At 44.0% G+C, this 115,343-nt stretch carries 93 protein-coding genes and 1 pseudogene (2 of these 94 only partly in view); 33 read left to right on the forward strand and 61 right to left on the reverse strand.

What is annotated here, in order from left to right:
- The 3 genes in view from ABTV71_RS21210 to ABTV71_RS21220 are tightly spaced (at most 38 nt apart) and all read left to right on the forward strand, a layout consistent with a single transcriptional unit that may run on beyond the window.
- Positions 1-1,466 carry the 3' portion of a tetratricopeptide repeat-containing sensor histidine kinase gene (locus tag ABTV71_RS21210; RefSeq protein WP_121122471.1) on the forward strand. It extends 760 nt beyond the left edge of the window, so the window shows 1,466 of its 2,226 coding nt (coding positions 761-2,226); its start codon lies beyond the left edge, outside the window; its stop codon occupies positions 1,464-1,466.
- 10 nt (positions 1,467-1,476) lie between these two features.
- Positions 1,477-2,853, forward strand: coding sequence for a sigma-54-dependent transcriptional regulator (locus tag ABTV71_RS21215; protein ID WP_433900961.1), 1,377 nt, complete (start codon positions 1,477-1,479; stop codon positions 2,851-2,853).
- Positions 2,854-2,891: 38 nt separating this feature from the next.
- Positions 2,892-4,487, forward strand: a complete 1,596-nt coding sequence (locus tag ABTV71_RS21220; RefSeq protein ID WP_433900962.1) for a sigma-54 interaction domain-containing protein — start codon at positions 2,892-2,894, stop codon at positions 4,485-4,487.
- Positions 4,488-4,559: 72 nt separating this feature from the next.
- Here the strand turns inward: ABTV71_RS21220 and ABTV71_RS21225 are convergent, their stop codons facing one another.
- The 4 genes from ABTV71_RS21225 to ABTV71_RS21240 all read right to left on the reverse strand — a co-directional run bounded on the left by ABTV71_RS21225 (position 4,560) and on the right by ABTV71_RS21240 (position 7,331).
- On the reverse strand, positions 4,560-5,381 hold the full coding sequence (locus tag ABTV71_RS21225; protein WP_433900963.1) for an alpha/beta fold hydrolase: 822 nt from the start codon (positions 5,379-5,381) through the stop codon (positions 4,560-4,562).
- 233 nt (positions 5,382-5,614) lie between these two features.
- Complete coding sequence (locus ABTV71_RS21230) at positions 5,615-6,124, reverse strand: DsbA family protein (protein WP_433900964.1); 510 nt, start codon at positions 6,122-6,124, stop codon at positions 5,615-5,617.
- A 6-nt stretch (positions 6,125-6,130) separates the two neighbouring features.
- Positions 6,131-6,586 (reverse strand): redoxin domain-containing protein, encoded by a 456-nt coding sequence (locus ABTV71_RS21235; RefSeq protein ID WP_121122479.1) that lies wholly within the window; start codon positions 6,584-6,586, stop codon positions 6,131-6,133.
- 193 nt (positions 6,587-6,779) lie between these two features.
- Positions 6,780-7,331 (reverse strand): hypothetical protein, encoded by a 552-nt coding sequence (locus ABTV71_RS21240; RefSeq protein ID WP_433900965.1) that lies wholly within the window; start codon positions 7,329-7,331, stop codon positions 6,780-6,782.
- 226 nt (positions 7,332-7,557) lie between these two features.
- On the opposite strand from ABTV71_RS21240, the gene ABTV71_RS21245 reads away from it, so the two are divergent.
- Together ABTV71_RS21245 and ABTV71_RS21250 are read left to right on the forward strand one after the other, a co-directional pair.
- Positions 7,558-8,409, forward strand: coding sequence for an SDR family NAD(P)-dependent oxidoreductase (locus tag ABTV71_RS21245; protein ID WP_433900966.1), 852 nt, complete (start codon positions 7,558-7,560; stop codon positions 8,407-8,409).
- Positions 8,410-8,479: 70 nt separating this feature from the next.
- Positions 8,480-9,394, forward strand: coding sequence for a helix-turn-helix domain-containing protein (locus tag ABTV71_RS21250; RefSeq protein WP_121122485.1), 915 nt, complete (start codon positions 8,480-8,482; stop codon positions 9,392-9,394).
- Positions 9,395-9,531: 137 nt separating this feature from the next.
- Here ABTV71_RS21250 and ABTV71_RS21255 read toward each other — a convergent pair whose 3' ends face one another.
- Complete coding sequence (locus ABTV71_RS21255) at positions 9,532-10,056, reverse strand: hypothetical protein (protein WP_147430304.1); 525 nt, start codon at positions 10,054-10,056, stop codon at positions 9,532-9,534.
- 337 nt (positions 10,057-10,393) lie between these two features.
- Here ABTV71_RS21255 and ABTV71_RS21260 point away from each other — a divergent pair, with 337 nt between their 5' ends.
- A complete protein-coding gene (locus ABTV71_RS21260; RefSeq protein ID WP_433900967.1) occupies positions 10,394-12,991 on the forward strand; it encodes a family 78 glycoside hydrolase catalytic domain in 2,598 nt (865 codons plus the stop codon).
- A gap of 138 nt (positions 12,992-13,129) precedes the next feature.
- On the opposite strand, the gene ABTV71_RS21265 is transcribed toward ABTV71_RS21260, so the two are convergent.
- From ABTV71_RS21265 to ABTV71_RS21330, 14 genes are all read right to left on the reverse strand, one after another.
- Positions 13,130-16,174: a SusC/RagA family TonB-linked outer membrane protein gene (locus ABTV71_RS21265; RefSeq protein WP_433900968.1), complete on the reverse strand. Its 3,045-nt coding sequence runs from the start codon at positions 16,172-16,174 to the stop codon at positions 13,130-13,132.
- A gap of 71 nt (positions 16,175-16,245) precedes the next feature.
- Positions 16,246-18,060: a RagB/SusD family nutrient uptake outer membrane protein gene (locus ABTV71_RS21270; protein WP_245971272.1), complete on the reverse strand. Its 1,815-nt coding sequence runs from the start codon at positions 18,058-18,060 to the stop codon at positions 16,246-16,248.
- A 16-nt stretch (positions 18,061-18,076) separates the two neighbouring features.
- A complete protein-coding gene (locus ABTV71_RS21275) occupies positions 18,077-21,184 on the reverse strand; it encodes a SusC/RagA family TonB-linked outer membrane protein (protein WP_433900969.1) in 3,108 nt (1,035 codons plus the stop codon).
- A gap of 26 nt (positions 21,185-21,210) precedes the next feature.
- Complete coding sequence (locus ABTV71_RS21280) at positions 21,211-22,200, reverse strand: DUF4961 domain-containing protein (RefSeq protein WP_433900970.1); 990 nt, start codon at positions 22,198-22,200, stop codon at positions 21,211-21,213.
- Between the two features lie 82 nt (positions 22,201-22,282).
- Entirely contained in the window at positions 22,283-22,735 is a 453-nt protein-coding gene (locus ABTV71_RS21285; protein WP_433900971.1) for a DUF5004 domain-containing protein, read from the reverse strand.
- A gap of 13 nt (positions 22,736-22,748) precedes the next feature.
- Positions 22,749-24,476 carry a RagB/SusD family nutrient uptake outer membrane protein gene (locus tag ABTV71_RS21290; RefSeq protein WP_121122499.1) on the reverse strand — a complete coding sequence of 576 codons (1,728 nt, stop codon included), beginning with the start codon at positions 24,474-24,476 and terminating at the stop codon, positions 22,749-22,751.
- A gap of 86 nt (positions 24,477-24,562) precedes the next feature.
- Positions 24,563-26,839: a GH92 family glycosyl hydrolase gene (locus tag ABTV71_RS21295; RefSeq protein WP_433900972.1), complete on the reverse strand. Its 2,277-nt coding sequence runs from the start codon at positions 26,837-26,839 to the stop codon at positions 24,563-24,565.
- A gap of 27 nt (positions 26,840-26,866) precedes the next feature.
- On the reverse strand, positions 26,867-29,560 hold the full coding sequence (locus ABTV71_RS21300; RefSeq protein WP_433900973.1) for a glycoside hydrolase family 2 protein: 2,694 nt from the start codon (positions 29,558-29,560) through the stop codon (positions 26,867-26,869).
- Complete coding sequence (locus tag ABTV71_RS21305; protein WP_433900974.1) at positions 29,557-31,896, reverse strand: GH92 family glycosyl hydrolase; 2,340 nt, start codon at positions 31,894-31,896, stop codon at positions 29,557-29,559. Before ABTV71_RS21305 ends, ABTV71_RS21300 begins: the two co-directional genes overlap by 4 nt.
- 23 nt (positions 31,897-31,919) lie before the next feature.
- Positions 31,920-34,493: a glycoside hydrolase family 38 C-terminal domain-containing protein gene (locus tag ABTV71_RS21310; RefSeq protein WP_433900975.1), complete on the reverse strand. Its 2,574-nt coding sequence runs from the start codon at positions 34,491-34,493 to the stop codon at positions 31,920-31,922.
- 4 nt (positions 34,494-34,497) lie between these two features.
- On the reverse strand, positions 34,498-35,907 hold the full coding sequence (locus ABTV71_RS21315) for an SGNH/GDSL hydrolase family protein (protein WP_433900976.1): 1,410 nt from the start codon (positions 35,905-35,907) through the stop codon (positions 34,498-34,500).
- A 225-nt stretch (positions 35,908-36,132) separates the two neighbouring features.
- Positions 36,133-37,752: a DUF6377 domain-containing protein gene (locus ABTV71_RS21320; protein ID WP_433900977.1), complete on the reverse strand. Its 1,620-nt coding sequence runs from the start codon at positions 37,750-37,752 to the stop codon at positions 36,133-36,135.
- 263 nt (positions 37,753-38,015) lie between these two features.
- Positions 38,016-38,537, reverse strand: coding sequence for a hypothetical protein (locus ABTV71_RS21325; protein ID WP_433900978.1), 522 nt, complete (start codon positions 38,535-38,537; stop codon positions 38,016-38,018).
- Positions 38,538-38,606: 69 nt separating this feature from the next.
- On the reverse strand, positions 38,607-39,098 hold the full coding sequence (locus ABTV71_RS21330) for a hypothetical protein (RefSeq protein WP_433900979.1): 492 nt from the start codon (positions 39,096-39,098) through the stop codon (positions 38,607-38,609).
- Positions 39,099-39,372: 274 nt separating this feature from the next.
- Between ABTV71_RS21330 and ABTV71_RS21335 the strand changes: the two genes are divergently transcribed.
- Complete coding sequence (locus ABTV71_RS21335) at positions 39,373-40,071, forward strand: Crp/Fnr family transcriptional regulator (RefSeq protein WP_433900980.1); 699 nt, start codon at positions 39,373-39,375, stop codon at positions 40,069-40,071.
- A 71-nt stretch (positions 40,072-40,142) separates the two neighbouring features.
- On the opposite strand, the gene ABTV71_RS21340 is transcribed toward ABTV71_RS21335, so the two are convergent.
- Genes ABTV71_RS21340 through nirB form a run of 4 tightly spaced genes read right to left on the reverse strand, consistent with a single transcriptional unit; the run spans position 40,143 to position 44,307 of the window.
- Entirely contained in the window at positions 40,143-40,535 is a 393-nt protein-coding gene (locus ABTV71_RS21340; RefSeq protein WP_433900981.1) for a hypothetical protein, read from the reverse strand.
- Positions 40,536-40,549: 14 nt separating this feature from the next.
- Positions 40,550-41,362, reverse strand: coding sequence for a formate/nitrite transporter family protein (locus ABTV71_RS21345; RefSeq protein ID WP_121122516.1), 813 nt, complete (start codon positions 41,360-41,362; stop codon positions 40,550-40,552).
- Between the two features lie 46 nt (positions 41,363-41,408).
- Positions 41,409-41,756: a nitrite reductase small subunit NirD gene (gene nirD, locus ABTV71_RS21350; protein WP_433900982.1), complete on the reverse strand. Its 348-nt coding sequence runs from the start codon at positions 41,754-41,756 to the stop codon at positions 41,409-41,411.
- A gap of 34 nt (positions 41,757-41,790) precedes the next feature.
- Entirely contained in the window at positions 41,791-44,307 is a 2,517-nt protein-coding gene (gene nirB, locus ABTV71_RS21355; protein WP_433900983.1) for a nitrite reductase large subunit NirB, read from the reverse strand.
- A gap of 200 nt (positions 44,308-44,507) precedes the next feature.
- Here nirB and cobA point away from each other — a divergent pair, with 200 nt between their 5' ends.
- Positions 44,508-45,269: a uroporphyrinogen-III C-methyltransferase gene (gene cobA, locus ABTV71_RS21360; protein WP_433900984.1), complete on the forward strand. Its 762-nt coding sequence runs from the start codon at positions 44,508-44,510 to the stop codon at positions 45,267-45,269.
- Between the two features lie 92 nt (positions 45,270-45,361).
- Here cobA and ABTV71_RS21365 read toward each other — a convergent pair whose 3' ends face one another.
- From ABTV71_RS21365 to ABTV71_RS21375, 3 genes are all read right to left on the reverse strand, one after another.
- Entirely contained in the window at positions 45,362-45,676 is a 315-nt protein-coding gene (locus ABTV71_RS21365) for a hypothetical protein (protein WP_147430306.1), read from the reverse strand.
- A gap of 94 nt (positions 45,677-45,770) precedes the next feature.
- The gene (locus ABTV71_RS21370; protein ID WP_121122524.1) at positions 45,771-46,778 is read right to left on the reverse strand and encodes a hypothetical protein; all 1,008 of its coding nucleotides are present in this window, start codon (positions 46,776-46,778) and stop codon (positions 45,771-45,773) included.
- A 410-nt stretch (positions 46,779-47,188) separates the two neighbouring features.
- Complete coding sequence (locus ABTV71_RS21375; RefSeq protein WP_121122526.1) at positions 47,189-47,785, reverse strand: hypothetical protein; 597 nt, start codon at positions 47,783-47,785, stop codon at positions 47,189-47,191.
- Between the two features lie 428 nt (positions 47,786-48,213).
- Here ABTV71_RS21375 and ABTV71_RS21380 point away from each other — a divergent pair, with 428 nt between their 5' ends.
- From ABTV71_RS21380 to ABTV71_RS21400, 5 genes are all read left to right on the forward strand, one after another.
- Complete coding sequence (locus tag ABTV71_RS21380; protein ID WP_121122528.1) at positions 48,214-48,660, forward strand: Hsp20/alpha crystallin family protein; 447 nt, start codon at positions 48,214-48,216, stop codon at positions 48,658-48,660.
- Between the two features lie 75 nt (positions 48,661-48,735).
- On the forward strand, positions 48,736-49,026 hold the full coding sequence (locus ABTV71_RS21385) for a hypothetical protein (protein ID WP_121122530.1): 291 nt from the start codon (positions 48,736-48,738) through the stop codon (positions 49,024-49,026).
- 211 nt (positions 49,027-49,237) lie between these two features.
- Complete coding sequence (locus ABTV71_RS21390; protein WP_433900985.1) at positions 49,238-50,092, forward strand: COG1470 family protein; 855 nt, start codon at positions 49,238-49,240, stop codon at positions 50,090-50,092.
- 24 nt (positions 50,093-50,116) lie between these two features.
- Positions 50,117-51,112, forward strand: a complete 996-nt coding sequence (locus ABTV71_RS21395) for an ABC transporter ATP-binding protein (protein ID WP_121122534.1) — start codon at positions 50,117-50,119, stop codon at positions 51,110-51,112.
- Positions 51,075-52,067, forward strand: coding sequence for an ABC transporter permease (locus ABTV71_RS21400; RefSeq protein WP_121122536.1), 993 nt, complete (start codon positions 51,075-51,077; stop codon positions 52,065-52,067). Before ABTV71_RS21395 ends, ABTV71_RS21400 begins: the two co-directional genes overlap by 38 nt.
- Positions 52,068-52,209: 142 nt before the next feature.
- Here the strand turns inward: ABTV71_RS21400 and ABTV71_RS21405 are convergent, their stop codons facing one another.
- The 7 genes from ABTV71_RS21405 to ABTV71_RS21435 all read right to left on the reverse strand — a co-directional run bounded on the left by ABTV71_RS21405 (position 52,210) and on the right by ABTV71_RS21435 (position 60,941).
- Entirely contained in the window at positions 52,210-55,305 is a 3,096-nt protein-coding gene (locus tag ABTV71_RS21405) for an efflux RND transporter permease subunit (RefSeq protein ID WP_121122538.1), read from the reverse strand.
- A gap of 1 nt (position 55,306) precedes the next feature.
- Complete coding sequence (locus tag ABTV71_RS21410) at positions 55,307-56,413, reverse strand: efflux RND transporter periplasmic adaptor subunit (RefSeq protein WP_433900986.1); 1,107 nt, start codon at positions 56,411-56,413, stop codon at positions 55,307-55,309.
- A complete protein-coding gene (locus ABTV71_RS21415; RefSeq protein WP_433900987.1) occupies positions 56,410-57,684 on the reverse strand; it encodes a TolC family protein in 1,275 nt (424 codons plus the stop codon). Before ABTV71_RS21415 ends, ABTV71_RS21410 begins: the two co-directional genes overlap by 4 nt.
- Before the next feature lie 90 nt (positions 57,685-57,774).
- Entirely contained in the window at positions 57,775-59,121 is a 1,347-nt protein-coding gene (locus ABTV71_RS21420) for a sensor histidine kinase (protein ID WP_433900988.1), read from the reverse strand.
- Between the two features lie 2 nt (positions 59,122-59,123).
- A complete protein-coding gene (locus ABTV71_RS21425; protein ID WP_433900989.1) occupies positions 59,124-59,804 on the reverse strand; it encodes a response regulator transcription factor in 681 nt (226 codons plus the stop codon).
- A gap of 233 nt (positions 59,805-60,037) precedes the next feature.
- On the reverse strand, positions 60,038-60,535 hold the full coding sequence (locus ABTV71_RS21430) for a DinB family protein (RefSeq protein WP_433900990.1): 498 nt from the start codon (positions 60,533-60,535) through the stop codon (positions 60,038-60,040).
- A 13-nt stretch (positions 60,536-60,548) separates the two neighbouring features.
- The gene (locus ABTV71_RS21435) at positions 60,549-60,941 is read right to left on the reverse strand and encodes a DoxX family protein (RefSeq protein ID WP_121122550.1); all 393 of its coding nucleotides are present in this window, start codon (positions 60,939-60,941) and stop codon (positions 60,549-60,551) included.
- Between the two features lie 217 nt (positions 60,942-61,158).
- Here ABTV71_RS21435 and ABTV71_RS21440 point away from each other — a divergent pair, with 217 nt between their 5' ends.
- A complete protein-coding gene (locus ABTV71_RS21440) occupies positions 61,159-61,623 on the forward strand; it encodes a PepSY-like domain-containing protein (RefSeq protein ID WP_433900991.1) in 465 nt (154 codons plus the stop codon).
- Between the two features lie 64 nt (positions 61,624-61,687).
- On the opposite strand, the gene ABTV71_RS21445 is transcribed toward ABTV71_RS21440, so the two are convergent.
- The 5 genes from ABTV71_RS21445 to ABTV71_RS21465 all read right to left on the reverse strand — a co-directional run bounded on the left by ABTV71_RS21445 (position 61,688) and on the right by ABTV71_RS21465 (position 68,664).
- Complete coding sequence (locus ABTV71_RS21445; protein ID WP_433900992.1) at positions 61,688-63,127, reverse strand: TolC family protein; 1,440 nt, start codon at positions 63,125-63,127, stop codon at positions 61,688-61,690.
- On the reverse strand, positions 63,120-66,281 hold the full coding sequence (locus ABTV71_RS21450; RefSeq protein ID WP_433900993.1) for an efflux RND transporter permease subunit: 3,162 nt from the start codon (positions 66,279-66,281) through the stop codon (positions 63,120-63,122). Before ABTV71_RS21450 ends, ABTV71_RS21445 begins: the two co-directional genes overlap by 8 nt.
- A gap of 15 nt (positions 66,282-66,296) precedes the next feature.
- A complete protein-coding gene (locus tag ABTV71_RS21455; protein ID WP_433900994.1) occupies positions 66,297-67,376 on the reverse strand; it encodes an efflux RND transporter periplasmic adaptor subunit in 1,080 nt (359 codons plus the stop codon).
- 107 nt (positions 67,377-67,483) lie between these two features.
- Positions 67,484-67,906, reverse strand: a complete 423-nt coding sequence (locus tag ABTV71_RS21460; RefSeq protein WP_433900995.1) for a hypothetical protein — start codon at positions 67,904-67,906, stop codon at positions 67,484-67,486.
- Positions 67,907-68,127: 221 nt separating this feature from the next.
- Positions 68,128-68,664: a hypothetical protein gene (locus tag ABTV71_RS21465; RefSeq protein WP_433900996.1), complete on the reverse strand. Its 537-nt coding sequence runs from the start codon at positions 68,662-68,664 to the stop codon at positions 68,128-68,130.
- Between the two features lie 392 nt (positions 68,665-69,056).
- Here ABTV71_RS21465 and ABTV71_RS21470 point away from each other — a divergent pair, with 392 nt between their 5' ends.
- Both ABTV71_RS21470 and ABTV71_RS21475 read left to right on the forward strand, forming a co-directional pair.
- Positions 69,057-70,091, forward strand: a complete 1,035-nt coding sequence (locus tag ABTV71_RS21470; protein ID WP_433900997.1) for a leucine-rich repeat domain-containing protein — start codon at positions 69,057-69,059, stop codon at positions 70,089-70,091.
- A gap of 84 nt (positions 70,092-70,175) precedes the next feature.
- On the forward strand, positions 70,176-70,913 hold the full coding sequence (locus tag ABTV71_RS21475) for a hypothetical protein (RefSeq protein ID WP_433900998.1): 738 nt from the start codon (positions 70,176-70,178) through the stop codon (positions 70,911-70,913).
- 186 nt (positions 70,914-71,099) lie between these two features.
- Here ABTV71_RS21475 and ABTV71_RS21480 read toward each other — a convergent pair whose 3' ends face one another.
- The 3 genes from ABTV71_RS21480 to ABTV71_RS21490 are packed head-to-tail and all read right to left on the reverse strand — an operon-like array spanning position 71,100 to position 75,119.
- A complete protein-coding gene (locus ABTV71_RS21480) occupies positions 71,100-71,813 on the reverse strand; it encodes a LytR/AlgR family response regulator transcription factor (RefSeq protein ID WP_433900999.1) in 714 nt (237 codons plus the stop codon).
- Between the two features lie 5 nt (positions 71,814-71,818).
- A complete protein-coding gene (locus ABTV71_RS21485; protein WP_433901000.1) occupies positions 71,819-72,889 on the reverse strand; it encodes a sensor histidine kinase in 1,071 nt (356 codons plus the stop codon).
- A gap of 4 nt (positions 72,890-72,893) precedes the next feature.
- Entirely contained in the window at positions 72,894-75,119 is a 2,226-nt protein-coding gene (locus tag ABTV71_RS21490) for a TonB-dependent receptor domain-containing protein (protein ID WP_433901001.1), read from the reverse strand.
- A gap of 172 nt (positions 75,120-75,291) precedes the next feature.
- Here ABTV71_RS21490 and ABTV71_RS21495 point away from each other — a divergent pair, with 172 nt between their 5' ends.
- Together ABTV71_RS21495 and ABTV71_RS21500 are read left to right on the forward strand one after the other, a co-directional pair.
- On the forward strand, positions 75,292-75,468 hold the full coding sequence (locus tag ABTV71_RS21495; protein WP_183078625.1) for a hypothetical protein: 177 nt from the start codon (positions 75,292-75,294) through the stop codon (positions 75,466-75,468).
- A gap of 18 nt (positions 75,469-75,486) precedes the next feature.
- A complete protein-coding gene (locus tag ABTV71_RS21500; protein WP_433901002.1) occupies positions 75,487-75,807 on the forward strand; it encodes an alpha-L-fucosidase in 321 nt (106 codons plus the stop codon).
- A gap of 92 nt (positions 75,808-75,899) precedes the next feature.
- On the opposite strand, the gene ABTV71_RS21505 is transcribed toward ABTV71_RS21500, so the two are convergent.
- From ABTV71_RS21505 to ABTV71_RS21530, 6 genes are all read right to left on the reverse strand, one after another.
- Positions 75,900-77,759 (reverse strand): DUF4859 domain-containing protein, encoded by a 1,860-nt coding sequence (locus ABTV71_RS21505; protein WP_433901003.1) that lies wholly within the window; start codon positions 77,757-77,759, stop codon positions 75,900-75,902.
- Positions 77,760-77,781: 22 nt separating this feature from the next.
- Positions 77,782-78,750, reverse strand: a complete 969-nt coding sequence (locus ABTV71_RS21510; protein WP_433901004.1) for a hypothetical protein — start codon at positions 78,748-78,750, stop codon at positions 77,782-77,784.
- Between the two features lie 80 nt (positions 78,751-78,830).
- Positions 78,831-79,973: a DUF4859 domain-containing protein gene (locus ABTV71_RS21515; protein ID WP_433901005.1), complete on the reverse strand. Its 1,143-nt coding sequence runs from the start codon at positions 79,971-79,973 to the stop codon at positions 78,831-78,833.
- A 19-nt stretch (positions 79,974-79,992) separates the two neighbouring features.
- Positions 79,993-81,468 (reverse strand): RagB/SusD family nutrient uptake outer membrane protein, encoded by a 1,476-nt coding sequence (locus tag ABTV71_RS21520; RefSeq protein ID WP_433901006.1) that lies wholly within the window; start codon positions 81,466-81,468, stop codon positions 79,993-79,995.
- A 45-nt stretch (positions 81,469-81,513) separates the two neighbouring features.
- The gene (locus ABTV71_RS21525) at positions 81,514-84,672 is read right to left on the reverse strand and encodes a SusC/RagA family TonB-linked outer membrane protein (RefSeq protein ID WP_433901007.1); all 3,159 of its coding nucleotides are present in this window, start codon (positions 84,670-84,672) and stop codon (positions 81,514-81,516) included.
- Positions 84,673-85,066: 394 nt separating this feature from the next.
- The gene (locus ABTV71_RS21530) at positions 85,067-85,930 is read right to left on the reverse strand and encodes an AraC family transcriptional regulator (protein WP_121122581.1); all 864 of its coding nucleotides are present in this window, start codon (positions 85,928-85,930) and stop codon (positions 85,067-85,069) included.
- A gap of 141 nt (positions 85,931-86,071) precedes the next feature.
- On the opposite strand from ABTV71_RS21530, the gene ABTV71_RS21535 reads away from it, so the two are divergent.
- A complete protein-coding gene (locus ABTV71_RS21535; protein ID WP_121122583.1) occupies positions 86,072-86,263 on the forward strand; it encodes a DUF3024 domain-containing protein in 192 nt (63 codons plus the stop codon).
- On the opposite strand, the gene ABTV71_RS21540 is transcribed toward ABTV71_RS21535, so the two are convergent.
- Positions 86,176-87,237, reverse strand: coding sequence for a helix-turn-helix transcriptional regulator (locus ABTV71_RS21540; RefSeq protein ID WP_433901008.1), 1,062 nt, complete (start codon positions 87,235-87,237; stop codon positions 86,176-86,178). The two genes, ABTV71_RS21535 and ABTV71_RS21540, sit on opposite strands and share 88 nt — an antisense overlap.
- 98 nt (positions 87,238-87,335) lie before the next feature.
- Between ABTV71_RS21540 and ABTV71_RS21545 the strand changes: the two genes are divergently transcribed.
- Positions 87,336-89,795, forward strand: coding sequence for a TonB-dependent siderophore receptor (locus ABTV71_RS21545; RefSeq protein ID WP_433901009.1), 2,460 nt, complete (start codon positions 87,336-87,338; stop codon positions 89,793-89,795).
- A gap of 2 nt (positions 89,796-89,797) precedes the next feature.
- Positions 89,798-90,961 carry a PepSY-associated TM helix domain-containing protein gene (locus tag ABTV71_RS21550; RefSeq protein WP_433901010.1) on the forward strand — a complete coding sequence of 388 codons (1,164 nt, stop codon included), beginning with the start codon at positions 89,798-89,800 and terminating at the stop codon, positions 90,959-90,961.
- A gap of 45 nt (positions 90,962-91,006) precedes the next feature.
- Here the strand turns inward: ABTV71_RS21550 and ABTV71_RS21555 are convergent, their stop codons facing one another.
- The 6 genes from ABTV71_RS21555 to ABTV71_RS21580 all read right to left on the reverse strand — a co-directional run bounded on the left by ABTV71_RS21555 (position 91,007) and on the right by ABTV71_RS21580 (position 95,326).
- Entirely contained in the window at positions 91,007-91,744 is a 738-nt protein-coding gene (locus ABTV71_RS21555) for a hypothetical protein (RefSeq protein WP_121122592.1), read from the reverse strand.
- A gap of 14 nt (positions 91,745-91,758) precedes the next feature.
- The gene (locus tag ABTV71_RS21560; RefSeq protein WP_121122595.1) at positions 91,759-92,775 is read right to left on the reverse strand and encodes a bestrophin family protein; all 1,017 of its coding nucleotides are present in this window, start codon (positions 92,773-92,775) and stop codon (positions 91,759-91,761) included.
- A gap of 7 nt (positions 92,776-92,782) precedes the next feature.
- Complete coding sequence (locus ABTV71_RS21565) at positions 92,783-93,442, reverse strand: potassium channel family protein (RefSeq protein WP_433901011.1); 660 nt, start codon at positions 93,440-93,442, stop codon at positions 92,783-92,785.
- Positions 93,443-93,496: 54 nt separating this feature from the next.
- Entirely contained in the window at positions 93,497-93,853 is a 357-nt protein-coding gene (locus tag ABTV71_RS21570) for a DoxX family protein (protein ID WP_108635585.1), read from the reverse strand.
- A gap of 92 nt (positions 93,854-93,945) precedes the next feature.
- Positions 93,946-94,701, reverse strand: coding sequence for an SDR family oxidoreductase (locus tag ABTV71_RS21575; protein WP_433901012.1), 756 nt, complete (start codon positions 94,699-94,701; stop codon positions 93,946-93,948).
- Between the two features lie 70 nt (positions 94,702-94,771).
- Positions 94,772-95,326 (reverse strand): TetR/AcrR family transcriptional regulator, encoded by a 555-nt coding sequence (locus ABTV71_RS21580; protein ID WP_181390628.1) that lies wholly within the window; start codon positions 95,324-95,326, stop codon positions 94,772-94,774.
- 198 nt (positions 95,327-95,524) lie between these two features.
- Here ABTV71_RS21580 and ABTV71_RS21585 point away from each other — a divergent pair, with 198 nt between their 5' ends.
- Positions 95,525-95,875 carry a DUF3024 domain-containing protein gene (locus tag ABTV71_RS21585; RefSeq protein WP_433901013.1) on the forward strand — a complete coding sequence of 117 codons (351 nt, stop codon included), beginning with the start codon at positions 95,525-95,527 and terminating at the stop codon, positions 95,873-95,875.
- 82 nt (positions 95,876-95,957) lie between these two features.
- Here ABTV71_RS21585 and ABTV71_RS21590 read toward each other — a convergent pair whose 3' ends face one another.
- The gene (locus ABTV71_RS21590; RefSeq protein ID WP_433901014.1) at positions 95,958-96,911 is read right to left on the reverse strand and encodes a LytTR family transcriptional regulator DNA-binding domain-containing protein; all 954 of its coding nucleotides are present in this window, start codon (positions 96,909-96,911) and stop codon (positions 95,958-95,960) included.
- A 375-nt stretch (positions 96,912-97,286) separates the two neighbouring features.
- On the opposite strand from ABTV71_RS21590, the gene ABTV71_RS21595 reads away from it, so the two are divergent.
- The 4 genes from ABTV71_RS21595 to ABTV71_RS21610 all read left to right on the forward strand — a co-directional run bounded on the left by ABTV71_RS21595 (position 97,287) and on the right by ABTV71_RS21610 (position 100,994).
- Complete coding sequence (locus tag ABTV71_RS21595) at positions 97,287-98,426, forward strand: hypothetical protein (RefSeq protein WP_433901015.1); 1,140 nt, start codon at positions 97,287-97,289, stop codon at positions 98,424-98,426.
- A complete protein-coding gene (locus tag ABTV71_RS21600) occupies positions 98,423-99,577 on the forward strand; it encodes a hypothetical protein (protein WP_433901016.1) in 1,155 nt (384 codons plus the stop codon). Before ABTV71_RS21595 ends, ABTV71_RS21600 begins: the two co-directional genes overlap by 4 nt.
- A 308-nt stretch (positions 99,578-99,885) precedes the next feature.
- Entirely contained in the window at positions 99,886-100,428 is a 543-nt protein-coding gene (locus ABTV71_RS21605) for a MauE/DoxX family redox-associated membrane protein (protein ID WP_433901017.1), read from the forward strand.
- Positions 100,429-100,604: 176 nt separating this feature from the next.
- Complete coding sequence (locus ABTV71_RS21610) at positions 100,605-100,994, forward strand: hypothetical protein (protein WP_433901018.1); 390 nt, start codon at positions 100,605-100,607, stop codon at positions 100,992-100,994.
- Positions 100,995-101,107: 113 nt separating this feature from the next.
- Here ABTV71_RS21610 and ABTV71_RS21615 read toward each other — a convergent pair whose 3' ends face one another.
- From ABTV71_RS21615 to ABTV71_RS21630, 4 genes are read right to left on the reverse strand one after another with little or no spacing between them, the layout of a single operon-like run.
- Positions 101,108-102,454, reverse strand: a complete 1,347-nt coding sequence (locus ABTV71_RS21615; protein WP_433901019.1) for a RagB/SusD family nutrient uptake outer membrane protein — start codon at positions 102,452-102,454, stop codon at positions 101,108-101,110.
- A 9-nt stretch (positions 102,455-102,463) separates the two neighbouring features.
- Positions 102,464-105,646, reverse strand: a complete 3,183-nt coding sequence (locus tag ABTV71_RS21620) for a TonB-dependent receptor plug domain-containing protein (RefSeq protein ID WP_433901020.1) — start codon at positions 105,644-105,646, stop codon at positions 102,464-102,466.
- An 8-nt stretch (positions 105,647-105,654) separates the two neighbouring features.
- Positions 105,655-107,652, reverse strand: a complete 1,998-nt coding sequence (locus ABTV71_RS21625) for a TlpA family protein disulfide reductase (protein ID WP_433901021.1) — start codon at positions 107,650-107,652, stop codon at positions 105,655-105,657.
- Positions 107,653-107,669: 17 nt separating this feature from the next.
- Positions 107,670-108,047 (reverse strand): hypothetical protein, encoded by a 378-nt coding sequence (locus ABTV71_RS21630; protein WP_433901022.1) that lies wholly within the window; start codon positions 108,045-108,047, stop codon positions 107,670-107,672.
- 672 nt (positions 108,048-108,719) lie between these two features.
- Between ABTV71_RS21630 and ABTV71_RS21635 the strand changes: the two genes are divergently transcribed.
- The gene (locus ABTV71_RS21635; protein ID WP_433901023.1) at positions 108,720-109,163 is read left to right on the forward strand and encodes a helix-turn-helix domain-containing protein; all 444 of its coding nucleotides are present in this window, start codon (positions 108,720-108,722) and stop codon (positions 109,161-109,163) included.
- An 18-nt stretch (positions 109,164-109,181) separates the two neighbouring features.
- Positions 109,182-109,712 carry a hypothetical protein gene (locus tag ABTV71_RS21640; RefSeq protein WP_433901024.1) on the forward strand — a complete coding sequence of 177 codons (531 nt, stop codon included), beginning with the start codon at positions 109,182-109,184 and terminating at the stop codon, positions 109,710-109,712.
- 65 nt (positions 109,713-109,777) lie between these two features.
- On the opposite strand, the gene ABTV71_RS21645 is transcribed toward ABTV71_RS21640, so the two are convergent.
- Positions 109,778-110,104 (reverse strand): transposase, encoded by a 327-nt coding sequence (locus tag ABTV71_RS21645; RefSeq protein ID WP_433903724.1) that lies wholly within the window; start codon positions 110,102-110,104, stop codon positions 109,778-109,780.
- 65 nt (positions 110,105-110,169) lie between these two features.
- Here ABTV71_RS21645 and tnpA point away from each other — a divergent pair, with 65 nt between their 5' ends.
- The 5 genes and pseudogenes from tnpA (at position 110,170) to istB (ending at position 114,883) form a co-directional block, all read left to right on the forward strand.
- Positions 110,170-110,454 carry an IS66 family insertion sequence element accessory protein TnpA gene (gene tnpA / locus ABTV71_RS21650; protein ID WP_244211794.1) on the forward strand — a complete coding sequence of 95 codons (285 nt, stop codon included), beginning with the start codon at positions 110,170-110,172 and terminating at the stop codon, positions 110,452-110,454.
- Positions 110,454-110,792 (forward strand): IS66 family insertion sequence element accessory protein TnpB, encoded by a 339-nt coding sequence (gene tnpB, locus ABTV71_RS21655; protein WP_433901025.1) that lies wholly within the window; start codon positions 110,454-110,456, stop codon positions 110,790-110,792. The genes tnpA and tnpB overlap by 1 nt, the downstream gene beginning before the upstream one ends.
- Before the next feature lie 49 nt (positions 110,793-110,841).
- A pseudogene (gene tnpC, locus ABTV71_RS21660) lies at positions 110,842-112,306 on the forward strand (IS66 family transposase).
- Between the two features lie 202 nt (positions 112,307-112,508).
- Positions 112,509-114,074 carry an IS21 family transposase gene (gene istA / locus ABTV71_RS21665; protein WP_433900457.1) on the forward strand — a complete coding sequence of 522 codons (1,566 nt, stop codon included), beginning with the start codon at positions 112,509-112,511 and terminating at the stop codon, positions 114,072-114,074.
- A 59-nt stretch (positions 114,075-114,133) separates the two neighbouring features.
- Positions 114,134-114,883 carry an IS21-like element helper ATPase IstB gene (gene istB / locus ABTV71_RS21670; RefSeq protein ID WP_286851113.1) on the forward strand — a complete coding sequence of 250 codons (750 nt, stop codon included), beginning with the start codon at positions 114,134-114,136 and terminating at the stop codon, positions 114,881-114,883.
- 372 nt (positions 114,884-115,255) lie between these two features.
- Here the strand turns inward: istB and ABTV71_RS21675 are convergent, their stop codons facing one another.
- A protein-coding gene (locus ABTV71_RS21675) for a hypothetical protein (protein WP_433901026.1) crosses the window boundary here: on the reverse strand, positions 115,256-115,343 show its 3' portion. Its footprint extends 50 nt past the window's final position; the window shows 88 of its 138 coding nt (coding positions 51-138); the start codon falls outside the window, past its right edge; it ends in the stop codon at positions 115,256-115,258.

A 115,343-nucleotide genomic window follows, 5' to 3' on the forward strand; every position in this document is an offset into this window, starting at 1 on the left:
TCGGACTAATCTATTATGACCTGAAATCCAATAAAGAGGCACTTGCAAATTATCAAAAAGCGTTTGAAATTGCCAAGCAAAAAGATGACCGTTATGCTATCCATACCATAACCCTCAATCTAGCGACTATATTATCCCGTTTAAATCGTACCGCGGATGCGTTGAACCTGCTTAATAATGTGACAAAAGACTATATTTCGGATCTCTATACGATACGTTATGCCTATTTGTACACCATGCTTTACTGCAAAACAAAGGACACCCAAAAAGCACGCCCCTATTATCAAAAACTGTTAAACTATTACAAGACAGGAAACATTACCGGACAGGAAAAGCACATTATGATGATCGGTATTACGAGTTTCCTGTTTGCAAACGGTCAGATCAAAGAAATGTACCCATATTTAGCGGAAATTGAGCGCTCCTTGACAAAAGAAACAAGTTTGCTGCGTGTATCAGAATTTCGTAAACTCCATTACCTGGCCGACTCTGCACGCGGAGATTTTAAATCAGCTTTTAAAAACTTTGCAGCATTCAAAACCATCAGCGACTCGATCAATAGTGTGGACCGTGTAAAAGAACTGACCGCACTACAACTGGACTACGATACCGAAAAGAAGGATCACGATATCGTTTTGCTCAAACAAAAAGGTCAGCTTCAGAAATCACTGCTTGAACGTGAAGCAATTATACGGAATGTGTTCATTGGCAGTCTAATTGTCCTTATTATCTTTGTCGGATTTCTCTATGTTCAGAACACAATTAAAAAAAGAAGCAACCAAAAACTTACGCTTAAGCAGGAAGAAATCAATACCCAAAACGAAAAATTAAAACAGTTGATTGCTGAAAAAGAATGGCTCCTTAAAGAAATCCACCATCGTGTTAAAAACAATATGCAGATTATTATCAGTTTGTTAAATACACAATCCGCTTACTTGGATAATCAAGATGCGATCAGCGCAATCCAAAATAGCCAAAATCGGATGCATGCCATGTCTTTGATCCATCAAAAACTTTATCAGACCGACAATCTCTCACGGATTGACATGAAGTGGTATATCCGGGAGCTTACTGGTTACCTCAGAGATAGCTTCCAATCTGAAAAAAAGATAAGCTTTGACATGCAGCTGGATCAGATCAGCCTCGACGTATCGCAAGCAGTGCCCGTTGGACTCATTCTTAACGAAGCGATCAATAATGCCATCAAACATGCTTTTGATCAACGGGAGGGTACCGTTTTTATCAGTTTCAAACGAATAATCAAGGCAGCGCCCTATGATCTTATGCTCAGTATTGCTGATAATGGTGTGGGTTTGCAGGAAGATATTGACAAGGACGAAAACGATTCATTTGGTATGAGCCTCATGCGGGGTCTGACCTCTCAGCTCGAAGGTGAATTTAACCTTGTATCGGACCATGGCGTTTTTATAACCGTCCAATTTTCTCAAAAAGAAGGTGAAATTTAAGACAAATTTTATGCACAGAGGCAACAAGATCTTAATTGTAGAAGACGAGTTTATCGTCGCTAACGATCTCAAGATGATTCTCAAAAAACATGGCTATCAGGTTATTGGTATCGCATCTTCGGTCACACAAGCTACAGGAATCATCGAAACCCAAAAGCCCGACTGGGTCTTGCTGGACATCATGTTAAAAGGAACGGAAACAGGTATCGACCTTGCTATACGACTTAACAAAGTACAAATTCCATTTCTCTTTATATCAGCAAATACAAACCAGGGAATTTTGGAAGCGGTAAAAGGAACCAGACCTTATGGTTTCTTGACCAAGCCTTTCCGGGAGAAAGATCTTTTCATCATGCTAGATATTGCCAAGGAACGGTTCATGACGGAGAAAAAGGATTGGGAGACGCCTGTAAAAGTGGCAACTAGTAAATCCGCCAAAGAGGAAATTGTAGGTACAAGCCCCGCTTTTAAGGAGGTGCTGTCACAGGTGGAACTTGTCGCTCCGACCGATACCTCGGTATTGCTCTCAGGAGAGAGTGGCACAGGCAAAGAAAAGATTGCACAATCCTTACATCAGCTTTCACTACGCCGACAACAACCTTTAATTGTCGTCAATTGTGCGGCAATCCCCCTATCCTTGATCGAATCCGAACTTTTCGGGCATGAAAAAGGCGCATTTACAGGAGCTCAAAACCGCCGTATAGGCAAATTTGAGCAAGCTGATCGCGGCACAATCTTTCTGGATGAGATTGGGGAACTGCCGCTGGAGGCGCAAACCAAATTGCTCCGCGTACTTCAGGAACAAGAAATCGACCGCGTTGGTGGCGACTTACCGATCAAGATCGACGTGCGCATCATCGCCGCCACCAACCGCAACCTCGAACAGGAAGTTGCATTGGGGCGGTTCAGACTTGACCTCTACTATAGGCTCAATATCTTTCCGATCGCTATCCCTCCGTTACGTGAAAGGGCAGAGGATATCGAATTACTCGCAAATTATTTCTTGGCTAAATATGCTTCTAAACTCAACAAAAACATTGTGGGTTTTACAGCCAATGCTTTAGCACAGCTGCAGGCCTATCCATGGCCGGGCAATATTCGGGAAATGCAACATCTGATCGAAAGAACTGTTTTACTGACAAAAGATCCGATGATCAGCACATTTGTCTTTACAGATCATATGGGAGGTCAAACCCAAATTGAGGGTAAACAATCCCAAAAATTGGGATCACTCGAAGAAATGGAACGGGCACATATCTTGCGGGTCCTTGAATCTTGCAATGGAAAGATTTCTGGACCAGGCGGAGCAACAGAGATTTTACAGATCAGCAGCTCCACCCTTTATACCAAAATGAAAAAATACGGCATTACATCGGACTTCTACTAATAACAAAATTTCATTTTCCGCCTTTAAAACTGCAAAACATGACCTCAGAAACAGCTCTACAAGCGCTATACGACCGTCTACGAAAACGGGAGAACGAACAGCTTAAGCAATTAGCACTCAGTCAAAAAATGGCAACAATAACGACCCATAAGGCATTTGAGGCGCTTCAACCAGATCTGCAAGATTTTTTTTATCAAGATAACTTGTACATATTTGTTGCGGACAAAGAGGAAAAAAGTTATAGCCTACTTTTACAGGTAAAAAGACATACGCAGATTATCAACAACGATTTGTGGAGTTGTAAAGCAGGCTTTTTTCAGGATTGCATTGATTCAGCCGAACCAGTTCAACATGGCCCCAAAGAGATTTTAAAAGCCGAAAGTACCTTCCCTACAATTCTTGTTGAAGCGGTACGTACCGGAAGTAAGGCTATTATATCCATGGCGTTTCGATTGCATGACCAACGCTGGGCAATAGTAAGTCTGGAATACAAAAAACGGACAGATAACGATCTACAACTCAATAACCGCATCACCAGCCTTATTCCACAACTCAACATTACCATAGGCAATATACTGATGTATACCCAGTCAGTACAGCTTACGACATCCCAAATACACGCCTCGCCAATTGTATCCTCCCCCTCGGTGCGAGCCGCTTTTATGCCGCCAGACGATGTAAGAGCACAAATCATCGGAAATAGCCCGCAAATAAAGATCATAAAATCACAGCTCAAAACAGTTGCCGGCACAGAAATGACCCTGTTGATTCAAGGAGAAAGTGGAACGGGAAAAGAAGTCGTCACTCAGTACCTCCATCGCCTATCTACCCGTTCACAGCAATCTTTGATCAAAATCAACTGTGCTGCTATTGCACCGACATTGATCGAAAGCGAACTTTTTGGTCACGAAAAAGGAAGTTTTAGTGGTGCCATAAAGCGTAAAATCGGTAAGTTCGAACAAGCTAATGGCGGTACGTTATTTCTGGACGAAATTGGTGATCTTCCTCTCGTCTTACAAGCTAAGTTGCTTCGGGTACTACAAGAAAAAGAGGTTGAGCGTGTTGGCGGCAATAAAACTATTCCCGTAGATGTACGCATTATTTGCGCAACGCACAAGGATCTGCAAGACGAAGTACGGGCCGGCAACTTCAGAGCAGATCTCTATTACCGTATAAGCGCATTCCCAGTCACGCTGCCTCCTTTACGTGAACGTCGAGAAGATATCCCCATCTTAGTGCAGCATTTTCTTGAAAAACATGCCGGAACAGTTCCGCCAAAGCAAATGGGAAAAAAAATGCTTCAACGTCTTGATTTACATCCTTGGCCGGGCAACATTCGTGAACTGGAACATGTCGTAGCACGTGCAATTCTTATGACAGCTGGTCCGACCATAAAGAACATCATGTTATCAGAAAACCCCGTTTTTGTGAGAGCAAACAAAATTCAGGACTTCAGTCCACAGACCCTTGCAGACTTTGAAAAACAATATATCCTTTGGGTGTTGCGACGCTGCAATGGACTTATTTCAGGCACAAATGGTGCTGCGAACATTCTTGGCATTCCAGCAACCACATTACAGTCCAAAATGAAAAAGCTTGGTATAAGTAAGAAATTTATCTCCCTACAAGAATAAACAAAAAGGCCGTTCCCAAAAAAGAACAGCCTCCACTACTATTTAAAAACTAGTTTTGATCCGTGGCACATTTTATTTAGTGATAAAAGCCAGGATATCTTTATTGATTGTTTCTGCTTCAGTTGTCGGCATTCCATGTGGGAATCCCGGATAAGTGATCAGCGTACCATTTTTCACCAGTTGTGCTGCTCTTCTACCGGTAATATCCAGCGGTACAATTTGGTCATCCTCACCGTGTAAGACCAAGACAGGAATCTCCACTTGCTTAAGTTCTTCCGTAAAATCTGTTTCAGAAAATGCTTTGATACAGTCGTAGTGTGCTTTTATTCCCCCCATCATTCCTTGTCGCCACCAATTATCTATCACCCCCTGCTGCACCTTGGCTCCATCCCTGTTATAGCCATAAAAAGCAAGCGTAAAGTCCTGAAAATATTGTTGTCTGCGTGTCGCTGTATTCAATCGGATTTCATCAAACACGTCCATGGGTACACCGTCGGGATTTGTTTCGCTCTTAGCCATTGTCGGTGTTACAGCACTAATTAATACCGCTTTTGCAACACGAGAAGTCCCATGATTGGTTATATAGCGGATCACCTCCCCACCACCGGTAGAGTGGCCGATATGGATCGCATCTTTCAGATCCAATGCTGCTACCAATTGTGCGACATCAGAAGCATAAGTATCCATGTCATTCCCTTGGTCAGTCTGTGTAGAGCGTCCATGACCACGACGGTCATGCGCAATTACGCGATAGCCTTTATCGAGGAAATACATCAGCTGTGCATCCCAGTCGTCGCTTGACAAAGGCCAACCATGATGGAAAACGATAGGCTGCCCTGTTCCCCAATCTTTGTAATAAATTTCAGTTCCGTCTTGAACTTTAAATGTTGCCATGATGAATAATTTATTTTTTTAATTGTTTAATTTATCAATATGCATAGTACAACAACTTGACCATAAAATACAACATATTGTTTTCAAGCGATTTAAAACAACAAACGTCCATTGAAAAACAACGAAATATCGTTAATTGCATATTGGATTGATCGGTTGTCCACGAGCCTTCCGACACCTGCGACAGCTTTTGCCTTATCAGCCCAATCCTAAGTCGGGCAAGGATTAAATTATCAATTTTCGTGTAGCATCCGGACAAGATCCTCTGCACCGCCATCGAATTTCTCGCCGTTGACAAAAAATGTGGGTGTACCATTTACCCCGCTCATCATACCGCTTTCGAAATCACCCTCTACTTTTTCGTCCACGCTTTGGTCTTGCAGGGCGCTTTTGAAATTGTCGACATCGAGACCGAGTCGTTCGGCTAGATCCATAAACAACCTTGTACTCAAGCTTGACTGGTTTTCATAGATTGCATCATGCATCTCCCAGAATTTGCCCTGCTCGGCCGCCGCTTCGGCGGCAAGTGCTGCCGGCCGCGCATACTCGTGCATCTCTGACAGTGGGAAATTGCGAAATACAAACCTGATTTGGCTACCTAATTCGGCCATCATCTTTTTTAATATGGGATGAGCAGCGCCACAATGTGGACATTGATAATCGCCATATTCGACAATCGTTACATCCGCACTACCATTACCCTGAATATGATCCTTATCGTTTACTCTTGGTTTTAATGACATAAATTTCTATTTTAGATTTTCCAATGCTTCTATTATCCCATCTGCTCCCGGATTTACCGCTGTCGGCGACAGGTAGCTCCATTGAATAACCCCCTCTTTATCGATCACAAAAAGAGCACGTTTACATTCTCCTTCCTCCTCATCATACACCCCATATTTTTTCGCGACTTCACCTTTTGCCTCAAAATCAGCCAACAGTGGAAAGTGCAATTTTCGGGATTGTGCAAAAGCAAGATGGCACCATTTGCTGTCCACAGATATACCTAATATCTCTGCATCATATTTCTTAAAATATTTAAGCATTTCATTGTACAGCGCCATCTGATCACTACATACCGGGCTCCAGTCAGCAGGATAAAAAGCAAGGATTACATTATGGCCTTTAAATTCCGACAATTTGATTTTTTGATCTGGAGTCGCATACAAGGTAAAATCAGGCGCAACATCATTTTTCTGTAGCATATTAAGATATTTAAAATTTAACCATTACCCAGGGCCTCCATCCGGTTTAGCTATTTTATCGCATGGGACCCTGCCTATTAAAACAAAGCGTTGTAATGGAAAAATTGTTTTATTTTCTTTGCGGCCAAATCAATACAGGTCAGGTTGGCCGCTCAAATCTACGCCCCAATTCAGCTGCATATCATCGTTTCGGTTATTTGTTTAACCATTTACGGATCATTCTCGTGTAATTGGGCATAACCAGATAAACCATCAAAAAAACGATACATCCGGAGATCAATAAGCCATCAGAAAAATGATTTTGAGGAATATGAAAATATCGGAGAACAGGCAGTAGAATTATTGGTATAATCAATGACAGCGGGTAAATTGCTGACCAGGTAACAAGATATTGTTTCCAGCGCCGCGGCACCTGATGGGCTTGCTCTGCTGTTTCAAAAAGAAACTCGAGACCCGACTTGATCTGATAACGGTCCTGCTTTCGAAATAAGTGGCTTGCCCGTTCAATCATTTGTTTGCGCGTATCAGACTCCATCCAGATTTTTAGGTTGTCCACCGTATCAAACCTGATGATTACCGTATAGACAAAAGTTAATTTGGGGATAGGACGAATGATCTGTAAGTCTATAAATCCTCTCGCATGTTTGGTCAGCGGAACAATCTCCGCAAGCCACTGATCGTATTCTAATTGCTTGTCATCTAAAATATGATGTGTTATAACGACAGAAGCGCCTTGATTTTCCATAGTTACTATTTGTTAAAAGTTTACATTCATACAACCGGGCTATACTTCCGCCCGGTATCTTTCTTTTTTTCATCGGTGCAGGTCGAAGGGATTGCCTATCGAAATTACTATTTTATAAAAAAACATCAAACCCACGATTTGGCTACAAGATCCGTCGATCTGCCTACATCCCAAAAATACCAAATCATCAACTTTGTAGCATCAATTTATTTTTAAACTAAAACACATGAAATCACAAAAAGTATGGTTTGTCACCGGTGCCTCCAAAGGCCTGGGTTTAAATTTGGTCAAGGAACTTTTAGCACAAGATTATCTTGTTGTAGCGACCTCGCGTACAAAACGGGCCCTGGAACAAGAAATCGGTGAAAATGAAAATTTCCTTCCCCTTGAGGTCGACATCACCAATGATGCGGACGTATCGCGGGCAGTACTGTCTGCAATTGATTATTTCGGGCGGATCGACGTCCTGGTCAACAATGCAGGGTATGGGCAGACAGGCAGTGTCGAAGAACTCAGCGACTCCGAAGCCCGACGCAATTTTGACGTGAATGTCTTTGGATCTCTCAATGCTATCCGGCATATCGCATCGCATATGCGACGTCAGAAATCGGGGCATATTTTTAACATCGCATCCATCGGCGGCCTTGCAGGAAATTACCCGGGTTTTGGCATCTATTGTTCCACAAAATTTGCCGTATCCGGATTTACAGAAGCGCTCGCTGTTGAAATGGAGCCTTTTGGTATTCACACGACCCTGGTTTATCCCGGTTATTTTAGAACGGATTTTTTATCCGATGGATCAATCCAAACCGCAGCCAATCCCATCGAAGCATATGTCACTGCAAGGGAAAATGAAGCAGCACACTTAGAGCATATCCATGGAAATCAGAAAAACGATCCGCAAAAAGCAGCTACTTTATTGATCGAGCTCAGCACCCTGGCACACCCGCCAATCCATTTCCTAATGGGTGAAGATGCCTTTGAGCTGGCCAAAAACAAGATTAACATGTTGACTGCCGAGATCGAAAAATGGAAGAGCTACACCGTATCCACGGGTTTCGAACAAACTGCAAAATAGCCTAAAGTTATCGATCACAGTCAGAAAAAATCGGCAATATTAAAAAAAGAAAATAATTAAATTTACAATTATGGAGAATACATTTCGCTTTCATTCCCTTTCGGAGTTCCACAGCTTTTGCGGGCTGCCCAAACCAGAGCATCCCTTAATCAGTTTGGTTGATTATAGTCAAGTGCACTATCCTATTAATGACAGCAAATTAAGTTGGATACAGCATTTTTATTCGATCGGTTTAAAGCGAAATGTAAATGCCAGGTTCAATTACGGACAGCAACAATATGACTTTGATTCGGGTGTACTGACTTTTATATCACCATTACAATTCTTGAAAGTAGAGATTAATCAAGAGGTCCGTGCCCAACCCAGTGGCTGGATTCTCTTGATACATCCCGATTTTTTGTGGAACAGCGAACTGGCGAAGCATATCCATACCTACGATTTTTTCCAATATGAAGTCAACGAAGCACTTTTTCTTTCCGAAAAGGAGGAGGCGGTAATTGTAGACATTCTCCAAAATATCGAAAAGGAATATCAATCCAACATCGACAAATTTAGCCGTGAACTGATCCTCAAACAGATCGAACGGTTGCTCATCTATGCAGAACGGTATTACGAACGTCAATTTATCACACGAAAAAAGTCCACCCAAGAGCTGGTGACCCGTTTCGAAAATATACTATCGACACATTTTAGCTACGACAGCCTGATCACAAAAGGGGTTCCAACAGTAAGCATGCTTGCCCAGCAGCTCAATCTTTCCCCAAACTATCTCGGTAGCCTACTTCGAATCTATACGCAGCAAAATACGCAGCAGCATATACAACACAAAATGATCGAATACGCCAAACTAAGATTGAGTACCAGCGCCTTATCGATCAGCGAAATAGCATACGAGCTAGGCTTTGAGCACCCGCAGTCATTCAGTAAAGTCTTTAAGAAAAACACGCAACAGAGCCCCGTAGAATTTAGGCAGGCGTTTCAATAAGTACTGTTTGCAAACATCCAGATCATCCGTATCCACGAGTTTGCTCGCATGGTCTGGAAAAACCGATCGATCTTAAGCTATTTCCCCCAATCTATAGACCGTTAGAGCCTTGGGGCTTTGCTATTCTGGCGATACCATTAATCGGCATAATACCCTTCAACACCAATTCCGATTGTCCAGAAAAACTTCGCTTTCTCCAGGTCTTCGAGCAGCATATCCACATTCTCTTCGTATTCCCCTTCGGCCTTTATCGCTTCAATATCCTCTTGGATATCCTCTACGGTCATCTGCCGCCAAATACCGACTGAGCTGTTCAAAAAGGCATAGCAATACCCCGCCTCAGCATCGTCGACAGGTCCACTGTTTTTTTCACTCAATATATGGAGCAGCTCGTCAGCTTCCACCTGAAAGGGGTTAACCCCATAGATGCCGACTTCGGTCTTTTGGGGATAAGGGCCATTGATGCTTTCAATAAATTCAAGTTGCCCCAGGTCATTGAAATCCAACCGCAATTCAAGCTCATCATAATAATACTGCCCGTCAAGGGCGTCCGATGGAGCCCCCAGCAATTCCTGTACCTGCGCTTGGTCTATGCCGAAGGGCACTCGCCCCAAGTCTTCAATATGAATTCCGACAAGTGGAATAAATTCGATCTTTTTCATTTTATACATAGTTGAGCGTTCAAAACATATGTTTTCTTATATCTTAAGATCCAATACCTTAGTACGCTAATAAAGATAGCTAAAAATTGATGGACAACAATTTAAAACCAAAATTTTCAACAAGAATTAACCCTAGCGATCCAGTATTTTATTTTTATTTTCAACATAAAAAGAATACATACATCTACCAAACCAAAATTTAAATACGCCTTTAAAACACTAATTAACAACAACATAAACCAATAATAAGTTTTAAAAAGTTTACCAACACATTTACGCTACTGAAAAACACGCACTTTGCTAACTATCTTTATGGAAACCAAACACTAGACCTCCAATGACCAATTCATTTGCCCTTTTGTCGTTATGCTTACTTAGTGTATTGACCTCTATTGGTTACAGCAAATCTAAAAACATTAAGCTATACGATCTACGATGTGAGAACCTGATCAATCCAAATGCATTGGATAATACCAGCCCCCACTTCAGTTGGAAAATAAAGTCTCCCCGTAGAGAAATGAGACAGCAGTTTTACGAAATTCAGGTTGCATCCGACAGCATAACCTTACTTGAAAATCGTCAAGCAGATTTCTGGCAATCAAATAAGATCGCCTCTGACGCATCTGTCATGGTGCCTTATGCAGGGAAGCCCCTGGCGTCTCGGTCCCTTTGCTATTGGCGAGTGAGGATTTGGAGCAACCAAGGCGAGCAATCCGACTGGAGTGATATTCAACGGTTTGGCATTGGACTTTTGAAAGATCAGCCTATGCAAGGTGAATATATTGGATTAAAAGGTGTGCACAGTCCTTTGCTCCGAAAAAACTTTCATCTGGATGCCGTGGCACTCTTTTTTTTGCATATCAATTCGCTCGGATATTATGAAGTATATATCAATGGAAAAAAGGTGGGCTCAGACGTACTCTCTCCAGCTGTATCCCATTTGAACAATCGTTCATTGATCAATACCTATGACGTCAGCGGCTATCTTCGTAAGGGTGAAAACAGTATAGTACTTTGGCTGGGCACGGGCTGGTACAAGAAAACCACAGGTTTCAACGTTGCTTTCGACGGAGCATTGGTCCGGGCTCAGCTCGACATTCGCAACACCGGTCACTGGCAAACGAAGCTTGTCTCCGACTCCTCCTGGGAGGGTTCAGTAACCGGATACGCCGATACAGGGCCTTGGCAGGCACTGCAATTTGGCGGCGAGCGTGTCCAGGCCAGCCGAAATCCAACAGATATGGACGCTATTGCCTTAAACCATCGCTCCTGGTCGCCCGTATCCACGATCGCACTTCCCGATATACAAGCCAGCCCACAAATGACCGAACCCAATCGCATTCAGGCGACCTACCGACCAATCTCCATCAAACAGCTCCGTGATAGTACCTGGCTGATTGATATGGGAAAAACACTAAACGGATGGTTCGAACTGGATATGAAAGATTTAAAGAGCGATCAGATAGTTGTTTTCGATTATAGTGATGCCCTGGACAGCGCCGGTAATTTTATGCAGCAGGGACAACGGGATAGCTACATGGCATTGGGACTTCATCGCGAAACTTTTCGCAACAAGTTCAATCACCATGCTTTCCAATACATCAAAATTTCCAACCTCGGACATCGTCCCAAAAAGAAAGACGTTAAAGCGCATTTAATCCATACCAACTTTCGCCAGACCTCTACTTTTCTCTGTTCGGATCCGGACCTAAATGCCATCCACACGATGGTCCAATACACCATGCGTTGTCTTTCTTTCAGTGGATATATGGTCGACTGCCCACATTTGGAACGGGCCGGATATGGTGGCGACGGAAATTCATCCACCAATACCTTACAAACCATGTTTGCAAGTTCGCCGCTCTTTGTCAACTGGCTACAGGCCTGGTCGGATAGCATGCGCGAGGGAGGCAGCCTACCACATGTAGCACCCAATCCTGGTGCAGGTGGCGGCGGGCCTTATTGGTGCAGCTTTTTCATTATGGCGTCATGGCGTACGTATGTCAACTACCAAGATCCGCGGCTGATCCAACGCCACTATTCTGCCATGAAACAATGGCTCTCTTATGTAGAGCGCTATAGCAGAGATGGGCTCCTTACACGCTGGCCGGACACTAAGTACCGCGATTGGTTTTTAGGAGACTGGCTTGCCCCTGCTGGTGTAGATGCAGGAGCTGCTCGCTCGGTCGACCTAATCAGCAATTGTGTCGTGAGCGAATGCTTGGCTACGATGGAAAAAATAGCCACAGTTCTCCGACTCCCGCAAGAGGCACAGGACTTTGCCAAACGAAAAGAAAAACTGGACGCTTTGATCCATCAGGTATTTTTTAATAAAGAAACAAACCAATATGCCACAGGATCTCAACTTGACATGAGCTACCCCATGCTACTAGGAATTACACCTAAAGCTTCTTATGCAAAAGTAAAACAACAGCTTTTAAAGGAAAGTACCGAAAAATACAACAACCATATAGCTGTCGGGCTCGTTGGCGTACCAATTCTAACGCAATGGGCTACGGACAACAATACGGTTGACTTTATGTATACTATGCTCAAGCAGCGGGATTATCCCGGCTACCTCTTTATGCTTGATCATGGTGCTTCCACCACCTGGGAATACTGGAGCGGAGAGCGTAGCCGTATCCATAATTGTTATAATGGTATCGGAACATGGTTTTACCAGGCTATCGGTGGAATCCGTGTTGATGAAAACCAGCCGGGCTATAAACATATCCTCATCACTCCACAGATTCCCAAAGGTCTTACCTGGGCAAAAACAGCAATTGAGACTCCTTATGGTGAGGTTAAAGTAGATTGGTCCATCAAAAAGCATAAATTAAAGCTCGATATTACCCTTCCAGTCGGAAGTACTGCTACGGTAAAAGCGCCGGCAGGATTCGAGATGAAGGATGTTACAATCAATTACCACCACTAATCCAACTATCGAAAGATTATAAGCGGGTAATCCGGATCCGCCAAATCGCCTCAAAATAATAAGCGGGACCAAAACTATTTGACCCCGCTTATTATTTTTAAACCTGTAAGCGTATTATTTAAACCTGATCACTTACTGTTAAAGCCCGATCTGTATGCCCAGATTCACGACACGTTGATTCTGATAGGCATCTCCCGCACTGTTGGAGGTCACCTCAGGATCCTGCTGATATAAGGAATAATTCGTCCAGGTCAGCAGATTATATCCGCTCAGGTATAAGCGCGCATTGTTCATCTTAAATGGCAGCCATTTATTGGGCAACTGATAGCCCAGTTCAATGGTCTTCAAACGTAAATAGGTCGCATCAATAAGCCAGAAATCAGACATATAGGTTGACGGGCTATTAATCGTTGTCGGATTGGTCGTTAAGCGTGGAAATTTAGCTTTAGCGGCTGTTTCCGCGGTCCAGCGCTCTTGGTGGATCGGTTGAAATTGACTCTGGAAGGGCTCAATACCACTTCCCTGAACGCTAAAACTGTACCCGGTAGTTCCCTGTAGCAGCACATTAAAACTAAAACCTTTGTAACTTCCCCCCAGGGTAAGCCCAAAACTGGTATTCGGAATATTAGGCTTACCGATCACTGTTCGATCATAGTCATCAATTACACCATCGTTATTGAGGTCCTTGTACCGCAGATCTCCAGGCTGCACCTCATATCCTCCTGATGGTTTTGGACTTGTACCGATATTTTCTTCGGTATAGAAACCATCGTACAGATAGCCCAATGGTTGATTGATCTGTTGCCCTGTCAGCCGCAGCCAAGGATAAGCTGGCGCTGGTTCATCCTGAAACAAAATCTTGTTTTTGAAATACGTCAATACCCCTTTGATATTATAATTAAACGCACCGATATTGTTGTTTAAATTCAGTTCCAATTCTACTCCCCGATTGCGCACCTTCGCAATATTTGATGGCGAGACCCCTACACCGATATGCTGAAAAAGCGACTGTGAAGTCACGAGCTGATCGTAACGCAGGTTATTAAAATAGTCAAAGGTCATGGAAAACTTGTTTTTCCAAAGATTGACATCAAGCCCTACATCAAATGACTTTTGTTTTTCCCAAGTGACATTATTATTTCCCAGATTTCCTTCCGTGATAATCAGTGAAGGCTGATGGGTTTCACCAAACGAATAATTTCCGCCTTCATTGTATACTTGTTGATACAAATAGCGATCACCGGTCACCTTGTCAGAGCCAACGATTCCATAGGAAGCCCGCAATTTAAAGAGCTCCACAAAACTAAACGCGTCTTTGAAAAACGATTCCTTAGCGAGATTATAACCCGCTGACACCGCCGGAAAAAGACCATAACGCTGTGCCGCCTGAAAACGGTCCGAACCATTGTATGCTGCCGTCGCATCCAATAAGAACCTCTCTTTATAGTTGTATCCTGCCCGAAAGGTGTAGCCCTCAAAATTCTGTGGAATCCAGTTGATTTTCTTATCCCCCTTTGTTTTATAGGATTCCCGATTATACAATAAGAGTGCTGTCACCGCATGAGCCCCAAAAGTTCGCGCATAATTGAAGTTGGCCTGCACATTCACCCGACTGTTATAATCACCCTGATACGCCCGCAGGGTATAATTACCCAGCACATAAGGTGCCCCACCTTTCAGCTGGTAACTGCCCGAGCTTGGGTCATAACGATAGACCGGGATTTCATCACGGGCCTGCTCACGGCCGTTTGACTCGACGCTGGCATAGGCTACACGGGTCGAAAAAGAAAGCCCTTTTAACCAAGAGTTGAGTTCCTGAGTCCCGCCAAATAAAATATTGATGTCGTTGCGTCGATCCAAACTATAACCAGCTGCTGCCAGGCGTGCATTGATGGTTGGAAGCAACTCCTGCGTATCGCTGGCATAGGTAAATGAACCATTTGGATTGATAAAAGGTGCTGACCAAGGTCTTATCTTATTAAAATTGAATACCTCACCAACGATATTTCCCGCCCGCGGCGAATTAATGCGATTGAAGTTTGCCCGGAAATCCAAACGCAATTTGAGTGTCCTTGTCGCCTGTACATCCAGATTCGACCGTAAGTTGAAACGACGGTAATAATAGTTATTATTGACCTTGTCGCCCTCATTTTCAAAATTGTAAAGGTTTCCATTCTGGGAGAAAGCACCACCCGACACAAAATATTTAATACTCTCGCCACCGCCAGTGATATCAATATTTGTATTGTATTGTTGGCTCGATGGCTTAAAGATCCGATCATACCAGTTGATATCAGGATGACCATAAGGATCGTCCCCCGAACGGAAATGTGCCAAATCTGCTTCACTAAAAGGCTGATTGGAATTGTCACCCACCGTATTTGCTATCGCTTCATTCCATAAGAGCGCACTTTCATAGGCATTCAAAAACTTCAATTTTGTGACCGGGCTCTGCATACCTGATTCGACACGCGCATTGATCTTTGGCCTTCCCGATTCACCCCGCCGCGTTTTGACAACCAAAACACCATTGGCACCCTTTATACCAAAGACTGCTGTCGTCGATGCATCCTTTAAGATCGAAATACTTTCGATCTCATTGACGTTGATCTGCGACAATTGTTCATAGGTATATTCAATATCATCGACAATGATCAGCGGCTGGTTTCCTTCTGGGTTTAGCGAACTGACACCACGGATATAAAAATCCGAAGCATCCTTACCGGGTTGGCCAGAACGTTGTACCGACACAAATCCGGGCAATCTTCCAGCCAATGCATTCTGTACGCTCGATGTTGGCACCTGACGGATATCTGCCCCCTTTATTGAACTGACTGCGCCCGTGCTGGTCAGCTTTTTCGTCGTACCAAATCCCACCACCACCACCTCATCAATATCCTGGCTGCTGGATTGCATAATCACTTCGATATTTTCACCCTGCTTCACGTCTCGTTGCTGGGTATTATATCCTACACTTGTAAACACTAAGACCTTAGTACCTCGTAAGGCCAATTTAAACCGTCCATTTTGATCTGTTTGTGTGGCTCCCCCTCCTTTCTCCTGCACCGATACACCCACCAAGGGGCCTGAACTATTTTTGACAATACCATTCACAATGGATTGCGCCAATAGTATAAATGGCGTCAAAACCATTATTGTTAACAGATATATGCTCTTTTTCATCCGTTTATGTTTTATTTAATCATGATTAAAGCCATTCGCGCAGCCTTCTTCGGCTAACATTAATAAGCCAATTACCAGCCGGGGTTCTGTACCATTTTTGGATTTTTGATCACTTCCGAAAACGGAATGGGAGCCAAATACATCTTCGTATCAAATGTCATTTTCAGAATAGGAAGTGACTGCCTGATCGCCCCGGTTCCCGTTTGATAAATGACTGTGGCGTGTAGCTCCTTATTAAACTCCTCTTCGGCTATTTTCCACCTACGCACATCGTAAAAGCGATGCTCCTCAAAGGCCAGTTCTTTTCTCCGTTCGAGGTAGATCAGCTCCCGCATTTCTGCTTTGGTCAATGCCTCGGGAAGTTGATAGGGACTCAGTCCTGCCCGTTGTCGTATTTGTTCAACAGCACGATAGACATTGACATCAGGTCTGTCCAGACGTTCATTTCGTGCTTCCGCATAATTCAGCAATATTTCAGCATAACGGAACAGGATAAAGTCATGGTTTACATTACTATAGTTTGCAAGGGATTCAAAATTTCCCATAAACTTGCGGAGGTAATAGCCCGTTTTTGTCTGTTGCTTGGATCCACCTGGCTTATCGGATCCACCCTCAAAGGTTTGTACAGGCCGATTTAACCAAGGGGCACCATTATAAAAAACAGTTGCGTAAAAGCGGCTGTCGCGCCCTACATAAGGATCGTTTGGATCATAACCTGAATTTTCGTCCGTAATTTTAAGACCGTTGCTCATCCCAAAGGCGTCTACAAGTTCCTGGGTCGGACTAGTTCGACCATTGTTCACTCCATTGGCATAACCCACAGGACCATTGTTATTTTCAAAACTGGTATTGTTGCCACCTTGTTTCGCAAAGATCCGTTCATTGTTGCGTGTGGTAAAGACATCTTTAAACTGCGGTTCAAGTTTAAACAGGTTTAGATCCATTAAGTCTTTGGCCGCGTTCTCGGCCAACTGCCATCGCCCAGCGGAAAATGCCGTATACCCCGTAAGAATATTCTGCCCATCTATATTTCCACCGTTGAACAATGGGCTGGCAGCATACAGGAGCACACGGGATTTTAGCGCCATGGCTGCCGCCTTCGTAGGCCTTCCATAAAAAGCCAGATTAAATGGATCAGTACGTAAGCTATCTTTTATTGCATCACATTCCTTCACAATATAGTTGACGCATTCTTCGAAGCTCGCACGTGGTAGCTCAATATCATCGTTCAGCTGGTATACCTTATCGCCCATCAGTGGCACCCCGCCATACCGCTTGACCAATTCAAAATAAAATAAGGCACGCATAAATTTTGCTTCGGCTTTCCATACGCGCGGCATAGGCGTACCATTCTCCAGTTTCCCTTTAACCGGTACCCGATCAATATTTTGAATAAAAATGCTGGTCTTTCGAATCCCCTGATACCAAGATGCCCACAGGTTGTCCTGATAATTATCCGAAGTATAAGAACCTGTTGCCAACTGCTGTACCGATGTGTTGGTCGGATTGGAGGAAACCGCATCATCCGTAGCTGCGTCGAGAAAATCTCCACCAACCCGATTGCCCAGGCTGGGCAGATAACGGTAGCAATCGGTCAGAAACCGGTTTGCATTTACGCCGGCCGAATCCCTTCGGTCAAACACCTGATCCAGTGTCTGCAACTCGATAGGCTCTTCCTCCAGGTCGCTTTTACAGGAGAAGATCCCAAGTGTGACTCCAACCAGGAACATCCATTTAAGCCGATTATATTTTATACGAATGAGCTGTGCTTTAAAAGGCATCTGCAAGCCTCGGCCCATGTCAGACGCGGATTTAATTTCAGGCGCTCTGCAAGATACCTCACGCTCCTCAGCATGTATGTGGTTTGAATAAGAATATTTCATCATTGTCGATTTCTAAGGTTTATAATTTCACGTTTACACCAAAGCTTATGATCCGCTGTGCTGGATAAGCTGTACCTGATGAGATTTCAGGATCCAGACGTCCATAGGGGGTAAAAGTGAACAGGTTTTGCGCGTTTGCAAAGATGCGTACCGAGGATAGCTTCGCCCGCATTGTCCAATTGAAGGGCAATGTATAGCCGACATCCAGGTTCCTTATCCTAAGATATTCCCCCGAACGGGTCCAGTAGCTAGAAATATTTTGTGTATTGGTCGGATCGGGTCCCAGCGTCAGCCTTGGATACGTTGCAGCAGTACCGGTCTCCGGTGTCCAACGTCCCAGCATATAATCAAATCCCTGTCCGTCGCCGGTATTTCCAAAGGAATAATCCGTCTGCTGGTAACTACGGTTCAATACCCCCTGAAGCAACACGCTGAAATCAAACCCCGCAACATTGAATCCTACGGTAGTACCAAAATATACGAGTGGTTTTGTATTGCCAATGGCCGTTTGATCGTACTGGTTGATGATACCGTCTCCATTCAGGTCCACTAGTTTGACATCACCAGGATACACCTTATTCCCCGATAGTAATGGTGCATGATCGGCTTCATCCTGTGTCTGGATCAGCCCATTGGTCCGGTAACCAAATGTCTGACCCACGGGCATTCCCGTACGCCGGTTCCAATCGTATTGCTGAAAGACCTCGTTCATATACAGCACTTGGGTCTTCATACGTGAGGCATTGGCGGTAATGAAATAGTTAAACTCACCAAAATTATTTTGATAGGTCAAACTGATTTCCTGTCCTTCATACCGGTTTTTACCGATATTTTCATTTGGGTATCCAATACCGATCAGATCAATGGTCGACCCGCGCTGTTGCAATAGGTCAAAATAAGTATCTCTAAAATAGTCGGCTGTTAATTTCAGTGTTGAATGCCAGAATGCGGCATCCAAACCGATGTTAAATTTATTTCCCTTTTCCCAGGTTCCCTCAATGTTGGCAAGTCCTTTTTCGATCAAGCTATTGGTATAAGCGTATTCCGAGCCAAAGTCATAGCCGTTCGCGCCATCTTGTCCATAAGAAGCTCGCCAGCTGTAATAACCCAGGGCAGCTTCGTTGGTATTTCCCGTCCGCCCAAAGGTAGCGCGCCATTTCAGCTGAGAAAGCCAATCCGTTTTTTCCTTCAGAAAGTCTTCCTGCAGCATGTCCCAGCCCAAACCAAAAGCATAAAACAGACCATATTGGTTTCCGGGCATAAAACGATTGAATCCTGAGTAGTTTAAGGCTACTTCAGCAAAATATTTATCCTGATAGGCATAGTTTGCCGTTGCAGCAAAGTTGGTATAGATTGCGGGTAAGTCAAACTGATAATTGGCCGTTTGCCTGTCCATAAACAGTTTAGCTCCGACACGATGTTTCTCACTCACCTGTTTATCATACCCCAGCGCTCCCTGGAAATAGAAAAAATTTGCTGTAGACGTGGTCGCAAATGAATTAGGCTGATCCGCTATCGTTCCATAACGAACATACACGAGTTCTTTTTGCTCGTTATAGCTTAAGTCATACACCGGCTGTTGGCGATTCCGGTCGATAAGACTCGACGAAGTTGATGAAACATTTAACTTACCCTTTGCATACAGTCCGGGAACAAATTTGTCAAGCTTGTAATTAAAATCCAGATTAGCCAGCAGGTCCCTCGTATTATCCAAAAGATAACCCGATCCCGTCGCAAGCTGGTACAAGTTGCTCCGATAGACCGAGGAGCCACCATAAGATTGGTCGGGATTAAAAATTGGATAAGCGTTGTTCGGTGTATTATACAAGGTCGATAAGATCGTTCCTGTTTTTGCCCCCGGCTGTCTGCCATCCTGTATCTTTCCAAAAAACTGTAGTCCAATTGTTAAGTCATCAGTTACATCCACATCAATGGCACTATTGATGAGATAACGTTTATTCTGTACATTGGTCTCATAGTCAAACTTATCATCCGATTTAAATAGACCATATTGGTTCAGGTAACTTAGTGAAAGGGCATACCGTGCATTTTTGATTCCGCCCTTTACACCAAGGTTATATTTGGTGGTCGGATTATTGTCTCTTACGACGGCATCGTACCAGTTGACATCCGGGAAGAACAAAGAATTGGTTCCATCCCTAAAGGCTTTAAAATCGTCCGAACTATACACGGGTTGCCGCCCTGCATTGAGAAGTGCTTCGTTGTAGAGATAGGCATACTGATAAGCGTTCAAGGGCTGCGGCATTTTCAACGATTGTTGGATTCCTGTTTGTGCTGTAAAGCTGATCCTTGGTGGTCCTGCCTGTCCCTTTTTCGTCGTTACCTGCAATATCCCTCTGGAACTCCGTTGTCCCAATAAAATGCTGGAAAGTGCATCTTTGACCACGGTCACTGATTCGATGTTTTCAGGATCAATGGAATAGATATCCCGCTGTACACCGTCGATCATAGTCACCGGACTTTGTCCCCTTAGGTTAAAGCCAATTTCCGTATTGTCACCGATGCTGGAACGATATTTCACGGCATCCGAGGGAAGAGATCCCGCCAGATCATTTGAGGTGATAGCGGTCATGCTCGGTGATCGAAATCCGCTGACTTCCTGCGTAAACAGCCCCGGCATCCGACCTGTGAGCGCATTCAAATACAAGGGTGTAGGCACATCTTTGATCTGACTGTTGTAGACTACCGAAACGGCTCCCAGGAGCTCCGAACTTTTCTTTTTGTCATAGCCAATATGCAAGGAGTCTGTGCGCTGGAGTACGGCCGGCACCAGCGACACCGATTTTTCGGATCCTCCCTTTATCCTCTTTCTATAATATCCCGGATATTCCACCCATAAGACTTCATGCGTAACATGGCCTGACGGGGAAAAATCTCCATTTTCATCGGTCTCACCGACAAGCTGCCGCCCGGCGTCATAGACCTTAGCACCTGAAATCGGCTTACCATATTCATCCACAATTTTCGGAAATTTCCCTATCGCCCGCTTCTCATTCCCTGAGGCTGTCTCGCGGAGCCGTGGATACCAGCTGGCCTGTGCGGTCTGTTTATCGGCAATCACCAACAGTACACCGACAACACTTAATTTTATATAATGGTTAAACATTTGTCATTCGTTTATAAGGTTAGCAATCACTCACAGCGGAAGGTATATTTAAAAGGCTCATCCGTATTGCCATAACCGACACTTTTGGTTCCCGTAATGTCCGTATAGAAGTATTCCAGCCGGGCGATGTGTACATCTTTATCGACCTTAAAAAATCCACGTGGCCAGATATCAATAAGGTATTTTTTACCACCAATGTCCGTCAGTTTGGTATCTGCTGTCTGTTTCCTGATTTCAGCAATAAGCTTTCCTGACTCATCCATTGCCTTGACATGTAGATAGATGGCAGGCTCATGATCCAGCACTGTATTGGTAACCCCACCATCAAAAGTCAATGTAATGATATCGTTGTCCAGACTTTTGACCGGTTGTACCGTACCCAACTGTGGGTTGATAAAATCGATCAGATCGCCCTCACCATCGGTTACCTCGAAAGCATTTGAGAACGTAAACTTTTTATAATCTGTATCCTCCGGACGCAGATTTTCGATTGAAGAACCAATATAGAATCCCAAAGACACCAACATATTTTCGGCGCCAACGTTACATTCCGCCTTCACCGTAAAATCGATGTCTTCGTTATTGACAAAGGAATAAGCCTGCGTACTTCTAAAAACAATCCATTCCATATCATCCACCAAATTGGGGCCTATACCGAACATTTTCTTGGCGGCCTGATGCCAGCTCAGCCCAGATACAGGTTCCAGTTCACTGTCCGAAATGATCCGCATGGTGCCATTTCCCTTTGGACTGGTAAAGGACATGGTCAGGTTTTTACGCGCATTCCATCCCTTGGGTACCATAATACCCGCGACCAGCTGGGTGCTATAATTACCTCCCCCCTGGATACGGGGCTCAGCTCCGCAATGCATCGTAAAAGTCACCCGCTGATTTGCCTTTGCAGATGTCGGCACAACTACTGAGATGGCTTTAAGACCGCATTGGGCTAAGAATATGGCCAAAAATAGCCCCATTGCCCAGTAGATATATGTCGAATAATGTGTGTTCTTTTTCATATGTAAATAATTTGTTCTTTAAAGGCCACAAGGAATATCCAGATTATTTCATTGGTGCTTGTGTTTTCCAATCGTGGATATCTCATATTCCTCCGTTTAAACGTTCACAATCATATTGATAGGTGTTGCTGCTGCAACCCAGACTCATCACTAAGCTGAGCTGGCGTTTGCCATTGACTACAGGGAACAGGAACTTGAGGACCACCTCCTCTTTACCCTCCGTTGGACTAAGCACAACACTAAAGGGATACTGTGGATCATCCAGGCGGTACTTTCCCGAGCCGCTGACTACAAAAGGTAGATCATCAGCTATTGTATAGGTTCCGTCCGCATTGAAATCGATCTTAAAGTTTTCCAATTTCAACCGCTTACTCAGGTTTTCACCATTTCGGGTCAGCTGTGTTACTTTCCAATTTCCAGTAATATCTTTTTCCGCCTCTTCCGTGCGGATATTGCCCAGCTCATCCTTACAGGAGTTTATTCCCCAACATAAGACCAGCATCAAGAGCCATGAGAGTATCTTGTATATTTTCATCGGTTTAATTTTTTTAATAACCTGGATTTTGAATCAAGTCTAAGGACTTCGCTACTTCAGATTGGGGAATGGGCCAGAGGTACATGCGTTTGTCAAAGACACGTTTTCGTACGTTGATGGTATTATAACTTGTCCCCGATGCTGTACGGACGGGTTCGGTTCCATGCAGCTGTTTATTTTCCAATGATTCAGCCAACTTCCAACGGCGTACGTCAAAAAAACGATGTCCTTCAAAGGCTAGTTCTTTTTGTCGCTCATTCCGGATAATCTCACGCATAGCGTCCTTGTTTAGCCCAGTCGGCAATACAAAAGGATCCAATCCTGCCCTTTCTCGGATGGCCTCCACCGCCGCATAGACCTTCTGATCCGGGATCCCGAGCGATTCGTTGCGTGCTTCAGCATAGTTCAACAAAATTTCGGCATATCGGATGATTGGCAGACAGCGTGGCGTATAGGTATTGAACCAATCCGCGGCTACATCCCGATTGACCATTTTATAGGTATAATACCCCGTAGGCGTGCCACGGTAAATGGCATCCTGCCCTGAAGTCACGTTGTTTGGATTGGTCTTATCGATATAGATATTGACTGGCCTCCGGGCTAATCCATCGCGGTGGAAGACCAGTGACTGATCCCGGGTTACGGTATTCGCCAAGCGGGGATCGCGGTTTTTATAGGGGTTTTTCGGGTCGTATCCAGCATTCGGATCGCTAATAGGCAAACCATTACGCATCCCAAAAGCATCCACCGTTTCTAGATAAGGATAAGCGCCAGGGTTGCTTACGCCAAAAGTCGGCGGATTCCAGATACCTTCAAGATCCCGGTTTGAATCTTGCATTTTGGCGAGGATATATTCTGAGTTTTTACGCAGTTGAAACAGCTGATAGAAACCAAATCCGGGTTCAGGATCATTGTTGACATACAAACTGTAATGTCCAGATTCAATGACCTCCGCTGCTGCCGCTTCGGCCCGCTGCCAGCGCGTTTCATCTGCATTAGGATAGGCGACGACGTCCTTCAATGCTCCTTCTGTTGTCACAGGGCTACCATTGAACAACGGACTCGCAGCATACAACAGTAAGCGGGATTTTAATCCGTAACAGGCTGCTTTATTGATCCGTCCATAGTCTTCGCCCGCATGCTCCCAGGGGAGATCCTGCGCTGCGGCATCGCATTCAGCCACAATGTAGCGTACACACTCCTCGAAGGTATTACGCTTGGCAGGGATCGCATCACTGGCCGTGTAAACACTGTCTCCCATCAGGGGCACGCCACCATAGTGTTCCAGCAAGATAAAGTAATAATAGGCCCTTAAAAAACGTGTTTCTGCCTTCACCCGCACCTTAATATTTGTACCAAAGCGTGCCCTATGCAGGTTTTTAAGCATAATATTTGCCCTGCGAATATTGGTATAAGGTTTCGCCCAAGCATCATTGGTGATAATATTGGAGTTGACGGTACCTGTAGCAAACTGGATAAAGGTATTGATGCTCCCCAGTCCAGCTCCCTCCGCTTCGTCTGTGCTGGCATCAAGCCCACCCCCACCAAAGCGTTTGGGCCAAGTCGCAAACCCGATATCACCATATATGCCTGACAGGAAGTTGATGGTATAGGTACTATCCGAAAAGACGACCTCTTCATTCAGATCTGATGATTGCGTCTGATCTAAAAATCCCTGTTTACTACAAGCCGCAAAGGCCAGGAAGGCCAGTGCGCAAAATGTCAATTGGCTTTTGTTCATAATTTTTTGTAAAACAGTAAAATAATTGGTTATGCTATCATTATACCAGCGAGCCTAGCCCGCTGGTATCAAATTTTTCAAAAGATCTAATCGATCGAACTCAGGGAAAATGGCCTTGCATCCGTCGAAACTCCTCTTTCATAGTTGGGCTTATCGCCCATGACAAAATGAAGCTCGCCTCCTTTCAGTAGATCTTCATATCGAATAAAATTTTTGTCGTAGGCTGCTCCATTGAGTGCTGCTGATTGGATGTAGACATGCTGCGGACTATTATTGTCTGCCTTGATAGTAAATGTTTTCCCATTATCTAGACTGATGGTCACCTTTTTGAATACCGGACTTCCAAATACGTATTCATCCGTTCCGGGACAGACACTATAGATCCCCATCGCGCTCAAGACATACCAGGAAGACATCTGGCCCTGGTCCTCATCACCCGGATACCCCTTTTCGGTCGCGTTATAAAGGCGCGATGTCACCATACGGGCATATTTTTGCGCTTTCCAGGGTTGGCCACTGAAATTATACAAATACGGGACGTGCTGTGCCGGCTGGTTGCCATGCGCATATTGTCCCATTTTTGACAACAACATTTCGCGCATTTCATGGATTTCCTGTTTATAGCTACCATAGTTGACGCGCTGTTCCATGGTAAAGAACGTATCCAACTTTGCATTAAACTTATCCACCCCACCGATCAGGTTGATCAAGCCGTTCACGTCGTGCATCACCGACCAGGTATATTGCCAGGCATTCGCTTCGGTAAAAGGACCACCCCATTCTACAGGATCAAAGGGTTCACGCCATTGCCCATTATCTAGCCTGCCGCGCATAAAGTTTACCTGAGGATCAAATACGTTTTTGTAGTTATACATCTGCCGGGCAAAGATATTTTCATAGAATTTGTTGCCCGTAGCCTTTGCCAGCTGATAAGCACAAAAGTCATCGTAGGCATATTCCAACGTCTTTGCCGTACTTTCGTGAATATCGCCATAAGGAACATACCCTTTGGTAAAATACGCTTTCCACCCTTCGCGCCCATTTGATCCACCCCACACCCCCTTATTGGTCGCTTCATGGTAATAGGCCGTCAAAGCACTGTCCGCATTGAAGGATCGGATCCCTTTCACCCAGGCATCTGCCAATAGCGAGATAGCATGGTTGCCGATCATCACGCCCGACATCCCAGGATTGGACCAGGTCGGAAAAAATCCGGCCTGCTTTTGCGCATCCAGCAAGGACTGCATATAACGCCCTTGCATGACCGGATGCAAAAGATTGCTCAAGGGGAATTGCCCACGAAAAGTATCCCAAAAACCATTATCCGTAAACATGTACCCTTTATGAATCTTACCATCATAAGGGCTGAAATAATAGGGACTGCCCTCCGGATCCATTTCATAGAACTTACGTGAAAATAAATTGGCCCTGAACATGCAGGAATAAAATGTTGCCATCTCCGCTTCCGTCCCCCCTTCTACGCGCACGCGGTTAAGCAATGCATTCCAGGTATCAAAAGCTTTCCTTTTACTTACCTCAAAAGTATTGTGTCCTTCCAGTTCGCGTTTAAAATTAAGATCTGCCTGCTGCGGACTGATATAAGATGAAGCCATCTTGACCTGCACTTTAGTCCCCGGGCGGAATTCCAGATATCCACCTTTGCCTTTCCCGGCATCATAGCGCTGCCCGGCCTGGATTGTGCCCTCGACATTTTCCCAGGTGCCGTAAGCTTTAAAATCCTGATCGAAGGTAAGCACAAAATAATTTTTCATATGCTCGGGCACAAAACGCCCATTATGCACATACCCGACAATCTTGCGTTCTTCAGGAATTATCTTAATCTCGCTATCGCCCAAAAAGCCATCCAATAGCAAGAACGCTTTTTCCTTTTTCGGGAAGCTAAAGCGCATATGCGCCCCTCTTTCCACTGGACTCAGTTCCGCCTTGATGCCGTTATCAAAATTCACGGCATAATAATGCGGCTTAGCGATCTCATTTTCATGTTTAAAGGATAACGCGCGACGTTCCTCATTGACCTCCAACTTCCCAAGGCCCGGCATCAACGAAAAAACCATATAATCGCCCATCCAGGGACTACATTGGTGAACCTGCTGAAATCCGCGTATGCTGTTTGCTTTGTATTGATATTTCCAGCCATCCCCATTTTTCCCCGTTTGTGCCGAAAAGAAATGCACCGCAAATGGCAGTCCTACCGTAGGATAAGTATTTCCATAGGACAGGCTCCATTCAGAATCCGTTCCTTGGAGCGTATTCACATACTTTACCAGGTCCGCCTGCTGCGCTTGCGCCTGATTTAGCATCGCGTAAATCATAGTCAGATAAATACATAATCTTCGTTTCATAATCAGTTATTTAAATTTGTATCATCTTTAAAAAATGTTCTTTAGTTTCAATGTTTCCTTTTCGGCATGACCATATTGCTTCCATAACAGCTTTGCATTTTTTAATTGCTTTGCATGAGATTCCGTAAGCCGAACATGCTTTTCCTCGCCCGGCATCAGGGTAAAATAATTATCCGAAATCATGAGCGGCAAAATGCGTTCATTAGTTGCTGCATCCACCAGACGCAAGCGATTACCAAATGATACTGTTGTTCCACGATTAAAAACCCGGAGCACAACACCGGCGGTACCGTCTTCTTTTTTATAGTCAAATTCAAGTTTGGCCTTCGGTAAGCTAGTTAGGCTGGTATAATCCAGCTCTTTTCGGCCATTCCGCCAATAGAAATTTTCAGACAGCAAAGCTCCCTTTCTATCCTTCAGGGTAAGCTTAATGAAGTGTAGATCGGACAAGGCTGTAGCTTCTTGTTCGCCGCCAAAATTTAGACGGAAGACTTCCTTCGCCACATTTGACCGTACGGTAGCGCTGGTTTGCAGGCCATATTTTTTGATCTCCTGGCCATCCATGTCAAAGATCTGCGCCGAAACCCATACTGAATCCAGGCTCTTTAAGCTTGTATTGATGACCTTGACACTATTGTTGGATGCATTCCATTGTACATGTACCGGTTCGCAGGCTTTTTTCGCCCCCCAGTAAGCGCCCGTCGCATCGTAATAGTAATCATAGGTCTGCCATACAAATGAAGGGTAGGCCGATTGGCTCATCCAGATCAGCATGCCTGCTGCGTCGTCCCAGAGCTTGTCGTTCCAGGCTTCATACATGCCCTTCATGACCTCGAGGTTAAGGTATTGCGCCTTTTCAGCAAATGCAGATAGGTCCGTCGATTCGCCATACTGTTTATTGACCGCATTTTTATACTGGATAGGACTGGCGTTAGCAGCTTCCTTACCAAAAAAATGCCTATTCCACACATTGTCATCTTCCGATTTGAGCTGTTCGTCCGTAGGTAGTGGCCAGAGCTTGTCATTTGGGATAAACTTCACGATACTTTCATAATTGGGAAAAGTAGCCGTTCCGATTTCCGTACGTAGGCCATAGCCGTAGTCGCTGCTATAAGGGTAAGGCGGATCGTTCCAGGCCAGGTTGCTTCCCGAAGTTTCAAAATGGTGCCGCGGCGGCTGGTTGCCCCACCATCCGCTTCCCGAAAGACCATCCTGATTGGAACTGGACTTATACAGCCGATCATTGTGGTCCTCCGACGCCACAATAGCACGCAGGTAATTATCCAATTCAGGTTTTGGACGCGTTTCATTGGCGCCGCACCAGATTGCGATGCTGGCATGATTTCGCAGTCGTTTTACTTTATCGAGCGCATTTGCTTTAAAATCATCATCATTGGCCACATCGTTATACGCCACATAGAGCCAAAAATCATCCCACACCATCATCCCATTACGATCGCAATAATCATAGAAAGCATCGTCTGTGATCGAGCCCGTCCACAAGCGGATCATATTATAGTTCATATCCTTATGTAACTTGATCTTGAGACCGTACTCTTCCCCTTGACAGCGGAGCAAGTATTCGCTCATTCCCCAATTCCCGCCTTTGAGATAGATCTTTTTTCCGTTGATATAGAAATTCAGCACTGGCCATCCCGCTTTATTGCGCACATAATGGTACTCATATTTACGGATCCCAAACTGGAACTCCTTCTGATCCGAGATCTCATCACCAATTTTTGCGGTAAGCGAACAGCTGTACAGATTCGGTTCCCCATAACCATTTGGCCACCATAGCAGCGGCTTTTTGATCAAAAATTCCTTCACCTCGTTGCGGGTGATATATACTTTTTGGGTGCTATGTGCCGGAACTTTTACTTTTTTAGAAAATCGGATATCTCCGGGCTTGATGATCCCTTCCAGTGTTATTTCTTTGGGTTGATCACCTGTATTTTTTAGATCGGTCGAAAAGTCCAGGTAGGCAAACTCGTTGCTTTCCAGGTCGGACCGCATCCAAGGGTCTTCCATACTGACATCGCCTGTAAAACGTAACGATACATTGCCGGTAATCCCGGCCAAGCGTCCCGGTACATAAGGCATCCAGTCCCAGCCAGCCGCAGCCAAGTACGTGGGGCTTGCCGTTACGCCAAAAGGTTCTTTTGCCGTACGTGTTTTTTTCTGGTCAGCATCGGTAATCAACACCGCAATTGCATTTTCCTGCCCCACACGCACAAGATCTGTGATATCAAATTTGCTGCGCAACATATGGCCACTGACATCTCTTGTAGCGCCAGCTGTACCCGATAGTTTCACTCCATTGCAGAAAAAATCGGCATAGCGGTTGGTATTGTCAAAATGAATCCATACACGCTGCCCTTTTTTATAGTCTACAGGCAGGCGAAAAGTTGTACGGTACCAGAACGGACGGTTGAATAACTGTTCATCCACCCGGTAGATATTGTCTGAAAAATTGGGATCCGGTACTAGTCCCTGATTTACATAAGCTGCGAAGACGACACCCGGAACAATACCGCGCACGGGGTCTTTCATCCGAAAATTGGGTTGTGCTATTTCCTGCCCTGAATAAGGCAGATCCGATTGCGGCTTTATTTCCCAACGAATCGCGGGATTATCACTATTGAGCGAAATTTCGCGTACTTGACCATAACCTACAAGTGCCAGCTGCAAGAATAGCAGCATATATACTAGTCTTTTTTTCATTTGATCCCCCAGTCTTTGTTTGGATTAGGCCCCATATAGAGTTCCAAGGTTGCCCCGGCCACCATATCTGCAAAGTCAATGTAATTTTTAGCATAGGGCTTACCGTTTAACATGGCCCGCTGGATATATATATTATCCGTCGAATTGTCGTGCGCAACAATGCGAAAGGTTTTACCCGAGAAATAATCCGGATCTAGCTTAAATGTCAGTTCCCGGAATAATGGGCTTGTTATTTCAAAACGTGTTGCTCCCGGACAAGAGGGGTGTATCCCCGATGAGGCAAGCACGTACCAGGCCGACATCTGTCCCACGTCCTCATTTCCCACGATTCCCTCTACGGCATTACGATACGCTTTATCGCAGATGTAACGGGTCCATTTTTGGGTTAAGTAAGCCGCATCCAGATGGTTGAACAAAAACGGAACTAAATGCACGGGCTCATTGGCATGATTATAATAATCGTTCCAGAGCATATTTTCAGGTGTCTTCTCAAAAAAATCCGTTAGATCAGCTAAGGTCTTTTCTTTACCGCCCATCAACTCGATCATGCCCGGAATATCATGTGGCACAAACCAGCCCTGCTGGTATGGGTTGCTTTCAATGGTACCATACCATTCTTTAGTACGTGCATTCTCAGGCCATTCCTCCCATGACCCGTCACTTTTCCGTGGTCTGAACCAGCCTTTTTCCGGATCAAATATCTTTCGGTAAGCTTGGCTTTTGGCCAAATACGCTTGTTCCGTTTCTTTCCTGTTCAATCCATTTGCCAGCTGCGCAATGCACCAGTCGGTGTACGCATATTCCAGCGTATTCGAAATGCTCAATGCTCCCGGCGTATAGCCTAACGAATCATTGCCAAACCTTTTGGAGGTATTGATCGCGTAGGTTAATGCTTTGGATACATCGTAATTGCGTATCCCTTTCGCATAGGCATCCGCCAATACCGATAGCGCAGGATTGCCGATCATGCAGCCAGAATACGCATTTAATAATTCCCAGCGTTCAAAATACCCCTTTCCAGACTCGTCAGCCAGACTGATCAATGAATTGAGCTCATCATTTACCAAGCTGGGGTTGATCAAAGTCTGCAACGGAAATTGTGACCGAAAAACATCCCACCCACTAAAAATGGTCCGTTTGGTAAAGCCCTCATTACGGTGTATTCTGTTGTCACCGCCCTTATAACGTCCGTCTACGTCCGTAAAGATGCGCGGATCAATCATGGTATGGTACAATGAGGTATAAAAGATCGTTTTCTGGTCTTCGGTACCGCCTTTAAGCGCAATTTTCGACAGCTGAGTATTCCACATTGCTCTGGCTTCCCGACGGACGCGATCGAAATTCTTGCCTGCGATTTCCCTTTTAAAATTATTTTCCGCGCCCTGCATATCGACGAAAGAAATGCCGACCTGTAGATTGACCTGCTCGCCCTGACTGGTTTCAAATTCGGAGAATACCCCGAGGTGTTTGCCTTCCAGTTCGTTTCTTCCGGGCCACACTTTTGCTTCTGCCACCCGACTTTGGTAAGGGATGGACTGCACATCATCACGCTTACGCTTCCAGTCGTCAGGGATTTCTGCTGACCAGATGCCGTGTTTTTTTAGGGGTTTATCGAAGCGTGCATAAAAGTAAACCGTGTAATCCGCCTTACCATCGCCATCGCCCCAGCCACCGCCCTCCGGCGTACAGTGCATCCATCCCTGAATACTATAGTCATCTACTTTTCGGACATATTGCTGTATTGCTGTGCCACCGACACGACGCGCCAGGTCGATCTGGATACGTGATTCCTTACTTTGCGGAAAGGTAAAACGAAGCATCCCGCTATGTGGGGCAGCGGTAGCCTCCACCCGTATGTTATACCGTTCGAGATCAACCGCATAGTAGCCAGCCTGGGCGATCTCACTGGACTTGTTGTAGGGAGACCGATAACCGGTCACGGTACCATCCTCCTTACCCGCAATGGTATGCAACTTACCGATGGTAGGCATCACCAGAAAATTTCCGAGATCGCCATACCAACCCACTCCACTCATCTGGGTGAAGGCAAAACCTTCAATACTGCGATGCTCATAACTATACCCAGGACTGTTATCACCGCCTGTAACCGTGTTAGGGCTCACCTGCACCATGCCATAGGGAGTCGTTGCCCCTGGAAAAGTCTTTCCCAGACCATGATACGTTCCTGCCGCGCCCACACTTGTACTGGCACCAATAAATGGATTGACATAGTCTGCTGGACTGGAAACAGAATGATATCGGCGACTAGCACAAGATGTCGACGACAGTGTTAGTGCGATAACAAAACAAGATAGCAGTCCATATAATTTATTCATATTAATTTATCGTTTTTTAGGTTCTATTTATTGATCTGAAAGGTCCTGATTCCGAACTTTGGCAGTTGTGCCACGAAAGCTTTCCTATTCTCTGCCATCTTTCTAAAGGGAATACTCCCCTTTTGCTCACCATTCAGCAGGACTTCCTGTAACGAAGCCGCAGGAAAGTCTATGGCGACAGATGATGCGGCCTGTTTATTGCTCGTATTAAAGAGGCGTAAGCTAAGTTGTCCATGGTCTAGCTGCAAGGCCGATATCTCCAGATGATCATCCGAGAGTGTGATCAGCTGACGATCTCTGAATTTTACATTGGGATAATAGTACGCCAGCAGTGGTTCGTTCCAGGCATTGCTTCGGTCTGCGATACGCGCTATATTCCAATTCTTTTCATGTGGTATCAATGCATAGCGCATGTGTAAAGGTCCAGTGATCTTATAATCCATCCCCCACAATCCCAAACCCGAGTATTGTGCCGTCAGACTCAAAGGGAATTCCTTACCATGGACGTATGACCCTGTATGGTCGGTCATTACCGCGAGACCATATTGGCTATTTTCGTCAAAGAGGTCTACCCAGTTCAACACAACGTTGTTCTTAATCTGGTCCCACTGGCCAAAAAAGGTATCCTCTAAGCCGCTTTCAGTGACGTCAAAAGGAGCATTTTTGGCTATTTTTCCTTGCTTTATAGTTGTTGGAAACATGACTTTCAACTTATAGCGATCGTCCGTAAAAGCACGTCTATTGTCTGTCCATTTCTGTTGTTGCTTATATTCACCGATCCCAACATTGCCTTTCCAGTCGATGGTTAGATCCAAATCGATGCGTTGCTGTCCTGCTACTAGCGACAGTAACTGAACAAAAGGATGCCCATTGATATTCCCGGTTATTTTAACCGTTGTTTTCAACCCATCATCCTGTACGACAGTGAACGTTACGGGGCTATCCTTCGAAGAATAAAATTTCCCCTCCTCATAAAAATACCCTGCAATTTCTCCCATCCGATACCCCCCATCTTGTGCAGCGAATTCCTTATGATTTGCATATTTGGCAATCAGACTCTTGATTGTTCCACCCTGTTTTTTGTCCAGCACAATCTTGTACAATTCATTTTCGAGAATACAGTTGCCTTCGGTATCAAAGCGGACCATCCTTTTCGGTTCACTCGATTTAGATTGCCCCAGCTTAATAGGTTGAGCCGGCTTAAGCTGATACGTAGCATAGCCAAAGCCATTCACCTCTGCTTCAAATTCCAGGACCTTACCGAGATCCGTTTGGTAGCAATGAGCGGGCAGTACCTGCTGTTTTCCTGTCCACACGGTGACATCATCCACATCTGCAGGTAAGCGCACCTGTACCCATTCCTTTCGGTGCCGGGCTAGCGTATTATAAACCCGGATATAGCCCAATTCCGAATTAGTACTCCGCGTGGAAGTGGCATAAGAAGCATTTGCCTGATGGATCAATTGATCCGCAATGTTCAGCGTATTGGTGGTCCAGTTCTCGATCGCCTGCGCCCAAGTCTGGTCCTGATGCAACTTATTGTAAGGTACAATCCAGGAATCGTGATGCTGAGCCATCATCAACGTTCGCCAGGCTTCGTCAAGGCGTTTACCATCTGGTACAAAACCATGATCCATAAAAGCCATGGCTCCGATTTTTTCAGCTTGCAGTATCCTGTTTTCCGCTTGGCGCACCTGTTGTGCAATGCGTTGCAGCACTTGGCTACCCCACATTAAGTTGACCAAAATGTCCTCCTGCCCCATTTTCCAGGTTGGCACAGCTCGTCCAGCTGGGATCGACCGAAAATATTCCGTCCAGGTGGTGTAACGCACATTATTTTTCACCTGTTCGCCCGTTCCTATCCACGGACCATTTTTCCATCCGGCATCCTGATAGCACATACCGACTGGATTCATAATTCCAGCTTCATAACAACTCTTCCAATAGTCTACAGTATTGGCCCAGGCCGTAGTCTGCCAGGTGGAGTTTTTTTCAAAAGCCTCATTTGCATAACGTGGTACCGTAAGGATTGCCGTACCATCAGGCCCTTCCCAATTCAGAAATTGACCACCATGTGCCCTGATGTAGCCTCCCCAGCAGGTATTTGGAGTTTTAAGTACCGCATACTGAAATCCGAATTGCCGGAGGATCTGGGGTAGACTGCTTGTAAAACAAGGTTCTTCCGCAGCATAGGTTGTAAAGTTGATTTCAGGAAAATGCGAACGATATTTAGCCATGCCATAAGCAAATTGGCGAATGATACTTTCACCAGAGATATTATACAGATAAGGTTGCGCATAGGTCGGATTTGTGAAATCCAGGCGTGGATCCTTCGCCCATTCCTTCATGCGTGCATAGCCAGCAGGATCCTTAACCTTGACTGTATCCCAGGTCTCCGGTTCGATCTCAAGTCCGATTCGCCAGCTTGGCTCCCCTTCCAGGTGGTCGAGCATAAATGTCGTTACCCAAAGTGGGTAGTGTCCGTAAACCCCGCCGTGATAACCATCGACAAAGTAATCTTGCTGTTGTCCCTTTAGTCCAGCTGCTGACACCAACACAAGGACCAAAATAACTGCTATTTTTTTCAACCCGGTCATGCCATTATTTTTTCAGCTGCACAAGACGCACAGACCGTTTAACAGGTTGATTTACTTCATTCATCCGCTGCTGCAGATCATCAATTTGGCTTTGCCAGGCCGCGCGTACTTCAGGATACATCGCCTTGGCATAGAGATCTCTTTTTGCACGCAACCAACCATCTGCGGCCACATGTTGGTCCATGACCTCGATTGCCTTTCGATTGTCGGCATTCAACAATCCTTTTGGGAGAAAAAAATTATACTGCACCCAGGCCAGATCACGGAAGCGGCGTTCAATCTCCCAGCGTTCTTCATTGAGAAACATCACTTTCAAGGCCTGCTGATATTGGGGCGTCCGTGTCTGGTTCGCCAGATTGATTCCTTTGTCGAGATCCGCAGCAGACCATACACCGATTTCCTGATCGTCAATCCATAAGGTGTACTTTCCTTTAAGTCCCTTTACCCGCAAGATCTCCTGATTCATTTCTTCCATAAAAGGGACGATATTAACCGCATCGTGCTGGCTATATTTAGCTCCCCAGCCTCTAGCGGTTGTATCCATGGGATAAGGCAGTGCCGCCGCGAGATAATCAAAACTGAGGTTATTTCCAGCCTTTTTGATATTTTCAACCCCACAGTTCTTTGATTCTATCACACGTTGTTTTGTCGCGTCAATCCCCACTGTGGCTACCCCCTGACCGGCAAATCCCTGTGCTTTCAAGAATAAGTAAGCCATGACCATATGCCCATTATTATCCGGGTGTACACGGTCGCTTCCCGATATGGTGAAGGACGGATCCTTTTGCTGAAAATTCGCATTGATTGCGCTGATCGGCTGATTGAAATCATAGAATTCCCAGCCATTGCTTTTGGCCGATTCACGCTGAAAATCAACAATGCGTTTCATAGCCTTGTTTTTATTTTTAAAGGGCTTATTATCCTTGATCACCACATTTTCATCATAAGGAGTGCTTCCAAGCAATACCAGGCGGGTATCGACCAACCCTTTGTATCGTTTTTCCATTTCTTTATACCCATCATACGACTCTTTTACCTTGGTATCAGCAAAAATCTCCGGCTGGTCACCATTATATTCAAAATAACCTGAATCGTTCATACCGAAAGTCGTGATCAATACTGTAGGTTGCTTGCTGAAGACATCGCCATCCAATCTTCGAAGCATATCGACCACCCGATCACCACCGATCCCCGCGTTGAATACCTTCAATTTCATTTCGGGAAAACGTGTGAGGTAATACAGCCAGATATAGGCGTGGTAATGCCCACCATCCGTAATACTATTTCCCAAAAAGACCACGCGATCGCCATCCTTAAAGGGTGAAATTTGTTGCGCAACAGTCCGGAGAGCTGTTCCCAAAGAGACGAGAACGATGAATCCTGCCAAAAAGATTTTTCTAGAATAATTTCCCATAAGATTAAAATTGTATCAGGTTGACGATAGCTAAAACGTAAAAATAGATTTATCAAATTGGTATTGGTTCTATCGGCATTCCCTTGGAAACAAATGTATAACGCAAGAGCCCTACTTGCAGCTGCAAGTAGGGCTCTTAGTAAACGATTAAAACACAGAAATCAAACTAAAGCACTAAAAAACAATAATTTACAAATAATCAAGCAAAGTGTTTTGGTAAATGATTTAGAATTGATTTGTGGATACTGCGCCCAGTTTTCGTACTTTTTCTTCGAAATGTTCAGCATCATTGATCGCCTTACTCTTTACTTTGCTTTTATAGTTATAGATGGTTTGCATCGAATAACGTAGAAATATAGCGATCTGGTTGACATCAGATATTCCCAATCGAATCAGCGCAAAAATGCGGAGCTCGGTATTGAGTTTATCCTTTTTCAGCTGGTACTGTTCATCCGGCCGGAGGAGGCTGTTAAATTCATCAACAAATTTGGGATATACCTCTAGAAACGTACGGTCAAAATCAGTATAAAGATCCTGTGCATATTTTTCAAGTGATGCATTGGAGGAGGTAAGTTGCTGCAGGTCCTCGAGCTGGCGGCTTTTGACTTTACGGTACACATTTTTCCTGAAATCATCTAATTTGTCCAGATATACCGCACACTGATTGAGGTAATAGCCGATATAACGTTCACGCACGAGATTGGCCTCGTCCAGTTTATGGTTGACGAGCGTCAGTTGCTCATTGGTCATATTGAGTTTCTTTCGAGCACGGGATACGATCCTCATCTGTTTAAATAAGAAATAGAGTGTGAGGATCAAAATAATCGCAAATATGCTGATTACGATCGCGTACAGACGTAGGTTTTTCCGTTGTTGGTCGATCTTGGCAAGATAGGTCGCTTCGATAATAGGCTGCGTACGAGCGATCACGGTATTGCGGAAACGCGAATTGTAGTAATTGGCATCATCCAGGGCAGCCTGAATATAGGTAAAAGCCCTGTCTACATCCCCTTTTTTGTTCAAGTAAATCGCCAAAGTCAATAAGGACTCGTTTTCCTTAATCGCCAGTCGGACATCTGTAATTGCGGCCATGGCCAGATATTGCTCGGTCAGTTGTGTCTCACCCAGATCTTTAGCGATCATCGCAAGACCCATGGCAGACATTCCATAACCGTGTGTATCAATTTTTTCCTTTTTAAATAAATGCAACTGAATATCCCTAGACTCTTTGAACATACCCGCTGCTTTGAGTTTAAATGATTTCTCCTTGAGGTACATATCCGAATTTGGACCAAGCAGTCCCATGAGACTATTCCTAGATTTGGCGATTTCGCTTTCGTACTGCCTATTGTAATTATCGTGGTCAGTATATTTGATCAAATTTTCATAATAACGGATAGTGCTCCATTGGTAGAGGACCTTCAGGTGCTGAGGCAGTCCATTATAATCGATTTGCTTCAGTACATCCCATGCCTGGGTAAACAATCCAGAGATGGAAAGAACAAAAGCCAATTTGACTTGGCTTTCTGTCATGAGCATCTTATCGTTAAGCTGGTTGGCTATCGCAATATTGCCGTCTATATAAGCCAATGAAGAGTCACAGTTTAACGTCTGATATTCAAAAATTAGCTGATTCTGGATCTCGTACCGTTTCATGGCTGCCGGGTGGCTTTTCAATTGGCCTTTGATAGCGTCAATCCGGTGAATCTTGGCAGCTAAATAAACAGCCCGATTATGGATTGCTTTATCCAGTACGTTCAATAAGGAATCTACTTTGTTCGCGTGCAGTGCTGTACAGTAAGCTAATGCAAAAATGCACAAAAGAATAAGTTGTCTCGCTTTCACTAGGTTATTATAATTGATCACCGTCACTCAAATATAAACAAAAATTCATTGGTGAAAACCCAAGTTTATATAGTTAACTTTATTGTTGCATTAAAAGTAGCACGTGATGAAACAAACACTGATTATATTAAACAATTATATCCAAGACCTTAGACCTGAACTCTATACCGAATATCCCCGACGGTTTAGGGTGAAATAACAGATGGTTTGGCGTGTTCCACTTATGGTCCATGACTGTTATTGCATCCTGAAACTCATCACTTTCATTTTTTTTCCTCGTAAAATTTTTGAATTCTCCTTAAATAAGTAATCGATTTAGGCGGAGGGATGCTATCCCCAAACTCTTCATGTATATAGTAAATGGCACTTTTTTCACCAAGCTCATGAGCCTTAAGCAGGTAAAATAGGGCTTGATTCCGCGAGATGCTATCCCTGCCCGCAACTTCGACTCCGTCTATTGTCCCTTTCCATGTAAGTATATCATATAAGTTCAAGTATGCCTCAGGACATTGGTGCTTGTTAGCCATTAGAAGCGTATAATAATATTCATCTGGAGTCAAGAGCATGTTACTATGAGCTATTGTATGATATGCGTCAAAATCACCTACATTAATAGCTCTACGCCAAAGCGAATCTAACATCTTTTTGGGTAACATCATATCCTTCCAGGGCTGATCAATGACTCTTTCTTTTGTTTTTTCAGCATGATGACTACAGCAGTAGAAAAACACACAAAAAACAACGGTAAAAAATTGTAAAATCTTTATCTCTATTTTCTTTCTCATAACTGAATAACCATTTTATTTTTTAAGCACTTCGCTCCCCGCTTATCCTCAAAGTTTCATCGACCGCACTCACTTTACCCTCGGATCATTAAACATTACTTTTTTCATATAGTTGCTTTTTCCACTCGCAGCAAGAGCTGCCGAATCTAGCGAAATGTAATTAGCAAAAAAAGAAATCAGTTCAGGAGAAGCTTCATACACCAAATAATTAAGTCTTAAAGTTTTGTTATCTGGATTCAAGCATAATTGACACAAGGATTTTTTATGATCAAAAAACTCAATCTCTAGATTTGAGCAATAATTATGTTTGTACAAGATATCATTCATTTCAGGTTTATACCGCTTTAAACTAGCCATTTTATTTAAGAGAATATTCCATTTCGCTAATGGAACTGTATCATTCTTGGCGACAAAAAAGTCAGCCGCATGATGTCTATAAGAATCACCCAAGTATCTTTCTTGACCATACTGTTCATCAACAAACTCTCGACTGAACAAAATCCGTAATTCCTTTTCACGCTGTTTTTCTTTGGAACCGCAAGAAAAAAGCAACATTGACATACAACAAAGTGCAACAAAAATTAAACAGTACTTTGGTTTTATGAACATATTAGTCTTTATCATGCTTCGACGAAAGTAATAAATTCTGATTTTAAATGACTACATTAATAAGGTGCTTATTAAAATAGAGATGTAATATTTCATCCAATTCCACACATTCAGAAGTTAAAACATTATATACTTTTTTTATAGCAGACAAAATAGGAATTTAAAGGAATAGATAATACCTTTGAACATACAACAGTAGACAGTTCCCTATACGAATCAGACCTTAATGAAATCAAAAAAAGCAAATACCTGCGACCACTCTTGCCTTATGTGCCGTTATGTTTTACGCGATTGGCTTGGACAGATTGACCTGCAACGAAAAAATATTAAATTAAAAAAAGGGGAACAGTTTATTATTGAGGGAGAATCTGTTCGGGGTATCTACTTTGTGCAATCGGGGCTTGTTAAAGTGCACCGCAATCTTGGAGATAAGGAAACTATCGTACGTTTTGCAAAAAAAGGTGACATCGTGGGACATCGGGGCATCGCTTCAGAACCGACCTTTTATCCTGTTTCGGCAACTGCCCTTGAGGTTAGCCAAGTGTGTTTTGTTGAATTACCATTTTTTCTGTCTACGCTTCGTATCAATCCGGAATTGAGTTATCGTTTGATGTTATTTTTTGCCGACGAATTGCATCTTTCAGAACAAAAGATGGCTAACCTGGCTCAACTTTCTGTCAAAAATCGGCTGGCATGGAGTCTACTGCTGCTCCACCGTATTTTTGGTGGGGAGACCGAGGACGGAGACATTGGACTTGCACTGAGCAAAAAAGACCTTGCTTCGTACGTAGGGACTACCTATGAGACCTTTTATCGGATGCTCGGGGAGCTCGTAACGATTGGGGCCATCACAGTGGACGGAAAGAAAATTTTCATTAAAGATTTCCAGCAGCTAAACAGATTAGCTTCTGAACAAGGAGTATAAAAAAGGGGAGCCAACAACTTGAATGATCTTGTACTCCCCGGCGTAAATATTTCCCAATCTATACGTCAACGTTAAAATTTGTACCCCATGCCGATTCCCAATTTCCATTTTCCATCTGAAGTACTGGTTTTTGCATTATAAAAAACAGGCAACTGGATGGCCATATGCCTGAACACCGCGGTTAAACCCAAGCCCAATGTCGGTGTGATCAAGGAATTTTTTGGTTTTCCGGCATCAACCTTATCTTCCCTGAGTTTTAAACTCGGCATGAAGCCGAATAAAATGCTGCTCTTTGGGGCAAAAGTATATTTGATTGAAGGTCCTGTACAGTTTATATACCCGCCATGATCGGCATATCCGGCCACGACAATACCTTCGAACAAACTCCCCTTCACTGCCTTTTCCTGCCCCAAAGCACTATAGCCGATAGCCAGCGATAGGAACAGCACGAATAGTTGTTTCATTTTATACATAAAAATTAGCTTTGCAAAGTGGACACTTTTTCTTTTTGATGATAGGTATAGTAGATTGCCATTCCAGTAAACAACAAACCGCCAACAATATTACCGGCGGTCACGATAAGCTGATTGTAAAGCCACCAGTCGGAGACGCTTACTTTTGCACCGAACATCATTCCGGCAGGAATCACAAACATATTGACTACAGCATGCTCATAGCCCAAAGCAAAGAATATAAAGATAGGAATCCCCGCGGCCAGTATTTTACCCAAAGTAGACTTGGAAGTCATGGACATCACTACGCCCATACAAACCATCCAGTTGCACAATATTGCTTTAACAAAAGCGGAGAACAAACCCGCTGCACCATGACTGGCATAGCCCAGGGTTTTCTTTTCACTGATTAAAATCAGACTCTGTTCAATACTTCCGATCTGACTCGCCTGTCCCGTTTCTGTACTGGCAGTCCAAAACAAAATCGCAAAGAGGACGCTTCCCAATAAATTTCCCAAAAAGACCCAGAATAGATTACTGGCCATAGCCTTAAAATTAATCTTGCCCTCAAACCAAGCCAGGGGCACCAAGGAGAAGCTTCCCGTAACAAGCTCCAGGCCAAGGATGACGATGATAACAAATCCCACAGGAAAGACAAATGCGCCAACCAGGCTCAATCCTGTTTGAGAAGTTGCGAGTAAGGCAAGTGTAACCGAAATAGCCAATAAGGCACCTGAAAGTGCACCACGGATCAGAAGATCTCTGATGGAAAGGGATGATTTGTAGACAGCGGTATTCATCATTGTTCCTGCCACTTCTTTGGGGCTAATATAATCCATAATTTATTTACGTTAAAAGTTTTCCATTTAAATAGCTGCGAAAGGCCTAAGCGATCATTCCGATATACACGTTCCCGTTTTCAACTTTAACAGGGTAAGTCTTAATGGCACATTCATCACCGGATAGACATTCCCCCGTATCCAGTGCGAAAGTTTTTTTATGAAATGGACAAGCTACCTTAGGCGTATCCCCAAGGGATCCTAACATTCCCCTACTCAAAATCATCTGCCTTTTATGCGGACACTCATTCTGGGTAGCATACCACTCATTACGCCGGGCAAAATAAAATAAAGCCACCTGCTCATTGTTTAATTTGAGACAGACCCCACCATTTTCGATAGCATCCTCAATTTTGCAGGCTTGAAGCCATTGTGTGTCTAGTTGCGTTTCCATGTGATTTTCTTTAAAAAGGTTTTGTATTATATGTTTAAATAGTTTTAAGGTTCCAATCAGCGGCTTTTTTCTGTCCACGCATCGTATCGAAACGTACAGTATCATCTTTTTGATCAGGCGCATTGACAAAGTGCACAAAACGCTTACGAATATTCGGGTCCTCTACTGCAGCTTTCCATTCACAACGGTAGCTATCCACTAATTTCTGCATATCGCTCTCCCAAGCTTCCCCCATACCGAGGCTATCTTCCACAACAACATTCCGCAAATAGTCTATTCCACCCTCCATTTTATTGAGCCAGGGTGCAGTACGGGTCAGCGGATCTGCAGTACGAATGTAAAACATCAAAAAACGGTCGATGTAACGGATACAGGTTTCACTGTCTATATCTGAGGCCAGCAATAAGGCATGCTGTGGCTTGCTTCCTCCATTACCACAGACGTAGAGATTCCAGCCTTTTTCAGTTGCTATAATTCCAAAATCTTTACTTTGTGCTTCGGCACACTCCCGAATACAGCCGCTCACGGCCGACTTAAGTTTATGTGGAGCCCGTAACCCCCGGTAACGCTCCTCTATACGTATCGCGAATGAAACACTATCGTGGAGACCAAATCGACACCAGGTACTGCCGACACAGCTTTTTACAGTACGCAGTGCCTTTCCATAGGCATGTCCACTTTCAAATCCGGCAGCAATAAGCTCTTCCCAGATAAACGGGAGGTCATTGAGGTGTGCACCAAACAGATCAATGCGTTGTCCTCCCGTAATTTTTGTATATAAATTATATTTTTTGGCTACTTCACCGATGACGATCAATTTGTCTGGTGTAATCTCACCTCCCGGGATCCGTGGAACAACAGAATACGTCCCTCCTTTCTGAATATTGGCCAGGTAGCGGTCATTACTATCCTGCGCCACATCATTTCCCTTGCCCAAGATCATTTCATTCCAAAGACTGGCGATTAACGAAGACACCAAGGGTTTGCACACTTCACAACCATGTCCCCTACCCAATGCATCCAGCACGTGATCATAACTTTTTAGCTCGTGAATTTTGATCAGGTCGTACAGTTCCTGACGGCTCAGGTCAAAATGCTCACATATTGTATTACGGATATATTTCCCCTGTTGTTTCATGGTGTAGTTGACCAGATCTTTTACCATAGGTACACAGCCACCGCAACCCGAACCAGCTTTGGTACATTTTTTAACAGCCTCCGCATTTTCGCAATTATGTGTAATCACCGCATCACAGATCTGCGCTTTGGTAATCCCTTCACAACTGCAGATCAATGCCTGATCCGGTAGGGCTTCCAATCCCGAAGAAGCCGATTTGCCCTCACGCTGTTCGCCAAACAGTAGCAGTTCGGGATGCTCAGCCAAAGGCATACTATTGTTGACCATTTGCAGGAGCATGTTGTAACTGGTAGCCTCGCCCACGAGAATTCCACCGAGCAGGCGCGTACCGTCCGTACTAACGTTCAATCGTTTATAGACACCTTTATTGCGGTCCTCCAGCAGGATTGTCCGCGCATAAGGCTCGCTGACAAAAGGGTCACCAAAGCTAGCCACATCCACCCCCATCAGTTTTAATTTGGTACTCATATCAAAGCCTTTGAATGACTTTTCTTCCCCGATGATGTGTGTAGCTGCAATTTCTGCCATTTCGTAGCCTGGAGCAACCAGACCATAGATCATATCATTGACCAGCGCACACTCCCCGATGGCATATACAGCAGGGTCGGAAGTCTGCATCTGGGCATTGACAAGTATTCCGCCACGTTCTCCGACTGCTAATCCAATTTTTTTTGCAAGCTCATCCCGCGGACGGATACCAGCAGAAATCACCAGCATATCTGTTTCGAGCACCGTACCATCGTTAAAAGCAATACCGGTAAGGTGTTCATCTCCGAGTAACTGGCTTGTCGATTTTTGTAATAGGCAGCTTAACCCCAATTCAGCCAACTTAGCTTCTAAAAGGGCGCTCGCGCTTGTATCGATCTGCCTGGGCATCAATCGCGGTGCAAATTCAATCACTGACGTCTCTTTGATCCCCAGATCAACAAGCGCTTTTGCGGCCTCTAAACCCAAAAGTCCGCCCCCCATAACTGCTCCTCTTCTCGCTGTTGCGGCATAAGCTTTGATCAATTCAAGATCTTCGATGGTGCGATAAAGAAACACACCTTGCTTTTCTACACCGGGGATGGGCGGAACAAAAGCTGCGGAGCCTGTTGCAAAGATGAGGTAGTCATAATGAGTAACTTGCCCCTTTAATGAACAAATCTCTTTTTTACTTAAATCTACATCAACAACGGGATCATTTAAATGAATTTTAATATTATTCTCAGCGTACCAATCGTTTTTTGAAAGAAAAAGTTCATCAATCGATGAAATTTTGAAGTAATCTGTCAGATGTACGCGATCATAGGCACGAATTGGCTCTTCTGCAAACACCGTTATTTGTAGATCGGGAGATTTTTGTTTTAATTTTTCACAAATCTTATTCCCAACCATACCATTTCCAATAATTACAATATTTTTTCTTTCCATAGCATCTGTTTTTTTGTCAAAAAAATCAATTATATGATTTCACAGCACTAATTTATGAAATAAAAAATCAAAAAATCAACAAAAAGATGATTTTTATCATATTTTTTCATTAAAAAACTTATAAAAATTGAATATTTAGTGATATTAATCATAATTTTTAATACATTTACATATATAAACACAGCAAATTCAGACAAACCATGAAAAAATCAACCGAAAAATCACTATTTATTGTTGGAGCTGGCCCAGGAGACCCAGAATTACTCACCATTAAAGCTTATAAAGCGATACAAAATGCGAAAGTTATCCTATATGACAACTTAATCAACGAGAAAATCCTCAATATAGTGGACAAAAACTGTATAAAACGTTATGTTGGCAAGCATCCATATGGCAAATACGTACCACAAGAAGAAATAAATGACCTTATTCTTTACTATTGTCAAAATTTTGACCATGTGGTGCGCTTGAAAGGCGGCGACCCCTATCTTTTTGGACGTGGTTTTGAAGAATGGCTCACCGTGAGAGACCAAAATATAAATGTTACCTATATTCCGGGAATTAGCAGCATGCAAGGTGCGGGTCTCAATAGCATCCCGCTCACGCATCGTGGTGTAAGCGAAGGTGTATGGGCATTGACCGGTATGAAAAAAGATGGCAGCCTATCGGCCGACCTTCCACTAGCTGTCCAAAGCAAATCGACCGTGGTGATTTATATGGGGATGCGTAAACTTGATGAGATTGCACGTACTTATGTGCTCTATGGCAAGGGAGATACACCCGCGGCCATTATACAGCACGCGAGTCTGCCACAACAAAAGCAGGTTTTATGTAAAGCAAAAGATCTTGTGCGAGCTAGTCGGGAGAATGGCCTCGGGCACCCGGCCATTATTGTCATCGGTGAGGTCGTCAATTTACATCATGCTGTTTCAATCGCTATGGAACAACGTCATATTGTATAACTCAAAGATATGTAATCAAACAGTGCACAATTGGTACCAGAATAAAAAAAGCCCCATCCGGAGGCTCTTCTATCATATTATGTGGTATTTTTCTACCAATTGTTATTGGACTTGCTGTCATTGATATGTTTGGAGAAATTACCCATATATTTAGTAATGAATGCATCTAATCCTTCCTGCAAGCTTTTTCGGGCCACTTTGCCATTGCTACCATATAGCGCTTTTTTTGACATGAAATGATTGGTACCGTTCAACGGATATTCACCTCCGCCTGGCGACTCAAAATATTTGTAATTCGGTGCGAACCTTATTTTCGAATCTTTGAAATCCAAGGTAGTCTTATAATAAAAATCATCGTACGTTTTTGAACCCAGACAGGTCGTATTAACAGCCTTCTGCTCCATCACATCGATCACAATTTGTTCGCCTTCGATTTTCGTTTTTACTTTCTCTTCTTTGACCCGTCAGCAGTATCGACAAAATCCTTCACGATATTTTCATTTACCTCTCCCGCCTAGGCATACTTAAAATGTCTTCCTGCTCCTTAGCTTCCCGTTTACTCAATTCCATCAGATCTAAATCAGGATGATAAATGGATTGGTAGTTATTTGAAAAGATAAACCGAAAATATCTGGCCGTTCCTGCGGCCTCCGCAAACTTTTTCGGATCTTCATAAAATGATTCCTTACCCATATACTGTTCGCCGGGCATTGCAAGTGCCCTACCCGTTTTATCCTTGTCCGACCATCCGTCCTGACGGTTAAAAAAGGAGATATCCGATTTATAGTTTTGATATTGACCCTGATACACATGTGTCTTCTTCTTCGGATCCGTATACGTTAGCTTAAAATTGATATCATCCACAAAATCAATCTTATAGGCGGTCTTTTCTTTTCCGAATACAATTCTCATCTCATTGTCCTCCGAATTTGATGGTGATCTTTCGTATTTGGCTTGAAAATACCAGGTTGTATGCTGAAGCGGATAAGTCTCCGTAGCAGGAAACGTGTAATTATCTGAAGAAAAAGGAAATTTTTGTCCTTTGTCATAGATCAGCAGGAATTTTATAGTATGAAGCCGCTTACTGTCAATGGCGGTATCGCTGGCGATCATATACCTAACCACAGGATTGTTAAACGTAGCTTGATAGGTGTTCGCATCGATCTGCTCGAGCTTAGGCTCATAATCAAGCAAGCGCGCTCTAAAAACGCGAAGATCGGCGGCCGTATTATAAGTCAGCAACAGTTCATTCTTATTGTCCTGCTGTCTGGTGGACAACGACAATCTTTCCTTGGTCTGCGGATGTATATAGAGGCTATCATTTACCCGCTGGAATCCTGTTGGTAGCAGATAGTTTTCGTTTAACCGAACAATTTTATCTGCTTGAACCCCTTCATCGGTATACAGATGAATGAAATTTCTTGGATAGAATTTCTGTGCAAATAGGCTATTCCCCATACTGCATATCAACATCAGCAGACTCAGCAACCTCAGTATTTTTCTGTTCATTTTTGTTTTTTATGATCTATTTGACCCTAAAGATAGAAACAACATCGTAGAAGGCGGATCTATTTTAATATTCGCATTGGATCAGTTATGATTCGCGGAATTCTGCAAAATATAGCTGACTCCTTATCTCTAAACCTTAAAGGTAAAAGTCAGCGCAAAATACAGGAGGACAAGCCAGATCAGCAGAAAGACGCCATAAGCCGGCTCAGCTGCCCCATGTAATTCATCAACAATATGGCAACGACAACATGTAGGCAAATAGCGATCAAGCTCAACCCGGAGTTGGACATAACTTTATATTTATTAGCAAATATAATACATTTGATATAAGGCCGTACAACCCCATGTCATCGATTAAGCTGAAAAGATAATTCGAGAGTCACTTTACAGGCAAAAGCCCGGCATTCATGCTAGGCTTTTATTTTTGGATCTATCCAATAAGCAGTGTGCTGTGTGTGGCTAAAAAATTCCATGGGTGTCACGTGACAGTCCATGGTATCCTGCAATCCCCCGTCGGTATAACTTATCAGTTCTTCGGAGGGGACAACCATTCCCGTTAGGATAGCCGATTCATCCAGACAGTTTAAATCGGACAATAGGACATTGATATTGTTGGATACAACCCATTGTTCCATCTCTGCTTTGGTCAGCTGCTGTACCCTTTCGGCCAAAAATTTAGCTTCCTCAAGTTCCTTTTCGACACTATTGGGATAAAATAGCTTGAGGAATGCAACATACTTATCAAAATGTTTCGTGCGGATGGCTTCGTTGCGCAGGAATTGCCTCTCCCCCAATTGTCCGTACTCCTTCGCATATTTACGCAGTTCCAATTCCGACAATTCCCGATCCGACCAGTGTGCCAGCTCCGACAGAGCATACACATCGGTGCCCTGTCCATCACATTTATTTAGATATTCCCAGACATCCCCCTCAACGATTTTGGGTTTATTATGTTCCAGGATGTTATATCCCTCGCCAATCCACGCTTCAATTTGTTCCCGTTTCATATATCAATTTTTAATTTAACACCTACTCCCTAATCGACAAACACCCATCCAACCGTGTCAAGTCCGGCAGCATGTACGATCCATCGTCCCGATTATTCTATCTTATAAACAATCGGCCGGAGCCGAAAGTTTCCCACAAAAAAAGAAAAGGCCAGGAACATACAAGAATCCTGACCTTTATAACTAAGTTATCCATCAAATGGATTATCATAAGGACAAGATCCAATTGGAAATAGTTTAAAAAAACTTCAACGAGCCATTTTTTTAAAAAGCGCTATTTTTTCTGTCAATTTATCATGTAAAATTTGACAGTTTTGGTGCAAAAATTTCAGTTTTTTAAGCTCGGTATTTTTTTTGTGGACTATTTAATACAGTCGGCCGGCTGGCAAATTTAAATTATTGTTAAACTTCATTAAAAGGAGGTTACTATGAAACTTGCAAAAAGAAACTGGAACAACTTTTCACTTTTTTCGCCCATGTTTGATAATTTTAACCGTGAGCTTTTAAATTGGGACAACAAAAATTACTCATCAACAAGTACCACCGTTCCTGCGGTCAACATCAAGGAAAACGGAGATACCTTTGAGGTCGAGGTTGCAGCACCCGGCATGGCAAAGGACGATTTCAAGGTAACGCTTGACGGCAACCTGTTGACGATTTCTTCTGCTAAGGAAGAAAAGAATGAGGAGCAAACAGACAACTATACACGCCGTGAGTTTAGCTACCAATCTTTCCAACGTAGCTTTGAACTTCAAAAAGATGTCGTCGATCAAGATAACATTCAGGCGCGTTATGAAAATGGCATGCTGCGGTTAACCATACCCAAAAAAGAAGAGGCCAAACGAAAAGAACCGCGGCTTATCGAGATATCTTAAGATCCAAATAGCAACTTTAACGTGGTTAGCCTCCAGTGGAGGCTAACCTATTTTTTAGTCTTTAATACAAAGATTATGAAAACATCGAATTATTATATTGAATTACAGATGTACTGCCACGGACGTTACATCACTATCGCCAGTTTTGACCAGAACAGCTGCGAAAAGATTATTCATGAATTATTTGATGAATTACTTGGTGACCATCAAGCCTCGGACATCCGACGATTGCGTATCAATCTTCTACTGAACGACACTGAGGTTTCGAAGACACAATTACGATCAATACACTGTACACTGGATGAATTGGCAGAAAACACCAAGATCATCATCAAGAAGACCTTCCGGTCAGTAAATTTCGACTGACGGCAGTCCGTTCTGGCATTCAGGACAAATTATCGGCTTAAAGTTCATTTAAGCACACTTTTTTTACAATTGTTTTTTCTTTCACCCTTGATTTTTATCAAATTGATTTTTAATTTGGGAGCGGTTTTTTCAAAAAAGGTACCTGATACCGCAAACCGACATTTTTTAAAAGCTAATATTCTATTTAAATATAAATTTTAGTTATTGGATCATGTTAACAAAATTACTAATTACAAACACAGACCGACATTTTTCTTTCAGGCCATTTTTTATCGCACTTATTGTGCTGGCAAACAGCCTTTATCTATCGGGGCAAACCGCAAAACCGCTCAAATCCAGTTTTGAAGCGAGGTTGATCAATATTGAGGCCCCTAGCAATGAACCTTTTCGTTATACGACGACCCTGACCAATGGATCTGCTCAATTAGTCAACTACAACTTGAATGCACAGCTACCCGACGGATGGCAGATTAGCTACCGCGTAGAAGGGTCACAAGTGACTTCCCTACAGATGCAGCCCAATAAAGTACAGGAAATCAGCATTGAAATCAGTTGCCCCATCACTGCTAAGCCCGATAAATATAAAATTCCGGTAAGAGCTATATTTTCACAAGATACCCTACAACTCGATCTGGAAGCAGTCGTCAAGGGCTCTTATGCACTTGAGCTGACCACACCAAGTGGAAGACTCAGCGACGAGGTCGTATCCGGCAGCAGCAAGGAAATTCTGCTTAAAGTCAAAAACACGGGCACACTCCCCCTAAACACATTGGACCTCAGTTCACAGCTACCCAGTAGATGGGAAGCCACCTTTAACCCCACCACGATCAAACAGCTGGAAGCAGGCAAATCCGTAGACGTTAAAGTCAACCTAAAGGTTCCCGACAAGACTATCGCCGGTGATTATGCGGCCAAATTCGAGATCAAATCGTCCAACAGCAATGCTGACATTTCGTTCCGCATGATCGTCAAGACCTCCCTGTTATCGGGTTGGATTGGCATGCTGGTCATCGTATTGGCCATTGGTTTGGTGTATTACCTCATCCGCAAATACGGACGTAGATAAGGGGGACACATAAAGATTATCATTATGAAGGATCCTATCATTCAACTGACGGGTCTGACCAAAAGCTATGGCAAAGTAATCGCCGTAGACAAGTTGGACCTGCAGATTTATCCCGGAGAAATCTTTGGCCTACTCGGACCCAATGGTGCCGGCAAGACGACCAGCATTCTGATGATGCTTGGCCTGACCGAACCCACGGCTGGTACGGCCTATGTCTGTGGCCATAATGCCACCCGCAATCCGATAGCTGTCAAACGCAAAGTGGGCTATCTACCAGACAACGTGGGCTTCTATCCCGAGATGACCGCATTGGAAAACCTCTGTTTTATTGCCGAGTTAAACGGGCTTACAAAATCCTATGCACAGGCCTGCGCCAAAGATATGCTGCATGTCGTGGGTCTCGAACAGGAGATGCATAAAAAAACAGGTGCCTTTTCCCGTGGGATGAAACAGCGCCTAGGCTTGGCCGAAGTGCTGATCAAAACACCTGAAGTTGCCATTTTGGACGAGCCTACCCTCGGTATCGACCCCAAAGGTGTCGACGAATTTCTGGAACTTATTAAGCGGCTCAGCAAAGAGCATAATCTCACGGTACTGCTCTCTTCACACCATCTGCACCAGGTACAACGGGTGTGCGACCGCGTGGGCATCTTTGTCGGCGGAAAGCTGCTGGTCGAAGGATCGATCGAGCACCTGGCCCACAACCTGCAGCAGCAGGAAGGTGTCACCACAGCGATCACGCTGGAAGCCCCGGGCGATATGGCACGCTTTGAAGAAGCGTTAAAAACCCTGCCCGGATTCCGCAAGCTTACCGTAACCGGCTATTCGATAGAGCTGCAAACCGATGCCGATGTCACTGCTGCTGCTGTGCGCCTGCTTGTAAATAGCGGAGCAAATGTCGTCGCTGTGAGCCGTAACGATTATAAGCTCGACGATATCTATAACACATATTTTGAGAATAGCATAACAACAAAAACTGCACATGAAAAATCCAACGGTTTCTTCAAAAGATATCAATAGCCACCCCGCGGCCGCGATGCAGGTATTGGTCAGCAAAGAAATCGCCGCACATATCCGCAGCTGGCGTTTTAACATATTGATCCTGCTTATCGTGCTCACTTTTGGGGCCTCCTTATACGTTTCGAGCATGGGCCTAAAAGACGCTGTCAGCAATATGCGTGATCCAGACCAGTCGTTTCTGTACCTCAAGCTGCTGACCACAACGGACAACTCGATTCCTCCTTTCCATGTATTTCTGAATTTCCTGGCCCCTTTGCTGGGCATCGCACTCGGTTTTGATGCCATCAATGCGGAGTACAACAATGGTACGCTCACTCGTCTGATGGCCCAGCCCATCTACCGCGACAATCTGCTGTTTGCCAAGTTTTTGGCCCCGCTGATTGTTGTAGGCACTTTATTTATTGCACTCGTACTACTGATGATCGGTGGTGGTCTGCTCGGCACCGGCGTAAGGATCGAGCCACAGGAACTGCTTCGTATCCTCGGATTTACTTTAATTAGTGTACTGTATGTAGCCTTCTGGCTGAGCCTGGCCATCCTGTTGTCGATACGCTTTCGTCAGCCGGCCACTTCGGCGCTTACGGCAATCGGGATCTGGTTATTTTTCACCGTATTTTTTCCGATCCTGGTCAATCTGGCGATCCGACCTTTCTTGCCGAATCCGAATTATATCTCAGAACAGGAGTACCTAGCTTACAATGAACTGATCCTAAATCTTCTTCGGCTATCACCAAGCCAGCTTTATACCGATGCCACGACGACCCTGCTGATGCCTTCGGTACGCAGCCTTGGTCCTATTGCCATGGAACAGATGGTGGGCGCCATTCCTTCACCGCTCTCGTTCCGGGAAAGTTTCTTGATGGTCTGGCCGCAGGTAAGCGGACTCACAGCCGCCATGATGATCTGTTTTGCCTGGTCCTATTATATTTTTATGCGAAGAGAAATACGGAGCTAAATAGCGCTACGGGATCCGATTGATTGCATAACGTGCCTAAGCCAACCATGCGGGGATCCTGCTCTAAAAAAATAACAAAGGCTGCACTGTCCGATAGGACAGGCAACCTTTGTCAAGTATATAATGAATAAAAAATGGGTACTTAATCTTTATTTTCCTTTTTGTAAGCCAAGTAGAATACGATGGGCAGAATGGAAAAGGAAAGGATCATACAGATAATCAATCCACCGACAATCATAATGGCCAAGGGTTTCTGGATTTCAGATCCCATGCCATTGGACAGTGCTGCAGGCAATAAACCCATTGCCCCCATGAGTGCAATCATTAAGATCGGTCTGATCCGGCTTTTTACCGCTTCATAAATAGCAGGTTTCAAGCCCATCTTGTGCAGCAGGTTTTCCTTCATGACGCCTATTAAGACAATTCCATCGATCGTTGCCACGCCAAATAGAATAATAAAACCGATACCCGCCGAGATCCCGAATGTCGTCCCCGTCATCCACAGGGAAACAAACCCGCCGATAAATGCAAAGGCAAGCGTCAGGGAGGAGATCAGCGTATCTTTAAGATTGCCAAAATTGGCGTAGAGCAAGAGCAAGATCAATAACAGGGAAACCGGTACCACGTTCATCAGCTGTTTGGTGGCCCTTTCCTTGCTTTCAAACTCACCGGCCCAGACAACCTTGTATGACTTGGGCAACTTAACGTCAGCCGCGACCTGTTTTTTCGCATCTGCGATGGTACTGCCCAGATCCCTGCCTTCAATATTAAATCCGACACCGATGTAACGGGAATTTCCGTCGCGATAGATAAATGCCGGTCCAGTGTGATAGTCGATGGTTGCGATTTCCCGCAGCGGTACCTTCTGGTCGTTCATCGTCGGGATAATGATGTTTCCGATCTTTTCGGGGCTGTCCCGATACTGTTTCTGAAAGCGCAGGCGCACATCAAAGATGCGCTCATTATCGTAAAAGTGCGTCACGGACTGCCCCCCGATTGTCATCTCTATGACCGACTGCACATCCTTGGTGGACACACCATATTTTGCCATCTTCGAATCGTGCAGCTGAATCCGTAGTTCTGGTAAGCCGATATTTTTGAACACATTCACATCCGTGACGCCATCCACCTTCTTAAGCGATTGGGCAAAGCTATTTGCTTTATTTTCCAGATCCTGCAGATTTTCACCAAAAATCTTGATTACCAGCGGGCTTTTCACACCGGCCACGTATTCCTCCACATTATCCTGAATCGGCTGGCTGAACCCAAAATTAATCCCCGGAAAGGTCTGTAGGCTATCCCGCATCTGAGCGATCAATTTTTCCTTGGGTATCTTCCGCTTCCACTCCCCTTCGGGCTTCAGTTCAATGTTAAATTCGATATTAAAAAATCCGGTCGGATCCGTTCCGTCATTGGGCCGGCCCGTCTGCGTCATAATAAAATCAATCTCATCAAACTGCTTAATCAATTTGGTTTTCATTGTTTTTGTCAACTTGACCGATTCCTCCAGGTTGACACTATTAGGCAAGGTCGCACGGACATAAATGGCACCTTCGTTGAGCTTGGGCAGGAATTCCGAACCGTAATGGCTAAAGCGCACCATACAAACAACCAGCACCAGTCCAAAAAGTGCCAAGGTCCATTTCGGATGATCAAAAGCCTTTTTGAACCCACTAAAAATTACCTTTCGGCTGACCCTGGTTATTTTATTTTCATCCTCTTTGATATTCGTCTTCAGCAGATACTTACACATTGCAGGCACATAGGTCAGACTCAGGACCAGGGAGCCCAGCAGGGCATAGCCGAGGGTAAAAGCCAAAGGTGAAAACATCTTTCCTTCCACCTTTTGAAAAGAGAAAATCGGTGTCAGTGCGACAATCAGTATCAGTAAGGCAAAAAAGATATACCCCGCCACCGAACCCGCGCTTTTTTTAATGATCCCCAGTTTGGATACCTTGTTGAAGCGGGCCGTACCAAGCCGGTGCGCCTCCTTTTCCAGGGAGACAAAAACCGTCTCCACGATGACCAGCGTCCCTTCGAGCAGCAACCCAAAGTCCAGTGCCCCCATGGAAATCAGATTCGCCGGCAGCCCTTGAATTTTCAATAAGATAATCGCAAACAGAAAGGCCAATGGAATCACTGAGGCGACAATAAAAGTCGTTTTCCAGTTGTTCAAAAAGATAAAGACGATGACTGACACCAGGATAACCCCCTCAATCAGGTTTTTTGACACGGTATGCACGGTGTTGTTCACCAATTTTGTGCGGTCGATGACCGGTTCAATCTTGACATTTTCCGGCAAGATACGGCCGTTCAATTCCTCAATTTTTTCTTTCAGCCGCGTTACTACCGCCGATGGGTTTTCACCCCGGAGCATAATGACGATGCCCTGTACCAGATCATCGTCCTCATTGAGCCCCACCTGCCCCAGCCGCGGCTTGGCACCCAATTCTATTTCAGCCACATGCTTGACCAAAATGGGCGTGTTGCCCACCACTTTGATCAAAATATTGCCAATATCATCTATTTTATCCAGCAGTCCCACACCACGCACGACATAAGCCTGGTTACCTTTTTGTATCACATCTCCCCCCACATTGATATTGGAACGCGATACCGCTTCATACACATCCAATGGTGAAAGGTTGTAGTTGGCCAGTTCCGTTGGATTGATCTTTATTTCATAAATCTTTTCCTCACCACCAAAGCTCACGACATCCGCTACCCCCGGCACCCCGACGAGTTCCCGTTCGATCACCCAGTCCTGAATCGCAGAGACCTCCTTGATCGGCAAGTTGCTCTTGATCACATAGCGGAAGATTTCCCCTGTGGCCCCCGAAGGTGGTTCGATGGAGCTTTCGGCCCCTTCCGGCAGATCAATGGAGCGCATCTTATTACCCGCATACTGCTGTGCGTAGAAGTCTTCCACAGCATCCTCAAATTGCACCGTCACGACAGACAGCCCAAAAAGCGAGATGGACCGAACATCCGTCTTTTTCGGGATGGTATTCATCTCCTTGGTGACGGGCAGCGTAACGAATTTCTCAATTTCTTCGGCACTGCGCCCCGGCCATTGCGTGATGATCCGAACGCGTGTATTGGTCACATCCGGGAAAGCTTCAATCGGTGTATGCAGGTACGCATAAATTCCGCCGAACAATAAGGCCAGCGTAAAAAACAGCACCACCAGTGAATGTTTCAGTGAAAATGAAACGATATTTTGTACAACTTTCTTCATCCTATCTATTCATCAATTCGTCAAATACAATCAGTTCATTTTCGGTCAGCACGCGGTCTCCCGCCTCCAATCCTGTTTCGACAAAGGCGTAACTTTCATTTTCCGAAATGATATCGACAGCTTTTACGGACAGGTCACAGTCGCTTTTATAGATCACCACATAATTCTGGTTGTTATGCAAGATAACCGCATCTTTGGGTATTGCCAGCAAGGGTTGCTTCTGCCCTGCGGTCCCTTTCTCGACCAAAACATCCACGCTCATGCCCGGTTTTAGTCTTAAATCCTTGTTGAGCAGCTTGACCCGCGCTTTGACCACACGCTCTTCGGGATCAAAAAAGTTGGCCACCTGGTCGATATAGCCTTCAAAATATTCGCCTTTATAAGCCAGGGTCGTGATCTTTACATGCGCCCCATTTTTGACGAAGGGCAAGTTATTTGCATAAATATTTACCGTTACCCAGACCTCATTCAGGTTGCTGATGGACACTAAGTCCGTATCGTCACCCACCGTCATTCCCGGGCTCACCTTTTTATCGACGATATAACCCGCTTTGGGTGCGCGGATATAAAAAACACCATTTTCCGATGAACCGTTCAACAGTTTCATATTGGCTTTCACATATTGGATCCCAATCTGCACTGCTTTCAGTTCACTTTCCAGCTCTTCCAGCTCCCGCTGTGAGGCCATCCCATCCTGGAGCATGCTGCGCATATTATTCACTTTGCTTTCCGCCAGGCGCTTATTGTTTTCCAGCTCACGGAGTTCCTTGCCCAGATCATTGACCGAAGTCCCCTTGAGCGTTACCAGCAGCTGCCCCTTTTCGACATAATCGCCCATATTGACAGCGACAGCCTGTACCATGCCCTGGATTGGACTCTTTAAGGCTGCGAGTTCATCCTGGTTGTATTGGATTGCACCGTTGAGGGCAATCTGTTCGGACACATCCCGCTTTTGGATCGAATCAATTTTAATATGGCGTTTGAAATCCTCATTTAGGCAAAAACCTGTAGTGCCAACAGCCTGTTGCTCCTCCTTTTGTGTTGACTGACAGCCCGGCAGTAGACAAATAGACAAAAGCATCAACGGCAATAAAAAATTAGCTTTCATTGGACAATATCCTTTCCAACTAAATAGGTTAGTTCCTCCCTGTACTGTAAGTATTTAGCCCTTCGCTCCAATAGTGATTCTTTATTTTCCATATAATTATTGATAAAGTCTATAAATTCAACAATGGTCAGCCTGCGTTCCTGAAAATTGCGGACATAGCGTTCCAGGGCCACATCCAGCTGACCGTCAAATCCATTGTCTGTAGATTTCAAACTCGCTTCCAGATTGCTGAGACGCGATGAAAGAAAATCGATCTCCCGCTCAATATCGATGCGGAACTGCTCGATTTCAACCTTATTCTTTTCCAGTTCCAACGTGGCGACCCTGATGTTTCCCTGGTTTCTATTAAACAACGGCAGATCCATGGCCACGCCCACCCCCACAAAATCGCGCATAATGTTACCACCCCGGTCATAATTCAGGGAGACCTTCAGATCCGGCACCCGTTCTGCTTTCTCTATGTCCAGCTGGGCCTGGCCTTTCTTAAATTCATTGTGGATGATTTTATAATCGCTGCGATTATCCAGCGCCATGATTTTCCATTCATCTCGTCTGTTTGCAATAAAAGCAGGACTACCTAATGTGTCCGCAATGGAAAGCACCTTGCCTTTCGCCCCGAGATAGCGTGCAACATCGTTCATTTTTGCAATTTTCTCCTGCTGGATTTCATTCAATTTATTACCAAAGGCGATCGTCTCGCTCTGGATCCTGAGGTAGTCCATTTCGCTGACATTGCCTGCTTTCCATTGGTTTTGGTACGATTGTGCCAGCTTATGGAAGATATCGACCTGATTGGCGTACAGCCGTTCTTTCTCCTGGAGCACCTGTAAGTCCAGGCATTGGCTTCGGAGGTCATATTTCAGATTTCGCAGCAATTCCTCAAACTGAAGTTGCGCATTCTGCTTCTCCAGAAGCTGCAGCTGTACTCGCTTTTTTCTTTTGCCGGCCAGTTCAATCGTCTGCTCCAGTTCAATCTGCACCTGTTGGTGTCGCCCATAGTTTCCGATCAAAGCAGGCAGGGATTCGCTGGAAGAGTTTTTCCAGAGATTGACCTCACTGATTGAAATATTGGGGTTGGGCCATAATTTCGCCTGCAATACCGCAGCCTCAGCCTGCTTTAGCTGAAAACGCTGTGCCATCAAGCTTAAGTTATGCACTAGGAATACCTCTTCTATCTCCGATTTTTGCAAGCGGTTTTCAGCCACTTCCTGTGCACATAGTTTGCTGTTCAGCCCAAGAAGAATAATGAATACTATGCCTATTTTTCTCACTTTATTTTGTATTTCCACAAAACTAAGCGTGAGGGATTACAGACAACTTTAGCCTAAATTAAAGTTTGATTAGAAAAGATTAGAGAAAGATTAGAATTTTGGAAAGAGCAGCGATACCCTCGTTCCCCTATCATCTGAATAAATATCAAAGGCTACCCCCTGGTCTTTAAAGACAATCTGTGCGAAAGAGAGCCCTATGCCACTCCCCTTTACATTGCCGACATTCGATCCACGGTAAAAGGTCTGCTTCACGGCCTCGAGCTCGGCCGCGGGGATACCAATTCCATGATCTACGATCTGCAGGGATAAGCGTCCATTGAGGGCCAGCAGTTGTACCATTACTTCCTTTCCATCCGCATATTTGAGCGCATTTTCAACCAAGTTGGAGATCGACAGGGTAATGAGCATCCGATTGCCACGGAAATTAAAATACTGCGGGTCGTCCACCTGTAGATCTACTTTCAAGGGTACGGTAAATGTTCGGGCAAACTTAGGCACCAGTTCCCACACCACTTCGTCTATGCGAAAGACCTCCATGGAACGTTTCAGCGCCTGGTCTTCTGTCAGCAATAGAAAATTGCCGATCAGGTGATTCAGAAAATTCACATGTTCGGTAATGGTCGCCGCCAGCTCCTGATACTCTTGCTGACTGCGTGCTTTTGTTCCAAAAACCTCCATGGATCCCAGAATACCGGCCAAAGGTGTACGAAACTCATGGGAGACATAGCTCACAAAATTCTTTCGGATAATCATATTTTCACTGATCCGACGCAGGAGTGCATTGTAACTTTCGATCAGATCCTGTAATTCATCCTTCGTCCTGATGACCGTCAGGGGCTCCTGGATCGTATTTAAATCCTTATCGCGAATTTCCGCAATCACCTTGCGAATGGGGAGATAGGCATATTTGCTCAGCCAGACCGATAGCAAGACAATACTGATCAATGCCACAAGAAACACCATAATAAGCGTAAATAACAGGCGGTTTAACTGATGGTCGAAATCCGCATTTGACTCCTTCACAAAGACAAAAAAATCACCTTGGTTATCGGGGTAATACAAGCCAAAATAAAAGCTATCGTCTGTTTTAAAATAAATTGTTTTCTCCGATTTTAGCCGGGTCAGCAGATGTTGATCGATTTGACTGTCATTTCGCATACCCCCATAATTCACTTGACCATCCGCATTATAGACAGCCACCATGGCCCGTTTGACCAGGCTCTCATATTGGTTTTTAGATTCCTGGTGCTTTAGCGGACTCTGTTCATCCGCCTCCAGGTAATAGATTCCCGCTATCTTGGCATTTTTCTCAAGCGAGCTGATCAGATGTCGTTCGGATGAGTTGTAAAAAATCCAGTAGATAACCACCGTTGCAAGCCCAAAAATGATCGTGAAGACCAACGAAGTAAAAAGTGTAAGTCTTGTCTTTAAATTCATGGTCAATCCGTTTTGAGCATATACCCTACCCCTTTGACCGTCTTGATCAGGGATATATCAGCTCCATCATCAATTTTACCACGCAGATAAGAAACATACACGTCCACGACATTTGTGTTATTATCAAAATCGATCCCCCAGACGGCCTGCAGTATCGCCGTACGCGAAAGGGTCTTATTGCGGTTTTCGATCAGAAATTTAAACAGCTTAAATTCTTTTGGCGAGAGATCGACCGGTTGGACACCCTTATAGACTTCGTATCGGTCCAGATCCACTTTCAGATCCCGAATTGCGATGCTGCCTTCATTTGCCGTCATTTTATAGTTTTCCCTACGGACCAAAGCTTTGATGCGGCTCACCAGCTCCTTAAACGAAAAAGGTTTGACGAGATAATCATCGGCACCGCTATCCAGAGCTTCCACCTTATCATCTATTTCGCCCAGCGCACTGATAATTAAAATTGGAATATGGTTTTTGCGGTAGCGCAGCATCTTCGTAAACTGGATCCCATCAATGCCGGGCAACATAATATCCAGCACCACGATATCTAGAGACTCCACATTGGTCCATTCCCGTGCAGCTTCAGCTGATTCTGCCAAAATGACCTGGTGCCCAAGTTCCTCGAGCCCTTTAATCACAAAGCTACTTATACGACGATCGTCTTCAACCAATAGTATCTGCATATACTCAGTTTATTTGATGCGGGGGTATATTGCTACGAATTCCCGCCGGAATCTTACAAGTATACGAATTTACAAATTAATCCTTAGACAGTTCAGGGCCTTCTATTACCCCATATTAACGCATTGATCTACATCACGGGCATCTGTCACCACGCATGACAGGTATTGCTGATGCATATACAGGGCTAACACCCCACACAAATCGGGGCATTCCAAGTCTGCTCGCGAAGCTCTTATTTCAGACAGCGCGCGGTGACCAGCAATTGTCCGACATGGCGTTGTGCATGTTCGGCAGCATGAAACAGTAGGCCGATCAACGTTGTTGGAATGCGCTTGCGCCCCAGAAAACGCTCCTCGGTCAACGTGCCGGGATCAACAGAAGCTAAGATTTGTAAGGCCTTTTCGATCTGCAGCCGTAAGTTTTGGACCAAAGCAACCACATCCAGCTCCATATCCACGATGCTTTCCTGTCGGAGATAATCAAACTGTTCTGCGGAAAGCGATTGCCCTGCCGCATAAGTAAACATGCGGTCGATCACACCGCGGATATGCAGCAGGTGAAATCCGACACTGGCATTTCCACAGGGACGCGCCCAAAGCTGCTCAGGCGATAGCTGCCGGGTATATTTTGCCGTATCCTCCCCCGCTTGCATTAATGCATGTGCCACCGGCTGCAAGAGATCCGGAATCCCGGCGATTGGTCCACGCATCCATACTTCTAAATTTTCCATCAGTTTCAGTATCCTATTTTCTTTTACATGTACTTTTTAATGCCCAAGCGATCAATACCGGTTGAAAAAACAAACGGGCGAGCCGCTTTGTGTCGGTATCTAATCCAAAACCATCACGCTGGTTTTGATACTGAGCGATATTTCCAGGAAACACGGCAACAAAAAAAGCAGCCGCAATTTTACCGACCTTTGAGCGCTGTTTGCCCTTTGCCAAAATCAGGGCACTGCCCAGGGCAATTTCAGCAAAACCGGAATAAACCACCGTATCGTCTTTAGAGATCGGTACCCAATCCGGCACCTGCGCCTGAAATTCCTTTCGGGCAAAAGTGAGGTGCCCGATTCCTGCCACGATTAAAAAAGCACCTAAGCCATAGCGGGCGACCGTTTGAAGATAAGATTTTTCCATAATCTTTTTTAATAGAAGACAGTACAGGGCAAAAATAGTTTGCACCAGTTACCCACGTTTCGAAAAACAACCCCGACAATTCCCTTCTTTCCCAAATGTTTCCAGAATCTATCTGAAACTTTACCCTGTGGCGTTTTCTGTTTCCAAGCTTAAGACAGCCTGGACGACAAAAAAGAAGTCAACAACAGATGTAATAGAACTTTGTAAAATAGCAAACATGAAGAAATTAACCTGGTTAGCCGCTGTCCTGATGACAGGCAGCGCATTGACATTTACGGCATGTGACAAAGATGATCCGATTGAGACAGCGACTAGCTATGCCGAATTGCCGCAGGCAGGCAAAGCAATCCTTGATTCCTATTTTGTAAGCAATGCTGTCGCCCGCGTCACCCGCAAAAATCTACCTGATACCGATGGTACCCTGTATGAGGTGAGGTTGACCAACGGCATCGAGATCGACCTGGACAAAGATGGCAACTGGACCGATATCGACGGGAATAATCAAAAACTACCTGATGCATTAATTCCTTCACCCATATTGGACCATGTCACCAAGCAATACCCTGCACCGTTATTTATTGAAGGGATTGACAAAGAACCCTATGGTTACCAAATCGACTTGTCCAATGACCTGGACTTAAAATTTACCACCGAGGGAGCTTTCATCGGTCTCGATGATTAAATGTCAGACAAAAAAGGGACTTACCATACGATAAGTCCCTAACAAGTAAAAAACAAAAATTATATTATTGACGATCCCAGCCGCCACCAAGAGATCTATATATCGCGACACTGGCTTTGAGCTGACTAGCTTTCTTTTCCACCAGTTCAAATTTGGATTCCAAGGCATCGCGTTGCGTCAGCAACACCTCCATGTAATCCGCCCGCGCATATTTAAACAGATCATTGGAGATGTCTATGGATTCTTTGAGCGCATCCACTTCCTTGCTCTTGATTGCCAGCCCATTCTCCAGGTTTTTAATTTTGGAAAGCTGGTTGGCCACTTCGATATAAGCCCCCAGTATAGTTTGCTCATAATGATATACTGCCTGCACCTGTCTTGCGCTGGCATTGTAATACGCCGCTTTGATCGCCCTCTTGTTGATCAGGGGAGCAGTCAGTTCGCCGACAAGTGAAGACAGAAAAGACTCCGGCTTAATGAGATAGGTCGGATCAAAAGCCTGCAAGCCCACACCGGCAGCAATATCCAAGGAAGGATAAAAACGCGCTTTCGCCGATTTGATATCCAGTTTGGAAGCCGCCAGTTCGTATTCCGCCTGCTTGATATCCGGCCTATTTTCCAGCAGATCAGCAGGGATACCCGTGTAGACAGTTTGTGGAACAAGCTTGTCAAAAGCTTCGTGATCCCTTTCCACCGGCTGCGGAAAACGTCCAACCAGGTAATTGATCCTGTTTTCTGTTTCGGTTATTTGCTGTTTGATATCATATTGCATGCCCTGTGTTTTCAGGATCTGCGCCTCGAATCTTTTCACTGCGAGCTTATTGGACCGGGCATTCTTTTTCAGGTCATTGACTACCGTGAGGGCATCATTTTGGATCTTCACATTCTCATTGATGACCAGCAGCTCATTATCCAGGGCCAGGAGCTCATAATACGCATCCGCAATTTCGGAGATCAGATGCGTCACCATAAAGTTCTTCCCTTCGACGCTGGCAAAATAGCGTTGCAGCTGTGCTTTGGTCGCATTGTGCAGTTTGCCCCAGATATCCGTTTCCCACTTGGCCTGTACACCGACGCCAAAATCAAACAGCGGTTCGGGCATTTCCCTTCCCGGTTCGATTTCCGTATTCTTCTCCATAGCGCCAATATTGGTGTATCGGCTCACTTTGTCCACACCGGCACCTACCTTGACGCCTACCGAAGGTAAATATTCTCCTTTTTTAGCACTGACCTCATTTTTGGCCATTTCGATCTCTTGCAGCATAATATGAAGCTCCTGATTGTTGGCCAGTGCCAGACCGATTAGCCCCTGTAGATGCGGATCATTGAAATAACTGTTCCATTTAATTTTTCCCGTATTTAAGGAGTCGCCGTGTGCTCCCCCATATTGTTCCGGTACCGTTCTGTTTTCGGCACGTTGTTGTATTTCCAAGGGTTTGCAGGCCGCAAAACTAAGCAAGAAAAGCGCGAAACCCGTATATTGATATATTCTATTCTTATTCATAATGTATCATGTCTTCGCTTAAAGGTGAATCGTCTTCGGATTGGATCATCTTTCTTCCGTCGGCCAATTTTGCAAATATGTAGTAGAGTCCAGGAATGACGATCACGCCAAAGATTGTTCCGACAAGCATACCGCCCAATGCAGAAGCACCGATGGTATGGTTTCCGATGGCTCCGGCACCACTTGCAAAGACCAGCGGTACGAGTCCGGCAATAAAGGCAAAGGAAGTCATCAGAATCGGTCTGAACCGTGCCCGTGAGCCCTCGATGGCCGCTTCTAGGATCGAATCCCCAGCCTGGCGGCGCTTGACGGCGAATTCGACGATCAGTACGGCATTTTTACCCAATAAACCGATGATCATGATCAAACCGACCTGTGCATAGATGTCGTTCTCCAGGCCCATGGCTTTCAATAGGAAAAATGAACCAAACACCCCGACCGGCAGTGACAACAATACCGCAAAGGGAATGATAAAACTCTCGTATTGCGCGGCTAATACCAGGTAGACAAAGACCAATACGACCAGGAAGACGTAAATCGCTTCATTTCCACGCTGTGCCTCGTCATAGGACAATCCCTCCCAGGCCACTTTATAGCCATGCGGCAAGGTAGCAAGGGCAGTTTCGTTGATCGCATGAATGGCATCGGCCGTTGTGTAGCCATTAGCCGGGAGCCCGCGGATCGCAGCAGAGTTGTACATATTGTAACGCGTGATCTCATTGGGCCCCTGTGTTTTTTTCAAGGTCATGAAGGCCGAATAAGGCACCATCTGATCATGGTCATTTTTGACATACAGGTTCAAGATATCCGAAGGCAGCCTTCTAAATTCGGGTGATGACTGCACATACACTTTGAAAAATTGGCCAAAGCGGATAAAGCCCTGTTCGTAGGTACTACCGATCAGGATATTGAGGTTGTCCATGGCTTTACCGATGGAGACCCCTTTTTGCATGGCGGCATTATTGTCGAACACCAATTCATATTGCGGGTAATTGGCAGCAAAGAAGGTAAAGACACCGGTCAGCTCCTTGCGTTTTTTCAGTTCAGCAATAAAAGCTTTGTTGACCTTATCGAAATCCTGGTAGTCTGTAGTTCTATTCAAATCGAGTAAGCGCATGGAGAAACCTCCCGAAGATCCGAAACCGGGCACTGCCGGCGGTTCGAAAAACTCTACGGTCGCCCCGAGGTTTTTTGACTTTTCTTCAAGCTCCTCCATGATCTCTTTCACACCATGCTCGCGCTCACTCCAGGTCTTCAGGTTGATCAGACAGGTCCCGGCATTCGAACCACGGCCTTCCGTCATGATCTCATAACCAGCGAGGGAAGAGACAGACTCGACCCCATCCACACCCTGACAGATCTTCTGGAGCTCTCTGGAAAGTTTATTGGTCTGTTCGAGTGTCGATCCAGGTGGCGTCTGGATAATGGCATAGATCGTTCCCTGATCCTCACTCGGAATAAAACCACCCGGAAGCGTTTTATTGATCAGGAAAGTTCCCACACAGAAGGCGATTAAAATCCCCCAGGTGATGACCCTACGGCTGGCGATTTTCCGGAGAAAGGAAGCATAAGACCCCGTTAACCTATCGAAAGTGCGGTTAAAGGCATCGAGTGATTTGGTAAATAGATTGGCTTTTTTGGGCTTTCCATGGTTATTTTTCAGCAGCATCGCTGCGAGCACCGGCGTGAGTGTCAGTGCCACCACGGCCGATATCACAATGGAACTCGCCATGGTAATTGAAAACTGACGGTAGAACGTCCCCACGGGGCCTGTCATAAAAGAAATCGGAATAAATACCGCCACCATGACCGCCGTGATGGCGATGATCGCACCTGCAATTTCGGCCATCACTTCCTTGACGGCACTGTAAGGTGAGATCGTGCTCTCCTCCATCTTGGCGTGCACAGCTTCGATTACGACAATGGCATTGTCCACGACAATTCCGATCGCCAGAACGAGTGCAAACAGGGTGACCAAATTGATCGACATGCCGAACCACTGGATGACAAAGAATGTACCTATTAACGACACTGGCACCGCAATGATCGGGATCAGGGTAGAGCGCCAGTCACCAAGAAAAATAAACACCACAATGGCTACCAGGATAAAGGCATCGCGCAGGGTATGCATTACCTGTTCGATCGAGGCATCCAAAAACTGCGATACATCATAGCTGATCTTATAGTCTATGCCCGGAGGGAAATTGCCCTTCATCTCTGCCAGCTTCGCTTTGACATCTTTGATGACATCATTGGCATTGCTCCCATAATTCTGTTTGAGCACAATGGAAGCCGAAGGATGTCCGTCCAGATTGGAGTAGATATCAAAAAATTCACTGCCCAGTTCGACTTTGCCGACATCTTTGAGTTTGATATTCTCCCCTTCCGAATTCGCGCGAACTATAATATTTTCGTACTCTTCGGGTTGATTGTACTGTCCTTTATACGTCAATACATATTCCAGGGACTGGGCAGCGATACCCGAGCTCTGTCCCAGTCGGCCCGGCCGGCCGATGATACTTTGTTCCCCGATCGCTTTCATCACCTCATCCACCGATAAGTTGTAGGCCCGCATACGGTCGGGATTTAACCAGATCCGCATGGCATAGCGCCGGCTACCCAAGATCTGAGATTTGGCGATTCCATGGATCCGGTTGATTTCGGGAATGATATTAACCGTGGCGTAGTTGTACAGAAACTTTTCGTCCATACTCTTGCTGCTGCTGTACAGGTTGACATACATCAACATACTGGGCTGGATCGGATTGACGATCACCCCCTCCTTTTGCACCAGTTCAGGCAGGAGGGGCATCACCTGATCCACCCTGGTTTTGACCAGCACCACCGCATCGTTGGGATCCGTTCCCGGATCAAAGATCACGTTGACGGTGGCCTCGCCGGCACTGGTTGCGTCTGTAGCGATGTAACGCATGCCCTGCACCCCATTGATGGCATTTTCTAAGGTAATCAGCGAAGATTTGACTAACACATCCGCACTGGCGCCGGGATAGGCAATGGAAACCGCTACCGTGGTCGGTGCGATCTTCGGAAATTGTTCGGTGGGAAGCTGCTTGATCGCCAGTCCCCCGATAAATAGAATGACAACCGATATGACAATAGCAAATACCGGTCGATGAATTACTTTTTTAAACATAATGCTGCGTTTTAATTACTCTGCATATAAATCCAGGTTTGACATGACTTTCTCCGGGGTCTGGTACCTTGCTTCAATGGTCTGATTTTCCTGTACCATGCGAAGACCGTTCAGCAGAATCTTTTCGTCCTTGTTCAGGCCCGAAGAGACAACATAGATATGAGGCAGTTCGGCAGCAACCTTTATTTCTCTTGCTTTTACTTTATTATCTTTTGTGATGACATATACATATTTCTTTTCAAGCTCCTCAAATGTAGCTTTCTGGGGGATCATCATCGCATTCACATAAGGAGAGGTAATGACGATATTTCCCGTCTCCCCAAAGCGCAATAAACCCTTTGGATTTGGGAACGTGGCCCGATAAGCAATATTTCCCGTTTCATTGTTGAAGTCCGATTCGATCGTTTCAACAATACCTTCCTGACCAAATTCCTTGCCGTTGGCCATGTTCAGGCGGACATGCATGGGACTGTTGTCCTTCCTGGCTTCCATCTGATTGAGGTATTCCACTTCCGGCACATTGAAGTATACCCACATTTTGCTGTTGTCGGAGAGTTCGGTGATCAATTCCCCCTCGTCCACCAGGCTCCCCTTGCGCACATGTAGTTTACCGACGATACCCGAGAATGGGGCGGCGATATCCGTAAATTTGAGGTGGGTGTTCATCGACGCCAGTTCGGCCTTGGCTTTCTCATATTTTGCTTTGGCCATCTCAGTTTCCTGGGGTGCAACGATATCTTTTTCAGAGAGATTTTTGGTATTTTGATATTCGATTTCAGCATATTTGACCTCTGCTTTTGCGCGGTTGACATCGGACTCATAGAGGTTGGGCATAATTTTAAAGAGCGGCTGTCCTTTTTGTACAAACTGTCCTTCATCCACAAATATGGACTGGATGTAGCCCTTTTCCTGCGCACGCAGTTCAATATGGTTGATCGAACGGATCTGGGCAACATACTCTTTATTGACAATGGTGTCTTTCACCAGCGGTGTTGTCACGTTGAAAACTGCGGCTTCCTTCTTTTCCTTTTTTTCAGACTGACAGCTCGTTGATAGCACAATAAAACACAGGCTGATATACATGAAGCTTTTCATGATCGTATATTTTTTAATAATTTTTGAAAAATTTGAACAATAGTGTGACCAGCTTCCAAAATATATGAAAGCCATTTTGATATTCTTTTAAAAAAATTAATTAAAAATCACAGCCTGAAGACACTGTAATGGATATAAAGGGCGTTTTTTAGTGGAGTAAGATGCTGTGTATTGGCAAGCGATATCGCTGTGCGGGTATTGTGAAACTCGGGGTGGATGTAGGCGTTCAGATTTCCAAAATCATTTTTGGAAAGTGCGAATACATTCGAAGCGTCAGTATCGCTGCCCGTCTCATCGTTTTCACCATCCTTCTCAGCAACATAAGCCCTGAGTTTTTCGTGGCGTTGGTGTTCACCTTTACGGATGACTTCAACATCCTGTGCCTCAGTTTTTACCTGTCTGTTGTAGTACTCGACTGCATAGCGGTTGGCTGATGCAGGCTCATTTGACGCTGATGCATAATACCAGCCCAAACTGACAAGTATTGCACACAGAACGCTGAATAGATATTGACGGAATCTTCCTTGCATCGTTAAAGCAAATGTAATTAAACTTTAAAAAGGATGCAAGGAATTTGAATATAGAAGTTTTAAAGATTATAGGTTATTGTTACAAAGTATTTAAAATTAACCCTTTAAAATTAAAATAATGATATTTAAATAGGCTAACGCACTGATTCAAAAACAGTAAACAAAAGTCCGCTTGTATTTATGCTCCCACATAACGATCGAAACGCCCTTGGAAATACACATCAATCCTGCCCATTTCCATAAAGGGTTTCTGAAAGAACCTGTAAGTAGCTATCCGCTTCTTCAAAACGTTTGAGTTCGACCTCATAAGACGCTATCACAGGCTCAATCGATGCTTCGCCTCCCTTAAAATCGATGTAAGCCATCACGGTATCACCACCCCACATCCAGTCAAAGATCAATGCAAAACCGGTCTGGGTATAGCTGCCCAGTTGTTTAAAAAGAGCCAGCATCGGCAGTATTTCGTGATAGTTTTCGCTGAAATGGAGTGCTGCAAAAGTCCAGCGCTGATCGGTGTCATCATACTGCTCCATAGCTCCGTAAGATGCCGTATTGAGCAAATCATCCAAGACATCACGGATACACTGTCTGGAATAGGTCGGGATGGTTTCCAAGTCCGATTTATTATACATCTGGCGGCTTTCCCACCATTGCAACCAATTCTTATCAATAGCTGCCTGCATTGGCCTCGCTGCGAAAAAAGCGTTTAATCTTTCTTTTTCAATTTGAATGCTAATATAGAGCGTATCCAATTCCATACATGTATTTAAATTATTCCATTACTCTAAAAATATTGCTTAAATTATGAATAAGCTTTATACTTAAAATAAGCAAATACCGAACTCCAAATGAAAATAATGAAAATCAAGATATTTAACAACCAATGCCAAAAAAATCAGCCTATCAGCTGACGCTGTGGATCTAGACATCAATAGATCAATGGTTGAGCAAAGGTCAATGACCTATTTGATCCAAAGGTGCAAGGAGATGAGCATTGATAATAGAAATGCCGGGGGGGTAAATTTCCGCGGTCAAAGTCGACTATGGCTTCAAAATCGACGAATCGTAAATCAGGCAGGCCAAATATAAACCGGTAAAAAAATATTTGATCTTAATATGCACATTTGCATGTATACAACGCCGATCAAACATGAAAAAATATATTATCGTTTTTAGTCTATCATTGCTTACTATTACTGCTTCTGCGCAAAAAAAGAAGAAAAAGCAGATACCGCCGCCAAAGAAGGTGGAGCTCATCCCCGTGGTTGAACCGGTCCAGATTACCAACGGTTCGGCCGAAGATGCTCTCCCCGTGCCGATGCCCACAACCAGCCCCGTTCCTATCCTTGCCACAACCGTCGAAGGAAAAGAAATGCGTTTCAAGAATATCGAAGAACTGACAACGACAGACTTATCGAAGCTGAAAGAGCTGTCATTTCGATCGGCGGTTAGCGGCAAGTCTATCGACAGCGGCATTTTGCAGAAAATCATTGAACGCGCTACGCAACTGGAAACACTAGGGATTGACAATTTCGAGTTAGCTGTTTTTCCTGAAATCAAGACAGCTCATCATCACCTAAAAACACTGGCACTACGACAAAACAAGCTAACATCACTGCCGGCAAGCATTTCCAATCTTACCGCATTAACAGCTTTCACCTGTGACAACCCTCTTACCGAACTGCCGCCATCATTCACGCAGCTCAAAAACTTGAAAGAACTTGGACTGAACGACCACCTATTTACTGCCTTTCCAGCAGAAATCTTTAGCCTGAGCCAACTTTCCCTGTTATATATGTCGGGCAATTACAAAAGTGAAACGAAACTGGGGAAACTACCTGACCTGTTTCAGCAACTGCCTGAACTAAAAGAGCTGGGTATACAAAATGCAGGACTTTCCTCATTGCCCAGATCTATCGCGACACTAAAAAAATTGGAACACGCAAGTTTTTCCAATAATCAATTTAAGTCGTTTCCCGAAGTACTGGCTTCAAATCCCAGGCTGGTCTATGTGCCCTTTACCAATAATCCCCTACAATGGGAGCCATTCCTGGCGTCCATCAAAAAAATACAATGGCGAGGACTGTTCTTCCTGTACGAAACAGGATTTACAAAAAAACAGTACGAACAGCTTCAGCAGATCCTGAGCAAAATCGATGTGTATTACGACGGTATGAATGACTAAGACTTAGCGGATCTTTCAACGGCCTCTTTGGGCAGTCTGGTCGCAAGTCAAACGGCCAATAATCTAATATAATGATCAATAGTGATGAATAACTCAAACGAAAATTATCTAAAAGAGACCAGGAAATTGTACGACAAAATTACGTACAAATTTCTGATGCCAGTGCTATATATAGTATTCCTGTGCGTCAGCCCGCCACCTGTTTTTATCTTTACGATAGTCTTATCCCCGCTGCTGTTTATGCTATTTTTTAACCGTAAACTCTTCAGTAAGAAGTTCGCTATTTTTTCGTTTATGATCTATTTGACCGGATCAGCTATCTATTCCTGCTTACCGTGGTTTCAATACCGGAGCTTTCTTTTTTTTCATCCCAGCTGGACGGAAGCAGAAGGCAGAATTATTGATTATAAAATCCGCTGGACGCCGACGACAAAGCAGTCCGCAGCTTCGTCTACCGCATCCATTACCTACACGTACAGGGTCGGGGACAAAGAGCGGCAAGTTTACGCTTCGGAGGCAGTAGATCGTTACTCCAATAACTTATGGAATACAGACGGCGACATCGAAGGCCATAATTTAGCACTGGACAAGCAGATAAAGGAGTACATCAACGCTAAAAATTATAAAATACTGATCAACAGAGCAAATGATTCCAGACTATTTATTCCTTTGGACTATTTTAGCTTTTGGGGCGCTCTCCCCCTTCAGATTATCCTCATGCTTCTAAAAATCATCGTAGCATTGGCCATTATTATTTCGCTGCCTTATAGCTATGCATATGTACTTGAGCGCATAAAGGAAAATCAGCGAAGAAAATATTGATGCCTCCGGTTGATCCCAACACGACTATCTAAGTCTAATTTTCTACCAATTCAAAAACCTAGCATATTTTCCTATATTGATACGATGCTCCAAGAGCTCCTGTTATGTCATTTGCTTAATACATATTAAATCACTATCGCTTCTTCTGCGCAGAAAAAAGAAAAAGTAAAATATAACCTCAGCCAATCAACTACGATTTAAGATCGAGGCCAGGACTTCTTCCTTTAGATTTCGGGCTATCGGAATTTTATAATCCGCGATGTGCAATTGATTTCCCTCTATGATCGCTATTCTATTCTTGTTGACCAGATAAGATCGGTGGCACGATATAAAAGTATGTGTAGGCAACGAGGTCATCATCTGTTGGAGCGTGCAATAGGTAATTTCACGAGAATGCATAGTCTGCACAATCACATAGTTACCCATACTCTGAACGAATAGGATATCTTGAAGAAAAATTTTCTTCAATCGTTTATCCACTTTAAGAAAGATATGCCCCTCTTGAAAATTTGTCGGCATGCCAGTCGGCAAACCAGCTAAGCTGAGCACATCGAAGGCCCGGTTGGCCGCCTTAAAGAACCGTTCAAAGGGAACTGGCTTCAACAGATAATCGATAATCTCCAACTCATATCCACGCAGTGCATACTTTTCGTAGGCAGACACAACGATAACCCTGGGCGGGTTGTTCAGGCTTGCAATATAATCCAGGCCCGAAATTTCAGGCATTTCGATATCAAGAAAAATAAGATCAATGGGATGCGAACGAAGGTACTGACTCAATTCGATAGCGTCCTCGCACTCAACAACAAGTTTCAAAAAGTCTATTTTCTCTATATAGGATGCAATTCCCTTACGCGCGAAAGGCTCATCATCAACTATAGCACATTTGATCTCCATCATATCGATTAAATACATATTATTAATTCCGCCAAAAAATTCCTTCCATCAACCTGTGTATTCAGGGTATGGCGCTGCGGATATAGCAATGCCAACCTCTTTTTCAGATTGGAAAGTCCTGCCCCGGACTCAGTTATTTCAGCCAGCGAAATTGCCGGCTTTACGGAAGCTGCATCGGATAAACTGTTTGAAATGCTAAAGCATATTTTAGTTCCTTGGCGTTTGAGGTGGATAGCTATCGCGTACTGCCCCCGCACATATTTAAATGCATTTTCGAGCAGTGGCTGAAAAAGTAAGGGAAAAATTGTTACCCCTGTCCAATCCTCATCAATATCTGTATGTACTGTCAATCTTTCGGTCAACCGCTGCTGCTGAAAGGCTATATAAGATTTTAAAAATGCAAGTTCCTGGTCCATGGATACCTTTTCATCCACATTGTAAATCTGGTAGCGCAATAGTTCCGAAAGCTGTTCGACACTTTTTTTTGCCAACGTATTCGACTCATCAATCTGAAAATATACTGTGTTAAGGGCATTAAAGAGAAAATGTGGATGATATTGGCTTTTCAGCAATTGCAATTCGGTATTCAATTTATCCGCTTTGATCTTTTCGACATAGATACGATTGTTCGCCATATTCTTATGTATATACTCGTTCCGCAACAACATGTAGTAAAGTAGAAACAATGGAATATAAATCGCATTAACCAGCATATAATCGATATACCCATCGCCCATGTAGATCCAGCCGAAATGTTCGGTGACAAATACCGCCGGATTAAATATCAGAGCGATTTGCACAATGGCAATCATGTACTCCAGTGGTACATTTGGCGTAATGGTAGGCATAGCAACAAAGATCTTGTCAAGTCTCCGCCGCCACAACATTGTCATCACATAACAAAAAATCACAGAGATAAGAAGTCCTACGGAATGGATCTTAATCCCCCCTGACCAAAATTCATCTTTCTTGGTTAAATCGGTCACGACACGTAAAATATTGAACGAAGCGATTCCCCAAAGTGCCGGGCCTAGGTAATGTATGGGATTTTCTCTTAATTTTGAAATGCTGGCTATCATGACATCAATAATTGATCCTGTTATTTTCCTCCAAGCGGTCATTGGCAGGAGCATTCTTAAGATTACTTTTCTTTCCGCGATGTAGCCTGTAAGAAAGATTGATCCCCACCGCTCTACTATCGTATGACTCTCGGTACTTCCCTTCCATGAAATCGCTACTAAAAGTTATTTTAGGTCGGTTGGTCCTGAAAAGGTCATTGGCATAAATATACAAAGTAAATTTATCTTGCAAGAAGGTTTTGCGCAAACCGGAATTGACGGACCACAATGATGCAATGCTAGCCTGTCCTTCTGCAGTGGACCCATTCACAAAACAGTTGACATCCAGCTTTATTTTAAAAGGTAGTTTTATATTATTTTGCAATTGCAGAGCAGGAGTCAGTTGCCTGTTATGATAGACATCATTTGCCGTCACCCATTCAAAATACCTATAGATGAGATTGCCATTTGCCTGTATGTTCCAATTTCGCATAGGGGAAATACTGGTCGCATTGATCCGCAATCCAATACTAGATGCGTGCTCCAGGTTGATAGGCATTACTACGGTCCGCTTGTTCCCGTCCAGGTTGTAGCTCTTGCTGATCGCATCTTGTCGTAGGCTGTAGAACATGTGGAAGGAATAGGAATTTTTAAATAACCAAGTAAGCTCCATATTATGGACAAATTCGGGCTTCAACGCAGGGTTTCCTTTTTCATATAAATAAGGATCGTTGACTTCAACGAAAGGGCTCAGGTCTTTAAAATTAGGCCGGTTGACCCTCCTGTGATAATTGATCGAAAGCTTTTGTTTATTATCCAATGCATAGGTCATTGTCAGGTTCGGAAAAAAATTTTTGTATGATCTTACAATAGTAAGATCTGTACCCAGACCATTTGCTGTTCCACTATGAAAAGCCGCAGCCTCATAACGCAGCCCCAGATCCATCCGAAACAACGCTGAAGGGCTGTATCCCACTTGCATAAAAAGCGCCTTTAGACGTTCTTCATGATCGAAAGCATTTGTCAGATCGCGACGTTCCTGCCAATCGCTGTTATTCGATTGTTGAAACAATGAGCTTGTACGCATGTCAACCTGCGTAAATTTTCCACCAACGGAAGCCGCGATATCCGGCCGGATGTCCAGCATGTATTTCGACTGTATCGTCGTGATATTTACCTTACCTCCACTCTTGCCTCTGAGTTCCTGTGGCAGGGATACCGGTGCTCCGTCCCCTATAAATTTATCCAACAGCTGATGTTGCGTTTCAGCTTGTTTAACCTGTTGCAGGTCAAGATAATTTTCCCATTTTGATCCACCAACAAGCTGTACGGTAAAGTGAGCTCCGGTACTAAAATTTTTAAAGTTATGTCGTAAACCATTGCTTGTAGCAATGATAGAATCCGCCTGCGACCGGCTGTAAAAAAAAGCAGAACCAACAGTTTCCTCTTTCGTTCTTTCCTGATCGGAGAGAAGCAGATAGGTGCCCATTTTAATTTTATCATTTGGCCTATAATCGAGCGTGCCGTTATAATAATGATTGCTATATTTTTTCTTTCTAATGGCATTCATATCCAAGCTTAGCATTTTATTGGCCGTATGGATAGTATTACTGAGATACCGGGTTGAATTGACATCCACCAAATCACTTCCATTTGCATAAGCGTAGGTATTTGAAATATCCAATTTACGCAGGTTGGCCGCGACAGTTATATTATGGTAGTTCCTGTTATATTTACCTTGTTCGGCATTGGTCGAAAGAAAAACATTTAGGCCATTTGAAGTACGGTTACCCCGTTTTAGATTGATAAACCGGGCTTCACCGTTGGCATCCATTCCAGCATCTGGCTGTGTAATAAGTTCGACAATATCAAGGGATGAAGCTGGCATGGAACTCAAAAAATTAATTAGATTTTCACCATCAATAAAATTTGTCTTGCCGTCAATCAGCAGCTGTACACCCGCTTGTCCGTTCAAACTTATCTTACCGTTTGGTAAAATAGTAACTCCCGGCATTTTCCGCAGTAGTTCCAAAACACTGCCCGACGCACCCATTGTATTTTTATTCACCTGATAACTCAGCTTGCCAGGAACAATTTTAATCGGATTGAATCGTCGTGACACTTCGACCTCACTCAGCTTTATATTCTTATTGGTCGTTGTATCCTGTAAAAAATAGCCTGTCTCTCCATGAGCTGCGCCTGAAGCAAATAGCATAATGGCAAACTGCATATAACTGAATTTTCTAGTCATTATTCGTGTGCTTTAATTGACTACGAATGTATTTGCTTAGCAGCGTTTGCCTAAATAATTTATTTGAACGGTAATTTCTGCGGGATGAGTGGTCGCTTTGCCCTATGGCATTATACTTTTATAACCTTTATAATTAAATACAATCATAAACAAATATACCACATCGGACTTATTGGCAAAAGGTGTGACCGACAACAGCATATCTTCCATTAAAGTGGGCGCCAATGTTAAAGTCACGTTATACAACGGCAATAATTTTACCGGCGATAGCCTCGTCGTCACCTCGTCGTCTTCCTACCTGTCGACTTTCAACGATAAGGTTTCCTCCATGAAAATACAAAACCGTTAGAGAAGGCCGAGCGCTACAATGAATAAATTAATTCTTAATAAGATAAAAACAATCCTGCTGCTGCTATTTGCTGTGGCGGGATTGAACCTATCAGGCCAGCCCGCCCCCTGGTTTACCGAAGGCAAATTTGGTCTATTTCTCCATTGGGGGCTCTATTCCCAGACGGCGGGAGACTGGAACAGGCATCCCACCAAAGGCGGCGAACATTTTATGCTCTATGAGCGGATCCCGGTCAAAACCTACGCAAAGATTGCCGATCAGTTTAACCCGACGGCCTTTGATGCTGACCACTGGGTGCAGATGGCCCATGATGCCACTCCACGCACGCTATCGAAATGAAGAGGATAAACAAAAAGCCACATCTCCCGACGTGGCTTAAACTAAACATAAACATATGAACCACCACCTCATCTCGTGGTTTTAACTCACTCTTATTTGATATTGACATTAAATGTAAACGTCGCCTGCACGGTTTTCGTTCCTTCGTACGTATACACCAGTGCCTGCTTGATGGTGTATTTCTTTCCAGTGGTCAATGCCCCTGGATATTGACCGATGGAGAACGTAATCGTACTGGCGTTAAATTCTGAAAATAAGCCCGCATTGGCCCCCCAGTTGGTGACAGCCCCTGCAGGCGTAAACCAATGCCCGTACCCGGTGGCCGTATTGTTGGGATTTAAACTTCCATTCGGCTCCACGGCATAGAACTTAATTTTTCCGCTGCTCATCAAACCCGCCAGGTCTGCCGAAGATATGGCCAAGGCCTCCCCTAGCTGAGCTGCATTGACGCTTACCTGCGCACCCGAATACCCTGTGGCATCTGCCGGGAAGCTCAAGTCATAATTCAACGCGATATCTTTCGGCTGACTGCTCACCTCATTGTATCCTGTCGCCGTGGTACCCTGAATTTTAATTTCGTAAGGCCACTGCTCGTCATTGCTATCGTCATCATCCCAGGCATGTGGCTGGTAAACAGCTGGGGCACCTGTGACAACAAACCAGAGGTTGCTGCAATTGGCCGGAACAGTAAACGCTACCGTATTCTCCGTGCCCTCCGTCCGATCACCGTATACCCGCGTGCCATCTTTCAATAAAGCCACATAGCCATATCGCCATCCGGCACGGCTGGCATCCACCGGGTTGAATCCAGCAGCATTTGCCAAGCCCTTAAAAGCCACCGAAACCTTGGTTCCCGCAGCCGGAACTTCCAGCGGAATCACATTATAACCCGTAGTGCCCGGACAACGATCATAGGCAACGCGAAGACTACCGTTGGATTGCCGCGTAAATTTGGTCGTCAGCTTACCGATATAATTCTTTCCATAGTCCCGGATGCTGTTCAGGTCCCAGGTCACAAAGCGGGTCGCCGCATCATAGATCTCATTGTTGAATTGTTTCACATCGATACCCGTTATACGCATATAGGCCTGCACCGGATCTTCAGGTTTTAAAGCCTCCCGCCAGATGCGGCCAATCATATCGATCCCATGTTTGCCTGTCCAATACCAATGGATGAAATAGCTGGCATAACGATATTTCTCATGATGAATATGGCGATGATAATTTTCGGTATAGACGGGAAAATCGGAGCCCGAAAATGCCTGTGCGGGATACGTTTGGTAGGCCTGCCATTGCGCGGTCTGCTCCCAGAACCCGTTGCCGCTCGTTCCACCGTAGCCGTAACGAAACCCATGCCCCCCTTTCAGATCAGCAAATACCTGATATTGAAAACTATGCCCGATCTCATGAGCAATCACAGCCCCCACAGGCTTACAGGTCGCTGGATTAATCCATAGTGCCCCGATCGTATCGTCGTAACCGCCACCATAAGCCATCCATTCTGTCGTGTAGTGCACAAAAATCATCATTTTGTATTTATCCAGATTGGATCGGTTTACTTTGCGTTCTGCAAACTTCAGCGTGCCGATGTTCAATGCGTAGAACTGTTCGGCCTTGGCCAAAAGATCATCAATATCGACCCGGTATTCTTCGGGGACAGTTTCCGAATTGGGATCGTTCTTCCCATAACTCGCCCCCCAGAACACGATAAAATGCTCCGACTGACGGCTGCGCGAATAGGACCATTTGCTCCCTTTATCGTTATAATCCATCCCTTCAAATTCCTTGGGCTTGTAAATTTGCAAAGAATCTGTCCCCACTGTAACGGGCGGCGTGGTGACCTCTTCCTCGACGGGAAGGGGTACTTCTTTTTTGCTGCATCCCTGCGAAAGGAATACAAGTGCTGAAACCAGTGTCAGCAGGACTTTATGCAATACTATACTTTTCATCATTTGCGCTTTTAATAGGTAGAGATCAACTATGTGTGACGGTCAAAAAACGGAAGCGAACGGTATAGGTACCACTTCGGTAGAATTTGATGGTCGATACCGGGTTAAGATTACGTCCCAGCGTAGTCGCCGTACCTACAATACGATAATAAGAAATGGGATCCCCCGACCAAAATTCTGTGCCAACATAAGTACCGTTCATGATAGGATACACCAGTCCCGAAACATCTGGATAGCGATACACCAAGCCCGTATCGGTGACTTCCTCCGGATAATAGGGCGACCAATTTTTGAATGTCGGCCGGTCGCCACGCTTGATGACCTCGCCTTTTTTTGGATTGAAGGGCTTGCCGTTTTTATCTTCCCATTGATATACAATTTTGTTTTCTCCTTCCGCCTGATGTTCTACAACGATCTCATAGTCTGTATAGGGTAGAAAATTGGATTCGGCACCGTAGTCCGAACTCGTGCACGACTTAAATAAAATATCTTCCTTCTTGGCACCGATAACATTAAAATCGAGGATGTTCTTAAACGTTTTCTGTCCGGCGATATTGCTCACCTCCACATCGATGGTGTACTGCCCCGGGGTCACAAATTGCGTCGCCTGTGTAAAACCCACGCGGCCACCGGTCGCATTGAGCATCATCGGCGGATATTTCGCCTTGCCGATTTTGGCCTTCAACAGATCCAGGGTGGTATCCCGCCAGGTGACTTCAGCAAGGTAGGTCGATATTTCATGTTCTTTTGAAAATTCTGTTGAGAGCTCGCCGGTTTCCTTGTTCCGTACCGCAACCAGATTGACGGTCAACGGGGTTGTGCTTCCATTGGCAACAATGGCATCCGTGTACACTACTGCCCCCTGGTTGACTTGCAGGTTCTCCACATTATAGCGTAAATTTTCACTTAAATAACCTATTTGGTCACTCTTGCAGGAATCCAATAGTCCTAGGGATAAACCTGCTAAGCCGATTATAAAACTTCGTTTTTTCATCTGTTTTATTTTTTCATTTGTGATGAAGCTATCCGGTTGATTCGGTTTTGCAGCGGAATCAATCCAGCTAGTTTCATAATTTATTTGATCTTAACATTGAATACAAAAACAGCATTCAAATCACCCTTTGTTTTGGACTTGTACACGAGCGATTGTCGGACAGTGTAGGTACTACCCACCGTTGTTTGCCCTGGATATTGCAAAATATTGAAAGTCATCGTTGAGGTTGCCAGCTCCGATACAATGCGTGCATCGGCACCCCATGAACAGGTTTGTCCTTTGGTATCGAACCAGTGCCCGGGAGCGTTGGCAGTACTGTTTGCATTTAAGCTGCCATCGGGCTGTACCGCGTAGTACGTGATATCCTTACCTACCAGCGCAGGTATTGTACCGCTCTCCACGCCATAAAAGCGGGCTAAACGCGGAAGCATTATGTCTACGGTCGTGCCTGTATATCCCGCTGCATCGTATTTAATGCTCAGGTCGTAGGTAAAGGTCAGCGTAGAGCCAGTCTCCACGATTTTAGGCCCCGTCAGGAGGCGCGGTACAAAATCGCCGATAAATGTATGTGTATTGGCCAATACATTCAGTGTCGTGCCGGACGCTGTTTTTATCCCCGTCGTCTGACAGAATATACGCATATCAGGCTGATCATCTTCTTTATAAGTGACGGTACCATCCGGGCTGGTTTGATCCGCTTCGCCCCGTATTTTGACGTAATACAAATAATAGAGTGCCCCGGAAGACCAAAGTGGTTTGGGTTGCTTTTGCCTATGGTAGACAAATCCGCCCACATTGGCCGCATTCTTGATTGTCGTATACGCTGTGCTGGCCGTCTCCAAATCGTAAGGGGCATCGTTATAGATGTATGCCCTGACGGAATCTACAGGAATTTCGTTCAGAAATTGGTCAAAAGAATACTGCGCATTTTCATCCACATACTTCACCGAGTCTTCTTTTTGTTTATAATAGCGGTTGACCGAATAATCCGACGGTGCCCAAAAGGTTTTCGCCTTGTTGATTTCATCTTTGAGTTTAAAATGGTCAATCACCAGCAGCAAGGTATCAAACATCCCCGCGGGATGAGCGGCCAGGTAGTCGTAAGTAGACAGATTGACTTCGGCTTTATGGAGACCGTCGTCCGTCAGATAAGCTGCTTTCTTGCAACCGATCACGGTCAGTCCAAAAGCCAGCAGCAACGCAAATCGATATAAGGTTTTCATTTTTTTCAAGTTTAGTGGTTTACATATTGACAGTGCCCCAGTATGGTGTCTGATTAAGCGCAGGATTGGCTGACAACAACGATGGGTCAAATGGCCAAAGGTATTTCTTCGCGTTAAACTGCGCCTGGTTCATTTTGCTTTCCGGAAATTTATAGACGTTAAAGTGTTTATACAACCGCACCAGGTCGTAATAGCGATGGCCTTCCAAAAACAGTTCGCGCGCTCGTTCACTAAAGATGGCCTCGATGAGCGGTTCTTCGTTTGCGTAGGCAAGCAATCCCGCCTGCGTCCGGATTTCATTTAAGATGGTTTCAGCAGCACTGTTTTTGCCTGTTGCGGCCAGTCCCTCTGCCATCAGCAGCTTAATATCGGAATACCGAAAGATGATGATGTTATTTTTAAATATCGCGTTGGCATTTGACGCATCACTCGAGAACTTTACATTTGCATATTTTGTACATAGTGCATAGTTACCGTTATAGTCAATATCAAACACACTTTTAAAGCGTTTGTCGTTATTGTCTTTAAAGAGTGTTTTAATGTAATCCTGACTGATTCTTAACACCGGATCGGTGAAAATCCGAAAATAAGGTCCCGCCAGTGAATAGTACCCTACCCCCCTATTGGTCCCTTCGTTTTCACCACTCTGGGCGATCTCAAAGATACCTTCATTGGATTTACCCTGATAGATACTGCGGTAGTTGAGGCTGTCCCTTCCCACAAAAGAATATTCGCCACTTTCCAGTACCGATTTAGCCGCCGCTATGCAGTCGGCGTATTCGCCTCTCCAGGCACTCAAATGCGCCTGAAGGGCAAGCGCAGCTCCAGTATTTGCGCGCAATGCAAAATCATTTTGGTCGATATTGCTCCATTTCAATAACGTCAACGCTTTGGTTAAATCTGCCTGACTCTGATCCAGCACATCGCTCTCTTTGCTGGCAGGCAGATTGACCGCATCGATCGGTGCTACAGATTCGGTTATAATGGGAACTGTGCCCCATACCCGTGCCATATAGAAGTAAGCAAATGCGCGCACAAAGTATGCTTCGCCGATGTAATAATCCCGCACCGACACGTCATTAAAAACATTTTCATCCATCTTTGGCAGCCTTTGGATCACCCGGTTGGCCTGGTCAATAGCCTGATAAAAGACATCATAGCGCCGCAGCTGATAAGCGGGTCGCCAAGTTTCCGAAGCTGCTACAGCCGTGTTGAGCTGCATATTGACAATTGTATTTATATCCGCGTCGGTCGAAGAAGAAATTTCGTCCGACAGCAAATCACCATAGGTGTAGAAAGCCATTCCGTTGGCCTGGTTAAGGGCCTTGCGCAGCAGTGCATACATTGCATTGGTTGCGCTATTGGCATCTTCCTGCGTTTTCCAGAAGTTCTCATCCGTTGCCGAACTGACAGGCTCAATGTCCAGAAACTTGGAGCAGCCCGAAGCGAGATACATAAAAGTACTCAGCATTAAAAACAATATTTTTCTTTTCATCTCGAAATAATTTTAAGCCACCGTTATGCGATGGAACTGACATGATTAAAAGGTTACATCCAGGCCTATAGTCCATTTCTTAGGGATCGGATATCCGTTACCCGTTGAATAACCGTTGGCTTCCACCGCTTCAGGGTCTGGCACCGACGACCATGACTTGACAGCCACATTATCCACCACCCCATACACGCGGAGCATTTTCAATTTAAGCTTCTTTATCATGGCCTGTGGGAATGTGTAACTCAGCTGAATATTTTTGAGGCGTACGAAACTGGCGTTTTCCACAAACGTGCTGTTGGCGATGTGCCAATTGTCCACCGTATTATGAAACAGCGATGGGTATTTGGTCTGATCCCCATCTTTCATCCAGAAGTCGCTGGGGTTAAAATCGCCAGCAATGGCCGAATTGGTACCCCAGGTCGAATACAGATTAGATGAACCCGCATCCTGCAATTTGTCCGACATATAACCGTTCCATAATGAGCGTCCAAATACGAAGCTCACCAGTGTGGACAAGCTAAAATTCTTATAAGAAAACTGGTTGATAAATCCGCCTACAAGGTCAGGATTTGGATTTCCCATATCAATTTTGTCGTTGTGGTCGATGGTGTAATCCCCATTCACATCCCGGCGGCGCGGATCGCCAGCCTGATATAAATTCCCCCTAAAATGCGTGAGTCTTTTTCCTGTCAAAGGATCTACAGGTACATCTGCATTGGTTGCATATACCCCATCCACATCCCACACTTTAAATGGAAAAATAGGCTGGCCTACGTTCAGTGCACGTTGCATCCATACTTCTCCCACCTGTATTTCCTGCCCACCGCCAGGAAGGCTGGTAACATAGTTTTTATTGTAAGCAATATTGAAATTGGTGGTCCACTGGAATGCTGACGAAGGAGCCATATTACGGGAAATAAGCGTCATTTCTACCCCACTGTTTCTCACGCTGATAAAATTATTGGAAACTGTGCTGTATCCTGAGGTCGCTGGCATGGTCAGATTGTATACCAGCTGTTTGGAGTCGCGCACATAAAAATCGGCAGTCACGGTAACCCGATCGTGCAAGAGGTTCATATCAAAACCGGCATTAAACTGCGGCGAGCGCTCCCATTTGATTGTCGGTGAGGTTGCCGCTGACGAATATTCAGGGGCTACGGTAGGCTTGCCATTATAGGAGAGCACCGAACCACTAATACCATTTTCCAGCACCGACCCTGCATAGGATGCGTCAAAAGTCAGTCCTGTATAGCGCGCGTAGTAAGAGCCCGGATCACGTCCGGTAACGCCATAACTACCCCTGATTTTGAAAAACGATATCGCGTTTTTGACTCCTTCAAAAAAAGGCTCCTCCGAAAGTACCCAGCCGGCAGATATGGACGGGAAAATACCCCAGCGGTTGTCCTTGCTGTAACGCGACGAAGCATCCATCCGGTAACTTGCAGAAAGCAGGTATTTGTCCTTATAGTCATATCCAAAACGACCGAACACCGATACCCGCGAGCGCTCACTGATGGAAGTTGTCGCATAGAGATCCGGCCCGGAAGGGATCCCGGTTACGGTTTTCACATAATTTCCATTATCGTTATAGCCGGTCATCGTACTGTTATTGGAGGTATTGCGTTCAATACCCGTCCCCAACACGGCACTAATATTATGGGTATCGCGAATGCTCTTGATGTAGTTAAAATAGGTTTCCCATTCCCAACGCTTATTCTGGTTTACCCAATTCTGAGCAAAGTTTCTATTGCCTGTCAGCAGTTTGGGACGAAAAAGATCACGCGTATTGTTGTTGACATTGAACGAAAACTGCGAGCGCAGGGTCAGGCCATTGATCAGAAATTTCTTGAGTGTCCCAGCGAAGTTTCCATTCAGGCTGAAGGAGTTATCGCGGTCCATCAAACCATCGTAACGCCCCGTATAGATCTGTTGGTCTACGTCTGTAATCTGATAGAAAGAAGAAGGGAATCCCCAGGTACTAAATGGATATTTCGAGTCGTCCCCCGAACCATGTTTTGCTTTTGTAAAACCGGCAAACAAGTTGGTCTCAAATTGGAAATTGTCGGTTGGATTGGCCTGCAACATCAGACGCGGCGTCAGATTTTCATTTTCAAAGCCCATCATCACGCCCTCCTCATAGTAACGCTGTGCCGAGAAACGGTATAAAAATTTCTCCATGGTGGCACCGATACTCACATTGACATTATTGATATTGGCCGACTGCAGAAAAAGGCCCTGCCAATCGGTATTGTTGTTAAAGGCCGGATTTAAACTATCTGTCAACATGGGGCTGATGGATCCGTTATTAAACCAGTCATACGATCCACCCTGATAGAGCAAGTTCATTTTCAGCCTACGTTCTGCAGCTCCCACGGTGATCGGTTTCATGGCCGGACGGCTGGAAACCCCGTTGTAAGCCGAGATCCGTATTTCGGGTTTCCCCACTGCCGGACGTTTGGTTTTGATGATGATGACCCCATTTGCAGCACGGGCACCATAGATAGCCGATGCCGAGGCATCTTTCAGGATATCGACCGATTCGATGTCGTTGGGGTTAATGGCCTGCAAAGGACTCGCATTCCCGTAAGCCGCCTGTATGTCGCTCACATCGTAAATAATATTATCGATCACATACAAGGGAGCCTGCAGCTGATTGTCAGCTAAGCCCAGGTTGCTCGTTCCACGGATATTGACAATGTTATTGGTACCCGGTTCCCCCGAAGTACTCAGCACCGTCAGACCGGCCACACGTCCCTGCAACATGGCGTCGAAGGTAGCGTAAGGCGTATTTTCAAAATCCTTCCCTTTTACGGTAGCGATAGCACCCGTTGTTTTGCGCCGCTGCACATCCTGGTAGCCCATGACGACTACCTCATCGAGCCCTGTCCCATCTGCTTTCATCGTTATTTGCAGCGTATTTTCGCTATCCCGTAGCTGTTTCTCCTGTCGCCCATAACCGACGGAACTAAAAATCAAGGTTGGATTTGCAGATTTGAGCTTTAAGGTAAATTTCCCATCAGCACTCGTTTTGGTCGCATTGTTGACGCCTTTCTCCAAAACACTCAGGTCAGACAAAGGTGTTCCTTTTTCGTCTTTAACGATCCCCGTGACCGTTCTCTGTTGTTGCGCATAGAGCTGTTGACATGCCAACAGCAGCAGCATAAAAATACCCGTTAAGCATTTTTTTTGAAGATTTTCATACATAGTCATAATTTCGTTAAGCAGGTGTTCAGTTTAGCATACTGTCAAGGACAGATCTATCCCGTCGGATAAATGCGATTCCTTTCGAATGAAAGGCTGCTACAGCATGTTAAAAAATTGATTAGTTCTTCTTTCTGTAACAAAAATAGTACTTCGAAACAGCGGTTTTCGGTCAGATCTTACCCACTCGTTCTAATATTTTAACAAATGGAAAGCAGCTTCCGGGCTAGTATAGGGTTACAAAATAGGGCATAAAACTATTCCGTCTAACCATAACAGGGATATTTACCTGCAATCGTTAGACGGAATCGGATGAGAGCGGCAAGCGCTCAGAAAAATGAGTGAACTTCTAATAGATGGAATCAAATAGGCTACAATCTGAATGGTTAAAAAGCCGTTAATCGTATAGATAATTCCTGTAGTTGCGGACGTATATTTTAGGCGATATGCCCAATATACTCCGAAAAACTCGGTTAAAATTGGTGATGCTATTAAAGCCCGAATCATAGGCTATTAAAGAGATCGAATCGTGCCTACCCAAACCCAATAATTTACATGCTTCGCGGATGCGCAGTTCATTTAGGTAGGCGATGAATGTTTTTCCTGTACAGTTTTTAAAATAGCGGCAAAAGGCGTGCGGCGTAAGATTTGCCTTTTCAGCGATTTCATCCAAACTGATATCCTCTTTAAAGTGCTCTTCCAAAAATTTACATAGTTTTTCAATACGGAAGGGCTTATTTATTTCCCTATTGGACAATTGCACACCAGAAAGTGGCTCAAGATCAGCGAATACTTTGCTGAGTGATTTTAACAAATAAAAGAAATTTACGAGCTGATCCAGGTAGTCAGACTTTTGCAATATTTCAATATGATAACATACCTGCTCTCGATGTTTCTGCGGGACCTTAAATCCCCGCTGACATTTATGCACAAAATCAAGCAGGTTGCGGAGTTCGGGCATCCTTGCCATGGTAGACAATGCTCCTTTCGTGCTAAAAAATAAAGAAATAGAACGTACGCATTCCCCTGCAATGAAACTTCTAAATACATGGGCTTGATTTGTCCCCAAAAGAAAAATGTCACCAGGCTGAAATTCATGTACATTATCGTCCACGAGTAGCTGGCCAATACCTTCCTTGATCCAGATTAATTGATATTCCTCATGACGATGCATATAAGGATAAAACTTATCCAGTACATCTTCTTGAATATAGATAGATTTGTCCTCAGGGGCAGGAACTTTAAATTGAACTGGCTTCATAACAATTTAGATTTAAATAAATGTCAATATGACATTAAATATACACAAGCCAATTCGCCGTTGCAATACTTAAACAAAAGAGGTTAAAATACGGTGATATAAAGTTATAATATGCACATGAATCTGCTGGGTTTAGTATAATTGACTGCCAACATACTACATATCGAATTTGCGAAAATAAAATATGTAAAATCCAGCAAGCAATGGAAGCTATATTGGCGATGGGCGAAACCTACCGTGAGGCATTATTCTTTCGAAGAAGACTGTACGACCTTTGGTTTAACGCCGAAATGCTTCTTGAAACTCGCTGAGAAATGCGCAGGATTGTTATAACCTAAAAAGCGTGAAATTTCATTTATTGGCCGATCTCCCTGTGTAAGCAGCCTCTTAGCTTTTTGCATTCTAACTTTGGTAACATGGCCATAAATGGTCGTTCCATAGCATTGTTTAAAATATTTCTTTAAATAGTTTTCATTCGTTCCCAATTCGGACGACAATTGCGATAAAGATGGCGGATCGGTTAATCTGCTCTCCACTATATTTTTTGCTTCGGCCATAAGTTTTTTCATTTCCGGGCTCAGGTGATTACCGGTCCTGGCAACCCTATTGCCAAACCTGTGCTGGTCGAATGTCCGCGCCAGCAGCTCCAGGAGCTTGCCAAAACAAAACAAGGGATTCCATTCTTTATCAAGCTCCGGATTAAGCAATTCCGCTATAATTTTCTTTTGCTGATCACTGATCAATATGCAATCTTCAAACAGTGTACCCGTTCGTGACTTTTCCAGAAGTCTGCGTAACTTACCCCGAAATGAACTGTCTACGGGCAAATAGGTCTCAAACAAGGAGATTGGCATATTGATTTCAAAAAAACTTTCTGCCGGGCGGCGATGCCATAACCCTAAAATCTGAGGTGCTGCAAACAGGTAACTTTGGACATGCCCGGGTGAACAACTCCCCAACAGATCACCGTCCACGTAGTACTGCCGGTCGCTATTTAAGGCGAAAAAAACATGAATGTAAGGAACCGCATTGTCAATACAGATATAACCATCACTGGGAGATGTTAGCTCTGAATGCATCATATGAATCCCCTGAGGCATGATGATCTCGGAGATCTCCATTTGCGAAGAATATTGCTCCAAGGTGTTTTGCCGAAACTGAAAAGGCTCATTCATAAATGTTCGGATATCAAACGAATAGCGGGGCGGCGCATAGGCCATCTCACGCGCTACCTGCTCATCCAAAGACCATGATTCCTGCAGATAAGAATTATTGGATAAGACTTTTTCTAAACTATCTGTGTACATGCCGACCTATGAAATTCCCGAATTGCATATTTTTTCTCCCCCAAATATAAGTTTAATCATCGAATTTTGTCTCCTTATTAAGATTAAATTTAAATAATATGCGAAAAATACCTATGCTTGTCGCAACAATATGGAGTCTACTACTAACTCAAACACATGCGCAGGAAAAACAGCTATTCCATGGGACAGTCTTGAATGAATACAACTCTCCGCTAGCCGGAGCTACGATCACCGTACTTAAAACCAACCAGCATACCGCAACAGACCATCTTGGCCAGTTTATATTGTCTACATTGGCCAAAGGCACTTATGATATCCGGATCAATGCAATCGGTTACAAAACAATCAAGCAGAAAATATCGATCGATCCGGCACATCCAATTACCTTAGCATTTCCCATGTTTCGTGCAGAAGAATCTTTACAGACCGTGGAAATCTATGGGCGCAAAGAAAAATCTTATCGCAACACACAGTCCTTTATCGGCAGCAAGACCGAAACCAAATTACGCGACTTGCCGCAGTCTGTTTCTTATGCGACCAAAGAGCTTATTGCCGACCAAGGATTGATGCGTGTAGGTGAAATAGTTAAAAATTTCAGTGGTGTAAATCAGTTTACCTTTTACGACGATATTACGATCCGTGGTTTTCGGATCAACGGAGGATCCAATACCCAGCTGGTCAATGGCATGCGTACCACAACAGGATTCTGGAAACAGCCGCTGGCCAATTACCTGGAACGGGTCGAGGTATTGAAAGGCCCATCGTCGGCCCTCTTCGGGAATGCAAGTCCCGGGGGTGTTGTGAATCGTGTCACAAAAAAACCGCTCGATGAGGCACGGAAATCGCTGCAATTTTCTGTGGGAAGCTTCAACAACCTCCGGGCCCTTGCCGACTTTACCGGGCCTATGACGACAGACAAAACGCTGCTCTACCGCCTCAACATTGGCTATGAAAATGCGCAAAGTTTCAGGGATCTCCAGTTCGATAAAAACTTGGTCTTAGCACCGTCATTCTCCTTTATTCCTTCAGAAAATACGCGTATCAATTTTGATATGGTCTATAATGATTCGAAGTCAAGACTAGACCGCGGACAATCTGTCTTTGCCAACGGCGATCTCTATTCGACGCCTATCAGTCAATCCATGAGCACGGCCAATGATTTTCTGAACGAACAAACCTATATGGTGACCGCTTCGTTGAATCACCGTTTCAATGAAAAATTGAGTTTCAATGCATCTTATATGAAAACAGGCTATGCGGAGGATCTGTCGGAACATCGTTCGGCCAATGCCTATGCTGTAGACGGCAAAGGAAATAATATTGAAAATATGGTTGCAAGGCAGGTTTTCATCCGAAACAGAAAACGGTTTGTCGATAATATCACTGCTTTCTTCAATTATAATGTCAACACGGGTAGGCTCGCGCATAAGCTCATCGCCGGTTATGACTATGCACAGGAAGTGCTCCCTGTAGGTGGTTCACAGCTGACAGCGAGTGGCTACAGAAATAAAGATAATACCGGAACCATTGCACGATTTGATCCGAAAAAAATCGGCGATTATCTACTCGATAAAAATGGCGACCCAGTACCCAATGTTTCCAGTTTTGACCTCAGCAACCCCTTGAAAAGCCAACAGTTGCAGGACGGAAGTAAATATTTCTATGCATCTACATTGGTCGCACCGACTTATTATCATCTGAATGCATTGTATGTGCAGGATCAGCTCACTCTGGGCCCGCTTCAATTATTGCTGGGGTTACGGTATGAGAATTACAAGGATATCGCCAATTATAAAACCGATCAGGCCGAGAATGTACACCAAGATGTCCTACTGCCACGCTTCGGTGCAGTGTATACCATTAATCCGCAGATTAACCTATACGGAACCTATGTCAAAGGCTATAACCCACAGACAGCTTCGGCACTGGCAAATCCAAACGCGGGCGGGCCATTTGATCCGCTCGAAAATGACATGACCGAGTTTGGGTTAAAAACAGCCTGGTTGGACGGAAAATTGCAGGCGAGTACCGCCATCTATCAGATCAATCAGAAGAATACGCTTTATCCTGCCCCCACTGCCGACAATGCGGATTTGATGGAACAGATCGGTAAGGAAAGATCCAAAGGCATAGAGTTTGACATTCAGGGCCAGATTCTCCCGCACTGGAGTGTCATTGCCTCTTATGCCTACAATGACGCCAAGATTACCGAAGGTGGAAATAATGAAGAACTGAACAGGCAAAAACCCAATGCGCCTCAAAATACGGCAAACATCTGGACCAGATTTTCTATTCCATCCGGAAAAGCAAAAGGCCTGGGGATCGGCGTCGGGGCCAACTATGTGGATAAGCGAAACCTTTCCATCAACCAGAACCAGACAATTCCTTCTTACAGTTTACTGAACGCAGCGCTATACTATACCATTGGGAAGGTACAACTGCAGGCCAACTTTAATAATATCACCAACAAAACACATTGGGTAGGTGGTTATGACTATATCCGTCTATTCCCGGGTGCACCACGCAATTTCTTATTTACCCTGGGCTATACCTTTTAAGTATGACTTTCAAAAAGATAATGCTGTTTTTACACCGCTGGATCGGATTATTGTCCGGTCTGGTGGTTTTTATCGTGAGCATTACTGGCGCCATTTATGTCTTTGAGAAGGAGCTATTTGCGCTATTTCATCCCAGCTATGTGACGGTAGCGGCACAGAAAAGCGAGAAAACACTTCCCCTTTCGATCTTGAAGGCAAATGCTCAGCATGTCACCGACCATCCCATTAACATTATCCGCATTCCCGCTACCACCGGTCAGCAGGAAGCCTATATTTTTGAGGCCCTTAAACGCCGTCCCAAAAATGATATCGCGGGTGCATTCGTGAATAAAGAAATCATTTATTGGGACCGTATTTTCGTAGATCCCTACAGCGGGCGCGTTTTAGGAAAAATAGATGTCGAGACTAATTTCTTCTGGATTGTAAGGCAGATCCATCAATTCTTATATCTCAGGCGCGACGTAGGGAGCACCATCGTCGGCAGCAGCGTCCTGCTGTTTATCATTACGCTACTTTCAGGTCTTTTCCTGTGGTGGCCCAAAAACCGTAAGGTAGCTGTTAAACGGCTCAAGATCAATTTCAGCACGAAATGGAAGCGTCTCAACTATGATCTTCATCAGGTTTTGGGGTTTTATGCTTTCTTGGTTGCTCTGGTCATTGCGGCAACTGGTTTAGTCTGGTCCTTCAAGTGGTGGGAGACGAGCATATACTGGCTTATGGATGGTAAGCGACCCAATATGCAGATCGAAGCGCCAAAAGCTCCAAACAATACGATGAGTGAGGCCAGCGCTGCTTCGTTAGACCTGATATGGTCCGATGTCGTGAAAAAGCACACGGTACATCAGGGCGTTTTTATCAATTTGCTTCATGAGGTTTCCCAAGCCAATGCAACCATCTATAATAAAGGAAACACCGGGTGGTCGGCCTCGGATACCCATGCCTATGATCTCCGTAATGGAAAGCACTATTTTAAGAGGCTGCAAAGTGATAAAACATTAGGCATGAAATGGAGAAATTCCAATTACGACATTCATGTCGGAAAAATAGCCGGCAGGACAGGCATGTGGATCGCATTTGTAGCAAGCTTAATCTGCGCCTCCCTACCGGTTACAGGCTTCTGCATCTGGTATGGCCGAAAATTTAAGAAGAAAAAAATGCGTTCGTAGCCACTTCAATCAAATCCGGCTGCAACCAGCACCCATTATTGTCCCTCAATCCTCATAATAGGCATCCATCAGATTTTTCCTTTCCATAGTTGCAACGTCGATATATTCAAACTTTTTATACTGACAGAATGATCCCATATCTTTATCTCCATTGATAAAGATACCACCTACCAGAATCACATATTTGCACGGGTATCGGGTTTCTTTTACCAACACTTCAATGCGTTCGTCTATCGCTTCATACATGACTTCTGTCGCTTCAAAAATTTGGTTTTCCGCATTCAGTATTCTTTCTTTGCTGTGGAGAAAAATTTGCTCAATGGTATTTATCTGAAAATCCAGCGAAGTGATATTTCCTTCAATGATCTGTCCGGCTGCCAGTTTGGCAAGGGCCCCTTTTGCTGCCCCGCAGCAGGCAGAATTGGACCGTTGTCCTATTCTGCTTATCTCTCCGATCTGCCCATCCCGGGTAATCCCGATGTGCGGCGCATAAAAAATGATCACAGCCCCATCTTCAGGGACATGGTGCGCAAATGCCCCCATCCCCGTAAGTCCGGCAAAAGGAAAACCGTCTAGTCCTCCCAGGTGAAATGGACCGAGCATTTCATAGGCTCTAGGAGGATATTGTATGGCATTGACGTCGTCGCAGCACATACTGTCCGCATGCATTAACTGCTTAGGTTTTAATTCCAGGTATTTTTCAATCGTGTCCAATAAACGATTGACCGTATCAATAGACGTTAAGGCCTTTGGATACCATTTTCTTACAGATTCTATACTCATAATTTTATTATTTTTTACATGACGATATTATTCACGGGCTGTATCGCGGGAGGAAGCTCCTTTTCGCCCAAGATTTCACGCAGGTCAATTTCTATGTTCCTGCTGATCTGTGTGATCGGGATATCGTTGGCATTACCCTCAAATGGATTTTCCGTACTCTCCCCGATTTGTTCCAGCACCAGAAACACCCAGCCCAAAAGAATGCTGAAAGGAACGGTAAGCCAGACGATATGATCGCCAAATTTTTCGATCATTTTAGAAAACTCCCCCAAAAAACCCAAAGGAAGCAAAAAGCAGAGCGCATTTGTGAAATAGAGATTGATACTCGAAAACTGGCGTGGATAGGGAAAATTTTTGATTCGTTCGCATTTTCCCTGCTGATCATACAATTCCTTGAACTGATTTTCAAGTGCGGTATAATTATAAGCCGAAATTTGACCTGCTTCATTTAATTCCCTTAACTGCGCAGACTGTAAGGCAATGATCTGGGTCGCCCTATTTTTTGTGGAAAGCACATACTTAAGCTCATCATCGCTTAAAAAGTTTATGAGTTCCTCATCAAGCTTACCTTTCCATTCAGGAACTTCATAGTACCTGAGAAACTCTTTATTGTAGCCTTTTGTTTTTACATGTTCCCAGCTTTTTGTTTCCCTGAGCTGAAACCTCAATGCCGTGAGCCAGGCAAAATGGCGATAGATGATCTGCTGATGCACCGCCTGTTCCTGTACCTTATCGTCCATCCTTATGAAATCCCGCACCAAGATCCCCAAACTGCGGCTGTTGTTGATGATCGCACCATAGATCTGACGGGCTTCCCAGCTCCGGTTGTAAGTCTGCGTATTCTTGAATCCCGAAATGAATGCCGCTGCCGTCCCCAGCAATGCGACCGGAACCCAGGGGATAGCCAGCCATTTCCAGTCCATAAAATAAAAAAGTGCGGTTGGAATAACACTCAAAATAAGCATTTTATAAATCTTCATCCTGGTCCAGGGAATGAAATGGTAAAGTTTGTAATGTGAGCCTGTATTCATAAATAAGTTAATTTTTTGATGAAAATTTGCTGATCAGAATCCCTACCAGTACAACCGTATAAAATTGACCGGCTATTCCCACAAATGCGGTGACCAATTTGGTCACATGCGTATTGGGCGTAATATCTCCAAATCCGATACTGGTGAAAGTAATCGAACAGAAGTAGACCAGATCCATAAATGTAAGTGCGGAGGAGGACTGATCAACTCCTTTAAAAGATGCGGGATCGCGGTACTGGAAAAATTGCAGTGCGAACACCGAGATTTCTATCAGTAACATATACCCGCATATAGCCGCCGAAATAATATCCGTATTGATATATCCGGGTTTTATCAGAAACCGGAGCACCTCCATAAAAAGAAAGCAAAAGAACACCACATAGTTGATATTCAAAAAAGTAAAATACCAGGGTAGCTCCTTAAAAAATGGGATGCCAACAGGTAATAACAAAATGATGATGAAATGCAGATTTCTGAACCAGTTTCCCCGGCTATGTTTTCCGGTGAACAACAAGATAGACCCTACTCCCAATACGAGCATGTTGACCGGCCATATGACACGGGTATAAAAATCCAGATCCGTAAGAAATATTCCTACAAATAAATGCTGCATCAGGACGAGCAGAAGAATTTCATATTTTCTTTTCTGCAACTTTTGAATGATCATCGGCGATTTTAATAAAAATTGAAAGCTGGTCATCATTAACCGAAGATACTCAGGTTATTGCCCAGCGGTTTTCAAGGGATATTGCAGGTAGATAATTACCAAGTTCAATAGTAAAAACGGCAGTTCGATCAGCACCCCTTTCAGATCTTTATCCAGCAGATGCAGACAAATGATCAGCAAAATTCCTGCTGCCATTAAAAAGTTTCCCCAGACAAAAGTCTTCGGGAACAAGATCATTAACGCGGCAATCATCGTAACCGCACCATTTATTGCCAGTGCTGTTTTGTTAAATCCCCATTTACTGAACATGTCCATCATGGCGGGTTTCCCCATCAGCATGGCATAGCCCTGTTTTATTCCCATAAATACAGCGATGAGGATCAATATCGAATTAATCAGTCTGATTATCATAATTTTAGGCTTAAAAGTAAAAATGGATAATGGGTTTTATTTAAAATTACCATTATCCATTATCTGATCAATTATTTCTGGTTAATCAACTATTATCTTGTGGTATAACCGCCGTTGGCAAAAATAGTTTGCCCGGTGATCCACCAACCATCCGTTACCAAGAATTCTACCAAAGGGGCGATATCTTTGATATCTGTCAGTCCACCCAGCGCAGAAGCTGATTTGTGATAGGCTACCGCATCATCACTCTCCTGTCCGTAAAAGAAAGGCGTATCCATCGGCCCCGGAGCTACTGCCGTTACGGAGATGCCTCTGTTTCCGAATTCTTTCGAGGCCGCTCTTGTAAAATGCTCTACTGGTGCCTTAGCTCCAGCATATGTTGAATACAATCCAGTATAGGCAGCCAGCAAGGAAGTCACGATCGTACAGATTTTACCATGATCGTTTACTTTTTTACCGGCTTCCTGCAGGAAGAAATAAGCCGATTTTGAATTGATTCCGAACATGGTATCATATTCTTCCTCTGTCGTTTCAACAAATGGCTTTTTTAAAACCATACCCACGGTGTTGATGGCAATATCAATTCCACCGAAAGTTTTTATGGCTTCATCAAAAAATTTGGTGATATTACCTACCTGGGTCAGGTCTCCCTGAAATAAAAATGCTTCAGCACCCAGGGCTTTGACATCAGCCAATGTTTTTTCACTTTCTGCTTTTGAGCTCTCACTATTAAAATGAATAGCCAGCTTTGCTCCTTTTGCTGCAAAATCTCTGCTTAATAAGCCGCCAAGGTTTTTTCCACCTCCGGCAATCAGGACTACTTTCCCTTTTAAATCGTTGTGTGCCATAATTTAGTTTCTTGTATAATTAAATTTACAAAAACTGACGGAATATTCCGTCAGTTTTTGTAAAAAAAAATTATGCGCTTATTGAATCCCAGCACATTTGTAAAAATAGGGCTATTGTAGCGTCATCTATGTCCATCTTTTCATCCATCGCCCACAGGAGCCAACCGTTGATCGTGCTGAACGTAAACAGCCTTAAGCGTCTTGCCGTTAATGGCTTGAACAAATTCTGATCCAGGCCCAGCGCATACAATTCGTCAAATTTCAGAAAGTCCATCATGGCTATTTCATGGATCTCTTTTGTCAAGATCGGTGATGCTGCAAATTGATAAGAAAACTGGAATTCCAACGGATGCTCAAGAAAGTACCGAATGACCCTTTCCCAGAGAAAATTGAACTGATCATGTAGACTGCCCTGTTTCTTATAATTTTTGAAAACATAGGCAGATTCGCTGGCCTTTTGCCGTATCCAAATCTGCTGTACGATCTCTTCCTTGCTATTAAAGTTTCGGTATACGGTACCGATACCCACGTTTGCTTCGGCTGCTATCTGGGCAATGGTAACTGCATGCAACCCTTGGGTTACGAAGAGTTTAAGGCCCGCCTTTAATATCTGCTCTCTTTTCAAAATAAAATAAATATAGCCTCAAATTTAACAAAATATATCTTGAATAAACTATAACAACATATATTATGACATATATGCCCGAACTGGGGCAGGCCCACTGCCGCTCTATAAACTGAAAAATATCCGGGTATAGTATATACCTCAAGGTAAAAATATTATCTTTAACACTGAAAGTGAATTAAACGATTAAACAAGAAAATGATAGACAACAAAGACATTATCTCCATGGCGGAAGTTCAGATCAGAAGCTTTGTCGAATCCAAAAGGCCACAAGATATTGAGGTGAGAAAGAAATTGGATTTTGGGTATACCTGGGATGGACAGACTGCCTTATTGTTTGAGATACGTCCGCAATGGAATAATCCAGCTAACATACTACATCTCGAATTTGCGAAAATAAAATACGTAAAATCTAGCAAGCAATGGAAGCTATATTGGCGGCGGGCCAGCGGTAAATGGGAAGCTTACGAACCAATACCTTCAAGCGACAACCTGCAGGAGCTAATAACTGAGATCAGCCATGATGGTTATGGCTATTTCTTTGGCTAAAAAACATAACAAAAAAGCAGTCTATATCGACGATATGGGCTGTTTTTTTCAAGAATTGTAAATAAAAGGCGTTTGAAACACTTTATTTCATTTCAAACCAGCGCCTAAAGTCAGCGGCATCCTGACGGCTGACAAATATATCCTCCTGCTGCTCAAAATTCGGTTTCAGTTCAACCCTTATTACGCCATTCTCTAAAGCATGATATCCTTTAATGATACTCCGATTGACGATGTAACGCCTGTACATCAAGTAGTATTGATTATGGTCGAGTATTTTCATCAATGTATCGAGGCTATAGTTGTGTGTATACTCCCTGCTACTCGTTAAAGTGAGGAGCTTTTTGTCGTCGGCTGAGCTTTTGATAAATGCAATGCCGTTAAGTGGGACATAGTTATCTTCATAGCCATATTTTACCCTAAGACAAGGTGCAAGCATGACCGTATCGGAAACATCTTCCATCCGCCCGTCTTCCAACTTCACTTGCAGCTCCTCATATTCAATGAGCAACTCCTTGAGTTCAGTCTTTTCTATTTCTGCCTCAACATATTGATCTTTCACGAACTTGGCAAACCGGATGACGTATACCAGCAAGAATAACAGGTTCAATATGAATATAAACAAAAATACAAACCTGAATTCGTTGCGAATATATGGACCTATAGCATCCATTCCCTTTGAGGTTAACGGTAAAAATACCAACAGCACAAAGACTGTTGTGAGCAGGGCAGGCAACAGTAAGCCATAGATAATCTGCCCGATCAGACGTGGCTTAAAATCTGTCAGCCAGGATAGCTTCTTGTCCATGAATCTATTAAATACATGCGCTGCATATAACACGCACAAAGTAATAAGTGAGGAAAGAAACCAATAGAGATAGAATCTTGGTTCTGAATACCGTTCATCAAAGACCAGAAATTTGCTGGGCGAGCAGAAGAAATTACCGATCAGAATAGCCAAAATTAATTGAAGTCTGATCGAAAAGTAGTTAACTTGAATCTCCGAATGGAATCTCTCAATTAGTTTCTTTGTTTGCATGAAGTTGTCAAAATGGTTAAGGCAGGTAAAATTAACTAATTCCCTAAATAAAAAATTGACAGAACTTCAAAAGAACAATGCAGGATTCGGTAAAAATTAACAGAATCATGCTTTTTTTTACTCCTTTTCTCCAATACAGATAACCGTTCATCGTATAATTTCGTTTTCGTCCGTCAGCGCAAAACACCCCCCAAAAGGCCAATAAGCTATATTTATGCCTTATTTCAGCTACCGTTCATCCGCTTACCAACAGTTTACCTTGCCTTCTAAGTAATACCTTGCTAATTTTATAGTAAGGGTAGTTTTTACGACAATCAAGAATAATAAGGCGGTCAGCGCAAGCCATATGACTATTTAACAATAAATAATATAATTATGAGAAGATTACGAATAACACATGGATCATCGTTCTACAGCTCCCCGGTAGACCAATGTTTTTACTGCGAACGCCATCTTAGTGGCTATCATAGCTGGACTAACCTGCAACGATGCAACGACCTATTCCGCCCATCGACCAAACTGTGCGGAAATAAGATCCGGGTCATCGTGTGCCACACCTGTCAAAGAGCAAAGTCACGGCTTGAGCCTGAAGAATTCCTGGAAATACTGCAAGAGAGCTCTGAAAAACAGCAGGAGTTTAAATATATTGATGTATCCCGGATTCAGACTGTGGCCAAAAACATATCCTATATCCTGAATCATCTGGAGCCGAATCTCAATCAGCGAAATCTTACGATCGTCAAGAAAACAGACTCCGAAAAGCCACAATTAAAATATCAGGATATTCCGAAAGAACAGTCCAATGTAGCAGTAACGCAAGTTAATACAACCCTGACCTGCTACTATTGTGACAGAGCCTTGGATACTTCGCGGAAAGATCCCAGTTGCCAGATCACACGTGACCATGTACGCCCGATTTCCAAACATCCTGACTCAAGGCTGATCGTATTCAGCTGTTACCTCTGCAACAGCACTAAGGCGAATGATGAACCCGAAGTTTTCCTGGCCAAACTAAAAATTGCACATTATCACGAACAGAACTATAAAAAAATACCTTACCACCAGATCAGCACCATGATTATCAATCTACGCTATTTAATCAATAAGTCCTTACAGCCTTTTGCCTCATACCCTGTCCTAGAGACTCTTCAGCTCTACGATCTTCCGATCCTGCGGCAACAGCTTCACGACAAGAGCAGGGAGCCCTGGCTCGATCAGCTTGATGATTACGCATTGCTGGAACTGCTCTTAGTATGTCTGAGTGCGCAGACCAGGCGGTCAAGGGATGGCTTAGCCCATGATGCTGCTTTTTTTAATATCTTGCTTTGGCAAGAGCGATTGGAACTCGCCTTAAAAATCGGTTGGGTCTCTGCCTTCTACCGTATTGACACCATTGATTTTCACTCGCTCACGGATGAGAAGGAGTTTGATCAATTTTATATTTTAAACGATCGGGGGCGTGCTGTTTTACAGCTGGAGATGAACCGCCGTGTACAACAAAATAGGCAATCATGATCAGATCGTTAAACCAATTGGAGGACGCAGTCAATGCGTACGGCATACTGCAAGGCAGTTTTCATGGCAGCGCTATCCCGAGCGACAAGTCCATTATAGTGGCCTGCGATGCCCTGATCCGCGATTCCGAACAACTTTATATCAGTCACTCCAAATCAGGCATGGCCAAGGAATCTTTTAGACGCTACTATGCCAAATTCAGGCTGCTTTTTGATAGATTATATACTTATAAAGCCTACCAGTCGGATAGTACCATTGTCAAGCTGCACGAAAGTATCTGGCAGAGCATACAGCATTTTAAAGAGCATATGAATCCCTTGGATGAGCTCCCCATATACGACCAACAGCTTCCCAAGGAGTCCAGCCTCACAAAACTTGCTAAATTATTCGCCCGCTTACGCGCTAAACAATTAGACGAAGAATATCTCTTAGAAATCCAATATGGTATGGACAGTCTGTTTGACGGGCACAAGCCGCCCAGGCTGCTCTTTTATCATTGTGAATGGCTAGACAGCTTTCTCATGGCATTGCAAAGCATCGCCTACGATACCCGTGACAAGTCCTATCCCAAGCGGTTTATGGAATTTCTGATCCGGTACAATTTCAACTATCTCGGTCTCCGCAACCGATGGAAAGAAAATATTGAAAGACAGTTGAGCACGCTATCCCGGGCTGACCAGCTGTCCCGCCTCTTGCTCCTGGAAAAGGAAATCACCCATTACCACCCTTTTCCTAATAGCCACTACGATATCGAGCAGCCCCATCTCAAAATGATGATGAATGAATATATTTGCGCTGAACTGGATTATCTGGAAAAAATCACAAACCTAGAGGCGGAAGCCCAAGATACGCTGGATCAGATCCCTAGCCCTTCCAGCGGAATCCATATGACGCTCACAGGAGAGGGAATCACCTGCCTGTTCCATTATTCCAGCAAAGTTGGTCTTTTTAAGAATAAGCATAAAAGTGACGCTGCCGTAGGAGTAGCCCAGCATATTGTTACCAATCGGGGCAACCGCATCAGCGCCAATCAACTGTCCAAATTCAATAAATTTGAACATATATTCAGCCTATATCTCGTTGAAGATAAGCTCAAGGAAATGCTCCATTTCATAAAAAAAGATATTGAAGAAGTCGAGCTGCGAAAATAATTGAGATTTAAATACCTCTTTAAAATAGATTAAAACGGTTTTCTAAAAAAACTAGGGGGATTCTACTTTATCCCCCTAGCGAACTTGGTCAGCAGATCCAGATACCCTTTGCTCAAACTGAGTTCTAAGCCTCCCTTTCAGTCCGATATCCCCCACCAGCATTTGTCCTAAAAATGTATCCCATCTCCCCTTTTTTAAAATTCACAGCTGTTTAAGGTACTTTAAAGGCTGATTCATCGGCTCAATCCTTCTAGATAGGATTGAGCCGCTTTGTCCTTCCTTTGCTTTCAGACTTACACAGTATAACAATGAAAGCAAAAAAGATTATATACCAGATCATCCTCATCACACTGATGGCCCTTTGGATCCCGATCAGTCTGGACAAGTTCATCAACTATGAACTATTCAAGTCTGCTATGATCCAGCAACCTTTTAGCGACCAGTTGGGTATGTTCTTAGCTTATACCTTGCCTCCTCTCGAGCTTGCCGTTGGCCTGCTTTTTATAATGCCAAAGACAAGGATATGGGCATTTAGCTTGTCTTCGCTCTTGATGGTAGCCTTTGTGGCCTATGTAGGCTTGGCTGTCCTAAAAGTATGGGGCAAAATTCCCTGTGGTTGCGGACTCGTATTCCATCAGTTGGGCTGGGTGGCCCATCTTTGGCTCAATATCGGATTTTTACTCATTAGCCTCTTCGGCTTATGGCTTGAGCTCTCCTTTTTAAAACATCATTCTCCAATCAATCGAATCATAGAAAATAATGCCAGTGGTGATATTACAAGTTTACAGGTGAATTCAGGTTCACCAACTGCCACAGAACTGAAAACCAGTCCTAGGCTACAGAAAGAATAGTGTATCAAATCAACAGCGGAACTTGGATTCAAGGCTAATCTGGGTGAAGGGCGCGTCTGCCAAAAGACTTTTATGGTATCCCATGCTGTTGTCGATGGCTACGTACGGAAAAACCGGTGTACAGCAGGAATAAGAAGAATTAAAAAACTGAAGTAAAAAAACTTGAAATTAAAAAAATGAAAAATTTAAATAGTTATGCAATGGCCATCATAGCTTTGGTGATTGCAGCTGGAAGTACAACATTAATGTCATTCAATAAAATTGCAAATAAGCAGACAGACGTCACTCTTTTCTTCGATGGAGACGCTACCGAAGCAAGTCAGGTAAGTGATCCGAGTAATTGGGCCGAAGACAATCCAGGCTCGACTTGTCCGGGCAGCAAAAAGGCCTGTTCGATGGAGGTTAACCCAGCAGATCTGCAAGGTGCATCAGGAAGTAGAACACTAAATCCGACAAAAATTATTTTAGGGGCTTCAAATACTGGTACTATATCAAATCCGACCTATGTACCAACCAAAGCTGGGGGTTCAAGCTCTAATAATATTACGCCGCACAATCAAGATTAAAATAATAGCACTCAAAACAATTAATATCTGCTAATCCAATCCCCAAAGTATATCTCAATTTTGATTTTATACTTTGGGGATGTTTTTATCAATATGGTCTTATCAAAATCCCATTATTGTGGATTTTGTGGTATTCCGGTCCTGTCAACAACATCAGTCGGGATTGGCAATGCATAACGGTTGCTATTTGGCTCCAATTCCAATACCCCATCGGGTAATACTCTTCTTAAGACAATATTTCGCCCTTCCAAATTTAACCGTTTCACATCCATCCAGCGCAGTCCACGAAACAGCAACTCTTTGCGCCGTTCAGATAAGACTGTGTCCAACGCATCTTTTTGACTGAGTCCCCCCAGATCCTTATATTTCCCTGTCGCGTAACGATGGCGCATCAGATGGTTTAAATCTGAAAGCCCCCTTTCTATCCGACCGTTACGAATATAAGATTCGGCCCGCATTAGTAAGATCTCAGCGGATGTGATCCCAGTAAAGAAATCCGAGGCACCAGCATAGCTACCTTTAAACTGATAGTAACCATCTGATCCTTGAGCAAAAAATAATTTCAGACGCAGATCATCCTTATTGTACGATTTGAATAGCGCGGTATCTACTAAGGCATTATAATAATTCATCGCTGGCAGCGTCGTACTCATCTGACTAAAAAAGGTAGTTTCTATATTATACCGTTCAAAGGGGAATTGTGCATTTGTATCCAACATATTATAATCCATCAGTTTAGCTGAGATCATCCACGCTGAATCTGCATAAATTTCAGATTTATCATAGCGTCCCATAGACAGATATGTTCTGGCCAATAGTCCATAAGCGGCCGCCTTTGATGGTCGCAAGACATGCTCCGATTGCCGCGGTAGAAGTGGGATCGATCGTTCCAGATCGTGGATAACGGTATTATAACACTCGGCTATGGAGGAACGTTCAGAGGGTTTATATGGATCTGCATCCACTCGAAGCACAATACCGGGATAAATATCCTTTTCACTCTCCTCATATCCCTTTGCATAAGTCCACAACAGCGACAGATAAGCATAAGATCTATAAAAATATGCAGCACCCGCCAGCCGCTCCCCTATTTCTTTATTTTCATCATTAATTTGAATACGCTTTAAATTATCAAGCACAATATTACTATGATATACGGTGAGGTAACTCGTTGCCCAATCGTTGGGGAAATTATTATCGATGATACGCCAAGTATATGCCTCTTGAGATCGCATCCCTAAGGAATTATAAGATTGAAGGGTTAAAAAATAATTATCTGATGACGCTTCCCCAAGGGGGTTTGTACTGATGTTCATCACTTCCATATTGTCCAATATTCGTTGCATCGCCTCGAAATTGTCCGGCGTTGCCAATCCACTGTTCGACTTAATGTCCAGATAATCTTTACAGGACATTAAAATAGAAAAAAGCAGGATATAGATTAGTCTTGATCTTAACATGATAAAAAATTAAAATTTTACAGATGTACCAAACGTAAATGTTAGGGGCGGCTTAACTTTGTCCTGATACAATGGGTCTATTTTTTCCTTATTGGATACCCACAACAACCCCAGATTGGAAACATTAGCAAAGCATTCCAATTTTGCTCTATTTTTGATAGCGCTTGCATAAGACAAACGAACATATTCTAGGCGAATATGATCAGCCCGAAGTATATTGGATTCAGATAACCGATAAAAACTATCCCGCAATTGATCAGCTGGATAGATCAGCGCTGGTACTACAGTGTGTGATTCATCTCCTTGTTTTTGCCATCGCTTTTCAAAATCCGCATAGGCCTTTCCATTAGAAAACAGCTGGGTGTAGCTGGTCGTATTTTTCATGAAATAATAATCACCATAAAAAGAAGCGTTCACCGCCAACGCCCAATTTTTGAAAGAAAACTTATTTATTATGGATCCAAATACCTGCGGTTTGGACGATCCTTTAAAAATAATATTTCCGTTTTCTCCTAGATCGAGAGGCTGTCTTCTAATAGCGGTATAATCAGTACAGGGAACACCATTTAGAAAACCCTGAGGATTTCCCTTTGCATCCAGCCCGGCAGACCTGTACCCTGCAATGCCATATAATGGATAATCCGGAACAGGGGTAATCGACGATCCTATGTCCAAAAAGCTGCTCACATTCATTCCATTGGCGGCATAATATGTTCTAGTTTTGCTTTTATTCCATGCGACATTATAGATCGTTGACCATGAAAATTTTCCCCGGACATTATCAGTCTCAATCACAAGATCAGTTCCCCGGCCATCCATGCTGGCGACATTTTTAGTGATAAAAGACTGATAGCCCCATGTTGTATAATCGTAGCCTGTCAAACCATACAAGTCTGTACCACGCTTTTGATAATGATCAATAGATCCACGGATGCGGCCATCCAGAAAAGATAGATCGAGGCCAACATTGAATGTTTTGATCTTTTCCCAACGCAGATAAGGATCGTTTAGCTGAGCGATGATCAATCCAGAGTAGGGCGAATAGTTGAATGTCGCCGATTCAGCCACAGGCAATGCCGTCTTTCGAAGATCTACATTGCCACTCACACCATAGGATGCCCTTACCTTTAGCCGATCTGCTTTTGCCCCCTTGATCCACTGATCTGGCACGTGTAGGTAGGCTCCCACTGACCAAAAAGGAGACCATTTATCATTTGCTGCCACCCCGAATATATTTGCAGCATCACGCCTTACACTTGCGGTAGCCCCTACCCTTTTATTATATTCCACATTCCAATTGGCATAAGTAGACACAAATCTATTTATACTGCTATTTAGTACGGGTCTACCGGGAATTATGCTGGTACTATAGCTAATCCCTATAGGAAAATCAGATACGAAGTCTATTGCGGCATTGTTAAGAGGGTCGGCGGTATATCCGTAAAGTGTGCTCGACTCCCCATCAGTTTTACTTTCCCTTACTTCAGCCCCCACTATACCCGAAAGTTCGAACTTGTCCCAAACCTTATTGACATTGATCTGTCCCCGCCAATTGTATGACCTGATATTTACATTGCTTTTTAATACAATATCCCCCATAGGAACGGGATACTCCATTCGGTCTGTAACTTCGTTATAGCTCGCATAGGAGTTGATCATGACCCTTGTGTAGTAACTTTCCAATCCATTCCTCACATTGTCGGATGCCATCTGATTCTGGATCTGATAAGCCAGGACTAAATCGATGAATGGCAATATTTTATAAGACAACTGTGCCTGCCCCACATATTCATTCCGTAAAGACCTGTTGTCAACGTATTTGTAATCTTCATAGGGTATATAGTCCCATGACAGAAGTTTACCGGGCAGGTAATTGTCTGTATATATTTTATCATATGTAGTTTCAAGTATTAGACCATTTCCATCTGCGTCTACCAGATCCATGTACGGCGCACGTATATTGCGGTACCTGAATGTTTCGAATGCAGGTTTACCAGCATGATTCTTCGCATTGGTGTATTTAAAACCAATATCCAGATGAAGCTTGGGCAGGAGCATCATGCGGTCATTAAAATCAATATTGATTTTTTTATTTTTCGCACCGTATTGATTTTTATCAAAGGTATACCCTACCGCCAGGTGAAATTTGTTTTTTTCTGTCCCATTTGCTAATGAAAGTGCGTATTGATCCAATAGAGGATGCTCCATGAAATAGTCCATATAATCACTTCTGCTATCTATATTTTCAAGAGCTGTCAAACGTTGATCAAGCAGTCCACCGTCTATTTTACCAGTCTTATGCTGTTGGAGCAGGCTAACCACAGGTGTGAGTGCACTAAACGGGCTACGGCGTATATTACGATCATAATACCCATTTTTAAAGAGCATTTTTTCAATTTCTATAAACTCCTCTGCAGGCATTTGATATACATCGTACAGATCAGGCTTTTGTGCGAATTGAATGGACTTGTTCAGGGTCACATTTGTACGTCCGTCTGTGGCCTTTGCATTTTTGCTTTTAATGACCAGTACACCATTACCTGCACGTGCTCCCCAGATGGCACTTGCGGCAGCATCCTTGAGAATCGTAATGCTTTCAATATTATTAGGATCTATATTCTGTATGGCGCCCTCATAGATAAAGCCATCCAACACAATCAAGGGATCCCTAACGCCATTGATTGTACTGAGACCACGTATCGAGAAATTCAACTTTTGATTGTCCGAGGCCTGTAACTGGTTATCAAAGAATACCGCATTGGCGACGTGGTTGAGTCTGTCCAAGATATTGCTACCTACATTTTGATTGAGCTGCGACTCATTGAGCACCTGAGCCGATCCGGACAGCTGGTCAGCTCTAAGCGATTGATAGCCTGTCTGCACCTGGACCTCTTCAATTTCTATTGACTTAGCTGTCAGGCCAACTGCTATATTCGTATCAGAGCCCTTCACAAAAAGCACCCTATCTGTATACCCCATGTGATGAAAATGCAAAGAATCACTGGTGATATTGCCGATTTCAATTTCTCCCCCCGGTCCTGCCTTAAACTTCTTTTGTGTAGACTTCGAGGTAATAGTCACCCCTGCGATCCCTTTGCCGGTCGCCTTGTCGTATACCCTCCCTTTTAGTACCTGACCATAGCACAGTACCGTAAGAAGATTTAATATCAATAAAATAATGTTCTTTTTCATTGTGCCGATCATGCTTTTTTAAATGTAATAGTGGGAATATCCTTTTCGACTTTTATCAACCGGATACCTATTGTAACTAGAAAATCCTGAAGGGATTTTATATCAGTCCAATCAAGGTTTTTTGGGATCTCTACTTCAAACAGGCTTGATTTTACTGTTATCAGGTCATTAACCGGCAGTTTAAGACTTGTATAAATTATGGATCTTAGCTTTCTGAAAGTGATATATTCCTTGTTACCTTTTTTATCAATAAAGCGAACAGACGCTTTCAGTTTATCGGGATCTGCTATCTCCATTTGCCAAAAAGGAGTCTTTTCTATTGTCCTTACCGGGGCTACTTTGAAGTTGGATAACAGACAATCACGCAGCCTTTTCAAGATATCATCTTCTGTTAGCGTATCTGACGACTGCACTTCAAAACAAAAAACATCCTTACGCAACTCCACATTATTCAATGCCCTTTGCACTGGTTCGGCTACTGTTGAATCAATATGGATTGCCCAACTGGGCACCTCAAAAAAAAGAGCTCGGAAAGCATTAGCGTATAGGATATTAAGCTTTAGATTTACCATTCGGTAGACGTAGGTACCATCTTTCTTATAAAATTGACCAAAATTAGGATTGAGACCATCTATATATCCCGTAAACAACTCCTCTACTACCGGATAGGTCGACAACCGCAGATCGACCTGCTCCCTGATGGAATTGTTCACCTGAAAATCCAACCTATCGTTTTTCAGATGCACATGCAGTGGAGTGTTGTTAAGCACCCGATCAATTGCATCGACCGTAAGGCCTTCGGCATAGGTACTGCCTATGTATTTACCATTATAGATCCAGACCATATGCGGGATAGAGGCATGAGCAAAATATTTGTCCAGATACTTGTCCGGATATATATATTCCATTGTTGAGAGATCCACGTTGGACATCGCCTTGAGTTTGGCAAAAGCTTTTACGATCCGTTCGGGAGAATCTTTTGTGCTTTCGCTATTCACTTTCAAAAAGGCTACCTTATCGCTGTATGAGGACTCCAACTGTCTTAAATGCAACATACTTTGCATACAACTGCCACACCATGTCGCCCAGAAATCCAATATGATCAGCTTCTTATTACGGTAATCGCTCAGTTTTACGGTTTTCTTTCCTGTGGGATTGTTGACGACGGCAAGCGGTGTATCCCACAGTGACTGTGGAATGGTATCACCGACATGTAGCGCCATTATCGAAGTTAGCCCATCGGCCCCGCTGTCCTTGCGGAGCGTCTGAGCCGATAAACTAAACATAGAAACTACCATTAAAAATACGCATGTCAAAACCATGCGATACGAACGTTCATAATTCGCAACTACTGAAAAGTAATTTAAAGCCTTCTGAGTACTTGTTTTCTTTTGAACAGCTAAATACTCCTTATCGCACACTCGAGTGGCACTGAACGCTTGTAAATCCTCTGATTTCAAACGGCATCCATCTCCTCCACTTACCAAATCGCCACTATGCATTTCAGTAGGAATTTCCATTGCACGTCCAAGCTTATACCTACGGTCCACCAGAAAGCTACCGAAAGCCTGTACCTGTTTGGTAGCTATTTGGTACCTCTTTAGTAGCTCTTTAGTACATTCCCAGTACCTTTTTGGTACCCTTTCGGTACACTCCCAGTAGCTTAACCGTGAATCAATAGTGCTTTTTACGGCAAGGAATAGACTAACCAACTCCCTACCAACTCCTGACCAAATTCGTCCTTTCCGTGGGTTTTCATCAAGTCGGCATCGGTTTTTCGTCGGGTCACGCCGATGCTGCCCCGAAGAAAATTGGGAGCCCGCTGAATAAAAGGCAGAAGAAAGGCAGGTATTGGTCAGAAAAAAGTCCGAAGGTGGTACGGCTCCATTAGTCAGCACCCGACCAGTACCCTTACAGCATAATCTGTCAGAGTATCTGGCAAGTGCTTGGCAGATGTAGGTATTTATATATATCTTGACTGATGTCAATAATTTTAACGTATTCATAATTTGTTTGTTAGTGGTTAATGCGATGATCTGTGGAAGAACTCATGAATCTTTTTGCTCATTTCAAGTTCCTCCGCTGCTATCTTATTATTCGTCAATAGCGACCAGTCTATCTTACTTAGGTCTATATTTTTTGCGCTGGCCATATAATAGCTCATCTGCATTCGCATCAACGCGATGATAAATGCTGTCATCTGATCCGTAGTAAACCGTCGCTTCTTCTTTTGGGGATTGCCGAAATACATGATCAGCAGTTCGAAAAGGTATTCACGACAGACTTTGATATCATAAGCATTCCAAAAATCTACGATGTGTCTTATAGGATCATATACCTTTTCATACACTTCATGTAGGGTAAGATCAAAATCCACCACATCAGAGAAAAACTTTTCCATTTTTCAATTTTTAAACCTTGACCTAAGACAATAGGATCCCTCTCCGATCGAAATCAGCTTTTTATTGGGAGCCTGATGTCACTCAGTTCACATTAGTAATAATTAATTCATCGGGGAGCCAGATCGCGTTTGATTGAGGGGTCAAACAGGTGTATAATATTGGCGTTACGCGGTCCATGGCAAGAGAAGCCAAATCTTATTTGGCCAAACCAGCCGAGCTACTCGGGGGCAGTAATGATGTTCTTTGATTGTTGTTTTTTGTTCATAACTCGTTTATCGTTTATTGGTAACGAGTCTCTAGCAGGTATTAGAAACGGCAATGGCGCGACATCCAACCTACCGTCTGTGCGGCCGTGAGAAGCCGATGGAACGAGTAAGCGGACGCCGCGCCATTGCTGACGGGCGTTTTGATCCACTTAATCGCCTTGCTCCATTTGAAATTTCTCACGTTTCACAGACAAGACTCATAAGTGCAGCCACCTAAGATGGTGCAAATGTATTGTTTTAATCTACTAAAGACAAATAATTTACTTTAAAAGTGGCTTTAAACTATATATAAAGCTCTTTTTATCGACAAATAATCGTATCTTTATATCAAAGGTACGGAACCAATTGTCTAGCGCAAAATGGTAAAATACCGGTAAATTACCGAACTTATTAAAATCTAATAAAATGGGGGTTGCATTTCAAGAAGAGAAAATACACGAAGGAAAAAATCTAAAAAGAATTCGTGAAATCATGGGCATGAAACAGGAGGCTTTAGGGCAAAAATGCGAAAGCAAATTTGATCAAAGACGAATTTCTGAGTTTGAAAACTCATGGACTATTTCTGAGCCAAATTTGAAGGAATTAGCGGATGCGCTGGGTGTAACCGTTGAATTTATTCGTTCTTTTAACGAGGAAAAAACGATCTATTATATACAAACTAATCAAGATACATCTAAGCAAAATAGTTTGAATCATTTTCCAACAATAACTTATGAATCTGATAATAAATTGGAAGCGCTTTTAGAAAAACTCATTCATGACGATGCTGCTAAGACTCAAGCGATTTTGGATTTGACTAAAGTGGTTGCTGATTTGGCGGAAGAGATTAAGAAGTTGAAGGGAAAATAAAGCAGGTAATATTTATATATGGCAAATATTGAAGACTTCGATCCTAGTTGTTTTGAACATAATTATGAAGAAAGAACATATCCTATCAGAGGTAAGATAATTGCGCATTTTGCAATGCTGGAAAAAAATATAGAGTCATTACTAGCTAGTGAATTTTCAGCCGAAATGTCTGTAAAGCACAAAATGCAAAATATTATTTTTGACAGAATGACATTTGAAAGCAAAAGAACGGCTCTTAAAACTGTTCTTTTCAATCGAGCAACTCTAGAAGGTTTTGTACCATCTAAAAAACAAGGTCATCCATATAAAAAATTAATAGAATCATTAGTATATCTAAATACTATAAGAAATCAATTCGCCCATTTTCCCACAATTCAGGCTACAAATAAATCAGAATATAGCTATGCAATAGGTTTAATGGAATATAGAGATAGCTCAAATTTTAAATGGTATACATTTGAAGATATTGATGAAATTATATCTAAAATTCAATCTGTTAAATCTGAGATCTTAAGCTTAATCAGACGAGATAAAAAATCATATAATTAAACAATCCGAAATAGGGACTGTCCCACTAAGTGTGTAAATAAAAATACGGAGTTCAGTTATGTTCCTTATAACTGGACTCTTTTTTCAAATAAAGTTAAGAACTGATTTAGGATAATACCCCAATTCTGAATAGGCATCGTCCACTTTTTAGAGATTTCTCTCAAAGCCAAATATACAGATTTCAGAACGGCATCATCGCTGGGAAATGACAGTTTATTCTTTGTGTATTTACGGATCTTCCCATTCATGTTTTCGATGATATTGGTCGTATAGATAATTCGTCGGATCACAAGTGGGAAGTCGTAAAAGACGGTCAGTTCGTCCCAGTTCTCCCGCCATGATCTTATGGCATAGGGATATTTGGATTCCCATCTACCGGCAAAATCTGCCAGCGCTGCGTATCCGTCCTACTAAGTACATATTAACTTAGATTACCATGGTTGTTAGCTTTGTTGCTATGAATAACATTCAAGAAAAACGTGAGCGTATGCTGTCTATGATAGCAGACTGGCAGCAGAGCGGAAAAAGTAAGAAAGCTTACTGTATTGAAAATGGGATCAATGAAGCGACCTTTTATTATTGGTTTTCTCGCAGTAAAGAAAATCACACAGGCGGCGGCAGCTTTATAACAATTGATAAGGCGCGGGGAAAGAGCGATGTTGAGATTATTTATCCCAATGGTGTGCGTATAAAGACTGAAAATGATCTTGCCCTTTTATCACAGCTGATCCGTCTTTACTGATGTTTTCCCTGGGATCCTCGCACCGTTTTTATCTTTATGATGGCTTTTGCGACATGCGAAAATCATTCGACGGGCTCTGCGGACTGATCGGTTCAGGGATGCAGCGTCAGGCTACCAGCGGTGAGGTTTTCGTATTTTTGAACCGTAGCCGTACACATATGAAGCTTCTGCACTGGGAAAAAGGAGGCTTTGTACTTTATTATAAGCGTCTGGAGAGCGGCACCTTCATGCCGCCGAACGTAAAAAATGGAGAATTGTCCTGGAGCGATCTGGTATTGATGGTTGAAGGGATACAGGTGGTAAAAAGTATTCAAAAAAGACGTTTCTCTTTGCCTTAAAAATGGACTTAAAATAGGAATAAAGGTATCTTTTGAGTATCTTTACGGTATGGAAACAGCACTGGAAAATCTCTCTAAAGAAGACCTTCTGAAAATGGTTTCCAGTATGTCCAAAGAGAATGAAATCCTCCATCAGGAGCGTGATATCCTTTCACAGGAACGTGATTACCTGAAAGCTCAAGTGGAGATGCTTCAACGCATGCAGTTCGGCCAGAAGCGTGAGCGCTTCGAAGGTGACCCCAACCAGACTTTCCTGCCTTTCCACGCAGAACCTGCAGAAGCAGAGGAGCAACAGCTCGAACTGATCAAAGAGAAAATCGAGTATGTTCGTCAGCGTCCCAACCATAAAGGACGCGCTAAATTACCTGCCCACCTTCCTGTAGAAGAGATCGAGATCCACCCAGAGGGTAATCTGTCTGAAATGGTGTGCATCGGCCAGGAGATTACCGAGGAGCTGGAGTGCGAGCCAGCCAAATTCTATATCAAACGTTACATCCGTTATAAATATGCGGCTAAAAACAGAGATGGCGTATCCATTGCCGAACTACCTGAATGGGTCATCGATAAAGGAATTGCAGGTCCGGGCTTACTGGCGATGATACTGGTGGGTAAATATCAGGACCATCTTCCCCTATACCGACAAAAACAGATCTTCGCAAGGGAAAACATACAGATCCCATCCTCAACCATCGAAGGATGGACCAGACAGGCACTGGAAAAACTCGAACCATTGTATGAACAGCTGGTCTTTGACACCAAAGCTCAGGGCTATTTTGCAGGTTGATGAGACCCCAATAAAAGTATTGGACAGTGATAAAAAAGGAGCTGCCCATCAGGGCTATTATTGGGTCTACCACTCGCCTTTGGATAAAACGGTGCTGTTCGATTATAACCCTTCCCGTGGTGGTCATGTACCCACACCCATGCTGGATAACTTTAAGGGATATCTGCAGACGGATGGCTATGCCGCCTACGAAAAATTTGGAAAAAAGAAAGACAACACCCATCTGGCCTGCTGGGCACACGCACGCCGTGAGTTTGAGAAAGGCCTGCAGAATGACCCGGAAAGAGCCAAAAAGGCGCTACTGATGATACAGGATCTTTATAAAGTTGAGCGAAAAGCCAAAGAAGAAAAGTTATCACCTGATATGATCCGGGAGCTACGGCTCAAAGAGTCACTTCCGATCATCAACGACATGGGTAAATGGATATTCCGGGACATAAAAAACACATTGCCCAAAAGCCAGATAGGAAAGGCTATGGCCTATGCATACGCCCGTTGGGACATGCTGTCGGAATATTTGCGCGATGGAAATCTGCAGATTGACAATAACCTTATCGAGAATGCCATTCGCCCAGTTGCCCTGGGACGCAAAAATTGGCTGTTCGCAGGAAGTCATGAGGCAGCACAGCGATCGGCAATGATCTACTCATTTTTCGCTATCTGCAAAAAGCATGAGGTGAACCCTTTTCTGTGGTTAAAACATACGCTAATGAATATATGTAATCGGTAAATCAGAATACACAACTTTTGGCAATTTAGCGTGCAGCAAAAATGGCAATAACGGTGCAGCGTTTTTGGCAATAACGGTGCAGCGTTTTTGGCAATAAGGAATGCAGCATAATTGGCACTAATCAATACATAGTTCATCTTTTGGGACGCGGTGTCCCAAAAGAAAAAACAAGCTTTGTCGGAGCAAAAAGACAAAGTTATTTATGAACTATTATTTAAGTAAACTTATGACCTATCATGAGGTTCACAGAATGCATCGGGAAGGCAGTTCGATTCGCAGGATTTCCGAACATCTCGGTCTGAACTGGCGTACTGTAAAAAAGCTTCTGAGCAAAGACGACCGAAGTTACCAAAAAGAACTGGAAGCGCCCCCTTCCAAGAAAAAGTTATTGGATCCCTACCGTGATTTCGTAAAGGAAAAGCTGTCGCTGTATAACGATACCTCAGCGGCCCAGATGCATGACTGGCTCAGGGAGCATTACCCTGACTTTCCGCAAGTCAGCCCCAAGACCGTATTCAACTTTGTTCAGGGTATCCGGGCGGAGTTCAACATCCCCAAAGAAGTGAGCGGCCGCGATTTCCAGATGGTCGCGGAGCTTCCCTATGGTGAGCAGGCGCAGGTTGACTTTGGTTTTTACAACATGACCACTACGCGCGGTAAGCAGAAAAAAGTACAGTTTTTTACCTTCATCCTCTCCCGGAGCCGCTATAAGTTTGTTGTTTTCAGCGATGTGCCCTTTACCACGGCTATGGTGATCGCTGCCCATGAAGAGGCCTTTCGGTTTATCGGCGGAGTGCCCCGTGAGATCGTCTATGATCAGGACAGGTTATTTATGGTATCGGAAAACCTCGGTGACATCGTCCTGACCTCCGAGTTTTCCAGCTATGTACGCGATCGTGGCATCAAACTTCATTTCTGCCGTAAAGCCGACCCCCAGAGCAAAGGGAAAGTGGAGAATGTGGTCAAATACGTAAAGCAGAACTTTCTCTACAATAGGCCTTACCGTGACCTGGATACGCTCAACGATGAATGCCGGGCCTGGCTTTTCCGTACGGCCAACAATCTGCCCCATGGTACCACGAAACTTATCCCACTGGAAGAACTGCACCGCGAACAGCTATTGCTGGAAATGTGGTATGAAATAGCCCCGCAGACTCCGGTAAAAAAGCTTTACGCTGTCCATAAAGACAACAAAGTGTCGTATAAAGGCAATTTCTATAGTGTCCCCATCGGCACCTACAACGCGGGAACCATTAAAGTGCAGCTGGGCGAACTTGCGGGTAAGCTGCTCATCCGGGATCTCTGTGGAAAAGAAATATGCACGCACGATATATGCAGCCTTAAGGGCAAAAAGATCATACTGCGCAGCCATGGCCGGGACATGGAGCCTAAAATAGCAGAAATAGTAGATCGGATCTCTGATCTGTTTGAAGATCCGGGTAAGGCAAAGCAGTGGATACTGGCCATAAAACTTCACAAAAAGCGGTATATACGGGATCAGTTGCAGATGGTCGAGCGTACTGTAAAGGATAACAGTGCTGCACATATATCGCGCGCACTGGATTATGTACATGCCAACAACATCCTGAGCGCTACGGATTTTAAAGCCTATCTGGAATACATCCGCTCGGAAAAAAAGCAGGAGCCTGAGCTGGATACCAAGATCATACGGCTCAACCCTCTGGATGGAAACAGCAGTACACCATTGGATATTGAACCCCAGAAAAGTGACTTAGATGATTACGAGGCGCTTTTCGGCTGCAACTAAAACAATCGCTCCCTGTCGTTGCTTCGACAGGGATATATAAATCTTATCAGGCAATAACTATGGACAATCAAAAACAACAGGTAAAACAACTTTGCGCCGACTTCAGGCTTTCAGCGATAGCTGCCGGCCTGGATGATATCCTATCGGGGGCAGAAAATGAGCAGATAGGCTATCTGGAATTACTCTCCCGTCTTTTCAGGGCCGAGCAGCAGCACCGCCGGCAAAGGGATGAGAGCAGACGGATGAAATCTGCTTCTCTGCCAAAAAACAACGACCTCTCGCTCTACGAAGCCAAACGTAACGGGCTTACCGACAAACGGCTCGCTGCACTACGGGAACTTAACTGGATCGACCAGCTGTTTAATCTCGTGCTGATGGGACCCAGTGGAACTGGAAAAACAATGCTTGCAGCAGGCCTGGCAAGAGACGCTGTCAAGGCAGGCTATCATGTGTATTTCAGGACGATGGAAGAGATCGTTTCTACCTTAAAGACCAGGGACTTTGTACGTTCACAGGCTGCTGAATACAAAAAAATGCTGCGGGCGAGCCTCATCGTTATTGATGATGTCATGCTGTTCCCTCTGGAAAAAAATGTCGCGGTCGCTTTCTTCAATTTCATCAACCAGATCTACGAATCTACCTCCATCATTGTAACGACAAACAAGAAGCCGACAGAATGGGCTAAAATGCTGGAGGATGAAGTTATTGCAACGGCACTTTTAGATCGGATATTGTTCCGATGCGAAGTGATAAACCTCACAGGGGAAAGCTATAGAATGCAGAATAGAAAAACGTTCTTGGACAAGTAAATTTTATAGCATACTTTTGGAATGGATTGTGTATTTATTAGTGCCGAAAATGCTGCACTCCAACTTACCAATTATGCTGCATTTTTATTTACCATTTACAATATAGCGTCAATAAACCACAAGAATATAAAAGAGCTTTACCCACAGAACTTCAAAAAATCAACTGACATGTAGTTCGTCGGGCGGATACAATGGTTCTCCGATTAATCTTATAAGTCCTTTCTACAGCACGTTGACTGAGCCGACCGCTCTCAACTTCTTGCACAAGCCTCTTTTTTAAATCTTCTGGATAAGACCTTCCAACTCTTTGGAACGGCTTGGATTTATCCACATTACTCTTTTTTGTCATATACTTTACAATTTAGTGTAAAGCTATTTCAGGACAAGACAAGCAACATCAATTAAGCTGTTTAAGGCAAGGATCATAAGGTTAGCCTCCTTTACTGCACGTTCTAATTCT

The organism is Sphingobacterium puteale, assembly GCF_050986225.1.
In the GTDB taxonomy this organism is placed as follows: domain Bacteria; phylum Bacteroidota; class Bacteroidia; order Sphingobacteriales; family Sphingobacteriaceae; genus Sphingobacterium; species Sphingobacterium puteale.

Coding starts and splice junctions, on each gene's coding strand:
- tnpB (WP_433901025.1), top strand. CDS start 110,454: ATGTTTTCCCTGGGATCCTCGCACCGTTTTTATCTTTATGATGGCTTT.
- ABTV71_RS21390 (WP_433900985.1), top strand. CDS start 49,238: ATGTTAACAAAATTACTAATTACAAACACAGACCGACATTTTTCTTTC.
- ABTV71_RS21470 (WP_433900997.1), top strand. CDS start 69,057: ATGAAAAAATATATTATCGTTTTTAGTCTATCATTGCTTACTATTACT.
- ABTV71_RS21475 (WP_433900998.1), top strand. CDS start 70,176: ATGAATAACTCAAACGAAAATTATCTAAAAGAGACCAGGAAATTGTAC.
- ABTV71_RS21460 (WP_433900995.1), bottom strand. CDS start 67,906: ATGCAAGGAAGATTCCGTCAATATCTATTCAGCGTTCTGTGTGCAATA.
- ABTV71_RS21300 (WP_433900973.1), bottom strand. CDS start 29,560: ATGAAAAAAAGACTAGTATATATGCTGCTATTCTTGCAGCTGGCACTT.
- ABTV71_RS21315 (WP_433900976.1), bottom strand. CDS start 35,907: ATGGGAAATTATTCTAGAAAAATCTTTTTGGCAGGATTCATCGTTCTC.
- ABTV71_RS21275 (WP_433900969.1), bottom strand. CDS start 21,184: ATGTTTAACCATTATATAAAATTAAGTGTTGTCGGTGTACTGTTGGTG.
- ABTV71_RS21230 (WP_433900964.1), bottom strand. CDS start 6,124: ATGTCATTAAAACCAAGAGTAAACGATAAGGATCATATTCAGGGTAAT.
- ABTV71_RS21570 (WP_108635585.1), bottom strand. CDS start 93,853: ATGATAATCAGACTGATTAATTCGATATTGATCCTCATCGCTGTATTT.
- ABTV71_RS21520 (WP_433901006.1), bottom strand. CDS start 81,468: ATGAAAAGAAAAATATTGTTTTTAATGCTGAGTACTTTTATGTATCTC.
- ABTV71_RS21455 (WP_433900994.1), bottom strand. CDS start 67,376: ATGAAAAGCTTCATGTATATCAGCCTGTGTTTTATTGTGCTATCAACG.
- ABTV71_RS21430 (WP_433900990.1), bottom strand. CDS start 60,535: ATGGAAAATTTAGAAGTATGGATGCGTGGACCAATCGCCGGGATTCCG.
- ABTV71_RS21395 (WP_121122534.1), top strand. CDS start 50,117: ATGAAGGATCCTATCATTCAACTGACGGGTCTGACCAAAAGCTATGGC.
- ABTV71_RS21490 (WP_433901001.1), bottom strand. CDS start 75,119: ATGACTAGAAAATTCAGTTATATGCAGTTTGCCATTATGCTATTTGCT.
- ABTV71_RS21290 (WP_121122499.1), bottom strand. CDS start 24,476: ATGAACAAAAGCCAATTGACATTTTGCGCACTGGCCTTCCTGGCCTTT.
- ABTV71_RS21325 (WP_433900978.1), bottom strand. CDS start 38,537: ATGAGAAAGAAAATAGAGATAAAGATTTTACAATTTTTTACCGTTGTT.
- ABTV71_RS21345 (WP_121122516.1), bottom strand. CDS start 41,362: ATGGATTATATTAGCCCCAAAGAAGTGGCAGGAACAATGATGAATACC.
- ABTV71_RS21540 (WP_433901008.1), bottom strand. CDS start 87,237: ATGTACACAGATAGTTTAGAAAAAGTCTTATCCAATAATTCTTATCTG.
- ABTV71_RS21525 (WP_433901007.1), bottom strand. CDS start 84,672: ATGTATGAAAATCTTCAAAAAAAATGCTTAACGGGTATTTTTATGCTG.
- ABTV71_RS21420 (WP_433900988.1), bottom strand. CDS start 59,121: ATGAATTTAAAGACAAGACTTACACTTTTTACTTCGTTGGTCTTCACG.
- ABTV71_RS21545 (WP_433901009.1), top strand. CDS start 87,336: ATGCGAAAAATACCTATGCTTGTCGCAACAATATGGAGTCTACTACTA.
- ABTV71_RS21510 (WP_433901004.1), bottom strand. CDS start 78,750: ATGAAAAAACGAAGTTTTATAATCGGCTTAGCAGGTTTATCCCTAGGA.
- ABTV71_RS21505 (WP_433901003.1), bottom strand. CDS start 77,759: ATGATGAAAAGTATAGTATTGCATAAAGTCCTGCTGACACTGGTTTCA.
- ABTV71_RS21425 (WP_433900989.1), bottom strand. CDS start 59,804: ATGCAGATACTATTGGTTGAAGACGATCGTCGTATAAGTAGCTTTGTG.
- ABTV71_RS21240 (WP_433900965.1), bottom strand. CDS start 7,331: ATGGAAAATCAAGGCGCTTCTGTCGTTATAACACATCATATTTTAGAT.
- istB (WP_286851113.1), top strand. CDS start 114,134: ATGGACAATCAAAAACAACAGGTAAAACAACTTTGCGCCGACTTCAGG.
- ABTV71_RS21575 (WP_433901012.1), bottom strand. CDS start 94,701: ATGGCACACAACGATTTAAAAGGGAAAGTAGTCCTGATTGCCGGAGGT.
- ABTV71_RS21625 (WP_433901021.1), bottom strand. CDS start 107,652: ATGAATACGTTAAAATTATTGACATCAGTCAAGATATATATAAATACC.
- ABTV71_RS21595 (WP_433901015.1), top strand. CDS start 97,287: ATGAGAAGATTACGAATAACACATGGATCATCGTTCTACAGCTCCCCG.
- ABTV71_RS21615 (WP_433901019.1), bottom strand. CDS start 102,454: ATGTTAAGATCAAGACTAATCTATATCCTGCTTTTTTCTATTTTAATG.
- ABTV71_RS21375 (WP_121122526.1), bottom strand. CDS start 47,785: ATGAAACGGGAACAAATTGAAGCGTGGATTGGCGAGGGATATAACATC.
- tnpA (WP_244211794.1), top strand. CDS start 110,170: ATGAATAACATTCAAGAAAAACGTGAGCGTATGCTGTCTATGATAGCA.
- ABTV71_RS21295 (WP_433900972.1), bottom strand. CDS start 26,839: ATGAAACGAAGATTATGTATTTATCTGACTATGATTTACGCGATGCTA.
- ABTV71_RS21440 (WP_433900991.1), top strand. CDS start 61,159: ATGAAGAAATTAACCTGGTTAGCCGCTGTCCTGATGACAGGCAGCGCA.
- ABTV71_RS21270 (WP_245971272.1), bottom strand. CDS start 18,060: ATGATGAAATATTCTTATTCAAACCACATACATGCTGAGGAGCGTGAG.
- ABTV71_RS21500 (WP_433901002.1), top strand. CDS start 75,487: ATGAATAAATTAATTCTTAATAAGATAAAAACAATCCTGCTGCTGCTA.
- ABTV71_RS21310 (WP_433900975.1), bottom strand. CDS start 34,493: ATGACCGGGTTGAAAAAAATAGCAGTTATTTTGGTCCTTGTGTTGGTG.
- ABTV71_RS21215 (WP_433900961.1), top strand. CDS start 1,477: ATGCACAGAGGCAACAAGATCTTAATTGTAGAAGACGAGTTTATCGTC.
- ABTV71_RS21585 (WP_433901013.1), top strand. CDS start 95,525: ATGATAGACAACAAAGACATTATCTCCATGGCGGAAGTTCAGATCAGA.
- ABTV71_RS21600 (WP_433901016.1), top strand. CDS start 98,423: ATGATCAGATCGTTAAACCAATTGGAGGACGCAGTCAATGCGTACGGC.
- ABTV71_RS21340 (WP_433900981.1), bottom strand. CDS start 40,535: ATGAAACAACTATTCGTGCTGTTCCTATCGCTGGCTATCGGCTATAGT.
- ABTV71_RS21560 (WP_121122595.1), bottom strand. CDS start 92,775: ATGAATACAGGCTCACATTACAAACTTTACCATTTCATTCCCTGGACC.
- ABTV71_RS21485 (WP_433901000.1), bottom strand. CDS start 72,889: ATGATAGCCAGCATTTCAAAATTAAGAGAAAATCCCATACATTACCTA.
- ABTV71_RS21405 (WP_121122538.1), bottom strand. CDS start 55,305: ATGAAGAAAGTTGTACAAAATATCGTTTCATTTTCACTGAAACATTCA.
- istA (WP_433900457.1), top strand. CDS start 112,509: ATGAACTATTATTTAAGTAAACTTATGACCTATCATGAGGTTCACAGA.
- ABTV71_RS21410 (WP_433900986.1), bottom strand. CDS start 56,413: ATGAAAGCTAATTTTTTATTGCCGTTGATGCTTTTGTCTATTTGTCTA.
- ABTV71_RS21480 (WP_433900999.1), bottom strand. CDS start 71,813: ATGATGGAGATCAAATGTGCTATAGTTGATGATGAGCCTTTCGCGCGT.
- cobA (WP_433900984.1), top strand. CDS start 44,508: ATGAAAAAATCAACCGAAAAATCACTATTTATTGTTGGAGCTGGCCCA.
- ABTV71_RS21260 (WP_433900967.1), top strand. CDS start 10,394: ATGACCAATTCATTTGCCCTTTTGTCGTTATGCTTACTTAGTGTATTG.
- ABTV71_RS21280 (WP_433900970.1), bottom strand. CDS start 22,200: ATGAAAAAGAACACACATTATTCGACATATATCTACTGGGCAATGGGG.
- ABTV71_RS21245 (WP_433900966.1), top strand. CDS start 7,558: ATGAAATCACAAAAAGTATGGTTTGTCACCGGTGCCTCCAAAGGCCTG.
- ABTV71_RS21605 (WP_433901017.1), top strand. CDS start 99,886: ATGAAAGCAAAAAAGATTATATACCAGATCATCCTCATCACACTGATG.
- ABTV71_RS21265 (WP_433900968.1), bottom strand. CDS start 16,174: ATGAAAAAGAGCATATATCTGTTAACAATAATGGTTTTGACGCCATTT.
- ABTV71_RS21225 (WP_433900963.1), bottom strand. CDS start 5,381: ATGGCAACATTTAAAGTTCAAGACGGAACTGAAATTTATTACAAAGAT.
- ABTV71_RS21565 (WP_433901011.1), bottom strand. CDS start 93,442: ATGATCATTCAAAAGTTGCAGAAAAGAAAATATGAAATTCTTCTGCTC.
- ABTV71_RS21285 (WP_433900971.1), bottom strand. CDS start 22,735: ATGAAAATATACAAGATACTCTCATGGCTCTTGATGCTGGTCTTATGT.
- ABTV71_RS21255 (WP_147430304.1), bottom strand. CDS start 10,056: ATGAAAAAGATCGAATTTATTCCACTTGTCGGAATTCATATTGAAGAC.
- ABTV71_RS21530 (WP_121122581.1), bottom strand. CDS start 85,930: ATGAAGCCAGTTCAATTTAAAGTTCCTGCCCCTGAGGACAAATCTATC.
- ABTV71_RS21380 (WP_121122528.1), top strand. CDS start 48,214: ATGAAACTTGCAAAAAGAAACTGGAACAACTTTTCACTTTTTTCGCCC.
- ABTV71_RS21445 (WP_433900992.1), bottom strand. CDS start 63,127: ATGAATAAGAATAGAATATATCAATATACGGGTTTCGCGCTTTTCTTG.
- ABTV71_RS21235 (WP_121122479.1), bottom strand. CDS start 6,586: ATGCTACAGAAAAATGATGTTGCGCCTGATTTTACCTTGTATGCGACT.
- ABTV71_RS21620 (WP_433901020.1), bottom strand. CDS start 105,646: ATGAAAAAGAACATTATTTTATTGATATTAAATCTTCTTACGGTACTG.
- ABTV71_RS21550 (WP_433901010.1), top strand. CDS start 89,798: ATGACTTTCAAAAAGATAATGCTGTTTTTACACCGCTGGATCGGATTA.
- nirB (WP_433900983.1), bottom strand. CDS start 44,307: ATGGAAAGAAAAAATATTGTAATTATTGGAAATGGTATGGTTGGGAAT.
- ABTV71_RS21370 (WP_121122524.1), bottom strand. CDS start 46,778: ATGAACAGAAAAATACTGAGGTTGCTGAGTCTGCTGATGTTGATATGC.
- ABTV71_RS21610 (WP_433901018.1), top strand. CDS start 100,605: ATGAAAAATTTAAATAGTTATGCAATGGCCATCATAGCTTTGGTGATT.
- ABTV71_RS21385 (WP_121122530.1), top strand. CDS start 48,736: ATGAAAACATCGAATTATTATATTGAATTACAGATGTACTGCCACGGA.
- ABTV71_RS21400 (WP_121122536.1), top strand. CDS start 51,075: ATGAAAAATCCAACGGTTTCTTCAAAAGATATCAATAGCCACCCCGCG.
- ABTV71_RS21465 (WP_433900996.1), bottom strand. CDS start 68,664: ATGGAATTGGATACGCTCTATATTAGCATTCAAATTGAAAAAGAAAGA.
- ABTV71_RS21450 (WP_433900993.1), bottom strand. CDS start 66,281: ATGTTTAAAAAAGTAATTCATCGACCGGTATTTGCTATTGTCATATCG.
- ABTV71_RS21305 (WP_433900974.1), bottom strand. CDS start 31,896: ATGAATAAATTATATGGACTGCTATCTTGTTTTGTTATCGCACTAACA.
- ABTV71_RS21435 (WP_121122550.1), bottom strand. CDS start 60,941: ATGGAAAAATCTTATCTTCAAACGGTCGCCCGCTATGGCTTAGGTGCT.
- ABTV71_RS21335 (WP_433900980.1), top strand. CDS start 39,373: ATGAAATCAAAAAAAGCAAATACCTGCGACCACTCTTGCCTTATGTGC.
- ABTV71_RS21515 (WP_433901005.1), bottom strand. CDS start 79,973: ATGAAAACCTTATATCGATTTGCGTTGCTGCTGGCTTTTGGACTGACC.
- ABTV71_RS21330 (WP_433900979.1), bottom strand. CDS start 39,098: ATGTCAATGTTGCTTTTTTCTTGCGGTTCCAAAGAAAAACAGCGTGAA.
- ABTV71_RS21220 (WP_433900962.1), top strand. CDS start 2,892: ATGACCTCAGAAACAGCTCTACAAGCGCTATACGACCGTCTACGAAAA.
- ABTV71_RS21555 (WP_121122592.1), bottom strand. CDS start 91,744: ATGAGTATAGAATCTGTAAGAAAATGGTATCCAAAGGCCTTAACGTCT.
- ABTV71_RS21635 (WP_433901023.1), top strand. CDS start 108,720: ATGGGGGTTGCATTTCAAGAAGAGAAAATACACGAAGGAAAAAATCTA.
- ABTV71_RS21630 (WP_433901022.1), bottom strand. CDS start 108,047: ATGGAAAAGTTTTTCTCTGATGTGGTGGATTTTGATCTTACCCTACAT.
- ABTV71_RS21590 (WP_433901014.1), bottom strand. CDS start 96,911: ATGCAAACAAAGAAACTAATTGAGAGATTCCATTCGGAGATTCAAGTT.
- ABTV71_RS21640 (WP_433901024.1), top strand. CDS start 109,182: ATGGCAAATATTGAAGACTTCGATCCTAGTTGTTTTGAACATAATTAT.
- ABTV71_RS21250 (WP_121122485.1), top strand. CDS start 8,480: ATGGAGAATACATTTCGCTTTCATTCCCTTTCGGAGTTCCACAGCTTT.
- nirD (WP_433900982.1), bottom strand. CDS start 41,756: ATGGAAACGCAACTAGACACACAATGGCTTCAAGCCTGCAAAATTGAG.